General features: G+C 66.7%; 105 protein-coding genes, 3 tRNA genes and 2 pseudogenes (1 of these 110 running past the window's edge). 59 read left to right on the top strand and 51 right to left on the bottom strand.

Translation table 11 applies throughout. The annotated features are described in order from the left end of the window. The 6 genes in view from deoC to AC1DHY_RS12900 are tightly spaced (at most 54 nt apart) and all read right to left on the bottom strand, a layout consistent with a single transcriptional unit that may run on beyond the window. Nucleotides 1-662: the 5' portion of a deoxyribose-phosphate aldolase gene (deoC, locus tag AC1DHY_RS12925; protein ID WP_476878255.1), read on the bottom strand. 22 nt of this gene lie to the left of the window's left edge; the window shows 662 of its 684 coding nt (coding positions 1-662); it begins with the start codon at nt 660-662; its stop codon lies off the left edge, out of view. Nucleotides 663-682: 20 nt separating this feature from the next. Continuing rightward, nucleotides 683-2,674: an ABC transporter permease/substrate-binding protein gene (locus AC1DHY_RS12920; protein WP_476878254.1), complete on the bottom strand. Its 1,992-nt coding sequence runs from the start codon at nt 2,672-2,674 to the stop codon at nt 683-685. Beyond that, nucleotides 2,671-4,161: a sugar ABC transporter ATP-binding protein gene (locus AC1DHY_RS12915; RefSeq protein WP_476903732.1), complete on the bottom strand. Its 1,491-nt coding sequence runs from the start codon at nt 4,159-4,161 to the stop codon at nt 2,671-2,673. The genes AC1DHY_RS12920 and AC1DHY_RS12915 overlap by 4 nt, the downstream gene beginning before the upstream one ends. Nucleotide 4,162: 1 nt before the next feature. Beyond that, on the bottom strand, nt 4,163-4,567 hold the full coding sequence (gene rbsD, locus AC1DHY_RS12910; RefSeq protein WP_476878252.1) for a D-ribose pyranase: 405 nt from the start codon (nt 4,565-4,567) through the stop codon (nt 4,163-4,165). A gap of 54 nt (nt 4,568-4,621) precedes the next feature. Next, a complete protein-coding gene (locus AC1DHY_RS12905; protein ID WP_476878251.1) occupies nt 4,622-5,596 on the bottom strand; it encodes a ribokinase in 975 nt (324 codons plus the stop codon). Nucleotides 5,597-5,627: 31 nt separating this feature from the next. Beyond that, nucleotides 5,628-6,638, bottom strand: a complete 1,011-nt coding sequence (locus AC1DHY_RS12900) for a LacI family DNA-binding transcriptional regulator (RefSeq protein ID WP_476878250.1) — start codon at nt 6,636-6,638, stop codon at nt 5,628-5,630. A gap of 397 nt (nt 6,639-7,035) precedes the next feature. On the opposite strand from AC1DHY_RS12900, the gene AC1DHY_RS12895 reads away from it, so the two are divergent. Beyond that, nucleotides 7,036-7,566, top strand: coding sequence for an SRPBCC family protein (locus AC1DHY_RS12895; protein ID WP_476878249.1), 531 nt, complete (start codon nt 7,036-7,038; stop codon nt 7,564-7,566). Then, nucleotides 7,544-8,143, top strand: a complete 600-nt coding sequence (locus AC1DHY_RS12890) for a DUF6919 domain-containing protein (protein ID WP_476878248.1) — start codon at nt 7,544-7,546, stop codon at nt 8,141-8,143. The genes AC1DHY_RS12895 and AC1DHY_RS12890 overlap by 23 nt, the downstream gene beginning before the upstream one ends. A 2-nt stretch (nt 8,144-8,145) precedes the next feature. Here AC1DHY_RS12890 and AC1DHY_RS12885 read toward each other — a convergent pair whose 3' ends face one another. The 4 genes from AC1DHY_RS12885 to AC1DHY_RS12870 all read right to left on the bottom strand — a co-directional run bounded on the left by AC1DHY_RS12885 (nt 8,146) and on the right by AC1DHY_RS12870 (nt 12,863). Further along, complete coding sequence (locus AC1DHY_RS12885) at nt 8,146-8,442, bottom strand: antibiotic biosynthesis monooxygenase family protein (RefSeq protein ID WP_476878247.1); 297 nt, start codon at nt 8,440-8,442, stop codon at nt 8,146-8,148. Nucleotides 8,443-9,057: 615 nt separating this feature from the next. After that, nucleotides 9,058-10,668: a 5-oxoprolinase subunit B/C family protein gene (locus AC1DHY_RS12880; RefSeq protein ID WP_476903741.1), complete on the bottom strand. Its 1,611-nt coding sequence runs from the start codon at nt 10,666-10,668 to the stop codon at nt 9,058-9,060. Nucleotides 10,669-10,704: 36 nt separating this feature from the next. Beyond that, nucleotides 10,705-12,042, bottom strand: coding sequence for an MFS transporter (locus AC1DHY_RS12875; RefSeq protein ID WP_476878246.1), 1,338 nt, complete (start codon nt 12,040-12,042; stop codon nt 10,705-10,707). A 47-nt stretch (nt 12,043-12,089) separates the two neighbouring features. Beyond that, entirely contained in the window at nt 12,090-12,863 is a 774-nt protein-coding gene (locus AC1DHY_RS12870; protein ID WP_476878245.1) for a LamB/YcsF family protein, read from the bottom strand. A 107-nt stretch (nt 12,864-12,970) separates the two neighbouring features. Between AC1DHY_RS12870 and AC1DHY_RS12865 the strand changes: the two genes are divergently transcribed. Further along, nucleotides 12,971-13,657: a GntR family transcriptional regulator gene (locus AC1DHY_RS12865; protein ID WP_476878244.1), complete on the top strand. Its 687-nt coding sequence runs from the start codon at nt 12,971-12,973 to the stop codon at nt 13,655-13,657. 194 nt (nt 13,658-13,851) lie between these two features. Next, complete coding sequence (locus tag AC1DHY_RS12860; protein WP_476903731.1) at nt 13,852-14,187, top strand: hypothetical protein; 336 nt, start codon at nt 13,852-13,854, stop codon at nt 14,185-14,187. 61 nt (nt 14,188-14,248) lie between these two features. Here AC1DHY_RS12860 and AC1DHY_RS12855 read toward each other — a convergent pair whose 3' ends face one another. Then, nucleotides 14,249-14,986: a LysR substrate-binding domain-containing protein gene (locus AC1DHY_RS12855; RefSeq protein WP_476878242.1), complete on the bottom strand. Its 738-nt coding sequence runs from the start codon at nt 14,984-14,986 to the stop codon at nt 14,249-14,251. A gap of 89 nt (nt 14,987-15,075) precedes the next feature. On the opposite strand from AC1DHY_RS12855, the gene AC1DHY_RS12850 reads away from it, so the two are divergent. Next, nucleotides 15,076-15,471 (top strand): DUF5997 family protein, encoded by a 396-nt coding sequence (locus AC1DHY_RS12850; RefSeq protein WP_476903730.1) that lies wholly within the window; start codon nt 15,076-15,078, stop codon nt 15,469-15,471. 85 nt (nt 15,472-15,556) lie between these two features. Here the strand turns inward: AC1DHY_RS12850 and AC1DHY_RS12845 are convergent, their stop codons facing one another. Then, complete coding sequence (locus tag AC1DHY_RS12845; protein ID WP_476878240.1) at nt 15,557-15,934, bottom strand: VOC family protein; 378 nt, start codon at nt 15,932-15,934, stop codon at nt 15,557-15,559. A gap of 123 nt (nt 15,935-16,057) precedes the next feature. On the opposite strand from AC1DHY_RS12845, the gene AC1DHY_RS12840 reads away from it, so the two are divergent. Together AC1DHY_RS12840 and AC1DHY_RS12835 are read left to right on the top strand one after the other, a co-directional pair. After that, entirely contained in the window at nt 16,058-16,717 is a 660-nt protein-coding gene (locus AC1DHY_RS12840) for a hypothetical protein (RefSeq protein WP_476878239.1), read from the top strand. Continuing rightward, nucleotides 16,717-17,352 (top strand): NADPH-dependent F420 reductase, encoded by a 636-nt coding sequence (locus tag AC1DHY_RS12835; RefSeq protein WP_476878238.1) that lies wholly within the window; start codon nt 16,717-16,719, stop codon nt 17,350-17,352. The genes AC1DHY_RS12840 and AC1DHY_RS12835 overlap by 1 nt, the downstream gene beginning before the upstream one ends. A 54-nt stretch (nt 17,353-17,406) precedes the next feature. Here the strand turns inward: AC1DHY_RS12835 and AC1DHY_RS12830 are convergent, their stop codons facing one another. The 4 genes and pseudogenes from AC1DHY_RS12830 to AC1DHY_RS12815 form a co-directional block, all read right to left on the bottom strand. Next, nucleotides 17,407-17,889 (bottom strand): pyridoxamine 5'-phosphate oxidase family protein, encoded by a 483-nt coding sequence (locus AC1DHY_RS12830; RefSeq protein WP_476903729.1) that lies wholly within the window; start codon nt 17,887-17,889, stop codon nt 17,407-17,409. A 124-nt stretch (nt 17,890-18,013) separates the two neighbouring features. Beyond that, nucleotides 18,014-19,535, bottom strand: a pseudogene (locus tag AC1DHY_RS12825) (APC family permease). After that, nucleotides 19,532-20,473, bottom strand: coding sequence for a universal stress protein (locus AC1DHY_RS12820; RefSeq protein WP_476878236.1), 942 nt, complete (start codon nt 20,471-20,473; stop codon nt 19,532-19,534). The pseudogene AC1DHY_RS12825 and the gene AC1DHY_RS12820 overlap by 4 nt, the downstream one beginning before the upstream one ends. Nucleotides 20,474-20,525: 52 nt before the next feature. After that, nucleotides 20,526-21,923, bottom strand: coding sequence for a flavin monoamine oxidase family protein (locus AC1DHY_RS12815; RefSeq protein ID WP_476878235.1), 1,398 nt, complete (start codon nt 21,921-21,923; stop codon nt 20,526-20,528). A gap of 156 nt (nt 21,924-22,079) precedes the next feature. Between AC1DHY_RS12815 and AC1DHY_RS12810 the strand changes: the two genes are divergently transcribed. Beyond that, the gene (locus AC1DHY_RS12810) at nt 22,080-22,790 is read left to right on the top strand and encodes a TetR/AcrR family transcriptional regulator (protein ID WP_476878234.1); all 711 of its coding nucleotides are present in this window, start codon (nt 22,080-22,082) and stop codon (nt 22,788-22,790) included. Nucleotides 22,791-22,905: 115 nt separating this feature from the next. Here the strand turns inward: AC1DHY_RS12810 and AC1DHY_RS12805 are convergent, their stop codons facing one another. After that, nucleotides 22,906-23,565: a hypothetical protein gene (locus AC1DHY_RS12805; RefSeq protein WP_476878233.1), complete on the bottom strand. Its 660-nt coding sequence runs from the start codon at nt 23,563-23,565 to the stop codon at nt 22,906-22,908. A 241-nt stretch (nt 23,566-23,806) separates the two neighbouring features. On the opposite strand from AC1DHY_RS12805, the gene AC1DHY_RS12800 reads away from it, so the two are divergent. From AC1DHY_RS12800 to AC1DHY_RS12790, 3 genes are read left to right on the top strand one after another with little or no spacing between them, the layout of a single operon-like run. Then, nucleotides 23,807-24,220: a hypothetical protein gene (locus AC1DHY_RS12800; RefSeq protein ID WP_476903728.1), complete on the top strand. Its 414-nt coding sequence runs from the start codon at nt 23,807-23,809 to the stop codon at nt 24,218-24,220. Between the two features lie 40 nt (nt 24,221-24,260). Beyond that, on the top strand, nt 24,261-24,896 hold the full coding sequence (locus AC1DHY_RS12795; RefSeq protein WP_476880571.1) for an N-acetyltransferase family protein: 636 nt from the start codon (nt 24,261-24,263) through the stop codon (nt 24,894-24,896). Next, the gene (locus AC1DHY_RS12790) at nt 24,838-25,860 is read left to right on the top strand and encodes an FUSC family protein (protein ID WP_476903727.1); all 1,023 of its coding nucleotides are present in this window, start codon (nt 24,838-24,840) and stop codon (nt 25,858-25,860) included. Before AC1DHY_RS12795 ends, AC1DHY_RS12790 begins: the two co-directional genes overlap by 59 nt. Nucleotides 25,861-25,963: 103 nt before the next feature. Here AC1DHY_RS12790 and AC1DHY_RS12785 read toward each other — a convergent pair. Next, a tRNA-Leu gene (locus tag AC1DHY_RS12785) sits at nt 25,964-26,046 on the bottom strand. A 386-nt stretch (nt 26,047-26,432) separates the two neighbouring features. Here AC1DHY_RS12785 and AC1DHY_RS12780 point away from each other — a divergent pair. The 7 genes from AC1DHY_RS12780 to pknB are packed head-to-tail and all read left to right on the top strand — an operon-like array spanning nt 26,433 to nt 36,027. Then, a complete protein-coding gene (locus AC1DHY_RS12780; RefSeq protein ID WP_476903726.1) occupies nt 26,433-27,176 on the top strand; it encodes an FhaA domain-containing protein in 744 nt (247 codons plus the stop codon). Beyond that, on the top strand, nt 27,173-27,655 hold the full coding sequence (locus AC1DHY_RS12775; RefSeq protein WP_476903725.1) for an FHA domain-containing protein FhaB/FipA: 483 nt from the start codon (nt 27,173-27,175) through the stop codon (nt 27,653-27,655). The genes AC1DHY_RS12780 and AC1DHY_RS12775 overlap by 4 nt, the downstream gene beginning before the upstream one ends. Nucleotides 27,656-27,657: 2 nt before the next feature. After that, entirely contained in the window at nt 27,658-29,337 is a 1,680-nt protein-coding gene (locus AC1DHY_RS12770; protein ID WP_476903724.1) for a PP2C family protein-serine/threonine phosphatase, read from the top strand. After that, a complete protein-coding gene (locus AC1DHY_RS12765) occupies nt 29,334-30,785 on the top strand; it encodes an FtsW/RodA/SpoVE family cell cycle protein (RefSeq protein ID WP_476879684.1) in 1,452 nt (483 codons plus the stop codon). The genes AC1DHY_RS12770 and AC1DHY_RS12765 overlap by 4 nt, the downstream gene beginning before the upstream one ends. Continuing rightward, complete coding sequence (locus tag AC1DHY_RS12760) at nt 30,782-32,239, top strand: peptidoglycan D,D-transpeptidase FtsI family protein (protein ID WP_476879683.1); 1,458 nt, start codon at nt 30,782-30,784, stop codon at nt 32,237-32,239. The genes AC1DHY_RS12765 and AC1DHY_RS12760 overlap by 4 nt, the downstream gene beginning before the upstream one ends. Further along, nucleotides 32,236-34,041, top strand: coding sequence for a protein kinase domain-containing protein (locus tag AC1DHY_RS12755; RefSeq protein ID WP_476903723.1), 1,806 nt, complete (start codon nt 32,236-32,238; stop codon nt 34,039-34,041). Before AC1DHY_RS12760 ends, AC1DHY_RS12755 begins: the two co-directional genes overlap by 4 nt. A gap of 6 nt (nt 34,042-34,047) precedes the next feature. Further along, nucleotides 34,048-36,027, top strand: a complete 1,980-nt coding sequence (gene pknB / locus AC1DHY_RS12750) for a Stk1 family PASTA domain-containing Ser/Thr kinase (protein ID WP_476879681.1) — start codon at nt 34,048-34,050, stop codon at nt 36,025-36,027. 13 nt (nt 36,028-36,040) lie between these two features. On the opposite strand, the gene AC1DHY_RS12745 is transcribed toward pknB, so the two are convergent. The 3 genes from AC1DHY_RS12745 to AC1DHY_RS12735 are packed head-to-tail and all read right to left on the bottom strand — an operon-like array spanning nt 36,041 to nt 37,650. Continuing rightward, a complete protein-coding gene (locus tag AC1DHY_RS12745; protein WP_476903722.1) occupies nt 36,041-36,682 on the bottom strand; it encodes an anthranilate synthase component II in 642 nt (213 codons plus the stop codon). After that, complete coding sequence (locus AC1DHY_RS12740) at nt 36,679-36,846, bottom strand: hypothetical protein (protein WP_476903721.1); 168 nt, start codon at nt 36,844-36,846, stop codon at nt 36,679-36,681. The genes AC1DHY_RS12745 and AC1DHY_RS12740 overlap by 4 nt, the downstream gene beginning before the upstream one ends. 3 nt (nt 36,847-36,849) lie before the next feature. Further along, the gene (locus AC1DHY_RS12735; protein WP_476880156.1) at nt 36,850-37,650 is read right to left on the bottom strand and encodes a class E sortase; all 801 of its coding nucleotides are present in this window, start codon (nt 37,648-37,650) and stop codon (nt 36,850-36,852) included. A gap of 180 nt (nt 37,651-37,830) precedes the next feature. On the opposite strand from AC1DHY_RS12735, the gene AC1DHY_RS12730 reads away from it, so the two are divergent. Both AC1DHY_RS12730 and AC1DHY_RS12725 read left to right on the top strand, forming a co-directional pair. Next, nucleotides 37,831-38,085, top strand: coding sequence for a cell division protein CrgA (locus tag AC1DHY_RS12730; RefSeq protein WP_476880150.1), 255 nt, complete (start codon nt 37,831-37,833; stop codon nt 38,083-38,085). Nucleotides 38,086-38,209: 124 nt separating this feature from the next. Further along, complete coding sequence (locus AC1DHY_RS12725; RefSeq protein WP_476880151.1) at nt 38,210-38,815, top strand: DNA-3-methyladenine glycosylase I; 606 nt, start codon at nt 38,210-38,212, stop codon at nt 38,813-38,815. Between the two features lie 1,010 nt (nt 38,816-39,825). On the opposite strand, the gene AC1DHY_RS12720 is transcribed toward AC1DHY_RS12725, so the two are convergent. Both AC1DHY_RS12720 and AC1DHY_RS12715 read right to left on the bottom strand, forming a co-directional pair. Next, nucleotides 39,826-40,719: a rhomboid family intramembrane serine protease gene (locus AC1DHY_RS12720; protein ID WP_476880152.1), complete on the bottom strand. Its 894-nt coding sequence runs from the start codon at nt 40,717-40,719 to the stop codon at nt 39,826-39,828. 9 nt (nt 40,720-40,728) lie between these two features. Beyond that, a complete protein-coding gene (locus AC1DHY_RS12715; RefSeq protein ID WP_476903720.1) occupies nt 40,729-41,274 on the bottom strand; it encodes a peptidylprolyl isomerase in 546 nt (181 codons plus the stop codon). A gap of 154 nt (nt 41,275-41,428) precedes the next feature. On the opposite strand from AC1DHY_RS12715, the gene AC1DHY_RS12710 reads away from it, so the two are divergent. Both AC1DHY_RS12710 and AC1DHY_RS12705 read left to right on the top strand, forming a co-directional pair. Further along, entirely contained in the window at nt 41,429-42,367 is a 939-nt protein-coding gene (locus tag AC1DHY_RS12710; RefSeq protein ID WP_476880154.1) for a hypothetical protein, read from the top strand. A gap of 164 nt (nt 42,368-42,531) precedes the next feature. Then, entirely contained in the window at nt 42,532-43,407 is an 876-nt protein-coding gene (locus tag AC1DHY_RS12705) for a glycosyltransferase family 2 protein (RefSeq protein WP_476903719.1), read from the top strand. Nucleotides 43,408-43,434: 27 nt separating this feature from the next. On the opposite strand, the gene AC1DHY_RS12700 is transcribed toward AC1DHY_RS12705, so the two are convergent. The 12 genes from AC1DHY_RS12700 to dnaA all read right to left on the bottom strand — a co-directional run bounded on the left by AC1DHY_RS12700 (nt 43,435) and on the right by dnaA (nt 56,699). After that, nucleotides 43,435-44,349 carry a DMT family transporter gene (locus AC1DHY_RS12700; RefSeq protein ID WP_476879875.1) on the bottom strand — a complete coding sequence of 305 codons (915 nt, stop codon included), beginning with the start codon at nt 44,347-44,349 and terminating at the stop codon, nt 43,435-43,437. Between the two features lie 149 nt (nt 44,350-44,498). Continuing rightward, nucleotides 44,499-44,574 (bottom strand) — tRNA-Ala (locus tag AC1DHY_RS12695). Nucleotides 44,575-44,646: 72 nt separating this feature from the next. Then, nucleotides 44,647-44,763: a DLW-39 family protein gene (locus AC1DHY_RS12690; protein ID WP_476903718.1), complete on the bottom strand. Its 117-nt coding sequence runs from the start codon at nt 44,761-44,763 to the stop codon at nt 44,647-44,649. A 59-nt stretch (nt 44,764-44,822) separates the two neighbouring features. Then, a tRNA-Ile gene (locus tag AC1DHY_RS12685) sits at nt 44,823-44,896 on the bottom strand. 98 nt (nt 44,897-44,994) lie between these two features. Beyond that, nucleotides 44,995-45,609: a DUF3566 domain-containing protein gene (locus AC1DHY_RS12680; protein ID WP_476879877.1), complete on the bottom strand. Its 615-nt coding sequence runs from the start codon at nt 45,607-45,609 to the stop codon at nt 44,995-44,997. Then, a complete protein-coding gene (gyrA, locus tag AC1DHY_RS12675) occupies nt 45,606-48,314 on the bottom strand; it encodes a DNA gyrase subunit A (RefSeq protein WP_476903717.1) in 2,709 nt (902 codons plus the stop codon). The genes AC1DHY_RS12680 and gyrA overlap by 4 nt, the downstream gene beginning before the upstream one ends. A gap of 58 nt (nt 48,315-48,372) precedes the next feature. Next, nucleotides 48,373-50,457 carry a DNA topoisomerase (ATP-hydrolyzing) subunit B gene (gene gyrB / locus AC1DHY_RS12670; protein ID WP_476879879.1) on the bottom strand — a complete coding sequence of 695 codons (2,085 nt, stop codon included), beginning with the start codon at nt 50,455-50,457 and terminating at the stop codon, nt 48,373-48,375. A 395-nt stretch (nt 50,458-50,852) separates the two neighbouring features. Then, complete coding sequence (locus AC1DHY_RS12665; protein ID WP_476880327.1) at nt 50,853-51,407, bottom strand: DciA family protein; 555 nt, start codon at nt 51,405-51,407, stop codon at nt 50,853-50,855. Beyond that, nucleotides 51,404-52,606, bottom strand: a complete 1,203-nt coding sequence (gene recF / locus AC1DHY_RS12660) for a DNA replication/repair protein RecF (RefSeq protein WP_476880326.1) — start codon at nt 52,604-52,606, stop codon at nt 51,404-51,406. Before recF ends, AC1DHY_RS12665 begins: the two co-directional genes overlap by 4 nt. Nucleotides 52,607-52,628: 22 nt before the next feature. Then, on the bottom strand, nt 52,629-53,558 hold the full coding sequence (gnd, locus tag AC1DHY_RS12655; protein ID WP_476880328.1) for a phosphogluconate dehydrogenase (NAD(+)-dependent, decarboxylating): 930 nt from the start codon (nt 53,556-53,558) through the stop codon (nt 52,629-52,631). A gap of 6 nt (nt 53,559-53,564) precedes the next feature. Then, nucleotides 53,565-54,689, bottom strand: a complete 1,125-nt coding sequence (gene dnaN, locus AC1DHY_RS12650; protein ID WP_476880325.1) for a DNA polymerase III subunit beta — start codon at nt 54,687-54,689, stop codon at nt 53,565-53,567. A gap of 588 nt (nt 54,690-55,277) precedes the next feature. Further along, on the bottom strand, nt 55,278-56,699 hold the full coding sequence (gene dnaA, locus AC1DHY_RS12645; RefSeq protein ID WP_476903716.1) for a chromosomal replication initiator protein DnaA: 1,422 nt from the start codon (nt 56,697-56,699) through the stop codon (nt 55,278-55,280). Between the two features lie 467 nt (nt 56,700-57,166). Here dnaA and rpmH point away from each other — a divergent pair, with 467 nt between their 5' ends. The 8 genes from rpmH (at nt 57,167) to AC1DHY_RS12605 (ending at nt 62,909) form a co-directional block, all read left to right on the top strand. After that, nucleotides 57,167-57,304 carry a 50S ribosomal protein L34 gene (gene rpmH / locus AC1DHY_RS12640; RefSeq protein ID WP_003800212.1) on the top strand — a complete coding sequence of 46 codons (138 nt, stop codon included), beginning with the start codon at nt 57,167-57,169 and terminating at the stop codon, nt 57,302-57,304. Between the two features lie 41 nt (nt 57,305-57,345). Beyond that, nucleotides 57,346-57,756 carry a ribonuclease P protein component gene (gene rnpA / locus AC1DHY_RS12635; RefSeq protein WP_476903715.1) on the top strand — a complete coding sequence of 137 codons (411 nt, stop codon included), beginning with the start codon at nt 57,346-57,348 and terminating at the stop codon, nt 57,754-57,756. Then, nucleotides 57,749-58,156, top strand: a complete 408-nt coding sequence (gene yidD / locus AC1DHY_RS12630; RefSeq protein WP_476880262.1) for a membrane protein insertion efficiency factor YidD — start codon at nt 57,749-57,751, stop codon at nt 58,154-58,156. The genes rnpA and yidD overlap by 8 nt, the downstream gene beginning before the upstream one ends. Before the next feature lie 16 nt (nt 58,157-58,172). Continuing rightward, on the top strand, nt 58,173-59,144 hold the full coding sequence (gene yidC, locus AC1DHY_RS12625) for a membrane protein insertase YidC (RefSeq protein WP_476903714.1): 972 nt from the start codon (nt 58,173-58,175) through the stop codon (nt 59,142-59,144). Continuing rightward, nucleotides 59,144-59,737 carry a Jag family protein gene (locus tag AC1DHY_RS12620; protein ID WP_476880264.1) on the top strand — a complete coding sequence of 198 codons (594 nt, stop codon included), beginning with the start codon at nt 59,144-59,146 and terminating at the stop codon, nt 59,735-59,737. Before yidC ends, AC1DHY_RS12620 begins: the two co-directional genes overlap by 1 nt. A gap of 16 nt (nt 59,738-59,753) precedes the next feature. Next, a complete protein-coding gene (gene rsmG, locus AC1DHY_RS12615; protein WP_476880265.1) occupies nt 59,754-60,404 on the top strand; it encodes a 16S rRNA (guanine(527)-N(7))-methyltransferase RsmG in 651 nt (216 codons plus the stop codon). A gap of 85 nt (nt 60,405-60,489) precedes the next feature. Then, nucleotides 60,490-61,557, top strand: a complete 1,068-nt coding sequence (locus AC1DHY_RS12610; RefSeq protein WP_476903713.1) for a ParA family protein — start codon at nt 60,490-60,492, stop codon at nt 61,555-61,557. Between the two features lie 68 nt (nt 61,558-61,625). Further along, the gene (locus tag AC1DHY_RS12605; RefSeq protein ID WP_476880609.1) at nt 61,626-62,909 is read left to right on the top strand and encodes a ParB/RepB/Spo0J family partition protein; all 1,284 of its coding nucleotides are present in this window, start codon (nt 61,626-61,628) and stop codon (nt 62,907-62,909) included. A gap of 5,094 nt (nt 62,910-68,003) precedes the next feature. On the opposite strand, the gene trxA is transcribed toward AC1DHY_RS12605, so the two are convergent. The 5 genes from trxA to AC1DHY_RS12580 all read right to left on the bottom strand — a co-directional run bounded on the left by trxA (nt 68,004) and on the right by AC1DHY_RS12580 (nt 73,957). Continuing rightward, nucleotides 68,004-68,330, bottom strand: a complete 327-nt coding sequence (gene trxA / locus AC1DHY_RS12600) for a thioredoxin (protein ID WP_476879328.1) — start codon at nt 68,328-68,330, stop codon at nt 68,004-68,006. 38 nt (nt 68,331-68,368) lie between these two features. Then, nucleotides 68,369-69,325, bottom strand: a complete 957-nt coding sequence (gene trxB / locus AC1DHY_RS12595; protein ID WP_476879327.1) for a thioredoxin-disulfide reductase — start codon at nt 69,323-69,325, stop codon at nt 68,369-68,371. 191 nt (nt 69,326-69,516) lie between these two features. Next, a complete protein-coding gene (locus tag AC1DHY_RS12590; RefSeq protein WP_476879326.1) occupies nt 69,517-71,064 on the bottom strand; it encodes an ABC transporter substrate-binding protein in 1,548 nt (515 codons plus the stop codon). Nucleotides 71,065-71,233: 169 nt separating this feature from the next. Next, the gene (gene murJ, locus AC1DHY_RS12585) at nt 71,234-73,318 is read right to left on the bottom strand and encodes a murein biosynthesis integral membrane protein MurJ (protein WP_476879325.1); all 2,085 of its coding nucleotides are present in this window, start codon (nt 73,316-73,318) and stop codon (nt 71,234-71,236) included. A 90-nt stretch (nt 73,319-73,408) separates the two neighbouring features. Beyond that, nucleotides 73,409-73,957 (bottom strand): NUDIX hydrolase, encoded by a 549-nt coding sequence (locus AC1DHY_RS12580; protein ID WP_476879324.1) that lies wholly within the window; start codon nt 73,955-73,957, stop codon nt 73,409-73,411. Between the two features lie 170 nt (nt 73,958-74,127). On the opposite strand from AC1DHY_RS12580, the gene AC1DHY_RS12575 reads away from it, so the two are divergent. The 5 genes from AC1DHY_RS12575 (at nt 74,128) to AC1DHY_RS12555 (ending at nt 80,153) form a co-directional block, all read left to right on the top strand. Then, the gene (locus AC1DHY_RS12575) at nt 74,128-75,600 is read left to right on the top strand and encodes a CCA tRNA nucleotidyltransferase (protein ID WP_476879323.1); all 1,473 of its coding nucleotides are present in this window, start codon (nt 74,128-74,130) and stop codon (nt 75,598-75,600) included. Then, nucleotides 75,601-76,185: a histidine phosphatase family protein gene (locus AC1DHY_RS12570; RefSeq protein ID WP_476903712.1), complete on the top strand. Its 585-nt coding sequence runs from the start codon at nt 75,601-75,603 to the stop codon at nt 76,183-76,185. A gap of 671 nt (nt 76,186-76,856) precedes the next feature. After that, the gene (locus AC1DHY_RS12565; RefSeq protein WP_476879481.1) at nt 76,857-76,997 is read left to right on the top strand and encodes a hypothetical protein; all 141 of its coding nucleotides are present in this window, start codon (nt 76,857-76,859) and stop codon (nt 76,995-76,997) included. 241 nt (nt 76,998-77,238) lie between these two features. Further along, on the top strand, nt 77,239-78,708 hold the full coding sequence (locus tag AC1DHY_RS12560) for a glycosyltransferase family 87 protein (protein ID WP_476879480.1): 1,470 nt from the start codon (nt 77,239-77,241) through the stop codon (nt 78,706-78,708). A 5-nt stretch (nt 78,709-78,713) separates the two neighbouring features. After that, on the top strand, nt 78,714-80,153 hold the full coding sequence (locus tag AC1DHY_RS12555) for a phytoene desaturase family protein (RefSeq protein ID WP_476879479.1): 1,440 nt from the start codon (nt 78,714-78,716) through the stop codon (nt 80,151-80,153). A 34-nt stretch (nt 80,154-80,187) separates the two neighbouring features. Here AC1DHY_RS12555 and AC1DHY_RS12550 read toward each other — a convergent pair whose 3' ends face one another. Together AC1DHY_RS12550 and AC1DHY_RS12545 are read right to left on the bottom strand one after the other, a co-directional pair. Beyond that, nucleotides 80,188-80,883, bottom strand: coding sequence for an ABC transporter ATP-binding protein (locus AC1DHY_RS12550; protein ID WP_476879478.1), 696 nt, complete (start codon nt 80,881-80,883; stop codon nt 80,188-80,190). 51 nt (nt 80,884-80,934) lie between these two features. Next, entirely contained in the window at nt 80,935-82,032 is a 1,098-nt protein-coding gene (locus AC1DHY_RS12545) for an ABC transporter permease (RefSeq protein WP_476879477.1), read from the bottom strand. Nucleotides 82,033-82,218: 186 nt separating this feature from the next. Here AC1DHY_RS12545 and AC1DHY_RS12540 point away from each other — a divergent pair, with 186 nt between their 5' ends. The 6 genes from AC1DHY_RS12540 to AC1DHY_RS12515 all read left to right on the top strand — a co-directional run bounded on the left by AC1DHY_RS12540 (nt 82,219) and on the right by AC1DHY_RS12515 (nt 89,930). Continuing rightward, nucleotides 82,219-83,496 carry a sensor histidine kinase gene (locus tag AC1DHY_RS12540; RefSeq protein WP_476879476.1) on the top strand — a complete coding sequence of 426 codons (1,278 nt, stop codon included), beginning with the start codon at nt 82,219-82,221 and terminating at the stop codon, nt 83,494-83,496. Continuing rightward, nucleotides 83,493-84,149: a response regulator gene (locus AC1DHY_RS12535; protein WP_476879475.1), complete on the top strand. Its 657-nt coding sequence runs from the start codon at nt 83,493-83,495 to the stop codon at nt 84,147-84,149. The genes AC1DHY_RS12540 and AC1DHY_RS12535 overlap by 4 nt, the downstream gene beginning before the upstream one ends. A 58-nt stretch (nt 84,150-84,207) precedes the next feature. Further along, a complete protein-coding gene (locus tag AC1DHY_RS12530; RefSeq protein WP_476903711.1) occupies nt 84,208-86,187 on the top strand; it encodes a penicillin-binding transpeptidase domain-containing protein in 1,980 nt (659 codons plus the stop codon). A gap of 45 nt (nt 86,188-86,232) precedes the next feature. Beyond that, nucleotides 86,233-87,915 (top strand): ABC-F family ATP-binding cassette domain-containing protein, encoded by a 1,683-nt coding sequence (locus AC1DHY_RS12525; protein ID WP_476903710.1) that lies wholly within the window; start codon nt 86,233-86,235, stop codon nt 87,913-87,915. A gap of 66 nt (nt 87,916-87,981) precedes the next feature. Beyond that, the gene (locus AC1DHY_RS12520) at nt 87,982-88,749 is read left to right on the top strand and encodes a DeoR/GlpR family DNA-binding transcription regulator (RefSeq protein ID WP_476878948.1); all 768 of its coding nucleotides are present in this window, start codon (nt 87,982-87,984) and stop codon (nt 88,747-88,749) included. Continuing rightward, the gene (locus AC1DHY_RS12515; protein ID WP_476903709.1) at nt 88,746-89,930 is read left to right on the top strand and encodes an MFS transporter; all 1,185 of its coding nucleotides are present in this window, start codon (nt 88,746-88,748) and stop codon (nt 89,928-89,930) included. The genes AC1DHY_RS12520 and AC1DHY_RS12515 overlap by 4 nt, the downstream gene beginning before the upstream one ends. Here the strand turns inward: AC1DHY_RS12515 and AC1DHY_RS12510 are convergent. Continuing rightward, on the bottom strand, nt 89,863-90,579 hold the full coding sequence (locus AC1DHY_RS12510) for a phosphatase PAP2 family protein (protein ID WP_476878946.1): 717 nt from the start codon (nt 90,577-90,579) through the stop codon (nt 89,863-89,865). The genes AC1DHY_RS12515 and AC1DHY_RS12510 overlap by 68 nt on opposite strands. Nucleotides 90,580-90,617: 38 nt before the next feature. Here AC1DHY_RS12510 and AC1DHY_RS12505 point away from each other — a divergent pair, with 38 nt between their 5' ends. The 7 genes and pseudogenes from AC1DHY_RS12505 (at nt 90,618) to AC1DHY_RS12475 (ending at nt 99,238) form a co-directional block, all read left to right on the top strand. Further along, complete coding sequence (locus AC1DHY_RS12505) at nt 90,618-92,117, top strand: bifunctional phosphatase PAP2/diacylglycerol kinase family protein (protein WP_476878945.1); 1,500 nt, start codon at nt 90,618-90,620, stop codon at nt 92,115-92,117. Nucleotides 92,118-92,242: 125 nt separating this feature from the next. Then, on the top strand, nt 92,243-93,187 hold the full coding sequence (locus AC1DHY_RS12500) for an ABC transporter ATP-binding protein (protein ID WP_476878944.1): 945 nt from the start codon (nt 92,243-92,245) through the stop codon (nt 93,185-93,187). Nucleotides 93,188-93,190: 3 nt separating this feature from the next. Beyond that, complete coding sequence (locus AC1DHY_RS12495) at nt 93,191-94,084, top strand: ABC-2 transporter permease (protein ID WP_476878943.1); 894 nt, start codon at nt 93,191-93,193, stop codon at nt 94,082-94,084. A 35-nt stretch (nt 94,085-94,119) separates the two neighbouring features. Continuing rightward, nucleotides 94,120-95,413 (top strand): annotated as a pseudogene (locus AC1DHY_RS12490) (sensor histidine kinase). After that, entirely contained in the window at nt 95,410-96,150 is a 741-nt protein-coding gene (locus AC1DHY_RS12485) for a response regulator (protein ID WP_476878942.1), read from the top strand. The pseudogene AC1DHY_RS12490 and the gene AC1DHY_RS12485 overlap by 4 nt, the downstream one beginning before the upstream one ends. Before the next feature lie 283 nt (nt 96,151-96,433). Next, on the top strand, nt 96,434-97,861 hold the full coding sequence (locus tag AC1DHY_RS12480) for an amino acid permease (RefSeq protein ID WP_476878941.1): 1,428 nt from the start codon (nt 96,434-96,436) through the stop codon (nt 97,859-97,861). Between the two features lie 36 nt (nt 97,862-97,897). Further along, nucleotides 97,898-99,238 carry a M18 family aminopeptidase gene (locus AC1DHY_RS12475; RefSeq protein ID WP_476878940.1) on the top strand — a complete coding sequence of 447 codons (1,341 nt, stop codon included), beginning with the start codon at nt 97,898-97,900 and terminating at the stop codon, nt 99,236-99,238. A gap of 7 nt (nt 99,239-99,245) precedes the next feature. On the opposite strand, the gene AC1DHY_RS12470 is transcribed toward AC1DHY_RS12475, so the two are convergent. Continuing rightward, nucleotides 99,246-99,926, bottom strand: a complete 681-nt coding sequence (locus AC1DHY_RS12470; protein ID WP_476878939.1) for a DUF1345 domain-containing protein — start codon at nt 99,924-99,926, stop codon at nt 99,246-99,248. 249 nt (nt 99,927-100,175) lie between these two features. Between AC1DHY_RS12470 and rpsF the strand changes: the two genes are divergently transcribed. The 4 genes from rpsF to rplI all read left to right on the top strand — a co-directional run bounded on the left by rpsF (nt 100,176) and on the right by rplI (nt 101,944). Then, nucleotides 100,176-100,481 carry a 30S ribosomal protein S6 gene (gene rpsF / locus AC1DHY_RS12465; RefSeq protein ID WP_056736825.1) on the top strand — a complete coding sequence of 102 codons (306 nt, stop codon included), beginning with the start codon at nt 100,176-100,178 and terminating at the stop codon, nt 100,479-100,481. 55 nt (nt 100,482-100,536) lie between these two features. After that, the gene (locus AC1DHY_RS12460; protein ID WP_476861451.1) at nt 100,537-101,109 is read left to right on the top strand and encodes a single-stranded DNA-binding protein; all 573 of its coding nucleotides are present in this window, start codon (nt 100,537-100,539) and stop codon (nt 101,107-101,109) included. A 125-nt stretch (nt 101,110-101,234) separates the two neighbouring features. Then, a complete protein-coding gene (gene rpsR, locus AC1DHY_RS12455) occupies nt 101,235-101,474 on the top strand; it encodes a 30S ribosomal protein S18 (RefSeq protein WP_003800144.1) in 240 nt (79 codons plus the stop codon). 17 nt (nt 101,475-101,491) lie between these two features. Next, nucleotides 101,492-101,944 carry a 50S ribosomal protein L9 gene (gene rplI, locus AC1DHY_RS12450; RefSeq protein ID WP_175323062.1) on the top strand — a complete coding sequence of 151 codons (453 nt, stop codon included), beginning with the start codon at nt 101,492-101,494 and terminating at the stop codon, nt 101,942-101,944. A gap of 107 nt (nt 101,945-102,051) precedes the next feature. Here rplI and AC1DHY_RS12445 read toward each other — a convergent pair whose 3' ends face one another. Beyond that, the gene (locus AC1DHY_RS12445) at nt 102,052-102,474 is read right to left on the bottom strand and encodes a DUF1801 domain-containing protein (RefSeq protein ID WP_476880452.1); all 423 of its coding nucleotides are present in this window, start codon (nt 102,472-102,474) and stop codon (nt 102,052-102,054) included. Between the two features lie 151 nt (nt 102,475-102,625). Here AC1DHY_RS12445 and AC1DHY_RS12440 point away from each other — a divergent pair, with 151 nt between their 5' ends. After that, nucleotides 102,626-103,252 carry an FMN reductase gene (locus AC1DHY_RS12440; RefSeq protein ID WP_476880454.1) on the top strand — a complete coding sequence of 209 codons (627 nt, stop codon included), beginning with the start codon at nt 102,626-102,628 and terminating at the stop codon, nt 103,250-103,252. A 42-nt stretch (nt 103,253-103,294) separates the two neighbouring features. Beyond that, a complete protein-coding gene (locus tag AC1DHY_RS12435) occupies nt 103,295-103,693 on the top strand; it encodes a TFIIB-type zinc ribbon-containing protein (protein ID WP_476880451.1) in 399 nt (132 codons plus the stop codon). Nucleotides 103,694-103,718: 25 nt separating this feature from the next. On the opposite strand, the gene AC1DHY_RS12430 is transcribed toward AC1DHY_RS12435, so the two are convergent. Both AC1DHY_RS12430 and AC1DHY_RS12425 read right to left on the bottom strand, forming a co-directional pair. Beyond that, on the bottom strand, nt 103,719-104,294 hold the full coding sequence (locus AC1DHY_RS12430; RefSeq protein WP_476880450.1) for a hypothetical protein: 576 nt from the start codon (nt 104,292-104,294) through the stop codon (nt 103,719-103,721). Nucleotides 104,295-104,297: 3 nt separating this feature from the next. Further along, nucleotides 104,298-104,756, bottom strand: a complete 459-nt coding sequence (locus AC1DHY_RS12425; protein ID WP_476880449.1) for a hypothetical protein — start codon at nt 104,754-104,756, stop codon at nt 104,298-104,300. Nucleotides 104,757-105,425: 669 nt separating this feature from the next. Here AC1DHY_RS12425 and dnaB point away from each other — a divergent pair. Further along, entirely contained in the window at nt 105,426-106,811 is a 1,386-nt protein-coding gene (dnaB, locus tag AC1DHY_RS12420; RefSeq protein ID WP_476903708.1) for a replicative DNA helicase, read from the top strand. 43 nt (nt 106,812-106,854) lie between these two features. On the opposite strand, the gene AC1DHY_RS12415 is transcribed toward dnaB, so the two are convergent. Beyond that, nucleotides 106,855-107,814 (bottom strand): acyl-CoA thioesterase, encoded by a 960-nt coding sequence (locus AC1DHY_RS12415; RefSeq protein ID WP_476903707.1) that lies wholly within the window; start codon nt 107,812-107,814, stop codon nt 106,855-106,857. A 157-nt stretch (nt 107,815-107,971) separates the two neighbouring features. Then, nucleotides 107,972-108,406, bottom strand: coding sequence for a DoxX family protein (locus AC1DHY_RS12410; RefSeq protein ID WP_476903706.1), 435 nt, complete (start codon nt 108,404-108,406; stop codon nt 107,972-107,974). Nucleotides 108,407-108,548: 142 nt separating this feature from the next. Between AC1DHY_RS12410 and AC1DHY_RS12405 the strand changes: the two genes are divergently transcribed. From AC1DHY_RS12405 to AC1DHY_RS12395, 3 genes are all read left to right on the top strand, one after another. Further along, nucleotides 108,549-109,904: an MATE family efflux transporter gene (locus tag AC1DHY_RS12405; RefSeq protein ID WP_476880345.1), complete on the top strand. Its 1,356-nt coding sequence runs from the start codon at nt 108,549-108,551 to the stop codon at nt 109,902-109,904. Nucleotides 109,905-109,950: 46 nt separating this feature from the next. Continuing rightward, nucleotides 109,951-110,544, top strand: coding sequence for a hypothetical protein (locus AC1DHY_RS12400; protein ID WP_476903705.1), 594 nt, complete (start codon nt 109,951-109,953; stop codon nt 110,542-110,544). A gap of 85 nt (nt 110,545-110,629) precedes the next feature. Beyond that, on the top strand, nt 110,630-110,983 hold the full coding sequence (locus AC1DHY_RS12395; protein WP_476880535.1) for a hypothetical protein: 354 nt from the start codon (nt 110,630-110,632) through the stop codon (nt 110,981-110,983). A gap of 17 nt (nt 110,984-111,000) precedes the next feature. Here AC1DHY_RS12395 and AC1DHY_RS12390 read toward each other — a convergent pair whose 3' ends face one another. Next, a complete protein-coding gene (locus tag AC1DHY_RS12390) occupies nt 111,001-111,543 on the bottom strand; it encodes a CGNR zinc finger domain-containing protein (protein ID WP_476880536.1) in 543 nt (180 codons plus the stop codon). Between the two features lie 183 nt (nt 111,544-111,726). Between AC1DHY_RS12390 and AC1DHY_RS12385 the strand changes: the two genes are divergently transcribed. Next, on the top strand, nt 111,727-112,677 hold the full coding sequence (locus tag AC1DHY_RS12385; RefSeq protein WP_476880538.1) for an EamA family transporter: 951 nt from the start codon (nt 111,727-111,729) through the stop codon (nt 112,675-112,677). 86 nt (nt 112,678-112,763) lie between these two features. Here AC1DHY_RS12385 and AC1DHY_RS12380 read toward each other — a convergent pair whose 3' ends face one another. Further along, nucleotides 112,764-113,030, bottom strand: coding sequence for a hypothetical protein (locus tag AC1DHY_RS12380; protein ID WP_476880537.1), 267 nt, complete (start codon nt 113,028-113,030; stop codon nt 112,764-112,766). Nucleotides 113,031-113,051: the final 21 nt, after the last annotated feature.

Below are 113,051 nucleotides of genomic sequence, written 5' to 3'. Positions count from 1 at the left end.
CCGCCGAGGACCTCGGCGGTTCCGGAGAGCCCCAGCCGGGTGGCGCCGGCCGCGACCATGGCCTGCGCAGCAGCCCAGTCCCGGATGCCGCCGGAGGCTTTTACGCCCAGGCGCGGAGCCACTGTTCGTGCCATCAGCTCGACGGCATGGGTGGTGGCCCCGCCGTCGAGGTGGAAGCCCGTGGAGGTCTTGACGAAGTCCGCCCCGCTGGCTTCGGCGGCCTCGCAGCAGCGGATGATCTGCTCATCGGTCAGTGCGGCTGTTTCCAGGATGACCTTCAGCACCGTTGGCGCAGGCACGGCCTCCCGTACAGCCCGGATATCCTGTGCGACGGCGTCGTAGTCACCGGCCCGGACGGCCCCGACGTCGATGACCATGTCGATCTCGTCCGCGCCGTTGCGCACCGCCTCGCCGGCCTCGGCCGCCTTGACGCTGCTGTGGTGCTTGCCAGACGGGAAGCCGCACACCGCGGTGACGCGGGTGGCGGCGGTGCCGGGCAGCGGGAGCATCGACGGCGAGACGCAGACCGAGTAAGCCCCCAACCGCGCGGCCTCGGCGGCCGCCTCCGCTGCTTCGGCGCGGGTTCCGGTGGATTGCAGGAAGGTGTGGTCCACGATCGCGGCCAGGCCGGACGCATCCAGCGACGCATTCAGGTCAGTCATGATTCTCCTCGGAGGTGGGGCTACTTGCAGGTGGCGGTGTCGCCGATGCCGCGCAGGTACGAGCAGAACCCGTCGACGCCGCTGCGGGTAACGAGCTTGCCCTGCAGGACCCGGGATTCCTCGACCTTCTCGCCGCTGGCCACGGCGTGGCCGATCTTTACGACCTCCTGGCCGAGGGCAAACGGGGACTCGGCGTTCGTGGCGTACATCTCGCCGCTCTTGACGGCGGCGAGGGCGTCGCCGATGCCGTCATTGCCCACGATCTTGATCGAGGACAGCAGGCCGCGCGACTTCACGGCGGCCACCGCCCCGAGTGCCATTTCATCGTTCGCGCCGTAGATGCCGGTGATGCCGGGGTTGGCCTGGAGGATGTTGGTGGTCACATCCAGGGCCTTGCCGCGATCGAAGTCCGCTGACTGCACGGCGACAACCTGCACGCCCGGGCATTCCTTCATGCCGGCTTTGAACCCGGCGGACCGGTCCCGTGCAACGCTCGTGCCAAGGAGGCCCTGCAGCTCGGCGACTTTGCCGGTTCCGCCGACGGCCTCGCAGAGTGCCTTTGCGCCGTTCTTGCCGGCCTGGACTGCGTCGTAGCCGATGAACGCGGCCAGTTTGCCCTGATCGGGTGCCCGGTCAAAGGCGACCACCGGCACATTGGCCTGGTTGGCCTTGACCGTGATCGAGCCGCCGGCTTCGCTGGAGGTCGGGTCGAGGAGCAGGACCCCGGGCTTCTTGACCAGCGCGGTGGTGGCCTGGTTCAGCGATGCGGTGTCGTTGTTGTTGGCGTTCTGCACGTCGAGGTTGACGCCGAGCTTCGCGGCCTGGTCCTTGGCGCCGTCGCCCACGGAGACGAAGAACGGATTGTTCAGCGTCGAGATGACCAGGGTGGCGCTCTTCGCGCGGTTGTCCCCGCCGCCGTTGTCCGCCGAGCGGAAAGCGGTGGTGACCCCGGCTCCGACCACCAGGAGGCCGACGACGGCGAGCATGGCGACCTTCGGGAGGAGCGGCGCGGGCGAGCCGGTGTCCGCAGCGGACGCCGCCGTCGTCGTGCCCGTCTTCGCCGGGCCTGCGCGGAAGATGCGCATCAGCACTCCCGAGTTCCGGTCCACGAAGACGGCCAGCAGGATCACGGCGCCCTTGACGACGCTCTGCAGGAACGGGGAAACGTTGAGCAGGTTCAGCCCATTATCGATCATCGCCAACAGGACCGCGCCGACGAGGGTGCCGAGCAGGGCGCCGCGGCCGCCGGAGAGGCTGGTGCCGCCGATGATCACCGCGGCGATGGCGGCGAGTTCCAGGCCGGTGCCCGCGGTGGGCTGCGCGGTTCCAAGACGGGCGGTAAGGATAAAGCCGGCGGTCGCGGCGAGGACACCGGAGATCATAAAGGCCGTGATCTTGACCCGGTCCGTGCTGATGCCGGCGAGGCGGGCGGCGTCGGCGTTATCGCCGGTGGCGTACAGTTCCCGGCCGTAGCGGGTGCGGGCCAGGATGTAGCCGAACAGCACGCCAAGGACCAGCATGATCCAGATCGGAGTGGGGATTCCCAGGAGGCTGCCTTGGCCGAGGGCCAGGAACGCGTCACTGGTCACCTTGACCGGGTTGCCCTGGGAGAACTGCAAGGTAAGCCCGGCGAAGATGGACATGGTTGCCAGGGTCGCGATGAACGAGGGCATCTTGGCCTTGGTGACCAGCAGGCCGTTGATCAGGCCCGCCAGGGCGCCGACCGCGAGGCCCGCGGCCAGACCGGCCACCACACCGTACTGGCTGATAACGCTGGCGGTGGTGATCGCGGTGAAGCCGAGGACCGCACCGACGGAAAGGTCAATCTCCGCAAGGATGATCACGTATGTCTGGCCGGCGGCGATCAGGGCCACAACGGCTGCGGTGAGGAGGACGTTGAGCATGTTGGACGGCTGCAGGAACAGCGGTGTGGCGAAGACCAGGGCGATCGCTACGAACGCGAGCATCCAGACCGCACGCAGCTGGTCGTTGAAGAGGGATATTTTTTTCATCGGGATACGGTCTCCATTGCGTGTTCCAGGACGGACTGCTGGGTGAGGGCGTCGGAGGCCAGTTCAGCGTTGATGCTGCCTCCGCGCATGACCAGCACCCGGTCCGACATTTCGACTAGTTCGGGAAGGTCTGATGAGACAAGGACGACGGCGACGCCCTGGGCGGCGACGTCATTGATGATGGAGTAGATCTCGGCCTTGGCGCCCACATCAACGCCGCGGGTGGGCTCTTCCATCAGGAGGATGGCAGGGTTGCCCAGCAGGCAGCGGGCGAGCAGCACCTTCTGCTGGTTGCCACCGGACAGGGTTCCGACGGGGTCATCGATGGTGTTGCATTTGACGCTCAGCCGGGTCGAGATCTCCTGGCACCGCTCCCGCTCCCGTTTCAGCGCCACGATCCCGTTCCGGGTGATGGCACCGAGGGTAGCCAGGGATTCGTTGTGCGAAATGGGCTGCGCCAGGGTCAGGCCCTCCGCCTGGCGGTCCGGGGTCAGGTAGGCCACACCGGCGCTGATGGCGTGCCGGGGCGAGGCCAGGCTCAGCGGCTTGCCGTCGATGCTGACGGTGCCCGCCGCGTTGACCAGTCCAAACAGGGCACGCAGGACCTCGCCTTTTCCGCTGCCCATCACGCCGCCGATGCCGAGGACCTCGCCGGCCCGGACCTGGAAGGAGACACCGTTGACGCCGGCGGCTTCGAGGTCCCGGACGTCCAGCCGGACCCGCTCGGTTCCGTGGTGCTCCTTCGGATAGAAGTTCTCCACTTCGCCGCCCACCATGGCTGCCACGACGGCGGCCTCGGTCAGTTCCGCGGCGGTGCCGGTTTTGGACACGCGGCCGTCCCGCATCACAACAATCCGGTCGGACAGCGCGAAGACCTCCGGGAGGCGGTGGCTGATGTAAATCACGGCCACGCCGGCGGCCTGGATCTTGCGCACCTGCGCGAACAAGAGCTCGGATTCGCGGTCATCGAGGGCCGCCGTGGGTTCGTCGAGGATGAGCAGCTTCACTGAGTGGTTGAGGCAGCGGGCCAGCTGCACAAGCTGTTGCTGGCCGAAGCTGAGGCTCCCCACCGGACGCCGGGTGTCGACGTCGATCCCCACCTGGCTGAGCAACTCGGCGGCGCGGGCGTGCATCTTGTCCTTGTTGACGAACAGCTTCCCGAACTCGCCGGTGCCGTCATGGGCGAAGATGTTCGAGGCGACGTCCAGCTGCGGGAACAGGTTGTTCTTAAGTTCCTGGTAGATGACCTGGATACCGGCCGCCATGGCGTCCTGCGGACCGCCGAATTTCCGCGCCTGGCCGTCGATGGTGATTTCGCCGGAATCGGGCTGGTAGGCGCCGGCGATGATCCGGGTCAGGGTGGACTTCCCTGCCCCGTTCTCCCCAACGAGGGAGACAATCTCGCCCGGTTCAATGGTGAGGTCCACACCGCGCAGTACCCGGTTGGGGCCGAAGGATTTGGTGATGCCGCTGAGGGTGAGAGTCATGTCAGTACACCACCCCGGCGATGAGGATGACGTTGGCGTAGGAGGTGAACTCGCCGGAGCGGACGGCGGCCTTGGAGTTCCTGGTCCGCTGCTTGAAGTCCGTGTGCGGGACCAGTTCCAGTGGGATTCCGTGGCTTTCGAGCCGTTCCGTGAGGGCCGCGAGGAGCTCGGGGCTGTGCTCGGCGATTTCCGAGGCCGCAATGGCCCCTTCCGCCTCGACTTCGGCCAGGACGACGTCCAGGCATTCAAGGAACCGCGGGACGTTGGCTGTCAAAGCCAGGTCGATCCGTTCCACTCCGGCCGGGATGGGCAGGCCGGCGTCAGTGACCACCAGTTCGTCGGTATGACCCAGTTCCGAGATGACCCGGGCGAGGGATGCGTTGAGGGTACCGCTGTTTTTGCGCATGGTTGCTCCACTGCGTTGTAGAGGGATGGGACGTTGGTGGGGTGGTCGCGCCGGCTAGCGGGCGGCGGCGGCCTGCCCGGCGAGGAAGGTGTCGATGGCTTCGCGCCGGGGAAGGCTGGGACTGGCTCCGGCCACGGTGACGGCCAGCGCGCCGCCGGCCATGGCGCGCCGGAGGGCGTCGTCCCAGTCCAGACCCTCGGCCAGGGCGCTGCCCAGGACACCGGCGAAGGCGTCGCCGGCCGCCGTCGTGTCCACGGCGGTAACCCGGAAGGGTTCCTGCACGGTGACCGTGGTGCTGACGGCGCCGGTCCGTTCGACGACGACGGCGCCCGCGCCGGCCAGCGTGATGACTGCACGGTGCACGCCGCGGTCCGTGAACCACCGGCCGGCCGCCGTGGCGGATGCGTGGTCCGTGACCTCGATGCCGGTGATCAGCCTGGCTTCGGTCTCATTCGGCGTGACGATGTCAACGTGCTGCCAGAAGTCCGGGTCGAGCCCTGCCGCCGGCGCCGGGGCGGGGTCCAGGATGACGGTGATGCCGCGGGCCTTGCATCCGCGCGCAGCTTCGAGCGCCGATTCGTGCGGGATCTCCAGCTGGATCAGGGCGACTGCGGACTGCTGTCCGGGCTGCTCGAGGGTTTCCCGGATGTGCGCGGGGCTGAGCCGGGAGTTGGCGAGCGGGATCATCACGATGTCGTTTTCGGCCGAGGAGTCCACGCGGATGTGTGCGATGCCGGTGGGGCCTTCGGTGCGGAGGACGTTGGAGGTGTCGATGCGTTCCTCGGCCAGCGTTCCGAGGACCAGCTCGCTGAAGCCGTCGTTTCCGACACTGCCGACCAGCGAGACCTGGCTTCCGGCGCGTGCCGCAGCCAGTGCCTGGTTGGCGCCCTTGCCGCCGAGCACCATTGTGAACGAGTTGCCGAGCACCGTTTCGCCTGGCTGCGGCAGGCGGTCACTGAAGCTGGTCAGGTCGCAGGTGATGCTGCCGATCACCAGTACGTTCCCGTTTCCGGGCGCAGTTGTTGTCATGGGATTCCTTAAGCAGGGGTCAGGTGGGGTGTCAGTGGGAGGGCGGAGCGGCGCAGGACTGCCGGATGGTCAGGCTCACCGGAAGGACCTTGTGCTCCAGCGGGGGCTGGATGGGTCTGCCGAAGTGTTCGATCCGGGCGAGCAGCAGGTCTGCGGCGGCATGGCCCTCGGCGATGGCGGGCCGTGAGATGACGGTGACCGGCGCCGGGAGGAGCTCCGCCAGGTCGAAATCGTCAAAGCAAAGGAAGGACAGCTGCCCGGGAATGGAAACGCCGGCCGCGTGCAGCGAGAGCAGGGCGCCCTGGGCCATGGTGTTGTTTCCCACGAAGAGGGCGGTGATTCCGGTGGGGTCCTCGATCAGTTCCTGGGCGGCGCGGCGGCCGAAGTCGCGGCTGAACTCCCCGATCTTGATGGCCTCCGCGGGCACCTGGATGCCGGCGTCGGCCAGGGTCTGCAGGAAGACTTCGTGCCGGACACGTCCGGGGACGGTGTCCTGGCGGCCGCTGATGATGCCGAACCGGCGGTGCCCCAGGGACAGGAAGTATTCCGCGGCTGCCTTGGCGCCGCTGGCGTTGTCGACGTGGACCAGGTCAAAGCCGGGGTCCTCGCCCACGGTGCGGTCGATGAGGACCACCGGCTTGTTGAGGCCGGAGAGCATACTGCGCGTGTTCTCGCCCTCCTCGGCCGGAACGATCGCAACGGCGTCGACCGCCTCCACGAGGTTTCCCAGCAGTTCCGCTTCGGCGCTGGACTGCTCATCGCTGCTGGCAACGATGATCCGGAACCCCTGTGTCATGGCCCTTTCCTCGATGCCCCGGACCAGGGTAGCGAAGTAGGGGTTGGAGATATCAGGAACAATGACGGCAATGCTGTGGTGCTTGCCCAGGCGCAGGCCGCGGGCGCTGGCGTTCGGCCGGTACCCGAGATCGGCGATGGCCTGCCGGATGGCGTCGGCGCTCCGGACGTTTTCCCCCGCGAGCATGCGGGAGACGCTTGCAATGGAGACGCCGGCGAGCTTTGCCACGTCATGGATGTTCGCCACGGGTGCACTCTCCTTTGAGTCGGCCAGCTGGGCGGGTCCGGCACGTCACGGCCGGGGTGGGACAGCCGGTTGTGAATCCAATCACGCCGGCTTTGCAATACTGTAAACGTTTTCAGTTAGCAGCACAAGAGCCGGTTTTCTGCCGGCTCAGCCCAACACCGCGGGTAACTCCTTGGTAAACGCCAGCGGGCGCGGAGAACGGTCTGACGGCGATGGTCAGCTCGCCGTCCTTCCTGGCGGCCTCCTCAACCGGGGCGGCGGCCATGTTCCGTTGCAAGATCTTCCGGTTCTGTTACCGAAGATTGCCCCGCGTGACGCGAGGGGACGGAATTGTGCGCCGCCGACCCGGCCCTCGCCTAGCCTGCATAGAAGACGGCAGACGATTGGGGGGCGCAAGGTGTCACTGACGACGCGCGGGACAACGCATCAGCTGGCCATTGACGCCCCCGGCGACCTGGTCTTCGGCGTGTTGCGCGACGCCTCGCACTGGCCCTACCTGGATGGTCTCACCATCTATTCCGAGCACGTCAGTGGCGACGAGTGGGAACACGAATTGAGGATCTCCGTCGTGGCGAACGGCGCCCTCAGTTCAAGTCACTGCCGCCGGCTCTTGGATCCGGGCCGGCTGCGGATCCTCTTTGAGCAGGCGCGGCCCGAGGCCCCGCTGGTGCGGCTGGCCGGCGGCTTGGCAGTGACGCGCGGCGCCGACGACGAGGCCGGCCTTGCAGTGGTCACGCTAAGTCACGAGTATGAAGTTGAGGACGGTGCGGCGGATCTCTCCTCCTGGATCCACCGCAGTATTGACGATTACGGCCAGCGGGAACTTGCCGCCCTCAAACTCAGTTGCGAACGGCTCGCGGTTTTGTTGCGGCAGCATTCCGGTGGCCGGGAAGTGGAAGTGGCCCATGGACGACCAGTACACAACTGAACGGGACGGCTTTGGCAGGCTGCTCGCCGACCGGCAGGTCTGGCGGCAGGCCACCACCATCCCTGCGGCCGGGGAACTGACCGCGCGCTGGCTCGAGGGCAGGAGCCAGTACCAGCCGGGGACTTTCACCGCCGGCATCGACGCGGAAACGGAGCCGATCGCCGACCAACTCGCGGTATTGAACCGCAGCGGCCTGTTCACCAAGGAGTCGCAGCCCGGCCTTCGCGAGGGCGGCAACACCCAGCGCGCTTATGTCACCGGCTACTGCGCCCCGGAGTCGGCCGGCCGCCTGCTGGAACTCTCATCCCGGACCGAGCTGGTGACCGTGGGGCACGCCCCGGGCGAGATGAGCCGCGCCTCAATCCCCGTGACGCTGCGGGACACGGAGATCGTCACGGTTTTGGGCACCAGCGAAAGCCCGATCGAGGCAGACCAGCTCCAGGACTGGTCGGCCGAGGCCAACGAATCGCTGGCCCTGGTGCTCGCGGAGTCCTGGTATGTCGAGGTTTTCGACCCGGTCTGGGGGCGCGACGACGTCCTGCTGGACGCGGTGCTCGACGCCCTCACCGCGGGGTAAGCTCAGCCGATTCCGGCAGCCTCGTCCAGGGTGCGGGCCTCGAAGTGTTCGAGCATCTCCCGCATGGCCTCGACGCCCTGCGTAAAGGTGTCCGACGCCCGCCACTGCTCAATCTGTTCCAATGACTCCCAGGGGCCGGTGCTGATGAAACGGTTCCGCACATCCCGGTCATGCATCAGCACAGCCTTGGCGTGGGGGTAGTCCTCCTGGGTCTTCCGTGCCAGATCGCGCCAGGCCTGCACAAAATCGTTCTCGCGTCCCGGGTGGACCAGCCAGATTCCAAGTGTGTAGACAGACATGGCTGCCGCCTCCATTCTCCGTACGGGGTTGATACCGGCGATTATGAACCCGCCGCAAAGGAGCCGGTAGGGCCGGACTGCCCGGCGGGGCGGGGCGGGGGTGGCGGGGCGGTGGGGTGTGCCGTGCGTGCGACGGGGGCGGCGTGGCGACATGCCCATCGGTGGTCGTCAGGAATGGACATGCTCGTCGGTTAACTTCAGCGACGACGGGCATGTGCATCGAACGTCAGCAGGAATGGACATGCTCAATGGTGGTCCGCGAGCGTGGGCATGCTCAACGACGATCTTCCCGAAGGATGGGCATGCTCGTTGTTAGTCGAGGCCGCTGGACATGCCCATCAGTGCCCGTCAGGAGTGGACATGCTCGTCCGGGCGCACCGAGAAAGACGGACATGCCCAGTCTTCGAGCCCAAGGATGGACATAGTTGCGTTATGTCCATTGGTCGGCGCGAACGTTGAGCATGTCCGATGGGTGCTCCCGGGGACGGGCATGTCCCGAGGTGGGGCCGGGACTCCTCCGGCACGCGCGCCAAAGCCTGCCGGGCAACGGCCTCCGCAGTCGCACCAGGTCCAAGACCCACGAGTCGTCACGCCCTCGCCAGCCCCGACCAACCCTCAAAGGACCTCGGTGCGGTCCGCCCACCTGAAGCGAATGGTCCCACCGATCGGCACCTGCGCGGCGAGGTCCAGTTGCGAGTCGACGACGACGGCGATCACCGGGTAGCCGCCCGTGATCGGATGGTCGGCCAGGAACAAAACGGGCAGGCCTTCGGGCGGAACCTGCAGGGCGCCGGAGACGGTCCCCTCGCTGGCCAGTTCCCCGTCGCGGGCGCGCTGAAGCGGAGTCCCGTCCAGGCGCATCCCCACCCGGTTGGACTGCGGCTTGACCTGCCACTCCTGGCCGGTCAGGGAATCCAGCGCCGCCTGATCGAACCAGTCCGCGCGCGGGCCCGGCACGACATCCAGGACTGTCACCCCGGAGCCGGGAAAGTCCGGCTGCAGTTCGGGGTCGCCGACGACGCCGGATTCGGCACCGCTTCCGGCCGCGAGGAAGCCGCCGGCAGCCAGCGGGTCGGGACCGATCCCTGACATGGTGTCGGTGGACCGGCTGCCGAGGACCGGGGCTGCGTCCACCCCGCCCCGCACTGCGAGGTAGCTGCGGAAGCCTGCCTCCGGCACACCCACGGTGAGGGTTTCGCCGTCGAGCAGGACAAACGGGGCGGCCATCGGGACGGTGCGGCGGCCAGGCTCGTCTTCCGAGACGTCCGGTGTGGTGATGACCAGTTCGGAGGGTGCCCCGGCGACGGCCAGGACCTGGTCACCGACAGCTTGCACCCTCAGTCCGCCGGCCACGGTTTCGATCGCCGCGGCCGACGGCGTGTTCCCAACGAGCCTGTTGGCGCGGCGCAGTGACGCCCGGTCGAGGGCGCCCGACGCGGAAACGCCGAGGCCGGAGTGGCCGTGCCGTCCGAGGTCCTGGATCAGGCTCTGCAGGCCGGGTGAGACGATCCGGAGCCCGGCCCCTGCCTCCGACTCGGCGCGCTCGGGCCGCGGAGCCGCCGCCAGCGGGACGGTCTCCCGGACGGGCCGGAACTGGATCCGCGTACCCGGGGCGGCGAGGGCAGGCTGCTCCCGGTCGAGGTCCCACATCCGCGCGGAGGTGTGGCCGATCAGCTGCCAGCCCCCGGGCGAGCGGCGGGGGTAGACCGCCGAATAGGTTCCGGCCAGCGCCACGGAGCCTGCAGGCACTGCGGTTCGGGGCGAACTGCGGCGCGGAACCTCCAGAGTGTTGTCCTCCCCCACGAGGTATCCGAAGCCGGGCGCGAAGCCGGCGAAGGCTACGGTCCACTGCTGGCGTGTGTGTGCGGCGATCACGCCATCGACCCCAAGGCCGGTCAGCTTCCCCACTTCGGTGAGGTCCTCGCCGTCGTACACGGTGTCGATAACAACCAGGCTGCCATCGCGCTGCACCGGATCGGTGAGGTCGAGCTGCAGCAGCTGCGCGCCGATCCGGCGGGCGGCGGAGGGCGAGTCGGCCGTGACCATCACGGTCCGGGCTGCGGCCAGGACGTCCACCTGGCCCGGCAGCGGGTGCTCCAAAAGCAGCGCTTGCAGCGCCAGTACGCCCTCGGTACCGGTCAGCTCGGCCAGCACCGCGCGGGTGCCCACCGCCCGCACCGACTCCACTTTGTGCCCGGATGCCCCCCGCGCCACCCCCGGCTCCATCCCTGCGTCCATGATTACCCCCGCCATTTCCCGCACCTAGGCGCGCGTACCCTGCAGCAGTCGCTCTTCCTCGCTGGACTGCGGGTTCCGGCCAATCGCCAGTCCCACCACCGTCACTACCGCGGACAGCGCGAGGTAGCCGGCGATCAGGAACCAGTTCCCGGTGGCGGCGAAGAGTGCGGTGAAGACCAGCGGGGCAATGGCGCCGCCAATCACTCCGGCGAGGGTGTAGGCCAGCGAGCTGCCGGCGTAGCGCAGCCGGGCGGGGAACTGCTCGGTGATGAAGGCGGCCTGCGGGCCGTACATAAATGCGTGCAGGGCCAGGCCGATCACGACGCCGATGGTCAGGACAGCCACCGATTTGCCCTGGATCATCAGGAAGAAGAGCGGAATGTAGATGGCGGTGGCGACGGCGGCGAGGCCGTAAACGAGGCGCCGGTTGAACCGGTCCGTCAGCGCGCCGGCGGCCGGGATCAGGGCCAGCTGGAATGCCGAGCCGATCAGAATGGCGCCCAGGACGTTGCCGGTGGTCATCCCGAGCTGCTTGGTGGCGTAGAGGGCGACGAAGACGGTGAACAGGGAGTACAGCACGTCCGGGCAGATCCGCGAGAGGGCGGCCGCCACCAGGGCGCGCGGTTCCCTGGTGAAGACTTCCTTCAACGGTGCTTTGGGGGCTTCGCCGTGGGCCTGGATGGCTTTGAAGACCGGGGTTTCTTCGAGCCGGAGCCGGATCAGGAGGCCGAAGACCACCAGCAGTGCGGAGGCAAGGAAGGCCACGCGCCAGCCCCAGGACAGGAAGGCCTCGTTGCTGAGGGTCGCCGCGAGCAGGGCCAGGACGCCGTTGGCCATGAGGTTGCCTGCCGGTGGCCCGATCTGGGCGGCCGAGGACCAGAACCCGCGCTTCCGGGCATCCCCGAATTCGCTGGAGAGCAGGACGGCTCCGCCCCATTCGCCGCCGACGCCGATGCCCTGGGCCAGGCGCAGCAGCACCAGGATGGCCGGGGCGGCGACGCCGATGGCCGAGTAGTCAGGCAGCACGCCGATGAGCACTGTGGCTACGCCGATCAGCATCAGCGTGACAACGAGGACATGCTTGCGGCCGATCCGGTCGCCGAGCCGGCCGAAGATCACGCCGCCGATGGGTCGGGCCAGATAGCCGACGGCGAAGGTCGAGAAGGACAGCAGCAGTCCCACCAACTCGTCGCCTACCGGGAAGAAGATCTTGGGAAAAATCAGGGCCGAGGCGACCGAGTAGATCGCAAAGTCGTAGTACTCCAGCGAGGTGCCGGTGAGGCTCGCGATGTAGGCCTTGAGGGCGCCGGGCGGCAGGTTCCTTTTGGCGGCGGCCGGAGCGGCCTGGTGTGGTGTGGTCATGATGGTCCTCCAAATTTCGGTGCGGCGCCGTTGCCGGACGGGTGAGGTTAGACGAAGGGGGCGGTGCCGATCCCGGCAGCTTCGAGCGCCTCCCGGACGGCGGCCGCCATCGCGACGGCTCCCGGGGAGTCGCCGTGGACACAGATGCTCTCCGCGCGGATCTTCAGGATGGAGCCGTCGACGGTGCGGACCGCCGAATCGGCGGCCATCCGCAGGACGTGTTCGGTGACTTCGGCATGGTTGTGAAGCACGGCGCCGGGCAGCGTGCGGGAAACCAGGGTGCCGTCCGGGTTGTAGGCGCGGTCGGCAAAGGCTTCCGTGACAGCGCGCAGCCCGGCAGCCTCGGCCAGGCGGAGCACTTCGGAGCCCGGCAGGCCCAGGATGGGCAGGCCCGGGTCGACGGACCTGACGGCGTCGACGACGGCCTTCGCCTGCGCGGTGTGCGCCACGATCGCGTTGTACAGGCCGCCGTGCGGCTTCACGTAGGTGACTGTGCCGCCTTCTGCGGCGGCCAGGGCCTGCAGCGCGCCGATCTGGTACACGACGTCGTCCGCCAGTTCTATGGGGTCGATGTCGAGGAAGCGGCGGCCGAACCCGGCTAGGTCGCGGTAGCCGACGTGGGCGCCGATCCGGACTCCGGCGGCTACGGCTTCCCTGCACGTCCGGCGGATGACGCTAGGGTCGCCGGCGTGGAATCCGCAGGCCACGTTGGCGCTCGAAACGGACCGGAACATGGCGGAGTCGTCGCCGATGCTCCAGCGGCCGTAGGACTCGCCGACGTCGCTGTTCAGGTCGATGGTGGTCGTCCCGGTAGTGCCCATTCGTGATCCTCGTCTCAGTGTGGTGCTCCTACTAGGATGCCCCATTGTGTTGGATTGTTCAACAATCCGACGATTCACCTGAAGAACAATCGTGTAGATTCGGCACTATGAGCACACCCGACGCCGCCCCGCAGGCCCTGGCAGCGGCGGCCCGGCTGCGGATCGCCGTCCCGTCCGTGGCGGATCGGGTCGCGGCCGAACTCCGGCAGCAGCTGGCCGACGGCGTACTGCTCCCGGGCGCCCGGCTCACCGAGTCGACCATCGCGGAGGACCTCGGTGTCTCGCGCAACACCGTCCGCGAGGCTTTTGCTGAACTGGCCGCCGAGCGTCTTGTGGTCCGGCAGCCCAACCGCGGCGTCTTCGTGGCCAGCCTTGCCCCCGGCGACATCCACGACGTCTACACGGTGCGGCGCGCCATCGAGGTCGCAGCCCTCCGCGGCGGCGGCAGCCCAGAGCGGGTGGCTGCGGTCCGCGCCGCCGTCGACGAGGGCCGCGCCGCCGCGGCAGCCGACGACGAGGAAGGCCTGGGCACCGCAAACCAGCACTTCCACAAGGCAATCGTCGCCCTGGCCGGCAGCCGGCGCTTGGACACGATCATGTCCCAGGTCCTCGCCGAAATGCGGCTGTTCTTCCACAAGGCCACGGTGGACGCGCACTTCTACCGCAGCTACCTCGACGACAATGAGCTGATCTGCACCGCCCTGGAGGCGGGCGACACGGCCCGGGCCGCGGACCTGCTGCTGGCCTACCTCGACCGCTCGGAGCAAAAGCAGAGCGCGGTCCACGGCGCCTGACTTTCCCGGGCCGCGGGTCTGCCGAAACGGATTTGGCCTCGCGACGCGCAAAATACCTGTCGCACCGGAAATACCCGCGGCGCTGGGCAATATCCGAGTCGGGTGGACCAACCCGCGTCGCCCAGCTACATCCGCGTCGCCCAGCTACATCCGCGTCGCCCAGCGCGCGGGACCCCGCTTGTTAGGCTGACGTCATGAAACGACGCCTCGCCGCCCTGTCCGCCGTTGCCCTGATGCTCCTCATTTCCGGCTGCGGCCAGGTGCAGCAGGCTGCCGAAAAGGCGGTCAATGACGGCGCGTCCCAGGTTGCCAGCGCGGCCGGCAGCGAGATCAAGAAACAGGCCTGCTCACTCGTGGCAGACGGCCTGGTCAGCGTCCAGGACAAAAAGGCCCTGGCCGGCCTGGTGGCCGGCGCGAAGGGCGCAGGAGTGCCGGCGGAGATCACCACCCCGCTGAAGCAGATCGCGGATTCCGGGGACCAGGTGCCGGCCGACGCCGTCAAGAACCTCCAGGCCGCCTGCGCCAAGTAGGCCGGTCCGCCCGCGGGGTCGCCCGGGAAACGGCGACCTCCCCCCAGTCAGTGGGGTCGGCTTAGCGCTTTCCCTTTTTGCGGGATCCCTTGCCGCGGCCCTTGTCCGGGTTCGGCGCATACCGCTGGGCCACTTTCGGCTTCTTCACGGCCGGGCCACGGCGGTCCGGCTTCGGCGCGCGCTTGGGCTTATCCTGCTGGGCCGAGGGCTGCCGGGAACTGGCGGCGGTCCGGCCGCGGACGATCCCGATGAACTCCTCGATGACTTCGTCTGTGGTGTCGCTGGGCCAGGCCAGGGCGATTTCGGTGCCGGGGGCGCCCGTGAGTTTCCGGGCCACCGTGTCCTTAACGTTGAAGTGCCGGGCCACGGACATCGGCAGGATCACCAGGCCCGCGCCACTGGCCACCACCTGCAGGGCCGGTTCGGGTCCGCCAAGGGCGGCGACGTCCAGGAAGGATTCCGCGGCGAGATCATCCAGCGCGACCTCCTCGAAGACCGAGATTTCGTGCCCCTTCGGCGCGACCACCACGGGTTGTTCCTCGTAGAGGGGGATGACGCTGAGGCCCTCGCGCTCCACAGGAAGCCGGACGAAGCTCAGGTCCGCGGAGCCGTCCCGCAGCACCGCGAGCTGCGCGCCGTCGTCGGCCATAAAGGAGCGCAACGGAACGTCCGGCATCCGCTCTTCCCAGCGCCGGATCCACTTGCCGGGGGTCACACCGGCAACATACGCGAATGTCAGCTCCCGGACGGCGGCATCGGGGTGGTCGTGGGGCTGGGCTGTTTCTTCGTCTGCGGGCACACGTTCACAGTACCGCCAGTGCCGCAGGATGGTCCGGCCCCGGCGGCCGGGTGGTGCCCTGCGGCCATCCCGCCGGATACCCTTGAACCATGACCTCTGCAAACTCCCAGTCCATGAAGCCGGCCACCGTTGCCAAGAAGCTTGGCATCTACCTGCCCGCAACACCCCAGGAGTTCCAGGATTCGGTTATCACCCGCGCAGATTTCGCCGAGCTCCAGGCCAACCCGCCGGAGTGGCTTGCCGAACTACGCCGCACCGGCCCGCACCCGCGCCCCGTCGTCGCCCAGAAGCTCAACGTCTCCATCAGCGGCCTGGCCCGCGGCGGCGTCGAGGAGGCGCTGACGACGGCGGAAATCACCGCGCTGCTGCAGGCTCCCCCGGCCTGGCTGGTGGCCGAACGCGCCACCCACGCCGCCGTCCGCGCCGAGGCCCAGCGGGTCAAGGACGACGCCGCGAAGAAGGAAGCGAAGCGCGCACGCCAGTAGCGCCCGCCCGTTTCGACGGTTCCGCGCCGCTTCGACGCCGGTAACCATCCAGCCTGCAGGGAACCGTCGAAACGGCGGCCCGCGCCTAGTCCTGGTGCAGCTGGACGTAGTTCCCGCAGCCGTCGTCCAGGACCACCGTTGTGCCGCCCGGGCCCTCCGACGGCTCGGACTGGAAGACCACACCCTTGGCGGCCAGCCGTTCGTATTCGGCCCGGACATCCGGCACGCCGAAGACGATCGCGGGCATCCCGGCATCGTGCAGGGCGTTCATGTACGTGGCCCCGATCGGATTGTCACTGGGCTCCAGCAGCAGCCCCACACTGCCGCCGTCGCCGGGATCCTTGACGATGTAGAGGTTGTGTTCGGGCAACACCATCAGCGTTTCAAACCCGAGGACTCCGGTGTAGAACTCGTGGGCGGCGGCCGGGTCCTTGACGTGGATACTGCACATTTTCAATCGCATGCGCCCTAGGCTACGCCGCGGTAGCTGCCGCGGGGAGCCGCCCATTGACGGTCCGGCGCGGATGGACTCCAATGGAATCAGCGGAACTGCGCCCGCCCGGTCGCGTCCCGCGGGAGGTGCGCGATGCCGTCACTTGGAGGATCCGGCCCGCTGGGGGCCTGGCAGTTCCTGGCGCTTGCCCTCCTGATTGTCGGCGTTGTGGCCGCCTCGACGTTTATGGTCCGTAGGCACCGGGCGTCCGACGGCGCCCTGCCGGACGCCGTGTTCTGGGACGGTTTCGCGGGGCTCACCGTCGTTCTTCCCGCCGTCGTCCTTCCGGCTTTGGCCTCCCCGCGGGCGGGATCGGTCCTGGCCGGGCTCGCCGTGGCCACGGCCGTGCTCAGTTACCGCTGGGCGCCGGCGCTCTTCCGCTGGCAGGAGAACCGGCAGGCGGTGCGGGACGCCACAGCCGACGACGCCGCGGCGGCGCTCCGGCACCGCGCGGCCCTGGCACGCTGGCAGCGCTACGAGCTGGATCCCGCCCTCGAAATCGAATTCCCGGCCATGACGGACCCGGGGTGCGCAGAGACCGCGGCCATGTACAAGGCGATGCGGGCGGCCGATCGCTTGCGCGGCGGCACCGGTCACAGCCGCACCGGGTACGGCCGCACCGGTCACAACGGCACCGGCGGGGACGGTACGCCGTCCACGGGCTACAGCACCGCCGTCGAACGCTTCGAACAGGCACTGGCAGAGGCTGAGACCGCCGCAGGCGCCCGGGAAATTTCCACAGGAGGGGCATGATGACTGACATCACGATAATCGGCAGCGGCAACATGGCCCGGGCGATCGGACTCCGCGCCGTCGCAGCGGGCCGCTCCGTGCAGGTCCTGGACCGGACGCCGGACAACGCGGCCAAACTCGCGGCCGAGCTGGGTTCCGGCACTACGTCCGGCGGCCTGGGCGACGTGCCCGACGGCGACATCGTGGTGCTGGCCCTCTATTTCGAACCGGCGAAGGAGGTCGCCACGCACTATGGCGACACGCTGAGCGGCAAGACAGTGATCGAGATCAGCAACCCGATGGACCCGGAAACCGGGGACTCGGAGGTGGAACCCGGGAGCTCCGCGGCAGAGGAAATCGCCCGGCTCCTGCCCGGCGCGCGGGTGGTGAAGGCCTTTAATACGACGTTCGCCGGGCCGCTGGCGGAGGGCTCCTCACAGGGCATGGCCCTGGACGTTTTTATTGCCTCCGATTCGGAGGCGGCCCGGAATGACGTGGCGGCCTTCGCGGCCGCGGCCGGACTGCGGCCCCTCCAGGTGGGCGCGCTGCGCCACGCCCGCGACCTGGAGGGGATGCAGATGCTGGTGATGGGCCTGCAGATGAACCCGGCATACGAGTCCTTCGCCTGGAGCACGGCGCTGAAAATCCTCGACTGAGCGGCGAAATCCGGCGCCGACCCCCTGCCCCGGCCCCGGCCGCGGAACCCGCGCCTAGAGTTCGACCGTTCCGCTTTCGCCGACGCTCATCCGGCTGTTCGTGACCTTCGATTTCACCCACTGCAGTACGGTCGCGGCCGTTCCGCCGGGGCTGGTCCAGTACTCGGCCGAATCGGAGTCCACGCGCAGCAGGACCACGCCCGGGGTGTCCGGGCCGTCCGGGAACCAGGCCTCGACCATCTGGTTCCACCGGTCGTGGATGGCCTGCCGGTCGGTAACAACCTCCGCGGTGCCGGCCACGGAGACCCACTCGGTCCGCTTACCGAATGAGACGTTGACTGCGGGATTGGCTTTGATGTGGGCTACCTGGGAGGTTTCTGCCGACGTAAAGAACCACATGTCGCCGTCGTCCTGCACGTCCTGAACGGCCAGCGGCCGGCTGACAAGGGCGCCTTTTTCATTGATGGTGGTGAACATCCCGATCCGCGAATCGTTGATGATGTCCGTCACCTTGCTGATGTCCTGTGCGTCCGACATGCGCTCACCACTTCCATAATCCAACGGAGGAAGGTCCTCCTTCCGCCAGCCTATTGATAAGTGTGCTTAGTTTTCAAGGAGCGCACACGGGGCCGGCGGAGGGAGGACCTCCAACACACGGAGATCAGCCGCGGGTCAGGACCTGCCCCTTGAAGAAACCGGGACGGAGCCTGGCCATCACCAGCATCAGGACCACGCCCAGCAGGATCACGCCCATGCCGAGGATGAACACCAGGCCCAGGCCACCGATGGAGGAACCTGAACCGTAGTCCGGGTCCATGGAGTCGTAGGCGGTCTTGAAGAACATCACCAGCAGGATCACGCCGCCCAGCAGCGGGGCCAGGAACTTGAAGAAGAACGAGTGCGCCCCGCTGAAGGCCTCGGCCCGGAAGAACCAGACGCAGGCCAGGGCCGTGATGCCGTAGTAGAAGCAAATCATCATGCCCAGTGCCGTGATGGTGTCGTACAGGGCGTTCTCGGACAGGGTCCGGGTGATGACGTAAAACGCTGCGGCCGCGGCGGCCGAGGCGATGGTGGCGTAGCTCGGCGATTTGTAGCTGGGGCTGATCCGGCCGAATTTTTGCGGCAGGGCCTGGTAGTGGCCCATGGACAGCAGGGTCCGCGCCGGGGAGACGAACGTGGACTGCAGCGACGCGGCCGAGCTGCTCAGGATGGCCAGGGACATCAGGATGGCGAACGGGCCCATCACGGGTCCGGCGAGGACGGCGAAGATGCTGCCCTGGTTGTCCGGGTTTCCGGTGCCGGCCCTCGGTTCCGACGCCGGCGAAGGCCAGGGTGGCCAAAGCGACGGTCATGTAGATGATCACAATCACCAGGACCGTGACGGTGGCGGCCCGGCCGGGGGTCTTCTCCGGGTTTTTCGTTTCCTCGTTCATGGTCAGCGTGACGTCCCAGCCCCAGTAAATGAAGATGGACAGCGACACGCCTGCTGCAAAGGCGGAGAAGGATTCGACGGCGAACGGATTGAACCAGTCCGGTGCGATGGCTGTGGCATCGAAGGCCGTCCCGTTCGCCACGTGGCTGAACGCGGCGACGGCGAACCAGCCCAGGACCAGCAGCTGGAAGGCCACGAGCACGTACTGCACCGTCTTGGTGGTTTCCATGCCCCGGTAGGAAACCCAGCACGCCAGGGCAATGAACACCAGGGTTGTGGCGATGTTCAGCGGCAGGACCTTGGTGAGGTCCGCCAGCTCCGGATTGCCGAAGAGCTGGGCCAGCATGAGGTAGAAGAAGTCCACGGCGACGGCGGCAAGGTTGGACAGCACGATGATGGTCGCCGCGATCAGCCCCCATCCGCCCATCCAGCCGATCCACGGCCCGAACGCCCGCGAAGCCCACGTGAACGAGGTTCCGGCGTCGGGCATGGCGTTGTTGAGCTCCCGGTAGCCGAACGCCACCAGCAGCATCGGCAGGAAGCCGACCAGGAAGATGGCCGGCAGGTGGACGCCCACCTCGGCGACTGTCGGGCCGAGGGCGGCGGTGAGGGTGTAGGCCGGGGCGATGCAGGATACGCCGATGACGACGGCGCCGATCAGCCCCACCGACCCGGCCTTGAGGCCCTTCTCGCTCAGGCCGTGTTGCCGGTCCGCCGGGCCGGCTGCGGTAGCCACGTGTTTGGTGCTCATGCTGTTGCCTCTCGGGAGGTGTCATTCGACGTTGAATGGGTTCGGGTCTTGAGTTCGTAGTCGCTGGGGACCACGATCATCGGCACCGGCAGCGCGCGCAGTATCCGGTTGGCGGTGCTGCCGAGGAAGATGGAGCGGCTCCGGGCAAGGCGGCTGGATCCGATCAGGAGGACCTCTCCGTCTTCCCAGTCGAGCCGGTCCACAGCCTCTTCGACGTCCCGGCCCTGGGTCACGACGACGTCGGCCCTGCCGTCGGGCGAGGAAGCAGCGGAACCGGCGGCGCCGGCGGCGCCGGCCGGGAGCGCCGCGGCGAGGTGCCGGGTGGCGTACGCGTTGGCGGCAGTCGCGGCGTCCGCGGAGTCCCCGGAGTCCCCCTCGTCCAGGGTCAGCAGGGAGACCACGCGCAGGGGAACTTCGCGGTTGACCGCCATCGAGACGGCGTAGTCCAGCAGTTCCTCCGCGCCCGGGCGGTCCCCGAGTCCGCAGCTGACGCGGGTCAGGGCCTCCCGGCGGTGGTAGCCGTGCGGGGCGAGGGCCACCGGGACAGTGGCTGCGTGCAGCAGTGCACTGGCCACCGAGCCGATGGTGAAGCGCTTGAACAGCCCGCTGCTGGTGGCGCCGATGATGAGCATGTCCGCCTGGAACTCGTCACAGGCCTCGATCAGCGTCTGCGCATCGGATTCACCGCTGCGGACGTGCGCTGCGGCCGGGACATCCGCCGGCACCAGGGCGAGGGCTCCCTCCAGCCATTCCCCCGCCTGCTGGTGCAGATAGCTGTCATATCCCGCGGCGGGGGCGTGCGCGGCGTTGAACGGCCCGGGCTCCGGGATGGCCACCACCAGGTCCAGGCTCGCTCCGCGGCCGCGGGCCAGGGAGACGGCCAGGTTCACGGCGTCGCGGCCCCTGGCATTGGCTGAATACCCCACTACGTAACGCATCTGGCCGACCTCTCTGATCTTCTTTTCGGATTGTTGGATGGACTTTGGGGACTTAGCGTGCGGCCGTGGTCCGGTCCGCGGCCGCGGCGATCCGGGATGCGACCCGGCGCCCCATCCGGACGGCGCCGTCCACGTGCTGGTAGCCCTCAGCAGCAAGGTCCGAGGAGGCCCAGTAGATCGGCCCGACGGGCGCGTGCTGGTCCTTGCCGTAACGGTGCAGCCCGCCGAGGTCGTAACTGGCCGCGTACGCCCCGCGGGTCCACTCTTCGGAACCCCAATCGGATTCGTAGTAGATCTCCGGGGTGAGGGCCTTTTCGCCCAGGAAGGCGGCGATCGATTCGAGGATGGCGCGCTTGCGGTCTGCGGCGCTGAGCTCGAACATGGCGTCTGCTTTTTCGTCGGAGACGAAGCCCACGAGGGTGCCGCGGGGATCCTCGTGGTTGGTGTTGTCGTAGACCTCCTGGACCAGGGCGTCCGCGCCGAAGCAGGTTCCGGACAGGCCCTCTTCGCGCCAGAACTGTGTGCTGTAGACGGCGTGCACCTTGATCACGAGGCCCAGGGACTGGTGCTGGTGCATCTGGTGCTGGCGCCGCGGCAGGGGCGGGTTGTAGGAGACCCGGGAGTAGAGGTTGGGCGGGACGGCCATGATGACGAAGCGGGCCGTCACGGTGGCCCGGTCCGATTCGACGGTCACCCGCTGCCCCGCGCTGCCCTCAGCGGCGGCGCCCTCCCAATGGATGGTGCGCACCGGACTGGAGAGGACGACGTCGTCGCCCAGTTCCGCGGCCTGCAGTAGCGAGACCTGCTGCATGCCGCCGACGACGCGCTTGTCCAGAATGAAATCCTCATCGGTGAGGTTGGTGAAGGAGCCCGCGGAGGCGGCCATCAGCACGGCCTGCAGGGCCGAGAAGGCGTGGGCCGGCTTGGTGAGCATGCCGCCGGCGATGAAGAGTCCGATGTTGTTGCAGGCTTCCTCGTCCGAGGAGTTGGCCCGCAGCCAGTGATGGAAGGAGATGGTGTCCAACTCGCGGGCCTTGGGGTGGGCCCACGGCTCGGAGGCGCCGATCTCCGCGGCGAGCGAGTCCAGGAGGGCCGTCAGCTTGTCCATCTCGGCCGCGGTGGTGGCGCTGACGGGGAAGGTGTCGCCCGTGTAGAGCGTGCGCCGGCCGTCTGCGCCGATGTAAACCGATTCGCCGGCCCGGTAGCGGTCGTAGGTCTCGAGCCCGAGTTCGTCGAGGAGTTCCAGCAGCGCCGTCTGGTCCGGCGAGACCCACTGGCCGCCGATCTCCAGCATGGCCCCGTCGACGGTGTCGGTCCACGTCCGGCCGCCCACGCGGTCGCGGGCTTCCAGCACGGCGACGCTCAATCCGGCCTTCCGCAGCTCCCTGGCTGCGGTGAGGCCGGCGGGCCCGGCTCCGACGATGACGACGTCGCGGTCAAGTTCCAGCATGATGTCCTCTCCGTGGCCGCAAAGTGATGCTAACCACTAAATGAATGCCATTCATTTACGACGACTATAGCGGTACGGTGCAGAAGAGGGAAGACCTCGGGAGAAAGTCGCCTACGGTGGAATAATCCTTGGGACAGCCAAGAAGAAAGGTCGCGAATGCCGGCAGCCAGCAGCGCCACCGCGGATCCGCTCCGCCCCGACGCAACGACGGGCCGCCGGGTGGGGCGGCCGCCCGCTGCCGTCCTCGACCAGGCCGGGATCACGTCCGCCGCACTGCAGTTGGTGCGCAAGAGCGGCTATGACGCCTTCACCATGGCGGCCCTGGCGCGCTCACTGAACGTGGCGCCGTCGGCCCTGTACAACCACGTGGCTTCCAAGCGGGAGGTGCTGGTACTCATCCAGGACCACCTGACGTCTTTCGTCGATGTGTCGGCCTTTGAATCAAAATCCTGGGATCAGGCGGTCCGGGACTGGGCCTGGAGCTACCGCGATGTCTTTTCGCGGCACACTCCCCTCATTCCGGTGATCGCGGTCCTTCCGGTGGCCGACGCGCCCAAGACCCTGGCCATGTATGAGGCCGTCAGCGCCGGGTTCAGCCGGGCCGGCTTCCCGCAGGCCCGGATTGTCTCAGCGATTGTGGCCCTTGAGTCCTTTATCTTCGGCTCCGCCTACGACGTCACGGCGCCTGCGGACATCTTCGACGCCGGCAGCCTGGCCTCGTCTACGCCCCACTTCTCCGCCGCCGTCGCCAGCCTCGGTGACCAGGGCTACGCGAACCAGGCGGATGCGGCCTTCAGCCTGGGACTGGAGGCACTGGTGGCGGGATTCGGGGCGCTCCGGGCGAATGGCGAAACTCCGGCCAAATAGCGGTTGGCCGGAGTTTCACTTCATTATGTGCCGGGGCACCTGACTGTTTGCTTAGAGTACGCAAAAGGGAGGGCCCCAAGACCCTCCCTTTTGTCAGCTGGCCCTCGGCCCGCGCTTAGTCGTTGTTGTCGCTGCCCTCGTGGTGGTCACGGTGGCCGCTGTGGTCTTCGTTGTGGTGGCCCTGGTTGTGGTCGCCCTCGTTGTGGTGGGCCACATTCCAGTGTTCCGGGCGGTGGCGGGAGTCATCCCGACGTTCCGCATCGCGGCCGTGCTGCCGGGCCTCGGGAGCGGGGGTCGCCGCGGCGGGTACAGCGGCGGCCGGCTTGGCGGCTTCAACCTCTGCCGCGTCGTCACCCTTGCGCTCAGTGGCCTTATGCTCGGTGGCCTCGTTTTCAGTGGCCTCCGTTCCGGCCTCGTTGCCCTCGTTGACATCGCCGGCCTCGTTGTCGTCACCGGATTCCGGCTCTGCCGGAGCGGGCGCCGAAGAGGCCGGGGCGGACGGGGCCGGTTCCGGTGCCTGCGGGGCCGTCGGGCTGGGCTTGGGCGTCTCGGTGGGCGCCTCAGTGGGTGTCTCGGTAGGTGTCTCCGACGGGGACGCCGAAGGCGTTTCGAAGGGTGACTCCGAGGCCGCGGATGCAGGGGCCGTCGCTTCACTGCCGGCGTCGGCCGTGGTGATGTTCGCGAACGCGGCCGCGCCCCCGCCCAGGGCGATCGCGCCTGCGGCAACCGAGCTGATGAGGAACTTGCTCGCGGCAAGACTGGTCAAAATAGGCATGGAAACCTCCGGAATTTCTCGTCTTGATTGCTCATTGGATATTTCTCGGATTGGGCTGCGGCTGCCTCACCGCACGTTCGGACTGACCGAACGCCCGCACCACCGTAGGCACATATGCGGTGCGTGTTGGGCGTTCCTGCGGTGATGCTGTGGTTCTGTTCATCTCCCGTTCACTTCCCGCAGGATGCCTGCCCGGTCAGAATGCCGCGGTTTCCCGGGCACGTCCGGCTAGGCTGACGCCATGAAGACCCGGTTATCTGCCGCAATGCTGCCGGCGCTGCTGCCAGCGCTGGTGCTCGCCACCGGCTGCACCCCGGCCCCGACGGCCTGCCCCGCCGTCGGCTTCGTCAACCTCGACGCCGTCGAGTTGGACCTCTCCGGCGTTCCGGGCGCCCTGAGGGCGTCCGCCTGCTTCGTTACCAACGAGCACTGCAACCCCGCACCGGTCCCCCAGGACAGCTCCGGGCGGTGGATGGTCCCGCAGGCGACGCCGTTCCTCCAACCCGCCGACGCCCACACGCCGGCGTCCCGCATCAGGGTCGTCGCCACCAGACCGGACATGTCCGTCTCCGACCACGTCTACGACATTGGCCACACACCGCCGCGCGGAGGGTGCGACAACACCTACGAACTCCTCCCGGTAAAGGTCCACTGATGGGCAGGGAACGCGCCCGCGGCATCGAAAAGGCAGTCGGATGATCGAAGCCCGCGCGGAAGAACCCCTGGGGAACACCGGCGTGAAGATCCGACCCATGACCCGGCAGGACTGGCCGGCAGTGGAAGCCATCTGGGCCGAAGGCATCGCCACCGGGCACGCGACCTTTGAACCTGCGCCTCCCTCATGGGAAGACTTCGACTCCACCCGCCGGCCAGACCTCCGCCTCGTGGCCGAAGACCGCGGCACGGTAATCGGCTGGGCCGCCGGATCGCCCGTCTCATCGCGGCCGGTCTACCACGGCGTCATCGAACACTCCATCTACATCTCCGCCGCGGTCCGGGGACGCGGGCTCGGACAGCGGCTCTTATTGGAGTTCATCCGCCACTGTGAAGCGGCCGGCGTCTGGACCATCCAATCCAACATATTCCCGGAAAACACTGCTTCAATTGCCCTGCATCAGCGGCACGGGTTCACCGCGGTAGGCACCCGCCGCCGCATCGGGCACATGGCCTATGGGCCCCGCTCCGGGCAGTGGCGCGACACCCTGCTGCTGGAATACCGCAGCCCCGGGGATGCAGTTACAGACCCTCCCGGGGCGGCGGTAAAATCGGACAGTGCGCAGGGTCCTGAAACACGCGAGAGACATCGCCCGGATTGGACCCGCGCAGGCTGACCATCTGCCGGCGCTGCGCGTCGGAGTCAGCATCAGCGTCCCGCTTCTGGCGCTCCTCGCCCTCGGCCGCCCTGACTTGAGCATCTACGCGGTGTTCGGCGGATTCACTGCCATGTACGGGCGCAACGACGGCTACCGCTCCCGGCTCGTTCATCAATCACGCGCCGGCCTCCTGCTCACCTCTGGCCTTGCCCTGGGTGTCCTGCTGTCTGTCGCCCGGGCACCGTCCTGGATCCTGGTGGTGGTGGAGTCGCTGTTCGCTGTGGCAGCATCTCTGGCTGCGGACAGGATGCGGCTCAGACCCTCCGGGCCCTTCTATGCGATCTTCGCGCTCGGAGCCTGCGCATCGGTTCCGACCACCATCCCCTTTGGACTGGCGATCGGCATCTGTGCGGCTTCTGCGGCGTTCTCGGTCCTGGTCGGATCTTCCGGGTGGATCCGCAACAGGACGTGGACCGCGACGACGGCGACGACGGCGCCGGGAGGGGCGGCACTGGATCCGCGGGCGGTGCGCGTGCACGCCGCCCGTTACCTTATAGCCGTCGGCACCGCGGGCGCCCTCGGGGTTCTCGGCGGGGCCGGCCACGCGAACTGGACCATGGCCGCGGCGGCAGTGCCCCTGGCCGCCACTGACAGGAAGAGCCGCATCGTCCGCGGCATCCACCGGGTGGTCGGAACCTTTGCCGGCATCCTCCTCACGGCCCTGATCCTGCTGCCCGGGTTCGACCGGACAACCCTGACCGTCCTCCTTATGGTCCTGCTCTTCCCCACCGAACTGTTTATGATGCGCCACTACGGGCTGGCCATGATGTTCTTCACCCCGGCGATCCTGCTCATGAGCCAGCTTGCCAACCCGATCAGCCGGTTTGTCCTCATCACGGACCGGGGCATCGAAACCCTCCTCGGCGCTTCCATCGGCATAGCCGTTGCGGTCTTTGTCCCCGAACCCACCAGAAGTCCGTAGCCGGCGCCCACTAGCGAGTAATACTCGCGCCGCGTTGGCGGGTCTATAGGCGGGCACAAAAAAGGACCCCGGGAAATCAACGATTTCCCGGGGTCCTGATGCGTGCGCGAGGGGGGATTTGAACCCCCACGCCCTTTCGGACACTGGCACCTGAAGCCAGCGCGTCTGCCGTTCCGCCACTCGCGCGCAACTTCTTTCACCCGGCCGGGGCCCGTTCTCCGGACCATCAACCTCGCAAAAGCAGCGAGATCAAGCATAACGGACAACAGCGGGAAAACACCAATCGAGTCCCGGAGGCGCCCGACACGCCACATTTTCGGCGCCCCGGCCGCCCGTTCGGAGCACCCGGCAGCAGCGCCGCCACTGGAGTCGGCGGCCGGACATCCGCGCACGTCAGAGCCGCCCGCCTCTAATTTTCACGACCCCTGCGGGGGCGCGCATTAAGGTCATTCCCAGCCTCGCCCAGTAGTATCTGATGTAGGAGTGCCCGAATACGGCGGACTCCTGCGAATGTTGGAAACCGAGTTCCGGAACAAACGCTGCCCCGCAGCCGTCAGGAAAGGAGAAGGACCATGGGCTTGCTTGACAAGGTCGAGCGCGGCATCGAAAAAGCCGTCCGCGGAGTCTTCTCCACCGGTTCCCGCGCCCAGGTAGAGCCGGTCGAAATCGCCAGCCACCTCCGCCGCGAGGTCGATAACAAGGCCCTCACGATTGCCGCTGGCCGCACCCTGGCCCCCAACGTCTTCGACGTCCTGCTCAGCGAAGACGATTTCCAGCGGGCCCAGGAATGGGGCACGCCGCTTGCGGAAGAACTCTGCGACGTCGTTATCAACCACGTACGCAGCCAGGGCTACACGCTCCAGGGCCCGGTGCGGATCAGTTTCCGTCGCGACGAGGACCGCCGCGCGGGCGATTTTGAAATCAAGTCCCGGACGGAAAAGTCCGGCGGCGCCCCGGCGCAGCCGGGCGGCCACAGCGGGATGCCGGCCGCCCCGACCCGCCAGCCGGGCCGGCTCCAGCCGGTCCTGGACATCGACGGCCAGCGCTACTCGCTGAACGCCCCCTCGGTTGTTCTGGGCCGCTCCTCCGAAGCGGACATCCTGATCGATGACACCGGCGTATCGCGCCGCCATCTGGAAATCCAGACCGGCCAGGGCACGGCGCAGGCAATCGACCTGGGCTCAACGAACGGCAGCTATGTGAACGGCCACAAAGTTGTGGGCAGTTCGGAACTCACCGACGGTGCCACGATCACGATGGGACGGACCAAAATCATCTTCCGCCTTTTGCCCGCCAGCCCGGGTGGCCGCCAGTGAGCGAACTGACCATCACGGCCCTGCGCTTTGGTTTCCTGATTCTGCTCTGGGTGCTTATTTTCAGCATCGTCTCAGCCATGCGCCGCGACCTTATGATCGGCCGCAAGGCCGCCGCCGGGGCACCGACGGCCAGGCAGGTACGGCGGAACCCATCGCTGGCAGAGCCTGCTCCGGCCCCGGTAAAGCAGCAGGCCCGCCAGCTCGTTGTCACCGAAGGCCCGCTGCGGGGCACCACCCTTCCGCTGGCAGCCAGCCCCATCCTGCTCGGCCGTGCTCAGGAGGCCACCCTGGTCCTGGAGGACGACTACGCATCCGGCCGGCACGCCCGCCTGTTCCCGCAGGGCAGCCGTTGGTTCATCGAGGACCTCGGATCCACCAACGGCACCTATTTGGCAGATCAACAGCTCACCCGGGCCCTTCCGGTGGAGCTGGGTGTCCCCGTGAGAATCGGCAAGACGGTCATTGAATTGAGGCCGTAGCCATGGCTGCCTCCGACTCCCCCGCAGACCGGGCATCAACTGCCCCGAAGCGGCCGCTCATCATGCGCTATGCCGCGCGCTCCGACGTCGGCCGCGTTCGCGCGAAAAATGACGACTCCGCCTACGTGGGCCGCCACCTCGCCGTCGTCGCCGACGGTATGGGCGGCCACGCCGGCGGTGACGTCGCGTCCGCAGCCACGGTGCTGGACATGCTGCACCTGGACCGCGATGACTATGACGCCGCCAGCAGCGAAGCGGACACCGTCCTGGCCGACGAAATCCAGACCGCGAATTCACTGCTGTCCGAACTGGTCCACATGAACCCGAAGCTGGCCGGAATGGGCACCACCGTTACGGCACTGCTGCTGGCCAACGGCAAGCTGCACTTCGCCCACATCGGTGATTCCCGGGCCTACCGGCTGCGCAACGGCGTCTTTGAACAGGTCAGCGTCGACCACACCTTCGTCCAGCGGCTTATCGATGAGGGCCGCCTGCGCCCGGAAGAAGCCGAGACGCACCCGCACAAGAACGTCCTGATGCGCGTCCTGGGTGACGTTGACGCCAGCCCCGAACTGGACCTCGACGTCCTGGCCGTCGAACCCGGCGAACGCTGGCTGCTGTGCTCCGACGGTTTGAACTACGTCGCCGGGCACGTTGTGGAGCGCACCGTCCGGGAAACCCAAAACCTGCGTGAATGCGCGGAACTGCTGGTGGACCTGACTCTCGAGGCCGGCTCCCCTGACAACGTCACGGTCGTTGTCCTCGACATCGCGGAACAAACGCCCGACGACGTCAACACGGCCGCCGTCGAGGTGGTCCCGGCGCCGGCCACTGTCACCGCGACGGCGTCAGAGCCGAAGTCCGGAAGCACCCCGCCGGCCGGGAGCACCGGCAGCACCTACGCGGGCAAATCTGCCGGCAGCAGCAAGGACGACGCGTCCGGCAAGGCCCAGGGCGAATCCGCGGACGATGCCAAGGAACCGCAGCCCTCCACCGATCCGCACCTCGGGGAGCACCTCTCCGCCGAGGTCCTGCGCGAGGAACTTTCCACCCGCCCGCACGAACTTGTGGGCGCCGCAGCCGCGGCCGCCGCCTCCGGCTCCATCCCGTCCATTGCGGGGCGCACCGTCGCCCGCCGGGCCGCCACGGTCCTCACGCACAAGGCCGAGCAGGACAAGGAAGAGCCCGACGAGTTCAAGCCGCCGGTCAAGCGCCGGCGCTGGCTGACCATGTCCATTGCGGCCGCGATCATCGCAGTGCTGGGCATCGGACTCTGGCTCGGCTACGCATGGACGCAAACCCGGTACTACATCGGCGAGCAGGACCAGCGGGTCGCCATTTTCAACGGGGTGTCCCAGCGTCTGGGCCCCATTCCGCTTTCCACCCTCGAGACGGTGACCGATATCCGGATGTCTGACCTGCCAGAGTTTTCGCAGCAGCGCGTGCGCCAGACCGTCCCCGCACGGGACCTGTACGACGCCCAGCGAATCGTCAAAAATCTGCAGCGGACCGGCACCACGGCGCCGGCCGATGAGTGCCTGACGCCCTCCCCGTCGCCAAGCGCCAGCGCCTCGGCGACCCCGCGGGCCACCGCGTCGCCGTCGGGGACGGCCCGGCCGAAATCGGCCACCCCCACCCCGACGCCGACTCCGGTCCCGACCAACTGTGAGGGGGGCAAATGACCGCCATCGACGCCACGCCTAAACCGCGCCGCAACGTTGAACTCGTCCTGCTGATCCTCGCCCTGGCAGTCGGCATCGGCGCCAACGCCCTCGTCGGCGTCGACCGGCAGAAGGCCTTCGACACCGACTTCTGGTTCCAATCCGGGCTGCTGACCGCCGCTGCGCTGGCATTCCACCTGGTTCTCCGCGTCCGCGCTAAATATGCCGATCCGGTAATACTTCCTTTGGTGGTCGCTCTGAACGGCCTCGGGCTGGCCATGATCCACAGGCTGGACCGGGTTGGGGAAGACACCGGCAACAACCAGCTCCGGTGGACCCTCGTGGCGATGGCCGTGGCGATTGCCGTGATCTGGTTCCTCAAGGACCACAGGATCCTGCGCCGGTTCACCTACATTTCCCTGGCTGCCAGCGCCGTACTGCTGATCCTGCCCCTGGTTCCCGGAATCTCCGCCGGCGAAGTCCTGGGCGCCAGCGTCTGGATCAAGCTCGGGTCCATGACGTTCCAACCAGGTGAAATCGCCAAGATCACCCTCGCGATTTTCTTTGCCGGCTACCTCTCCTCCAACCGGGACCTGATCCTGCTGGCCGGCCGCAAGATCGGCCCGGTGCAGTTCCCCCGGTTCAAGGACATGGGTCCGATGATTGCGGCCTGGCTTGTCAGCATCGGCGTGCTGATCTTCCAGCGCGACCTCGGCACCTCAATCCTCTTCTTCGGCCTCTTCCTGGTGATGATCTATGTCGCCACCAGCAGGATCAGCTGGGTGATCATTGGTGTGATCCTGATGGCGGCCGGCGGCTTCGTGGCCGCCAAGGTCTTCTCGCACGTGGCGCTCCGGATCGACGGCTGGGTCAACGCCTTCACCCCGGAGGTCTACGACCGCGAGTTCGGCGGCAGCCGGCAGATCGTCGAAGGGCTCTTCGGGATGGCCAACGGCGGCCTGGTCGGCACCGGCCTCGGCCAGGGCCGCCCCAACCTCGTGCCCTTCGCCAACAGCGACATGATCGTCGCGTCCTTCGGCGAGGAACTGGGGCTGATCGGCATCTTCGCGATCGTCCTCATGTACCTGCTGCTGTTCACCCGCGGATTCCGTGCGGCGCTGGGCACCAGGGACGCGTTCGGCAAGCTGCTCGCCACCGGGCTCTCGTTCGCGATCGCGCTGCAGTGCTTCGTGGTGATCGGCGGCGTCACGCGCCTGATCCCGCTCACCGGACTCACGACGCCGTTCCTCGCCGCCGGCGGTTCCTCGCTGCTGGCGAACTGGATCATCGTCGGGCTGCTCCTGATGATCTCGCACGCGGCACGCGGGCCGGTGGACACCACCCCGCTGCCGCCCGGGCAGGATCCCGGGGCGACAAAGGACGCACCGTCCCTGCCGCCCAGGCCCGCCACGGCCCCGGCCACCAGCTCCAGTCAAGACGCTCCCACCGAGGCGGTGAAACACCTGTGAACCAGGCAATTCGTAATTCCTGGATCGCCGCGATCGCGATGTTCGCGCTGATCTTCGGCGCACTGAGCTACGTCCAGGTGGTCGGTGCCGACGAGCTCAAGGCCAATGCCTGGAACAAGCGCACGCTGATCCAGAACTACTGCAACGACCGCGGCGCCATCATCGTCGGGGGCAAGCCGGTTGCACAGTCCGTGCCCGGCAATGAGGCCTGCCAGTTCCAGCGCACCTACACGCAGCCGCAGCTTTACGCGGGCATCACCGGCTATTTCTCGAAGAACTACGGCCTGACCGGGATGGAGCTGGCCATGAACGAGCAGCTCGCCGGCAGCTCCGACCAGCTGTTTTTGGACCGCGTGGGACAGCTGTTCCTGGGAAACCAGCCCAAGGGCGCCTCAGTTGAGCTGACGCTGGATCCGAAGCTGCAGAAACTGGCCTATGACCTGATTCCGGACGGCCAGCGCGGGTCGATCGTGGTGACGAACCCCAAGACCGGCGCGGTCCTGGCCATGGTGTCCAAGCCGTCGTACGATCCCAACCTGGTCGCTACCCAGGACGCCGACGCCGAGGCAGCCAACATCACGGCGCTGAACAAGATCCCCGGGATCAACCTGAACCAGTCAGTGAGCGGACCTACCGGTGCCCTGCTGGCCCCCGGATCGGTCTTCAAGCTCGTTGACACGGCCGCGGCGCTGAACTCCGGAAAGTACAACAAGGACAGCGTGCTGCCCAACCCGGCCGAGATGCCGTTCCCCGGCATCCAGTACAAACTGCCGAACTACGCCGGTGGCAACTGCTACACCCGGAACACGGCCTCGTTCGCGTTCGCCCTGCAGCAGTCCTGCAACACCCCCTTCGCCAGCATCGCCGTCGACCTCGGGCAAAAGGCCATCGAAGAGCAGGCCACCAAGTTCGGTTTCGGGCAGGACTTTGGCGACCAGCTGAAGCTGGAGACCGCCAAGAGCACGTTCCCCAGCGAGCCACTGGACGAGGCCGGGCTGGCGCAGTCCGCCATCGGTCAGCGGGATGTCCGCGCCACGCCGCTGCAAATCAACATGATGACGGCCGCCATCGCCAACGGCGGCGTCCAGATGAAGCCCAACCTGATCAAGGCCCTGCGGTCCCCGGACCTGCGGATCCTCAACGAGCCCAAGCCCGAGCCGCTCCGGACATCCACCAGCCCGGAAATCGCCCGCCAGATCACCGAATGGATGACCAGCGTCGTCAGCGAGGGGATCGCCGGCGGAGCTGCCGTGCCCAACGTGGAGGTGGCCGGCAAGACCGGTACCGCCGAGCTCGGCAACGGCTTGAACAACTCATGGTTTACCGGGTTTGCCCCGGCGAATGACCCGCAAGTGGCCGTCACGATCGTCATGCAAGGCGTGGACATCACCACCGGCGCAAATCTAACCAGTCCGAACGCGAAGAAGATTTTTGAGGCGGTGTTGAATAAGTGAGGCCTACATCGGGAATCACACTCGGCGGCAGGTTCCAGCTGACCACACGCATTGCGATCGGCGGTATGGGCGAGGTCTGGAAGGCCAAGGACCTCATTCTTGGCCGCATCGTCGCCATCAAGGTCCTCAAGGAGGAATACACCGGTGACCCGGGGTTCCTGCAGCGCTTCCGGGCCGAGGCACGCCACACCGCCCTGCTCAACCATGTAGGCATCGCCAACGTCTTTGACTACGGCGAGGAGGAAGGCTCGGCCTACCTGGTTATGGAACTCGTTCCCGGCCAGCCGCTGAGCAGCATCATCGAGCACGAGCAGGTCCTCTCACCGGACCGCACCCTGTCGATGATCTCCCAGACGGCACGGGCGCTCTCGGTAGCCCACGCCCAGGGCCTGGTGCACCGGGACATCAAGCCGGGCAACCTGCTCATCACCCCGGACGGCCGGGTCAAGGTCACCGACTTCGGCATCGCCCGGCTGGCCGACCAGGTTCCGCTGACGCAGACCGGGCAGGTCATGGGCACGGCCCAGTACCTCGCCCCGGAGCAGGCCACCGGCCAGACCGCGACCGGTGCCTCAGATATCTACTCGCTCGGCGTGATCGGTTACGAGTGCCTAACGGGGCACCGGCCGTTCTCCGGCGAGTCCCAGATCGCCATCGCGCTGGCCCAGGTCAACGACGCGCCGCCGCCGCTGCCGGAAACCCTGCCCAGGCCGGTCCGCGCGCTCCTGATGTCGATGCTGGCCAAGGACCCGAAGAACCGTCCGGCGGACGCCATCAAACTGGCCGAAGCCTCGGACGCCATCCGCAACGGTGACATCGCGGCTGCACACGCCGCCGTCCCCGGCATGCTCCTCTACGAGGCGCCCACCGGCCCCATCACCGCCCCGGTGGATGTCCGCACCGCGGCAACCGGTGTCATCGGCACCGAGGACAGGTCGACGTCGGCACTGCCCGTGCTCGGGGCAGCCGGCGCCGGCGCCGCTGCAGGACTCGCAGCGGGAGCCGCGGCGGCCAGCGGCCACGGAGCGCGCAGCGCCCTGTCCCGCGCCGATGCCCTGGCCGCCGAACGGACCTGGACCCCGGAGGAAGAGGACTACGACGACTACGAGCAAGACGAAGAGCTGCGGCGCAAGGGCCGCAGCCCCTGGACGTGGCCGCTGATCGCCCTGATCCTGCTGGTGCTCTTTGCCCTGGTGGGCGTGGTGCTCACGCAGGCCGGGATCCTGTTCCCCTCAACCCCGGCCGCCACCAGCTCAACCACCAAGGCCAGCGTTACCAGCGCCCCGCCCACGTCCCAGAGTCCCAGCCCCACCAGCAGCTCTGCCACACCCACCGTGTCGACCCCGGCGGCCATCAACCTCCTGCCGGACGCGTACAAGGGCCGCCCCTACAACGACGTCCGCGCTGAACTCAACGGCTTGGGTCTGCAGGTCAAGGGCGAGCCGGTCGCGGATCCGTCCGCTCCAGGCACCGTCCTGGACATCAACCCCTCGGGCCCGGTCGAGCCGGGAAGCCTCATCACCGTGAGCTACTCCAAGGGCCCGGAGAAGGCCACCGTTCCCACGCTTCAGCAGGGCGCCAGCGAGGCCTCCGTCCAGCGGGCTATCGAGGGTGCAGGGCTGCGCTGGCAAAAGGGTGATCCGGTTGAGGGCGACGGAACCCAGCAGGAAGGTACTTTTGTGAGCTCCGAACCCGCATCGGGCAAGGAAGTCCCTGCAGGCTCCGTGGTGACCTACCACTTGGCCAAGGCTCCGGCTCCGGCCGACTCTTCCCCCACCCCGAGCGTCAGCCCCAGCAAGTAGGCACCTGTGTCCACGTCGCCCCGCACTCCATCGCACCGTGAGGACAGCAGCCCGGTGTCATCCCGGCGTGTCCTCAGCGGGCGCTATGAGCTGGGTGAGCTGATTGGCCGCGGCGGGATGGCCGACGTCTTCCGCGGGGTCGACACCCGGCTGGGCCGGACGGTGGCGATCAAGCTCCTGCGCCCCGACTTGGCCCGTGACCCCCAGTTCCAGGCCAGGTTCAAGCGTGAAGCCCAGGCCGTCGCCGCGCTGAACCATTCCTCGATCGTCGCCGTCTTCGACACTGGGGACCATGCGGTGCCCGGCGGCCACGACGACAGTGTGCGGGTGCCGTACATCGTGATGGAGTACGTCTCCGGGAAGACCATCCGGGAGCTGATCCGCTCGAAGGATGTCACGATCGACCAGGCCATCGACTTCTCCCTCGGTGTGCTGGCCGCCCTCGATTACAGCCACAAGGCCGGAATTGTGCACCGCGACATCAAGCCGGCCAACGTGATGTTCTGCCCTGGTTCGAACAGCGTGAAGGTGATGGACTTCGGGATTGCCCGGGCCATGGCTGATTCCTCTGCCACGATGACCCAGACGCAGGCCGTGGTGGGCACGGCCCAGTACCTCTCACCGGAACAGGCCCGCGGCGAAACGGTCGACGCACGCAGCGACCTCTATTCGGCCGGCTGCCTGCTGTACGAGATGCTCACGGGCCGGCCGCCGTTCGTCGGCGACAGCCCGGTCTCCGTCGCGTACCAGCACGTGCGGGAGATCCCGGAGCCCGCGAGCAGCCTTAACCCGGACGTGTCCGAGGCCCTGGACAGCGTGCTGGCCAAGGCCCTGCAAAAGAACCGGGCAGACCGGTTCCAGGACGCCGGCGCGTTCCGGCGCGCGCTCCGGGCAGCCCGCAGCGGCGTCGCCGTCGCCCTGGTTCCCGCCAGTGAGGCACCCACCGATCCCAACAACACAGTGGCCCCCGAGCCGGGGCCCCCCACCGCTGCCTTCGCGCTGACCGGTGCGAGGTTCCTCGACGATGCCCCGTCCGGTCGCATCCCGACCCAGCACGCCGCGGCGGCCGAGGATGCACCGGCCGTCGAGTCCGCGTCCGACGTTCACCTGCAGCCGGAAACGGACAGCTTGGAGCTGAGCTTCCCCGCGGAACGTGAACCCACCCGCCGGCAAAAGACCACGCGGCGGATGTGGACGGCAACGCTGGTGATCTTTACGTTGCTGGTGCTGGCCGGCGGCGGGCTGTGGCTGTACAACATGGTCAACCAGCAGCCGCCACCCGTTGCCAAGGTGGCCGTGCCAGCGGTGGCCTCGCTGACCGAGTCCGAGGCGCTGCAAAAGCTTTACAACGCCGGGTTGAAACCGCAGCTGGAACGCATCCAGCACGAGAAGATCCCGAAGGGCTTCGCCGTAGGCACCGTGCCGTCCGCCGGCAGTTCCCTGGAAACTAACTCGGAGATCACGCTCGACATTTCCGAGGGTCCCAGCGTAATCACCATCCCCGCGGATCTGCCGGGCCGGACGGAGGCTGACGCCCGGGACGAACTGCGCCGAACCGGCCTGACCGGCGCCCCGAAGACCACCCTCAACAACAGCCCGAGCGTCCCGGCGGGCATCGTCATCACCACGAATCCTGCGCCGTCCCAGACGGTGGCCGTGGACAGCACGGTGGAGATCATTGTGTCCACCGGCAAGGTCGCGGTGCCGCAGCTCGTCGGCCTGCCGCGCGCCGAGGCGCAGGCGGCGCTGAAGAAGCTCGGCCTGATTCCGATCTTCAAGGAGACCGAGAACTCACAGGTCCAGCCGGGCAAGGTGACCGCCCAAAGCGATGCCGCCAATACCGCCGTCGAGCAGGGTAAAGCCGTCACCGTCACGGTGGCCAAGGCACCAACGCCCACACCCACCCCGACGCCGACCCCCACGCCCACGGACACCCCCACGGATGTCACGGAGGGCGTAGGTAAGCTGCTGGGACCTTCCTCCTAGCAGCGCAGGGACGTCAGTGCTGGATGAGCGGGCTCAAGGCCGCCGCCCGCGCGGCCGCACCGTCCATGCCAAGCGATTCCAGCCAGTTGCCCAGCATTTGGTAGCCGCCCTCGGTCAGGACCGACTCGGGGTGGAACTGGACTCCGCAGAGCGGCGCCGTTCGGTGTTCCAGCCCCATCACCACGCCGTTTCCAGTCTCCGCGGTGATCTCGAGGATCTCGGGGATACTCTCACGGACGGCGGCGAGCGAGTGGTAGCGCGTTGCGGTGAACGGGGAAGGAAGTCCCTTGAAGACGCTGGTGCCGTGATGCTGGACCAGTGAGGTCTTGCCGTGCATCAGTTCCGGCGCGTGCGTGACGCGCCCGCCGTACGCCTCAGCCAGGGCCTGGTGTCCAAGGCAGACGCCCAGCATCGGCTTGTTGTGGCTGCCGCACCATTTGATGAGTTCGATGCAGACCCCCGCCTCGGCCGGTGCCCCGGGGCCGGGAGAAATCAGCACACCGTCGCGGGCCTCGGCCATCTCAACGGCCTCGGCCAGCGTGACGTCGTCGTTGCGGACCACCGTGGTCTCCGCCCCCAGTTCCTGGAGGTAGCCGACCAGGGTGTAGACAAAGCTGTCGTAGTTATCCACGACCAGGATCTTGGTTGTACTCATTGCCGTGCTGTACCAATCGTTGAATCAGTGAACGGGCTGAATTGCGCCATCCACGGGAAGAGGAACTGAACCATCAATACCAGTACGCCCGCCAGCAATACCAGCGAGGTCACCACCCGGACCCAGAGCGGGCCGGGCAGCCGCCGGAAAATCCATCCATACATGGGCTAGCCTCCCGCCAGTGTCCGTGCGACCTGGGCTGCGATGTCCGCGGGCGGTCCGGCCGCTGCGGGCCGCCAACTCTCCAGCAGGGAGTACGCCACAATGCGCTCCTGCGATCCGAAGCGTGGGTTGCAGCTGGTCATGGTCAGGTAGCTGTCCTTGGCTACGGCCCCTGGCTGCGTTGGCACCGGCAGCAGGACGTTGGTAGCCGTCGGAAGGACAATCTCGCTGTTGCGGAAACGGTAGGTGTAATAGCCGTCGCGGGTCTGAACGTAGATCCTGTCTCCCGGAACCAGGGAATCAATGCTGTCCAGCACCGCACCATGCGTTTGGCGGTGCCCGGCCACCGCGAAGTTGCCAGCCGCGCCGGGCATCGCCGTTCCCTGGTAGTGACCGATTCCCAGGGAGTCAAGGACGGCCGGAGTGGTGCCCTGCACGAGCGGGCGCGTGTAGCCGGCTCCGAAGCGGGGCACATAGAGGACACCGATAGTGGCGCCTGGCGCCGGCTCCGCGGCCACCAAGGCGCGGTCCGGTCCGTTGGAACCGGCGGAGCCGGTTGGCTTCCCTTGTTGCCCGGGCTTGGCGGGCGTGCCGATCTCGCGGGCAAAATCCCGGACGACGTCGCGCTGCCGGGCATCGGCGTCGAGGTTGGTCCACCACAGCTGCCACGCCACAAATAGAAGGAGGACGACGCCGGCGGTCAGCATGAGTTCCCCGCCGATCTGCAGTGCCCGCGCCAGCGGACCGCGGCCGGCCTCGGAACCGCCCCGGGCGGGTGCGGCTGCGGGGTCCGCTGTCTCCTGCAACACCGTGGGCTCTCCTTCGGGGCTTTCGCAGCGGGCGCGGGGTATGGCCTGAATTACAGCTAGAATTGGCTGCGATTAGGATTTCCAAGTTGACCAAGAGCGCGTTAACCGCCGGCTGTTCCTCCCAGCAGGATATCAAGCCGTGTCGCCGCTCCTCACCCAGCCCGCCAAGGAGGACCCGTGCCCGAGTCGAAGCCGCGAAAGAGGACTGCCCGCGTAGAGCAGCAGACTTCAGCGACGCAGGCCTACAAGCCCAACCCTGTGTGGTTCAAGCCGGTGATGTTTGGCCTGATGATCATTGGACTGCTGTGGATCATCACGTTCTACATCAGCGAGGGCACCCTCCCGGTCCGGGACTGGGCGTCGTGGAACATCGTTGCCGGGTTCGGCATCGCCATCGTGGGCTTCCTGATGACCACACGCTGGCGTTCCTAATAACTCCATCTATTCGCTTTTCCAGCGGGCCGGCACACCGAGTGTGCCGGCCCGCTGCCGTATCCGGAGCCACTGCGCGGCAGGCGATAATGCTGGAAGGCAACTCTCCAGCGAAGGACGCTTTATGACCCCCGACCTCAGTGGCTGCATCACCGGTGCGGACGGATTGGCCCGCCCCGCCTGGGCGGCGACGGATCCGCTCCTGCGCGACTACTACGACGGCGAATGGGGCCTGCCGGTGCGCGACGAGCAGGGACTCTACGAACGCATCAGCCTCGAGGCTTTTCAGGCCGGCTTGTCCTGGGCAACAATCCTCCGCAAGCGGCCGGCGTTCCGGGCCGCCTTTGCCGACTTCCATCCCGAGACTGTGGCCGCCTTCACCGAGGACGACGTCGAGCGGCTGCTGCAGGACGCCGGCATCGTCCGGAACCGGCTGAAGATCCGGGCGGCGATCACCAACGCCCGCGCCACCATCGATCTAAGGGCCGACGGCGGCCTGGTTGATTTTGTGTGGGGTTTCCAGCCCGACGTGACACCCGAGCCGACAGCCCTGGACCAGATCCCCACCAGTTCGCCCGAATCCGTTGCGCTCTCGAAAGCCCTGCGCGGCCGCGGCTTCGTCTTTGTAGGACCCACCACCATGTATGCCCTGATGGAAGCCATCGGGATGGTGGATACGCATCTGCTCGACAGCCACCGGAGGGGATCCTCCGGCGTCTGGACTGCCTAGAAGTCATCGCTGACTACGGGCTCAGCGCGTCCACAGCTGTGCAGAACGAAGCCTATAGTTATCCACAGTCTGTTGACAGTTGGTGCGGGGTCCAGCTCGGAGTCTGGCATTTGAGGGCCCCCTGCGCCCCGCAGCGAGGAGTTTCGAGCATAACGGCAGGGGAATTACGGCTCTGTAAGTTATTAACAATGTGGATTAACTGTGGATAACCACCGGGCGTGCAGGGATACGATTCAAAAATGGCCGGTAACGGTCTCCTGGGGACGCTGAACCAGGCAGGGACGGGCATTTCCGGCCCCCGCACACTGACGGGTTCCGGTTATCCACTTAATAACAATCCACTACCCACAACTTATCCACAGGTGGGGATAACCGGCAGCTGGTCGCGGCCCGGGTGCCTCCTCCGGGGCCACAACGGCGCTTTCCGGTGCGAAATACTCAGAAGATCAAGTTATTAACACTGTGAACAACGCTGTGAATAACCCGATAGAAATCAGATATATAGACTCCGGGGCCCGATCCGGCGGCCCGGCGCCCGGCAACAGCTCGCAACTCGAGGCGTAAGCCTTGGAAATGCCTTTCCGGGCCATCCTCCGGGTTCATGCCAGTTGTCCACTTAACCACAGGGCCGGGGCGGGAAGTTATCCACAGATGTGGAGAATCTCTCGTGCGGCTGGGGAAATTTGCCCGCTGTGGCTATCAGATCCGGATCGCCCACCTGAACTACAGGGATGTAAGTTACCAACAGTGTGGATAACCCCTGTGGAAAAGACGGCTGCGCCGTCCCGCAGGGACTGGCCGGTGATACCGCACGTGGGGTTGCCGGGCTGGCGTGGGGCGCCGTTTAGCGTACGAAAGGAACCAGAGGGCGCGAGGGCCGAGCGAAAGCGGGAGACGCGGGTCGCCGGCACAGGGATGCAACGCAGGGCGCTACACCGGAGGGAAACACGACGGGGCGCCACAACGCAGGGCGACACAACGGGGCCGTGCCGTGGCTGGGGAAAGCCGGGCTAGGCCGGGACGGCTGTGGCGGTGGCGTGCAGGGCCGAGGCGACGATCAGCAGGCACAGGACGGCCGTAAGTCCGGCGGCCTGGAACAGGCCACGCAGCCGTCCCCTCGGGACATACGCGATGGCCGCAGCGCACAAGGCTCCGGTGACCAGGCCACCCAGGTGCGCTTGCCAGGCGATCTGCGGCACTACGAATCCGATCACACCGTTGATGGCGATCAGGACCCAAAGCTGCCTCGTGTCCCCGCCGCGATGGCGCTGGACCACCAGCATCGCCCCGAAGAGGCCGAAGATGGCGCCCGAGGCACCCACCACGCCGGTCAGGTCCTGGCCTGGAACATATGCCGGTGTCAGCAGGAGGTAGCCGACCGATCCGCCGACTGCGGAGAGAAGATAGACGGCCAGGAAGCGGATGCGCCCGAGAAGGGGTTCCAGCGCCTGTCCGAACATCCACAGCATGTACATGTTGAGCACGATGTGGAGTATGAAGCCTTGCGAGTGCAGGAAAGCGGACGTCAGCATCCGCCAGGGTTCAAAGGCGCCATAGGCCGGGTTGGCGTACGCCGTTGCGAAGGCGAAGTTCTGGTAGATCGCGTCGTTGGGGATGATCCACTGGAGGACGTACACGAGGGCACACGCAGCAATGATCCCGAAGGTGGCCAGGGGCCGGCCGACGGCGGCGGCGCCGCCATAGACGGAGCGCGGCGCCGGCGTCGTACGTTTGGTTTCGTTGACACAGTCAACACACTGGAATCCGACGGCGGCCGCCCGCTGGCAGTCGGGGCACGCAGGGCGCCCGCACCGCTGGCACCGCACGTAAGCGGGCCGGTCCGGGTGCCGGGGGCACACCGGGATCTGCGCGGACGGCTCTGCCGCCGGATATCCGTAGCTCATGGCGTGTGGCTAGAGCTGTTCTACGTCGATGCTGTTGATGACAACGTCCTCGACCGGACGGTCACCCATCCCGGTGCGGACACCCTCGATGGCGTCGACGACCTTCTTGGAGTCCTCGTCCGCGACTTCACCGAAGATGCTGTGCTTGCCCTGCAGCCAGCCGGTGGGGATGGTGGTGATGAAGAACTGGGAGCCGTTGGTGCCGCGGCCCATCTGGATGCCGGCGTTGGCCATGGCGAGCTTGTAGGGCTCGTTGAAGGTCAGTTCGGGGTGGATTTCGTCGTCGAACTTGTAGCCCGGTCCGCCGATGCCACGGCCCAGCGGATCGCCGGCCTGGATCATGAAGTCCTTGATGATGCGGTGGAAGATGGTGCCGTTGTAGAGCGGGGTACCGGTCTTGTCCTCACCGCTCTCCGGGTGCGTCCAGGCCTGCTCGCCCGTGGCCAGTCCGACGAAGTTCTTGACGGTCTTGGGCGCGTGGTTGCCGAAGAGGTTGACGACAATGTCGCCCAGGTTCGTGTGAATGGTTGCTTTTGCAGTTGCGATGGCAGTCATGGCCCTATTCTTCCACGGCGGGGGCAGCCGTACAGGGCCGCGGAGTCAGTTCCGCGCTGGGTGAAATCGGACCAAAATCCGGCCGGAGAATAGCCGGTGGAGTCCGGTACACGTAGGCTAACTGCAGAACCGTCACATTAATCGGGAGGTAGTTGTGAAGAAAACGGATCGTATGGCCCGTGAGCTGGAGCACTCGGTCAGCAGCGCGGTGGAGAACGCCAGGGACTGGGCCGCCCCGCGGGTCGAGGCGGCAGTGGACTGGGCCGTGCCACGCCTGCAACAGGGCATTGACACCGCTTCCCCCAAGATCCAGGAGGGCCTGAAGTCTGCGGCCCACAACCTGGCCGACGGTGTGGCAACTGTGACCCCCCGCCTTCAGGACGGGCTCGCGCAGCTGGCGCCGAAGATCCACGACGCCGTCGAGAGCGCCACTCCACGGCTGCACGAAGCGCTGGACAAGGCCACTCCGGTGATCGCCAACGCCCGCGACCGCGTCGTCGTCGAGTACCTGCCCAAGCTCTCTGACCAGCTCGGTCACGCGTCCGACGCCGTCCACCGCACCCTCGAGGGCGCTCCGGCCCACGTGGACGCCGTGGCACAGCGCCTGGTCGATTCCGGTGTGGTCCACAACATCCAGGAACAGGCGCAGTCCGCCGGCCAGCAGCTCAAAGCCGCAGCCGCCGAAGCGAGCCGCGCCGTCTCCGGCGAGATCGCCAAGCCGCAGAAGCCCAAGCACCGCGGTTTCCTCATCTTCGGCGTCATCGCCGCCGCCGTAGCCGCCGGTGTGGCCGCGTGGAAGGCGTCCAAGCCGATCGAGGATCCGTGGAAGACCCCGGCCCCTGTTGCACCGTCAACCCCGGCCCCGGTCCCGGCCACAACCGTCAGCGACGTCAAGGAAGCCGTGAAGGACACCGCCAGCGACGCGGCCTCCGCCACGGTTGCCGCCGCCGACAAGGCCGCCGAAGCTTCGGCGGACGCCGCCGACGCCGTGGCGGGCAAGTCCGAGGACCCCGCGTCCAAGGTTGCCACCGACGCCAAGACCGCGGTCCGCAACATCGCGGCCAGCCTGAACGGTGACGACAAGGCCAAGTAACCGCCGGTCCGCCCGTCGAGCACACGGGGGCCAAAGGCTGTATTCATGGGAGGGATCCCGCTGCTGGAAGGTTTCAGCGGCGGGGTCCCTCCTTTGCGTTGCCCCGCCGCCCCGCGGCCCGGTCATCGGATCCCCTGAACACTGCAGGTGCTAAATTTGGGGTGATGTCACCCGAACAGCTTCCCGTGGACGCCCTGGACGATGCTGCGCCGCCGCCGGCCGTCTCCATCGTCATCCCGGCGTACAACGAGGAAAGCGTCATACGGCAGTGCCTCATCGCCGCCGTCTACCAGTCCGTGCCGGCCCACGAAATCATCGTTGTGGACAACATGTCCGGGGACCGGACCGCTGAAATCGTCCGGCACATGCAGCTGGAATACCCGGAGAGCCCGATCATCCTGCTCAGCCAGGACAAGGACCAGGGCCTCATTCCCACCCGCAATTTCGGGCTGGACCACGCCACCGGGGAGATCCTGGGCCGGATCGACGCGGATTCGGTGTTGGAGCCGGACTGGGTAGAACAAGTCCAGAAGGCCTTCGCGGACAGCGCCGTCCATGCCGCCACCGGACCCGTCGTGTATTACGACATGCCGATGCGCCGTTTCGGTCTCAAAGCCGACGACAAGATGCGGCAACTGATGCTGAAACTGGCCAAGCACCAGTACCACTTCCTCTTCGGATCCAACATGGCCCTGCGCCGCTCCGCGTGGGAGACCATCCGGCTCGAAACCTGCCGGGACGAAAAGGATGAGATGCATGAGGACATCGACCTCTCACTGCACCTCGCCGACCACGAGCTCCGGATCCAGTACTGGCCCCAGATGGTCTCCGGTATGTCCGCCCGCCGGCTGGAGGATTCCCCGCGGGACTACCGCTATTACGTGACCCGGTTCGACCGCACCTACAAGGCGCACAACGTCAAGAAAATGGCGTTGAAGGCCCCTATGGTCGTCTTCTTCTCCGTCTACTTCCCGGCCAAGCTGCTGCGCGCCATCCACACGGTGAACACTGCCCAGCCCGCCCGCCGCGGCGGCCAGTAGCCCCCGCGGCGCGGACCGGCGTCGTCGTTAGTCCGTTCCCAGCTCCGCAAGCCGTGCTGCGTCACGCCGAACCGCGCGGGAGCGTCGCTGGCCGGCGACGACGACGGCGAGCCCCACAAGGATCATCGCCAGCCCCGCATACGTTCCGCCGGGGAGCTTCTCGCCCAGGAACGCTGCGGCGAGCAGGGCGGCGCCGGGGATCTCCAGCAGGATGATCATGGAGACCAGCAGCGGGCTCATGGTGGCCAGGAGATGGTTGAAGGCGGTGTGTCCCACCAGCTGCGCGCATACGGTGATCGCCAGGATGCCCAGCCACCCCGTCGCGTCAAAGCCAGCAAGGGGCTGGCCGGTGGAAAGGGCCAGCACGGCCACTAAGGCGGCACACATGCCGTAGCAGAGCGTCGTGTAGACGCCGGTTCCCATGCTCTGCCGGGCCTTGCCGCCGGCCAGGGTATAAATGCCGGCCAGGACCCCTCCGGCGACGGCCAGAAGATCCCCAAGCGCGGCCTGCGGCGAGCTGCCCATGTCGAAGCCGGTGATTGCGACGACGCCGCCGAACGCCAGCCCCAGGCCTGCGAGGACCTGCCAGGGGTGCCTGATCCCGCGGAAGAGCTGGAAGACGGCGATCCAGCCCGACTGAAGGCACACCAGGGCCGTTGCGGCTGCCACCGAGGTCAGCTGCAGGGACGTGATGAAGCAGGCAAAGTGCAGTGCGAGGGCCACAGCTGCGGCCAGCGACCAGCGGAATTCGCTGCCGCTGACCCGACCGAACTGGCGGGGCTGCCGGACCAGGACGGGTCCGGCCATGACCACGGCACCGATAGCGTTCCGCCAGAAGGCGATGGCGAGGGCACTGACGGTCGTGGCGCCGAGGGTCGCTGCGATCAACGGGCCGGACGAGGCGACGCCGAGGACGCCGAGCGCGGCGAGGAAGAAGTTCACGTACCCACAATAGAGGCCCCGGCGGGACGTTCCGGCTCCGGACGGGGTGGTTACGGGGATGCCCGGGGCGGGAGCAGGAAGGGGCCCGGCCGCGGTGGTTAAAGCAAAGGGTCCCGGTCAGCGTTTCCGCTGGCCGGGACCCTTTCTTATGGTGGAGGCACGGGGACTCGAACCCCGAACCCCCTGCTTGCAAAGCAGGTGCGCTACCAATTGCGCCATGCCCCCATAAGAAGCAACCCGTCAATCATACCCCGGCGCCGTCACGCTGTTTCCAGCGTTCCTGCCCCGGGTCCCAGGCTAATCAACCGTATCGGTCGATTTGCTCCAGACTGCCTTTCGGGCTTCGGATTCCTGCACTTTCCTGTAGACCAGGACGCCTGCGATCGTGGCTGCAACAACCAGCAACTTCTTCACATGCACCCCGTTCCGGGCCACTTTTACGTGGACCCTTACAGGAACCAGTACAGGTTCCGTGGGCGTACCAGGACTTGAACCTGGGACCTCTTCGTTATCAGCGAAGCGCTCTAACCGCCTGAGCTATACGCCCCGATGCCTCATCGGGCCGAGATATGACTTTACAGCACATCCCGGCCCGATCTCAAATCGAGGCATTTCCCCGGGGTTTGGCCGGGAAAAGTACGGGTTTTAGTCGTCCGTGAGGGTGACGCCGATGCCGCCCACCAGGGTGGCAGCGATGTTGTACAGGACCGCCGAGAGCATCGACAGGGCTGTCAGCAGCACCACGTTGATCACGGCAATAATCACCGCGAAGGAGGCGACCTGGCCCAGCGACGCGACCTTCTTCAGCTCGAAGCCGCCGCTCTCGGTGCCGGCAAGGGTGCCGAGCAGGCCGTCCACCTGGTCGAAGATGCCCGTGAGGTCCAGGACGGTCCACAGCACGATGGCCGCCACCACGGTCACGATACCCAGCGCCACCGAGAGCAGGAAGGCCATCTTCAGGACGGACCAGGGGTCCACCTTGCTGACCAGGAGGCGTGCGCGGCGGACCTTGGCCTTCGGTGCCGGCTTGACCAGGCTCGGGGCGCCGGGGGCGCCCTGCGCTGGACGCTGGCCCTGGGCGGGCGGGCGCTGGCCCGCAGATACCGGACGCTGGCCCGGAGCGGCCGGGCGTGCACCGGAGCCGGCGACGTTCGGCCGCTGCTGCGGACGCGACGGCGCGTTCACCCGCGGGGCGGCAGAGGGCTGCCGTGTTCCGGCGGGGCCACTGCTGGACTTGGGATATGAGTCGGAATTACTCACGCGTTACCTCCGGTGTTGTCTTCGTCCAGTTCGGCATGGCCTGATGACTCATCTGACTCCGGGGCCGGTACTGATTCTGTCGCTACGGACCCCTCGTGTGATCCGTTATCTGCAGCCAACGTTACGTCATCCTGCCCCGCAGCCGGACTTTCGTCCGCGGTTTCGGCATCGGTTTCGTCCGTCTCGAGGCCGCGTTCGCTGTTCCGGGCCACTGCGATGATGCGGTCATTCTTGTCCGGCTTGGCAAAAATCACGCCCATGGTGTCGCGGCCCTTGGCAGGCACCCCGGTCACCGAGGAACGCACCACCTTGCCGCCTTCCATGACCACCAGGACTTCATCTTCTTCCTGGACAATCAGGGCACCAACGAGGTGTCCGCGCTCTTCCTGGTACTTCCCGACCTTGATGCCGAGGCCGCCACGGCCCTGGAGGCGGTATTCCTCCACGGCGGTCCGCTTGGCGAACCCGCCTTCGGTGACGATGAAGACGAAGGAACCGTCCTGCACGACGTCGGCCGCCAGCAGTTCATCGTCCTCGCGGAACTTCATGCCGGTAACACCGGAAGTGGCCCGACCCATCGGGCGCAGCGCATCGTCCGTGGCGGTGAAGCGGATGGACTGTCCCTTGCGGGAAACCAGCATAAGATCGTCGGTTTCGGAGACCAGCTGGGCGGAGACCAGCTCGTCCTCATCGCGCAGGTTGATGGCAATGACGCCGGCGGACCGGTTGGTGTCGTAGTCCTCCAGCCGGGTCTTCTTGACCAGGCCGCGTTTGGTGGCGAGGACCAGGTACGGCGCGTGCTGGTAGTCGCGCAGGTCCAGCACCTGGGCAATGTGCTCGTCGGGCTGGAAGGCGAGCAGGTTTGCCACGTGCTGGCCCTTGGCGTCCCGCGCTGCTTCCACAAGCTCGTACGCCTTGGCGCGGTAGACCCGGCCAAGGTTGGTGAAGAACAGGAGCCAGTGGTGGGTGGTGGTCACAAAGAAGTGCTCCACGACGTCGTCGCCGCGCAACTGCGCACCCTTGATGCCCTTGCCGCCGCGCTGCTGTGAGCGGTAGTTGTCGCTGCGGGTCCGCTTGACGTAGCCGCCGCGGGTGATGGTGACAACCATTTCCTCTTCGGGGATCAGGTCCTCAATGGACATGTCGCCGTCGAAGCCCATCAGCACCTTGGTGCGGCGGTCATCGCCGTGCTTGGCGACGATCTCGCCGAGCTCGGTGCTGATGATCTCGCGCTGGCGTGCCTCGGAGGCCAGGATGGCGTTGTACTCGGTGATCAGGGCTTCGAGCTCGGCATGCTTGTCCTGGATCTTCTGGCGTTCCAGAGCGGCGAGCCGGCGCAGCTGCATGTCCAGGATCGCGATGGCCTGAACCTCGTCGATCTCGAGGAGCTCCATGAGCCCGTCGCGGGCAGCCTGGGTGGTGTTGGAGGCGCGGATCAGGGCGATGACCTCATCGAGCGCGTCCAGCGCCTTGAGGAGTGCCCGCAGGATGTGCGCTTCCTCCTCGGCCTTCCGCAGCCGGTACCGGGTACGGCGGGCAATAACGTCCATCTGGTGCGTGACCCAGTGCCGGATGAACGCGTCGAGGCTCAGCGTGCGTGGCACGCCGTCGACGATCGCCAGCATGTTGGCGGCGAAGTTGTCCTGCAGCTGGGTGTGCTTGTAGAGGTTGTTCAGCACCACCTTGGCCACGGCGTCGCGCTTGAGCACGATCACCAGGCGCTGGCCGGTGCGGCCCGAGGTCTCGTCGCGGAGGTCGGCGATGCCCGAGATCTTGCCGTCCTTGACCAGTTCGGCGATCTTGATGGCCAGGTTGTCCGGGTTGGCCTGGTAGGGCAGCTCGGTGACCACCAGGCACGTGCGGCCCTGGAGTTCCTCAACGTTGACCACAGCGCGCATCGTGATGGAGCCACGGCCGGTCCGGTAGGCATCCTCGATGCCCTTGTGGCCCAGGATGGTGGCGCCGGTCGGGAAGTCGGGTCCCTTGATGCGCTGGATGAGTTCCTCGAGGAGTTCCTCGCGGGTGGCGGTCGGGTTGGCCAGGTACCACTGCACACCGTCCGCAACCTCGCGGAGGTTGTGCGGCGGGATGTTGGTGGCCATGCCGACGGCGATGCCGGAAGAACCATTCACCAGGAGGTTCGGGAACCGCGCCGGCAGGATGGTGGGTTCCTGGTTCTTGCCGTCGTAGTTGTCCTGGAAATCGACGGTTTCCTCGTCGATGTCCCGGACCATTTCCATGGCCAGCGGGGCCATTTTCGTTTCGGTGTACCGCGGGGCGGCGGCGCCGTCGTTGCCGGGCGAGCCGAAGTTGCCCTGGCCGAGCGCCAGCGGGTAGCGCATGGTCCAGTCCTGGATCAGGCGGACCAGGGCGTCGTAGATCGCGGTGTCGCCGTGGGGGTGGTACTGGCCCATGACCTCGCCGACGACGCGTGCGCACTTGTTGAAGGAGCGCTCGGGACGGTAGCCGCCGTCGAACATCGCGTAGAGCACGCGGCGGTGGACGGGCTTGAGTCCGTCGCGGACGTCCGGCAGGGCACGTCCGACGATGACTGCCATGGCGTAGTCCAGGTAGGACCGCTGCATTTCGGTCTGCAGGTCCACCTGCTCGACGCGGTCGGTCAGCACATCGGTGTCAAGAACGTTGCCTTCGAGTACGGGCTCCGCGCCTGATTCGGCGGGGACCTCGGGGGTTTCGTCACTCATAGTCTATATTTTCCGTTTCAGGTATATATCGGTTCTGGAATATGCACGGCCGTAGCCGCTAAATATCGAGGAACCGAACGTCCTTGGCGTTCTGCTGAATGAAGTTTCGGCGGGATTCAACGTCTTCGCCCATCAGGACGGAGAAGGTCTGGTCCGCCGCGAGGGCGTCGTCCATGGTGACCTGCAGGAGGGTCCGGTGGTCCGGGTCCATGGTGGTGTCCCAGAGTTCCGTGTAGTCCATCTCGCCGAGGCCCTTGTAGCGCTGGATGCCGTTGTCCTTGGGGATACGGCGGCCGGCGGCCTGGCCGGAGACGAGTTTCGCGTCGCGTTCCCGGTCGCTGTAGACGTAGTCGTGCGGTGCGTTCGACCACTTGATCCGGTACAGGGGCGGCTGCGCAAGGTACACGTAACCGTTTTCAATCAGCGGGCGCATGTAGCGGAACAGGAGCGTCATAAGCAGGGTGGTGATGTGCTGGCCGTCGACGTCGGCGTCGGCCATCAAGACGATCTTGTGGTAGCGCAGCTTGGCGAGGTCGAAGTCCTCGCCGATGCCGGTGCCGAAGGCCGTGATCATGGACTGGACCTCGGCGTTGCCCAGGGCTTTGTCCAGCCGGGCCCGCTCGACATTCAGGATCTTGCCGCGCAGCGGGAGGATCGCCTGGGTTTCGGGATTGCGGCCGCGCTTCGCGGAACCACCGGCCGAGTCACCCTCCACGAGGTAGACCTCGCACTTCTGCGGGTCCTTGGAGGAGCAGTCGGAAAGCTTTCCGGGCATACCGAACGATTCCAGCGGGCTCTTGCGGCGGGCGTTGTCCCGGGCTTTGCGGGCGGCCATGCGGGCCTGGGCTGCGGAAATGGCCTTCCGGATCACGTCGCGGGCAGGCCCCGGGTTGCGTTCCAGCCAGTCGCCCAGCCCGTCGGTGACTACGCGCTGGACGAAGCCCTTGACCTCGGAGTTACCAAGCTTGGTCTTGGTCTGGCCCTCGAACTGCGGTTCGGACAGCTTGACCGAGATGACGGCCGTCAGGCCCTCGCGGATGTCGTCACCGGTGAGGTTGTCATCCTTTTCCTTGATGATGCTCTTCTCCCGCGCGTAGCGGTTGATGAGCGAGGTCATCGCGGCCCGGAAGCCCTCTTCGTGGGTGCCGCCCTCGTGGGTGTTGATGGTGTTGGCGTAGGTGTGGACGCTTTCGGAGTACGCGTTGGTCCACTGCATCGCCATTTCCAGCGCAATGTGCCGTTCCGTGTCCTCGGTTTCGAAGGCAATGACGTCCTCGTGGACAACGTCCACCTTCTTGCCGGAGTTCAGGTGCTTGACGTAGTCCAGCAGGCCGTCGTCGTACTGGTAGACCACGGTGTGGAATTCAGCGGGGACTTCGCCTTCGGTCTCGACGACGTCGAGATCCAGGTCATCGTCTTCGGCGGGCTCTGAAGCCGCCTGGCGTTCGTCGGTCAGCGTAATGCGCAGGCCCTTGTTCAGGAACGCCATCTGCTGGAAGCGCGCGCGCAGCGTCTCGAAGTCGAAGTCGGTGGTCTCGAAGATGCTGGCGTCCGGGTAGAACGTCTGGGTGGTGCCGGTTTCGGAAGTCTCTTCACCTTGGACCAGGCTGCCCTGGGGCTTGCCGCCGTCGGCGAAGGACATCCGCCAGACGTGGCCTTGCCGGCGGACCTCGGTTTCCACGCGGCTGGAGAGGGCGTTGACAACGGAGATGCCGACGCCGTGCAGGCCGCCGGAGACCGCGTACCCGCCGCCGCCGAACTTTCCACCCGCGTGCAGGATGGTCATGACCACTTCCACCGTCGGTTTGTGCTCGGTGGGGTGCATGTCCACGGGGATGCCGCGGCCGTTGTCCACGACCTTGACGCCGCCGTCGGCCTGCAGAACGATCTCGATGTGCGTGCAGTAGCCGGCCAGCGCCTCATCGACGGAGTTATCCACCACTTCGTAGACCAGGTGGTGCAGGCCGCGGGGACCCGTGGAGCCGATGTACATACCCGGGCGTTTGCGGACGGCTTCGAGGCCCTCGAGCACCGTGATGTCGCTGGCACCATATTCGCGGGGTTTCACTGCCTCCCCGGCTGTTTCCACCGCCGCACCTTCGGCTGGATCCGCTGCCGGGAAATCATTACTGTCGTTAGCCACAGGCGCTTTCGACTCCTCTATGTTCGTTGAAGGCCGGCCGTCCCGTTCCCGAAGGAACGTGGCCGCCAACAGGCACGTCGCTGCACCCCGGCTGCTGTCCCCGGCCGAGTCCGTCCGCACACAGAAAATGCGTCGGAAACGAACTCAGTCGACGTTTCACCGGCGCCCAGTTATCTACCATGATTCTACCGTGTTATAGGACGGAAACCCGCATTCTGGAGGCCCAAACGGCGGTCTAAATGCCGCTGAGAGGCCGCTCGTTCCCCCTGCACGCGCCCAGGGGTACTCCTGCTGGGTGCCTATACGAGTCCGGGGCCTTAAAGCGCCCTACACGGCGTTAGGGCATTTTTCAATAGTTTTGGAAGAAGTGCTTCATACCCGGAGGCCGGACGTGGTTATCCGTAGGTGTCGCGCGGGCCGCGGCCGTTGACGGTGCGGGCACCTTTTCGCCAGCTGGGGGCCGCCGGGCCGAGCACTTGGATGCTGGTCACCACGCCCTCGCCCAGTTCCAGGCGGAACTTTTCCAGCAGGCTCAGGCTCAGGAGCCGAAGCTGCGTGGCCCAGGCCGTGGAATCGCAGCGGACGTGCAGTGTGGTGTCTGTAAAGCTCTCGGGGATGCAGTGGGCTGAAATTTCGGGCCCCACCAGGGCCGGCCACTGGGCCATTACCGATCCCACGGCCACGGGCGATGACCAGCCGCGCTCGGCGACGAGCCGTCCCACGACCTTCCCGAGTCCCAGGGGATCCCGTCCGGTGCCGTGGAACTGGCTGAATCCGCGGGTGCCGCCGCGTGCGGGTTTTTGGGTGGTTCCCGGCCGCGGGGGCGCTTTCCGGCGGATTTCGCCGCGGGCTGCCGCAGCGTCCCGCATGCGGTTCAGAGCCGATTGGGCAGCATCAATCTCGTCAGGATCCCGGCCCGGCTGCAGGCCGCCGTCGGTGCCCTTATTCATTGGTTGTCCGGCTCATCGATTCCTCCGGGAATGACCTTGACCCGCCGCCCGGCCAGTTCCGCCGGGATGTCGTCCTCGACGGCGGCGGTCACCAGGACCTGTTCCGCGCCGGATACTATGGCCGCCAGTTTACGCCGCCGCTGGACATCAAGCTCGGCAAAAACGTCATCGAGGATCAGGATCGGCGCGGACCCTCCGGTGCGGGCGTCGTCCAGCATGACGTAGTAGGAGGCCAGCCGAAGCGACAGACACATGGACCAGGTTTCACCATGGGAGGCATAGCCCTTGGCTGGCGCCTGCCCCAGGATCAGTTCGAGTTCGTCGCGGTGCGGGCCCACCAGGGAAATTCCGCGCTCGAGCTCCCTGCGGCGCGACGCCGCGAACGCCTTGATGTAGCGATCGGTCAACTCCTCCACGCCGAGTGTGCGGAGGTCCTCCGCCACGTCGGGCGGCTCGGTGCCCGACGCCGGACCGACGGATTCGTCGTCGTCGGACATGCCCTGGAGGGTGGAGCGGTACACCGCGCCGGCTGCCTTGGAACCGTCCGTGAGCTGGGCGTAAGCATTTTTCAGGTGTGGCTGGAGCAATTCCACCAGCTCGAGCCTGGCGTGCAGCAGTTCCGCGCCGGCCCGCGCCATGTGCTGGTCCCACACATCCAGTGTTGCTTCATGCCCTGCCGTGAATTTGCCTGCACGGCCGGATTTAAGCAACGCGTTGCGTTGTTTGAGCACCCGGTCGTAATCGCTGCGGGTGGCGGCGTGCCGCGGGACCAGGCTGACCAGCAGTTCGTCGAGGAACCTGCGCCGGTTGGACGGGTCCCCTTTGACCAGGGCCAGATCCTCAGGCGCGAAAAGGACCGTCTGGCAGATTCCCAGAATGTCCCGGGCGCGCACCGGGTTGCTGCGGTTGATCCGGGCCCGGTTGGCGCGTCCGCCGTTGATTTCCAGTTCCAGAACCGTGGGCTGGCCGGCGCGGACCAGCCGGGCCCGGATCATCGCCCGTTCGGTGCCGAACCGCAGCAGCGGAGCGTCGGTACTGACCCGGTGGGAGCTGAGGGTGGCGAGGTAGCCGATCGCTTCCATCAGGTTGGTCTTCCCGATGCCGTTGGAACCCACAAGGACCGTCGCACCCGGGGACAGGCTGAGGTCCACCTGGGCGTAACTGCGGAAATCCGTCAGCGAAAGGTGTTCTAGGTACACGCAGTTTTCAGGATTCCAGGGATTACTTGGCCGGGCGGGTGGCGTGCCCGCCGAATTGGTGGCGCAGGGCCGAGACCATCTTCATGGCCGGTGAGCTGTCCTCGCGGGAAGAGAAGCGCGCAAACAGGGCCGCCGTGATGGCGGGCGCCGGGACGGCGTTGGCGATAGCTTCTTCCACGGTCCAGCGGCCTTCGCCGGAGTCCTCGACATAGTCATCGATGGTTTCCAGGCCCGGATCCTCGTCCAGTGCTTTGACCATCAGGTCCAGCAGCCAGGACCGGACGACCGTGCCCTTCTGCCAGGCGCGGAAAGTGCCGGGCAGGTCGGTGACGATGTCCTTGGCGGCGAGCAGTTCGTAGCCTTCCGCGTACGCCTGCATCAGGCCATACTCGATGCCGTTGTGCACCATCTTCGCGTAGTGCCCGGCGCCGACGCCGCCCACGTGGACAAAGCTGTCAGCGCGGTCGCCCTCGGGGCGGAGCGCATCAAAGACCGGCAGGGCACGTTCGATATCTGCCGGGTCGCCGCCGGCCATCAGGCCGTAGCCGTTTTGCAGGCCCCAGACACCGCCGGAGACGCCACAGTCGGCGAAGCGGATCCCCTTGGCAGCCAGCGCGGCGCCGTGCTTCTGGTCTTCGGTGAACCGGGAGTTACCGCCGTCGATCACGAGGTCACCGGCGTCGAGCTTGTCGCCGAGCTCGGTGATGACGGCGTCGGTGATGTCACCGGAGGGCACCATGACCCAGACCAGCCGGGGCGTCGGCAGGGCGGCAATCAAGTCATCGACGGTGGCTACGTCGGTGACATCAGGATTGCGGTCGAAACCCGTGACCTGGATGCCGCCCTGGCGCAGCCGCTCGCGCATGTTTTTGCCCATTTTTCCAAGGCCGATTAGTCCGATGTGCACGGTGTGAACTCTTTTCTGCGCTGGTGGTGCGGGTAGGCGGAGGATCGCGCCTTAGTTGGGAAGGCGGACCGGCATGACCAGGTAGCGGTAGTCATCCTGGTCCTCGCCGTCGGCGTCCTGCTGGGCGGTGATCATCGCCGGTTTCGGGGCCGTGGTGAAGGAGAAACGCACGAACTTGGTCTCGATGACACTCAGGCCCTCGATCAGGTAGTGCGGATTGAACGCGACCGTGATTTCTTCTCCGGTCAGCTGCGCTTCAAGTTCTTCGGATGCCTGCGCGTCCTCGCCGGTGCCGGCGTCAAGGTGCAGCTGGCCCTCAGTGAAGGCCAGGCGCACCGGGGTGTTACGTTCAGCCACCAGCGAGACACGGCGGACGGCCTCCACCAGCTCCTGGGTCTGGACGGTGGCGTGGATCGGCGTGGAATCCGGGAACAGCGACCGGATTTTCGGGTAGTCCCCGTCCACCAGCAGCGACGTGGTGGTGCGGCCGCCGCTTTCGAAGCCGATCAGCCGGCTGTCATCGTCGGCCAGCGCGAGGTTGATATCCCCGCTGCCGCCCAAGGTCTTGGCGACCTCGTTGAGTGTCTTGGCCTTCACCAGCGCGCTGGTGGAAATCCCCGGCGTCGCCGGCTTCCACGGAACCTCGCGCATGGCGAGGCGGTAGCGGTCGGTGGCCAGCAACGTGATGAGATCGTCCTCGATCTCCATCCGGACACCGGTGAGGATCGGCAGGGTGTCGTCCTTGCTGGCGGCGATGATCACCTGGGACACGGCCTGGGCGAAGGAGTCGCCGGGCACGGTACCGCTGATCGGCGGCAGGGCCGGCAGCGGCGGGTATTCGGTCTCGGGCATGGTTGCCAGGTGGAAGCTGCTTCGCCGGCAGGTGAGGGTGACTTTGTTGCCGTCGGTCTCAATTTCCACCGGGGCGGAGGGCAGGCTGCGGCAAATGTCGGCCAGCAGGCGGCCGGAAACCAGAATGGTGCCCTCGGTGGTGATGTCGGCGGGAATTTCCAGGCGGGCCGAGGTTTCGTAGTCAAAGCTCGAAAGGCTGACAGTGCCGGCCTCGGCTTTGAGGAGCAGCCCGGAAAGCACGGGAACAGGCGGCCGCGGAGACAACGACCGGGCGGTCCAGGTCACGGCTTCGGCCAGGACGTCCCGTTCGACTCTGAACTTCACGGAAGGGTGCCGCCTTTCATTGCTGCTGACATCGCTGATAAATCACTGGGCCATTGCGGCTCCGGGCGTGGTGCCCGATCCGTCAAAAGGCAAGTGCATGCACCCCGGCCGCCCTGCCTCCGCATCCCGCTGCCGGGCTGCGAATGACAAAGAGTGTCCGGGACGGACGCACTGCAGACAGCTTAGCCCCAACATCGGAGTTCTCCCATCCCCGGGTTACACCAGTGTGGTTCCCGGCCAGGCCGGAGTGGGTTGGTTCAGGAGGGTCCGGGGTGGGGCGAGGTTGGGCGGCAAGAAACTGTTGTTTGAGGGAATTTCATTTTCTTGGGATTAGTAGTGTTAATAACTGCTGTGGAAACTGTGGATAACCTGTTCTGAGCGCTGGGATCCGCGGTTAAGCCCTGTTCATGGACTGTGGGCGGAGCAGGTTTTAAACAGGGTGTGGATGGGGACAACATTTTTGGCCGTTTCGCCGATCCACAGACGGCTTAAGGGTTTTAAGCCCATTAAGGCCGGTTGTCCCCTTAACTATCCACAGGGTTGTCCACAGCCCCCTGTTAATAAGGTAAGAGTGCGCGACGCCGAAGCTCAGGAATTGCGCTGCTGCTGCTTGATCCGGTTGGTCAGTTCCGTCACCTGGTTGTAGATCACTCGGCGCTCGGCCATCAGTTCGCGGATCTTCCGGTCTGCGTGGATCACCGTGGTGTGGTCGCGGCCGCCAAGCTCCTGGCCGATCTTCGGCAGCGACATGTCCGTGAGTTCCCGGCAGAGGTACATCGCGATCTGCCGGGCGGTCACCAGGGTCCGGGTGCGGGACTTGCTGCAGAGCTCTTCCATGCTGAGCTTGAAGTAGTCGGCCGTCTGGGTCAGGATCTGGGCCGACGTGATCTCCTGGGCGCCGTCGTCGGTGATGAGGTCCTTGAGCACCATCTCGGCGAGGGCCACGTCCACCGGCTGCCGGTTCAGGCTGGCGAAGGCCGTGACGCGAATGAGGGCTCCTTCGAGTTCGCGGATGTTGCTGGCGATCTTCGACGCGATGTACTCCAGGGCGTCGTCGGGGGCCGAGAGCCCTTCGCTGAGGGCCTTCTTGCGGAGGATCGCGATACGGGTTTCCAGTTCCGGGGGCTGGATGTCGGTCAGCAGGCCCCATTCGAAGCGGGATTTCATGCGGTCCTCGAAGCCTGCGAGCAGCTTGGGGGGCTGATCCGAGGTGATGACAACCTGCTTGTTGTTGTTGTGCAGGGCGTTGAAGGTGTGGAAGAACTCCTCCAGGGTCCGGTCCTTGCCGGCAAGGAACTGGATGTCGTCGATGAGCAGGACATCCACGTTGCGGTAGGTCGTTTTGAAGCTGGTGCCCTCGTCATCACGGATCGAGTTGATGAAGTCGTTGGTGAATTCCTCGGAGTTCACGTAGCGGACGCGGATGCCGCTGTAGAGCCGGCGGGCGTAGTGGCCGATCGCGTGCAGCAGGTGGGTTTTGCCCAGTCCCGAGTCGCCGTAGATGAACAGCGGGTTGTAGGCCTTGGCAGGCGCTTCGGCGACGGCGACGGCGGCCGCGTGTGCGAAACGGTTGGAGGACCCGATCACGAAGGTGTCGAAGACGTACTTCGGGTTTAGCCGGCCGAACTCGTGGGACGTGCTCGGCAGCATCGGCTGCGGCTTCAGTTCCACCAGGGGGTCGGCAGCAAGGGCAAGTTCGGCGGCAGGCTCGGGTTCAACATGCAGAGGCACCAGGTCCGTGTCCACGTCGATGGCGCAGCGGATCTCGTCGGAGAAGACGTCACGCAGGGCGTCGTCGAGGGCTTCCTTGACCTGGGTCTGGAGTACCTCGCGTGTGAGTTCGTTGGGAACGGCCACCAGCAGGGTGGAACCGATGAGGCCCTGGGCCTGGGCCAGGATCACGAAGCCGCGCTGCCGGGGCGAGACGCGGTGGTCGTTCTCCAGGAGGCTGACCACCCTGCGCCAGGAACTTCCGACGGTGTTTGCGTGGTTGGCTTCGTCTACCGTCATCAATCAGTTCCTCAAACCTTGCTTGCCTGCGTTACGTGCACCTACATGCCCCGGGCCAGGCGGCTGGCCCCGGCTTAATCCACAGGGTTGTGCACAGTCCGTGGATAATCGGCTACTCGGACACTCTAGGGGATCAAAAGACTAGAAGATAGCTGGGCTCAGGCCTGTGGATAATTACACGGGTGTGGTTCCAAAACCGGGGGCGTGACGTAGTTCATCCACAGCCCGGCCATGCGGTTAACCACAGCTGGGGACAGGCCTGCCGGTGGCCGCCGGTTTGACTCCGGGGGCGTTTTTCCCCTAACGTTGTGAAGTCCTTTGTGTCCGCTTTTCGCCTCTTAGAAGCGCTCCCCGACGCCTTGCGTCTTGCGAGCCGGGGGTAGCGGCACATACAAAACTTAGCGTCGGCCAGTTCTTCCCCTTTTTTGATCGGGTGGGCGCACCTTTGATCCACTGGAGTAACTAACGTGAGCAAGCGGACTTTTCAGCCGAATAACCGCCGTCGAGCCAAGAAGCACGGCTTCCGCCTTCGTATGCGTACCCGTGCCGGCCGCGCCATCCTGGCAGCCCGCCGTGGCAAGGGCCGCACCGAGCTGTCGGCATAAATACCTGACTCATCGGTCACCATCCCTATGCGAGTTGAACGGTGCTAGCCACCCGGAACCGTCTGAGGACCCCTACCGATTTTTCAACAACTGTACGTTCCGGCGTCCGCAATGGACGCCGGAACTTAGTGTTATATACGGCAGCTCTCGCTGCCAATGAGCCAAGCCGCATCGGTTTCATCGTTTCCAAGAGTGTTGGGAACGCTGTTGTCAGGAACCTCGTTAAGAGGAGACTGAGAGAAGCTGGCGCTTTGTCGCTGCAGAACTATCCCAGCGGGTTCGCTATCGTGGTCCGGGCACTGCCCGCCTCGGCAGCTGCCGGCTGGGACGCTCTGTTGGCTGACTATAACGCCGCTTTGGAAACAACCATGAAACGCTTGGGCAGCCGCTTTTCACCGGCCGCTTCTACAGTTTCTTACGAGAGAACACAGGAAGGGACCCCGCGTGCGTAACTCAACTGCCGCCGTCGTCCCTGTTCCTCGATCCCGCATCCAAACCGCGGCCCTCTGGCTGGTCAGGTCCCTGTGGAATCTACCGCGGAACATCCTGATCCTCCTGCTGATGGCCTACCGCAAGGTGGTCTCTCCGCTGTACGGACAGGTTTGCCGCTTCTTCCCCAGCTGCTCGGCCTATGCGCTTGAAGCAGTCACGGTGCACGGCGCCGTCAAGGGAAGCTGGCTTGCCGCGAAGCGCCTGGCACGATGCCACCCATGGAATTCCGGCGGAGTGGACCATGTCCCCGCCGGGCACCGGGAGTGGCCCGACGGCCACACCCCCAGAATTGTTGTGCTGAACAACCCGGACCAATACTTGGTTGTTCAGTCTGATGGAGAAGGCCGCTCGGCGGCCTGACGAGTAGGGATATCGTATGGACTTCTTTGGCACGATCATGGCCCCGTTCAAGTGGCTTGTTTCAATCATCATGATTGGATTCCACGACGGACTGAGCACCATCGGCATGCCGGCGGCGAACGGCTGGACCTGGACCCTGTCCATCATCGGGCTCGTCCTTGTGATCCGGGCCGCGTTGATCCCCGTCTTCGTCAAGCAGATCAAGGCCCAGCGTGGCATGCAGTTGCTGCAGCCGGACCTGAAGAAGCTGCAGGAGAAGTACAAGGGCAAAACGGACCAGCTGTCCCGCCAGGCCATGGCCCAGGAACAGATGGCCATGTACAAGAAGCATGGCACCAACCCCTTCTCGGCCTGCCTGCCGATGCTCATCCAGATGCCGTTCTTCTTCGCGCTGTTCCAGGTTCTTTCCGGGATTTCGGCGGCCAAGGACCAGGGTGCCGGCATTGGTGCCATGAGCCATGAGCAAGTGGTGGAATTCGATGCTTCCAGCATCTTCGGCGCCCCGTTGTCTGCGGCCCTGCTCCACGGTGGATCCGGCAACGTCGCCGTTGTGGTGCTCTCGGTCGTGATGATCCTGGCCATGACGGCCTCGCAGTTCATCACCCAGAAGCAGATCATGGCCAAGAACATGTCCGAAGAAGCCATGGCCAGCCCCTTTATGCGCCAGCAGAAGATGATGCTCTACATCCTGCCGCTCGTCTTCGGCATCGGCGGCATCAACTTCCCCATCGGTGTCCTGATCTACTGGACCACCACGAACCTGTGGACCATGGGCCAGCAGTTCTTCGTCATTCGCCGGATGCCGACGCCGGGATCCCCTGCCGCTAAGGCCCTGGCCGAACGCCGGGCCGCGAAGGGTCTGCCGTCCCTGCCCCTGATGGGTGCCAAGAAGGCCGACGCCGAAGCCGAGGCGGCTGCTGCCGCTGCCGCCGTCGCCGCCAAGAGCCAGCGCGTACAGCCCCAGCGCAAGAACAGGAAGAGGAAGTAATGTCTGCCGAGAGCACTGAACACGCTATTTCCGCCGAAACCCCTGCGCAGGATGACCTTCACGAGGTCGGTGCCGGGGAGGCCGGAACCTCCGACAACCCTGCCGCGTCAGCGAAGGGAAGCTCGGCCAGCCGCCTCGAGGAAGAGGGCGACGTCGCCGCGGATTACCTCGAAGAGCTGCTGGACATCGCTGATATCGACGGCGACATCGACATCGAGGTACGCAACGGCCGTACCTACATCTCCATCGTGGCGGAAGACGACGCCGCAGGCCTCGAGAACCTGGTTGGCCGCGACGGTGAGGTGCTTGAAGCCCTCCAGGAGCTGACCCGCCTGGCCGTCCTGTCCGCTACGGAAAACCGCTCCCGCCTGGTGCTGGACATCAACGGCTACCGTGCCGATCGTGCCGGTGATCTGCAGAAGATCGCAGAGGATGCCATCGCATCGGTCAAGGAGTCGGGCAAGGCTGTAGCACTGGCACCCATGAGTGCTTACGAGCGCAAGATTGTGCACGATGCTGTCGCCGATCTCGGGTTTGTCAGTGAATCCGAAGGCGAAGGTGCCGGCCGGCACATCGTTGTTTCCGCAGACTGATTCGCGGGACAGGTTAATGGTGGAAATTACCGCAGCCGAACTGAAGGCTGCCGAAGCAATTTTTGGTGACCGGCTGGACCTGGCCAAGCGCTATGTGGAGCATCTGGCGACGTCAGGCACCGAGCGTGGCCTGATCGGGCCCCGCGAGGTACCCCGCCTGTGGAGCCGGCACGTCCTCAACTGCGCCGTCATCGAACGTGAGATCGCGCATGGCAGCCACGTTGCCGACGTCGGCAGCGGCGCCGGGCTTCCCGGACTCTGCCTGGCAATTGCCCGCCCGGACCTGGAGCTGACACTGATCGAACCGCTCGAGCGGCGGGTCATCTGGCTCCAGGAAGTGGTGGATGACCTCGGCCTGGACAACGTCACCGTGATGCGAACCCGGGCTGAACTGGCCGTGGGCCAGGTGAGCGCCGACATCGTGACCGCACGGGCCGTTTCAGCCCTCTCAAACCTCGCCGGATTGACCATTCCCCTGCTTGGCGGGAAGGGTGAGGTAGTGGCCATCAAGGGCCGTAGCGCCGGCGAAGAAATCGAGAAAGCCGCTAAAACCATCCGGAAACTTGGCGGCGTGGAGACCTCCGTGGTGGTTGTCGGCGACGACCTTCTCGAAGAACCCACAACGGTGGTCAGAATCGTTGTAAACAAGCCTCGAAAGATTGCGTAGCACCAGCCCGGTGCCCTCGGACTCGAAGGGGAAGAGGTTAGGCTAGTAACCGGCAGCAACAGCCGAATGAGAGCGAGAGTGTCAAGTGAGCAGTAGCGAAGCCTCCACACAGCGGATTCCCCCGTTTGTGTCACTGGGGTCAGCACGGGTCCTTTCCGCGCCCGCAGTCGCTCACAATATCTCCGCCAAGCAACCCGCATCGGTTGCTGAAGTAGCCACTTCCACCGGAGTTTCACGTGAAACTTCAACGTCCTCCGGCCGCAACGTACTGGACTCCATCGACGATTCCAGCCCCATCGCCCGCGAACTCGCGCACGAAAACAAGCGTCGCGAGCGGCTCCTGGGACGCGAACTGCCCAAGCCCGAGAAGACCCGCATCTTTACCGTCTCCAACCAGAAGGGCGGCGTCGGCAAGACCACCACTACGGTGAACATTGCCGCAGCCCTGGCCGCGGCGGGCCTCAACGTACTGGTCATCGACATCGACCCACAGGGAAACGCCTCCACCGCGCTTGGCATCGAACACCACGCCGACGTTGACAGCATCTACGACGTCCTCATCAACGACGTTCCCCTGCAGGACGTCGTGGCCCCATGCCCGGACATTGCGAAGCTGATCTGCGCTCCGGCGACAATCCACCTGGCCGGGGCCGAAATTGAGCTGGTCAGCCTGGTTGCCCGCGAACAGCGCCTGCGCCGTGCCATTGACGTCTACGCCAAGGAGCGCGCCAAGAACGGCGAGGAGCGGCTGGACTACATCTTTATCGACTGCCCGCCCAGCCTGGGACTGCTAACGGTGAACGCATTCTGTGCAGCCGGCGAGGTACTCATCCCCATCCAGTGCGAGTACTACGCCCTGGAGGGCCTGAGCCAGCTCCTCAAGAACATCGAAATGATCCAGAAGCATCTCAACGCGGATCTGGTGGTATCCACCATCCTGCTGACGATGTACGACGGACGCACCAATCTCGCAGCCCAGGTGGCAGCTGAGGTCCGCGAACACTTCCCTGACCAGGTCCTTGGTGCAGTGGTCCCCCGTTCGGTCCGGATTTCCGAGGCGCCGAGCTACCAGCAGACCGTCATGACCTATGATCCTTCCTCCAGCGGCGCCCTTTCCTACCTGGAAGCCGCAGCGGAAATTGCTGAACGTTAGAATCTTCTCAACAATTGCACTAGCCAGAGCCGGGGGATGCCAGGCTCTTCCAATGGAGGGATTTATCCATGAGCGATAAGCGACGCGGCCTTGGCCGTGGACTTGGCGCACTGATTCCAAGTTCCGCCTCGGCTAACGCCTCCGGGAACGGTTCCGCTCCGTCCCGGCCCGTGGATCTGTTCTTTCCTGAAGCCAGGAAGCGATCACCTGAAGCGGTGCTCACCGAAGAGCCGCCCGCTGCCTTGGACGGGACGACGACGGCGTCTCCCGCCGTCGACGGAGCCTCGGCAGAGTCAGTTCGCGGTGACGAGTCTGCGGCGCGTGATTCCACAGATGCCAAGCCTGCTGCGAAGCAGGCATCGTCACCGGTGAGCGGATCGAAGAATTCGTCCCCGAAGGCCACCGAGACGACTGCGAAGAAAGCGACTGCACGCAAAGCCGCTCCCTCCAAGGGCAGTGCCCCGGTCCAGGACGTTGCTCCCGTGACCGAAGCGACGACGAACCCCCAGGACAACGGCGTCGACCTCGTGGAGGTACCCGGCGTCCGGTTCGCCGAAATCCCGGTCTCGGACATTCACCCGAACAGGAAACAGCCGCGTTCTGTCTTCGATGAGGACGACATGGCGGAGCTCGTTCACTCTGTTCGCGAAATCGGCGTCCTCCAGCCAATTGTGGTGCGAACTTCAACCGAAGAGGATGGCGAAACCTATGAGCTCGTCATGGGTGAGCGTCGCTGGCGGGCAGTACAGGCCGCCGGGCTGGATACCATCCCGGCAATTGTCCGTGACACGACCGATGATGACCTCCTGCGCGACGCGTTGCTGGAGAACCTGCACCGCAGCCAGCTGAATCCCCTCGAAGAAGCAGCCGCGTACCAGCAGTTGCTGGAGGACTTCGGTACGACGCACGAGCAGCTCGCTGACCGCATCGGCCGGTCACGGCCCCAGGTCTCCAACACTCTGCGCCTCCTGAAGCTTCCGCCGTTGGTGCAGCGTCGCGTCGGGGCCGGTGTTATTTCGGCCGGTCACGCCCGCGCTCTGCTGGCCCTGCCGGATGCAGCCGCGATGGAACGCTTGGCGCAGAAGATCGTCGCCGAGGGAATGTCCGTCCGGGCTACGGAAGAGGCAGTGACGCTCTACCAGAGCCCGGCTGCACCGGCTAAGAACAACATTCCGCGTCCGGGTGCGCGCCATGAGCGTCTCGACTACCTCGCTTCGTCGCTTTCTGATCGCCTGGATACGAACGTAAAGATCTCACTGGGTGCCCGAAAGGGACGCGTAAGCATTGAGTTCGCCAGCGTTGAAGACCTGAACCGCATTATGGAAGTTCTGACGCCGGGTAACCCTAACTAGCGCCCTAGCAATCCTAGGCCGCACACCCGAACTAGCCCCCTAGCAATCCGAGACCGCACTTGGTGCGGAAGGCAGGCCCTGTTTCACGTGAAACGGGGCCTGTTTTTTGTCCGCGGGGCGGTCTACTGGTGTATTTGACCAAGCCGGAGTGCGGGGATCTATGAAGTTACAGTGCGGGTGCCTCGTCCAGTGCGCCATGTGGAAGGTCCGGGCTATGGAGGCGAGCGTTCTATGGGCTTTCGCGTCTCTCAGAGCACCACGGCCTCGCTGGGACAGCGTCGTCGGGTGCTCCAGTGGCCAGTACTGAATGCGCCGGCGTTGAGCGGGCGGGTCTACCTATGGCTGGACGGGCCGGCCGCGTGAGGGTGTGTCAGGGGCTGTCGCAGCTACGCCCCGATACAAGGGCGCCTTGGCCTGCGTTGGGGCCTGGAGGCGCTTACAGGCGGGCGATGGTAGCCGTTTGGCTATGGCTGGAGCGCCTCTATTCGCCAATAATACGGCGGCTGCGAGACTCTTCTGATGGTGTTGTTGGCGGAATGGCTGCGCCCCTCGTCGGTGCCGGACGCTTTGTGTTGGCGCCCCGTAACGTGCGCTGAGACGTTTGTCCGGCTCAGCATCCCTAGTTGTCCCGGGCAGGTGGTCGGAACCGCCGTTGTGTAGTTCCGTTTCATTGCCATTGGTGTTTCACGTGAAACCCGTTTATATCCGGGTACCCGATAATCAGATACATGTCACAGCCCATAGGGCTTCGGATGGATCACTGCGGCTGGCTGCGTTGGAGCGTGTCCGCTGCCCCCAGCGAGTTGGTCGCCAGGGGTGTCAGGGAAAGGTTGTCCGAACTACTGCTGCCACACAACTGTTGGCGAAGTTCAGTAGGCCGCCATTGTGGCTACGTCTGGCAAGCACCGCCGTGAAAGTTACAGATGTTCGTGCGGCAGGGCAGCTCGGATGCTTCGGGCAATTCGTATGAGGGATTCGACGGCCCAAATTGATGTCATGTTTCACGTGAAACGGATACGCACCCGCGGTCGCGTATGTAGACTTCCGCCGTGTCGCTTGGCCGGTGAGGGGTATCTGCGGCTGCCGACTACCCCTGTCTCACCTGAGCACTTCTCAGCGCCTCCCCCGCATACGCAGCAACGTGCTCGGCCGGCCTGAAATAGGTGAGCGCAGAGTGACTAGCAGCGGCCCGACCAGTCCTTATCAGGACTCTCGCGGCAGCCCGGAGGCTGGTTGTCACGGGTGGCGGTTCATATCCCGGCAATGCAGACTTGATGGCAGTTGGCCGCAGAAGGCCACGCCCGTGATTCCCACGGCTCAGCTGGAAAGCTGTTGGTCTGCTTCCGTCCGCAAGTGCTGTCCGAACGAGAACGCGCACGTACATTGTCTGGTGGTGCTACAGGAAGTCACCTCATGGGACAGTGGCAGTCCAGATCCCGACAGTTGCGCTGGGACGACGCTGCTCCGCCGTCCCCCAGCTGCAGCGACCGGGCACGCAGTTGGCTCGGGAGCTTATCGTGGCCATTCAGACCCACCCAGGTGGACGGCCGCACCACGCCGTTGCCGCCGCACAGGGTGCTCCTTGGGGTAGCCTTGGGAGCTTCGCTAGCTGGAGTCGCTCCGACGGGGAGGTACCAAAGAATTCGACCTGATCGACGATCGCTCCCCTGGTTTTTCCTCGAGCCGGTCACCCGTCAGAGCCCGAGTTGCTGCCATCTGCATTACGGCCGGCGCGTGGGGCCGATAGGAAGTGGTGTCCGGCTCAGGCCGTTGCCTTGGATACCTCGGGGCACCGCAGTGTGCAGAAGCAAACAGGGAGTTGTGTACGGAAGTCACGGGGCACCTCGCAGCTCAAGAATCGTCCACGCCCGACGACGGCGCACGGTCGAGTGGACAGAGCCCGTGCTCGGTCTCGACCTATCCTCACCCTCTCTGCCTGGACAGGATGGGCTGCCGCCTGAGGCAAGTCGTAGGTCCTCCCCGGCCTGTATAGAGGGCGTGACCGCCGGCGATTATTGCGGGGCGGAACCCTCACATCTTCTCCACCCAATGACCAATATCCACAAGCCCCAGCGACCCCGAGACTGTGAATTGATCGGTGGATATCTCTGTGGATAACTTTGTGGATAGAGTTTGACGAGCCAGCGAGTTAAGCCACCCCGTAGTCACGCTCGAAGTCCACTTGCCAATACGAACTCCACCAGCCTCTTCGCCTCCCGACCTGTTTCACGTGAAACATTGCAGCGACACCTTGGATGTCGGGGAAATAGGCTGGATTTCGCGTGGAATTCGCCTCTACTGGGTTAAGTATCGGGTGCGCTTTGGGTTCGGCTTACTTGCGTCTGAAGTCATGGCAGGGACACTCCACCCCGCGCGAGATTCGAGACCGGCTGGTCGGGATGAAGGATCGACACTGGGACGCCAGTAGGCCTGTGGATACCGCTGTGCGTAAAGTCTCAGAGCCCTGTGGATAAGTTTGTGTATAACCGCCCGGCGGTACGCGTCCAAGATCGAACGTTTGGCAGCCCTTTCGATCCTTCTCGGCCCGCTCGTTGGCCGACCGATGCTTTCGTAGATTGGCGGACAGTGTGGGCGGGAGCGACGTTGCCAATGCCCTATCCAGGTTGGCAGTGGGCCGGCCACCAACGCAGCGCAGGGTGGTGCCTCCCCTGATGCTTCCCCGCTGAGAACTGCGGAGGTGCTCAGCTGAGAAGACATGTCGGTGGCTACGCCGCACGTCGCTATTTGCCCTGTGAGATCCTGCAGGGCAATGCGCGTTGGCATTGAGGAAGTTCCCTCTGCCGAAGATGCACTGTGGACCTCCCCTACGTAGCTCTCGATAGATGCCTAGTAGGTGCGTGGGTCTGTCGGTTTTAGCTAGGCCATAGGACCAGTTTCGCTCGCATGGAAATATGTGAGCAGGAATGGCCGGGACCATTTCTTGACTGCGGCCGGGTGGAGTACGTGAATGACGTCTGAGGCAGTGCCTGAGCCGGTCTATCAATGGTGCAAGTGCCCAGGCGCTCGTGGGACACACAATTGCAGCGCCAGCACGTGAAACTCGAACCCTGCAAACACCCGTGAAGCGAGGCTGACATCCATCCTGGGGCGCCACCTACACCCCCGCCTGTGGGAGCTCTCGCGCTTCCGTGTGAGCGGGCCGGCAACGAATCTCGTGGCCGGCATCGTGCACGGCTGCGACCATCGACGTTGCCGTAGTCTCACGCAGAGACACGGACGGTGCCAGGGAGAGCGAGCGGGCGTAGCCCCTGCGGTGCTTGGCTCCGCCGTCTATCCGACGGCGATTCCCCTAGCTAGCCTTCTGTACTCTCCACTGGGCCGCTAGGGCACGGTTAGGCACATCATGAGGGGGCGGGGCGTCCTGGGAGTCTCAGGCAAGGACTTGGACCGCTCCAGGCCGCTGCGGCCAGGTGGCGGATGGAGGGAGGGACGATGCGCGTAGGGTTTCGATTTGCTGAAGGGTTTTGGGCCTAGCCAGGTCCATGGACCGGTCATTGGAGGCTCAGGACTGGCGAGTCGATGCGAGGAGGCTTGTGCGCGTGGGTCGGACGGTGGGCGGTCAGGACTCCAGGGAGCGGTATCGCGCCGTGCAGGTTGGTCGATGCGGAGAGCAGTCCAAGCGGTGCATGTTCCCCTCTGCCAGCGACCGGAAGCCTCGGGCATCCGCGGTTCGCCAGGGCGGTTCTTCTACCCACGTGCACGGCCTCCCCCGGATAACGCAGGCCCGTAGAAGAGAAGCAAGGTGCACCCGACGAAGTGAGTCTGAGCTAGAAGCGCCTAACGAATAGGAATGTGGTTGCCGTCGTTCGTCAAGGGGCGCGTTGTGACTTCCTCGTGGGCGGCCACGGAGTTTTGTGTAGCCGCGTGCGCTGTCGGCGTCGCTGGTTCCAGATGCGTACAGAGGTCCCATTACCTTGGCCTGCCGGGCTTTGTTTCACGTGAAACAAAGCCCCACTATTTTGCCCGAAATACGCAAAAGTGCGGACATGCACTATGCCGGGGAGTGCTCAGCCCGCCTGGCAGAATAGTCGGTGCGGTCAGATCCACCAATCTGGGCTGTAACGCTGCTCATGGGCGGTTCCGGATGTGCCCTTAGGCTCGACTTGACGATGTTTCACGTGAAACAGCGCTGGGAGCAATCGCTGAGGCCCGAGGTGTGGAGAGCAGGTGGGCTGTCCACCCTAGCGAAAGAAAATGGAATCGATCGTTTCGAATGATCGTCTGGGACGTACCGTGTGTCCGGACACGCGGCGTGCGGAGCTCTATCCAACTCAGGGAAGCCCAAGAGCGCTGATCACGTCCTGGGTCGGGTCGCAAAATGCCAGCTGCTGGGCCATGGTCGCGTAAAGGCGGCAGCCCCGTCCTCGGACTCCCCTGGGGCGATGATCCAGGTTTGGCCGCACCCTGTTTAGGTGTCTACGTAGCCCTGGGCGTTCGCTGTAGATACCAAAAGGCGCGACGCGGAGCCGTCGCGCCGAACGCGGTTTCACGTGAAACATTGACCTTCGAGCTGGAGCATGTAACGCAAGCCCTCGGTCGATCGGGCAAGCTAAAGGGGAAGTTTAGCTCTCGCTTGATGCCGAGATAGGCGTGGACCGTAGAGCGACTTCCGTGTGTGCTCGTGCCTTCTACCTCAAACCGACTGTCGCCGGGCACTCTCACTGGCCTCCCGCTGCCGGCGGAATGTTTCACGTGAAACGAACTTCTAGGGTCTGGGGGCATTTGAGCATCCGATGCGGAAATGACAGTGAGCCGAGCCGTAGGGCACATCTCTTGGAGTCAGTGTCCCCTACCCCACGTCACAGCGATGTTGGAGGTTCAGGGTAGTCAATCCTTAGACAATATGGTGGTAGGCATCAGCTTATATACGTTGCATACGGATCAGCTTTAGGGATAGATGGATAGCGCGCCAAGGCGCTCCTCTCCAAAAAGGCCGGCAACGCGCAACCGGGACCATCCCCCACATCAGCCGACCTTCATCCCTACGAAAAACGGCGGCTCCCCTTCCGAATGGAAAGGGAGCCGCCGTTGTGGCAGTCCGATCAGCGGGCTGACCGGGTACCGCGGTTCAGACTAGGACAGGACGTCCGCGAATTCCTTCTCGAAGAACTGCTTGGGCTTGGCGCCGATGACAGTGCTYTTCACTTCGCCGTTCTGGAACAGGTACACGGCAGGGATGGAAGTGATGCCGAACTCGGCCGCGATGGCCGGGTTGTCATCAACGTTGACCTTGACGACGTTGACCTTCTCCCCGTACTCAACGGAGATCTCGTCCAGGATCGGGCCCAGCTTGCGGCAGGGGCCGCACCATTCGGCCCAGAAGTCGACGATGACGGGCTTGTCCGCTTCCAGCACGTCGGTGCTGAAGCTAGCGTCTGTTACATCTTTAGCGTTGCTCATAACCTTGTCTCTCTCTAGGGATTCTTGCCGCGCGCTGATTAGGCGTGGAGGTCTGCGAGGTAGTGTTCGACGTCGAGGGCGGCGACGCAGCCGGAGCCCGAGGCGGTGATGGCCTGGCGGTACGTGGGGTCGATGACGTCACCGGCAGCAAAAACGCCCTTGACGCTGGTCTTGGAGGTCCTGCCCTGGACGGCAATGGTACCCTCGGGTGCGAGGTCGACCTTGCCCTTGACCAGGTCGGTGCGGGGATCGTTGCCGATGGCGACGAAAACGCCCGTGACAGCCAGTTCGGTTTCGTTACCGTCAACCAGGTTCTTCAGGCGCAGGCCGGTGACCTTGTCTCCGCCGATCACGTCCTCAACACCGGTGTTCCAGACGAAGTTGATCTTCTCGTGGGCCAGGGCGCGGTCGGCCATGATCTTGGAGGCGCGCAGGGTGTCACGGCGGTGGACCACGGTGACCGACTTGGCGAACTTGGTCAGGAACAGGGCTTCCTCCATTGCGGAGTCGCCGCCACCGATGACGGCGATGTCCTGATCCTTGAAGAAGAAACCGTCGCAGGTTGCACACCAGCTCACACCGTGGCCGGACAGACGCTTCTCGTTGGGGAGGCCGAGCTCGCGGTAGGCGGAGCCGGTGGAAAGAATGATGGCGCGTGCCTGGAAGGTCTCCCCCGTGGCAATGGTCACGGTCTTGATGTCGCCGTCGAGGTCCAGCTCGGTGACATCCTCAAACTGGATTTCCGTACCGAAGCGGGCCGCCTGCTTTTCGAGGTTTTCCATCAGGTCCGGGCCCATGATGCCCTCCGGGAAGCCCGGGTAGTTTTCGACGTCGGTAGTGTTCATCAGCTCGCCGCCGGCGGTGACCGAACCTGCCAGGAGCAGCGGCTTGAGGTTGGCACGAGCCGTGTACACCGCGGCGGTGTAACCGGCAGGCCCGGAGCCGACGATGATGACATCACGTACTTCGGACGCGGTGTTTTCTGCGTTGCTCACTGAACGGTGAACCTCTTCCTTTGTCGATGCGCCACCCAGAACGGGCGGCCACATGGCACAACCGTTGCGGGTAACTGAATATTCCGGGCGCACCTAGCAGGGCCCCGGTGTACTTCCCTTAGGTTACCGGCCGCGGACGGCCACTGCCGTCCGCATTCAGCGGATTACGACTCTGCAGGCGGCGGCCAGGGCTACTGGACCTTGATCTCCGCGAGCCGCAAGCCATAGCCGTAGCGGGTCTTCGGGGCAGCCAGCTTGGGCAGGCTCTTGATGGAGATGATGACGTACTGCGCTTTGACGGGTTCCTGCAGCGGCATGGTCAGGTCCGAGGAAGTGAAGCTGTTGCTGCCCACCTGCTTGGCACCGTCCAGCGACGGCCGGTCGTTGGTGTAAACGACGATGTTGCCGCCGGAAGCACCGAGCTGGCTGAGGGTCACAGAGGAAATCTGCGCCGCGCTCTTGAGCTTGACCACCAGCGGTACGCCGTCGGGGGCAAATCCGCCCCAGCCGTCGGTGGCGAATTCCATGTCGGACCAGTAGCTCGCGGCGTTGCCGTCATAGGTCTTGACTAGGTCGCCGTCGTAGGTGGCCGCGAAGTCGAAGTTGCCCTGGCGGGTCACTGACTCGATCGCGGGCGGGACAGCTGCCGGCGGCGCGGAGCTCTGGGTGGCCGAAGGCGCACCGGAGTTCGCGGGCGTGCTCGCCGGCGCGGTCGTCTTGGCTGCCTCAGGCGTTCCACCCTTGAAGAGGCCACCCAGGTTGGTGACCGCGAAGATCAGGCCGATCACCAGGACGGCTGCCAGGAGCGCACCGACCAGCCACCGCAGGGAGCGGCGTTCGCCACGGGGAGCGTCCTCGTCATCGGCGTCGTCGTAGGAATCGTCCGCAGCGTTATTGCGGGCGAAAGCGGGGAAGTTTCCGGCAGCCCGGCCGCCTCCGGCGTCTGTTGCCGCCGGCATCGACGAGGTGCGCTGATCCGGCACCGCGTCATCGTAATCATCGTCCTCCCAGCGGGAGACTTTCGGCGCCGCGCTGCCCTGCGCCGCGGTGGGCGCCGCCTGCATGGGATGGGCCGCTGTGGGCTGCGCCGCCGCTTCCTGCGGAGCCGTCTTGGGAGACTTCGCCGCCTTGGCCGCTGCTGCTCCGGCTGCAACACCTGCTGCTCCGGCAGCTGCCGCTCCGGCCGCACCGGCGCCTACGCCCGGGGAGGCCGCCGGCGGTGCGGGGACCCGCGCCGCGGGGGCGGACGGCGACGGCGGCGTGGCGGGCTTCTGCCCGGCCGGACGCTGCTGTCCCCCATAGTTGATGTAGCCGGCGTCGACTTCCTCGTCGTCATAAAGGCCGTCGTACGTCTCGGGCTCAGTGGAGCGGGCCTGGCCGAAGATTTCGCTGCCCAGGGTGTCCGTGAAGAACGGTTCCACATACGGCGGGTTGGAGCTCACCACAAGGTCCAACAGGTCCGCGGCTGAGGTGTGGTTGGTGATGAGGTAGGTCGCGGCATCACTGACCCCCAGATCCAGGATCTGGACGTGCCCGGGACGTTCGCCCGTGGCAACTTCGCGTGCGCTCTGGGCCACCTGGTCGGCGTTGCCGGGGCCAGCTACGAGGATGCTCACAGGCCGGTTCAGCACCTGGTCCACCCCGTCCAGCACCAGATCCTGGTCATGCGAGGTCAGTACCGTGGCAGTGACCTTGTAGCGGCCGCCAAGTACTGATCCGACATCGATCGGGTGGGACACAGGTTCCTCCTAGACTGTCCGGGAGCTGCCAACCACGGCGACTTCGTCAGTCACCTGGGGCCCCGGTAAGGCTGGTTGACCCCTGGTCTGCAACTCCCCTTCTTAGTCTTCGATCCTAGCCGATGCACTGTCCGCGCCGTGTGATGCGGCGCTCTGGGGCGGAAAGGCGTTATTTTTTCCGACGGCGGTCGAAGGGGAAGTAGGGATTGTGGCCCGGCTCCCCCTGATAGGTGCGCCGGCCCGGCAGGGGAATCTCCGCGCGGCCCTGGCTGCCCTGGGCCGTGCCCGGAAGCTCCTCCTCGGGCAGGTATTCGTTGTCCGTCCGCCATCCGGCGGTCTCCCCGGACCCAAGGTCGGGGCCCGCCCGGAAGGACGCGGCGTCGAACTCGCCGGAGATCCGCGGGATCAGGCCGGTATCCAGCGACGTGGTGGCCCGTTCAGGCGTGGGGTGCAGCGGCGGGGCGTTCTCGGCGGCGACAGGTTCGCCGGCCACAGGGCCGTTTTCCGGCCCAGGCGCGCCGGGAGCCCGACGCAGGCGCCCCAGCAGCGGCTGCAACAGGTCCTGGAGTTCGGTCACCCGCAGGGCCTTGAGGAGGACGAAGTACGCGGCCAGCATGACGGGTCCGACGACGACGACCGTCACCAAGGCGGCGATCCGGCTGCTCCAGGCGAAGCCGTCCGCGTGGTAGCTGCCCATCAGCCACAGGGCGCCGGCACCCGCCACGGCCGACCCCAGTGCCGCGTAGCCCATCCGGATATAGGAGCTGGCAACGCGTGGACCATCCAGGTGGCCGAGGAGGCGGCGGAGGAAGAACGCGCTGACAAAGACCGAGAGGATGTTGCCGGCCGTGTAAAGAATTGCGATGGCGAAGATGATCTGGTCGAACGGCAGGAACTGGATGAAGAACGCGGAAACGACGTTGACGGCGGCGAGGACCAGCTGGATGAAGAACGGGGTCCGCGCGTCCTCGTTGGCATAGAACACCCTGGACATCATGAAGTTCGCGCTCATAAACGGCGTGCTGAGGGCCAGGATGGTGAGGGTCTGGGCCAGCATCACGCCGTCCTGCCGGTGGTCACCGGAGAAGAACATGCCCAGCGGTCCGGCGAGGGCAAACAGGGCCAGAGCGCCAAACACCGTAGCAACGGCCATGGTGCGCAGGCCGTGCGAGAGGGCCCGGCGGAGCTCGGCCCGGTCGCCGTCCTGGGAGGCCCGGGTCATGCGGTTAAACAGCACGGTGGCCAGCGAGAGCGCAATGATGGAGTGGGGCAGCAGGTACAGCTGGCTGGCGACTTCCAGGACTGCGTTGCCGGGCAGCGTTGCTGCGGCAGCGTGGTCGCCGGCCTGTTCGAGCCGGAGGCGTTCGGCGCCGGGGATCGTGGCGATGCGCATGACGTAGAGGAACGCGAGCTGGCCCGCGGCAGCGGTGGCCAGGGTCCACACGCTGAGCTTCGCTGCCTGGCCCAGGCCCACACCGCGCCAACCGAACCGGGGCCGCAACCCCAGGCGCAGCCGGAAGACCGGAACCAGCAGGATGGCTGTCTGCGCGATCACACCGATGGTGGAAAAGCCGGCCACCAGGAACGTCTGGAAGGGACCCCAGTTATCGAGGGTGTGGGGGTTGGCGGCGTTCGCGCCGAGGATGGCAATAAACATGCCCAGTCCGGCGATCGCGACGATGTTGTTCAGGATCGGTGCCCACATGGCCGGGCCGAACGCCCCGTTGGCGTTGAGCACCTGGGTCAGCAGGGCGTAGAGGCCGTAGAAGAAGATCTGCGGAAGGCACCAGAACGCGAAGGTCACGGCCAGCGACTTCTGCTGTGGCGAGTAGCCCTGCGTGGTCAGCTCGATCACCCACGGGGCAAGGAGGGTCACCACCAGCGTCAGGGACAGCAACACCACCACGGCGAGGGTCAGGAGGCGGCTGATGTAGTCCGCGCCGCGGTCCGGGCCCTTGCTTGCCTTGATGATCTGGGGCACCAGGACCGCGTTGAACACGCCGCCGGCCACCAGCAGGAAGATGAGGTTCGGGAGGTTGTTGGCGTTGATGAACGTGTCGGTGACCGTCGACCCAAGGCCGAGGGCGGCCGCCAGCATCCACGTCTTTCCGAAGCCCAGGAAGCGCGACACCAGGGTTCCGGCCGCCATGACGGCACTGGAACGTGCCTCTCCGGCGGGATTGGGCTGGGCGGCGGCGGACCCGGAGGGGACGGGCTTCGCTGATCGGGGCTTGGCGGCAGACATTATCTTCATCGTCTCACCCGGGCCCGGCTTTGTGGGTATTCACAGGGCCCGACGGCGCACCGAACGGCTGTCCCTGCTGCCGGGGCGGCCCGGTCAGCCTCAGCGGTGCTCGGGCAGGACTTCCCGGGCGAGGTCCGCAATACGGCGCTCGTTCGGGAAGGAAAGCTTGCGGGCGAGTTCGTGGATCGGCACCCAGGCGACGTCTACGGCCTCCTGGTCCGGATCATTCTCGATGGTCAGCTCGCCGCCGGTGGAGCGCAGGAGATAGTGGTGCACGGTCTTGTGGACGCGGTGTCCGCTGACCGTGAACCAGTAGTCAATGCTTCCAAGGGGCGCGAGGATGGTGCCTTCGATGCCCGTTTCCTCCGCGATTTCACGGACCGCGGCTTCCTCGTTGCTTTCCTTGCCCTCCGGGTGTCCCTTCGGCAGGCACCATTCGAGGCGTCCGCCGCGGTTGAGGCGGGCAATGATCGCGACCCGCAGTTCGGCGTCGGACGTGTCCACCACCACTCCGCCGGCCGAGATTTCCTCGACGGTGGGCAGCGAGGCCTGGCCCGGATGCTGGGCGGGCGCGACATTGGCGCCGATTGCCGATGGCAACGGCGCGTTTGTCCTCCTGCCGGGAGCGCTCGGTACGGGATGGGCCATGCAGTCCACTCTAACGACTCTTACCCGGACTTGATGACCTAAACATGACAGGAAAGTGGCCCGGCGGAAAACTGGATTGACGGCCGCCGACCTCCCTGCCGCACGCGGCCGCGGATCGAAGGCGACTCCGGTGTGGTGCTGGCCGGGATTTCTGACAAGCTTAAGAGACTATGGCGCACGCACATCACCAGACTGACACCCACACCGTTGATTTCCACGTAGATCCGGTGGTCATTGAGCTCGGGCAGCGCTTCGTCGACGCCGGTCACGAGCTCTCCCTGGTGGGCGGGCCCGTGCGTGACCTCTTCCTGGGCCGCGTCTCACCGGATTTGGATTTCACCACGGATGCCACGCCGGACCAGACCGTGGCACTGATCAAAAAGTGGGCTGATAACTACTGGGAGATCGGCCGCGCCTTCGGCACCATCGGCATGCGCAAGGCCGGCTTCCAGATCGAGATCACCACGTACCGTGCCGAGGCCTACGATCCCGAGTCCCGCAAGCCCGTGGTCGCCTTCGGCTCGTCGCTCACTGACGACCTGCAGCGGCGGGACTTCACCATCAACGCCATGGCCCTCCGGCTGCCCGGATTGGAACTGGTGGACCCCTTCGGCGGCGTCCGAGACCTGCACGCCTCCACCCTGGCCACGCCCGGTTCACCCGAGGACTCCTTCTCGGACGACCCGCTGCGGATGATGCGGGCCGCACGCTTCGCCGCGCAGCTGGGCGTTTCGGTGCACCCGGAAGTGCGCCAGGCCATGACGAAAATGGCGGAGCGCATCACTATCATTTCCGCGGAGCGCGTCCGCGACGAGCTGGTCAAACTCATTTGCGCCCCCCGGCCCCGGACCGGCGTGGACCTGCTGGTCGAGACGGGACTCGCCGAGTTCGTGCTGCCCGAGGTATCGGCCCTGCGGCTCGAATCCGACGAGCACCACCGGCACAAGGACGTCTACCAGCACTCGCTCCAGGTCCTGGAACAGGCGGCCGCGTTGGAATCGGACGCTGACGGCCCGGTGCCCGGGCCGGACTTTGTGCTCCGTTTCGCGGCCCTGATGCACGACGTCGGCAAGCCGGCCACCCGCCGTTTCGAACCGGGCGGCGCGGTGAGCTTCCGCCACCACGACATGGTCGGATCCAAACTGACGTCCAAGCGGATGAAGGCCCTCCGCTTCGACAATGACACCGTGAAGGCTGTGGCACGCCTTGTGGAACTGCACATGCGCTTCTACGGGTACGGCGACGCCGGCTGGAGCGACTCCGCGGTCCGCCGCTACGTCACCGACGCCGGGCCCCTGCTGGAGCGGCTGCACCGGCTCACCCGCTCGGACGTGACCACCCGCAACCAGCGCAAGGCCGAGCGGCTGGCCTTCGCCTACGACGACCTCGAGGCGCGCATCGCTGCCCTGCGCGAGCAGGAATCACTCGACGCCGTCCGCCCGGACCTCGACGGTGGCCGCATCATGGCGCTGCTGGGGCTCAAACCGGGGCCTGTTGTGGGCCGGGCCTACAAGTTCCTGCTCGAGGAACGCATGGAACACGGCCCGCTCGATCCCGCCGAGGCCGAAGCCAGACTGCATGAATGGTGGGCGCAGCAGCCGGAAGCTGCCGCCGTCGACGTTTCCCCAACAGAGGAGTCCTAAGTGATTGCACCTTCCAACGGTCCCCGTCCCCAGCTCTGGATCCTCCGGCACGGCGAGACGGAATGGTCCAAGAGCGGGCAGTACACCGGACTCACCGACCTTCCGCTCACGGTTGAGGGCGAGCAGCAGGCAGTAGAGGCACGAAAGGTGCTCGACGCCGTCGACTTTGACCTGGTCCTTACCTCCCCGTTGCGCCGGGCCCGGCGGACGGCGGAGCTGGCAGGGTTTCCGGACGCGCAGCTCGAACCCCTGGCCGTCGAGTGGGACTACGGCGAGTACGAGGGCATCAGCTCGGATCTGATCCGCAAGGACAACCCCGATTACCTGATCTGGACGGACGGGGTGCCCAACGGGGAATCACTCGACGATGTCGCTGCCCGTGCGGACAAGATCGTGGCCCGGGTACTTGAGTCGGGCCTGGACAACGTTCTGATCGTGGCCCACGGCCATTTCTCCAGGATCCTGACGGCGCGGTGGCTGGGACTGGACGCCCATGAAGGCCGCCATTTTGTGCTCGGCACCGCAAAAGTGTGCACGCTTGGCTGGGATAAGAAGACGCCTGCCGTGGTCCGCTGGGGACTATAAACCCGACGCAAAAAATATTTTGCGGAATATTTCCCATTTAAGTGGTCAAACTCCGCATTTGTAGTGTAATTTTATTTCTGACCCCAGAGCGGCTTGCCAGGGTCACGGCGCGCGTCGCCCGGCCAGTCAGCCGGAGCTACGGCAGATCAGAAAAGGAGGTTGGGAAATGAATATTTTGACTAGCGGATGGATGTACAACGTCACCGCGAACCCGGCCTCTGACGCTGCCGCGCGCCCGAAAACCGGACTGCCCGCCTAAACAATCCTCCCGCCGGCGTAACGCCGGCCCGGAATGGTTGCCAGGTCCATCCCACGGGATGACCCGGCCGGTATGTCTGGCCCAGCGGACCCACGCGGTTGCGCAACACACCCCCATAGCAGTAACCAGTGCAATACCCCATAGTTCGGAACCCAGCTTCCTGTTGGGGTGCGGCACGTAGCGGCAGGGGCCATTCTTCGCATTTGCGAAAACCACCGTATTAGTACCGGGCATTCCTATGCCTAAAACATACTGTTCTTCAACAAATTGAGGGCTTAATTGCTGTGCCCAATTACTTTTATTTCTCCAACCAGAAAGGCCCACTGTGACCATCGCAGCGAAACCACATCCCGGCACCGCCCCACGCCGGAACGCGCAGAACGCCCACGCTCCCCGAAAGGAGGTGACCACCATGATCCGAAAACTGAAAGACGTACTGATCTTCAACCCGCGGCCCGCGATCCGGGACAAATCGGAGTTCAACGCCCGGCTGCTCGAGCAGCGGCGCGAAGACATCTACCTCGCAATGCATCAGATGGGACTGCTCCGTTGATGCCGTGCCGTCCCATTCAGGCCGACGGCCGTCACGGTACCCGGCGAAGGAGGATCCGATGGTGACCATTGCACCTGATCCGCAAGGAGCCCACGCGGCTACGCGTGGGCTCCTCCCTTTTAACCTGCGACTTAACCTGCAACGCTGAGCTTCGCCGGGCGGGCTTAACGGCCACCGGCAGCGCCGGGACGCCGTCCCGGTCCTTCCCCGCACGGCCCGTCGGCCCCGGTAAGCTCGAGGCATGCAGGAGACAATGCCGCCGGAGAACCGCAAGCGGACCCGACTGGTAGTCCCAAGCCGCAGTGATCTGCTGCTGCGGAACTTCACGGAACTCGTCGGCGGACCGCTCGGCCGGCGGACGGCTCCGGGGATTGTCTCCCCCGGACTCTTCACCGTCGAACGGGTCCTGGTGGTCCTCACCGTCCTGGCAGCCCTCGTGGCCCTGCTTATTAAGGGGTACTGCCGCAGCAAGGGCTGGGACTCCCCCGGCCAGTTCTACGCGACCTGTTACTCGGACTTCCCCGAATTGTTCAAGAACCGGGGCCTCGGCGACGGCGCCTTCCCCTTCGTCACGGCCGGAAGCTTCTTCGAATACCCGGTGCTGATGGGCTTTATTGCCGGGGCCACTGCGTTCCTGCTTCCCGGCGACGGCGTCAACCCCACCCGGGTCCTCGCGTACTTCGACCTCAACGCCACCCTGGTGGTTGCCGTCTGGATCGTCACCGTCCTGGCCACGGCCCGTACCGCCCGCCGCCGTTCCTGGGACGGGGCCATGGTGGCACTTGCCCCCGGCATCGTCCTCGCCGGCTTCATCAACTGGGATATGTGGGCCGTGGCGATGCTGGCCCTCGGCATGTACTTCTTCGCCCGGAACAAGCTGCTCCTCGCGGGCCTGTTCATCGGACTCGGCGCCGCGACCAAGCTCTACCCGCTGCTGATCCTCGGGGCCGTGCTGGTCCTCGCCCTGCGCACCGGCAAGGTCCGGGCCCTCCTCGTCACGGCGGGGGCGGCGGCGGCGACGTGGCTGGCCGTGAACATTCCGGCGGCGGCGGGCGACCCGGCCGGCTGGAAGTACTTCTACCAGTTCACCGAGACGAGGCCGGCGGGCTACAGCTCGCCCTGGTTCGCGTACAACCTGGTGGCGGGCCGGCTGGGCTGGAAACCACTGGAGGCCGAGGCCGTCAATGGACTGGCCCTCAATCTCTTCCTGGCCGCGTGCGTGCTGATCGCCGTCCTGGCCCTCGCGGCGCCGCGGCGGCCCCGGCTGGCGCAGCTGGTGTTCCTGATCGTGGCCGCCTTTATCCTCACCAACAAGGTGTACTCGCCGCAGTTCGTGATCTGGCTGATTCCGCTGCTGGCCCTGGCGCGGCCCAGATGGCGGGGCTTCCTGGTCTGGCAGGCCATTGAGGGCCTGCACTGGGCAGCCATCTGGATGTATCTGGGGCAGGTCACCAGCGGCGGCCCCACCCAGCACAACATCGACATGCCGTACTACGTCCTCGCCGTGCTGGCGCACATGCTCGCCACCGGCTACTTGATGGCGCGCATTGTCTGGGAGATCTGGGACCCGGCCTACGACGTCGTGCGCCGCGGCGGCGCCGACGACCCGCACGGCGGCCCGTTCGACGGCGCCCCCGACTGGTTTGCGGTGAATCTCCGGCGGCCGGCCGCGTCGGTGCTGCCCTGGCGGCGTGCCCGCACGGACGCCTGATTCCCGTGCCTGACGTCGCCGTCGTCGGTTCCGGACCCAACGGGCTCGCGGCCGCCGTGACTCTGGCCCGCGCCGGACTGGCGGTGCGCGTCTACGAGGCGGCAGCCAGCCCCGGCGGCGGCCTCCGGACCACGGAACTGATCGAACCCGGCCACCTTCACGACGTGTGCTCGGCTGTGCACCCGATGGCCCTGGCATCGCCGTTCTTCCGGAACTTCGAACTGGCGGACCGGGTCAGGTTCGAAGTGCCGGAACTCTCGCACGCGGCTCCGCTCGACGGCGGCCGGGCGGCCCTCGGCTACCGCTCGCTGGAGCGGACCGTCGCCGGCCTGGGACGCGATGGCGGCGCCTACCGGCGGCTGATGACGCCCCTGCTGGCCAGGCTGGAGGGCGTCCTGGACCTGACCCTGAACCAGCTGCTCCGGCTGCCACGCCACCCGGCCGCGGCCGGGGTCTTCGCGTTGCGGGCCCTGGAGCAGGGTTCGCGCCTGTGGGATGTCAGATTCCGGGACGATCTCGCTCCGGCCCTCCTCACCGGGGTTGCGGCCCACGCCGTGGCGCCGTTGCCTTCACTGTCTGCCGCCGGCGCAGGGCTGATGTTGGGTGCGCTGGGCCACGCCGGCGGCTGGCCCATCCCGGTAGGCGGTTCGGCCGCGATCGCACGCGCGATGGTGGCGGACATCGAGGCGCACGGCGGAGTGGTGGAAACCGGCACCAGCATCGGATCCCTTGCTGAGCTTCCTCCTGTCCGGGCCACCCTGCTGGACGTGGCACCTCCCGGACTCCTGCAGATCGCCGGGGACCGGCTCCCGGGCGCCTACCGCCGGGCGCTCGAAGGGTTCCGCTTCGGCAACGCCGCCTGCAAGGTCGATTTCATCCTGTCCGGCCCCGCCCCGTGGGCCGCCCCGGAACTCGCCGATGCAGGGACGGTCCACGTCGGCGGGACCCGCGCTGAAACCGCCGAGGCCGAACACGCCGTGGCGGCCGGGCGCCACCCTGACCGGCCATATGTCCTGGTCTCCCAGCCGTCCCGCTTCGATGCCGGCCGCGCCCCCGCCGGCCGGCACGTCCTGTGGACCTACTGCCACGTCCCGGCCGGGTCCACGATCGACATGGGCGGCGCCGTCGTGGCCCAGCTTGAGCGCTTCGCGCCCGGCTTCCGCGACCTTATTGTCGGGATGCGGGTGACCACCGCGGCGGAACTCGGCACCTACAACGCGAACTACGTCGGCGGGGATTTCAGCGCCGGCGCCATGAGCCTGCGCGGCCTGCTCCGGCGGCCGGTCCTCAGCCCGGTGCCGTGGCGGACCCCGGTGCCGGGACTGTACCTCTGTTCCTCGTCGACGCCTCCGGGGCCCGGGGTGACCGGAATGCCAGGTTTCCATGCGGCCCGGCACGCGTTGAAGGACGTCTTCGGCCTGGCAGTCCCCGAGCTGGGTCACTAGGCAGGGGCGGCTCCGCCAGGCGGGAGCGGCGCCGCTACGCGGGCACGGGGAGTTCCGCCGCCGAGAGCCGGCCGTCCCGCATCGTGGCCACGGCATCCGTGTAAGCCACCATCCCGGTGTCGTGCGTGACCATCAGGGTCCCCACCGCAAACTCGTCCGTGACCTCGCGCAGCAGCCGGACAATCCCGGCGCTGCGGTTGTGGTCCAGCGCCGCCGTCGGCTCGTCGACCAGCAGCACCGCCGGGCTGGCCATCAGTGCCCGGGCGATGTTGACCCGCTGGCGCTGGCCGCCGGAGAGCTGGTGCGGGCGCTTGTCCAGGGCCCCGCCAAGGCCCACGCGCTCCAGCAGGCCGGCAGCCCTGGTCATTGCCCCGCGGAGAGATTCACTCCGCAGGTGCGCGGTGATGACCAGCTGCTCGACGGCGGTGAGGGACGGCAGGAGATTCGGCTGCTGGAAGATGATGCCGATATGGTCCCGGCGCAGGGCGGTCCGCCCGGCATCGGTGAGGGCTCCGGCGTCGTTCCCTGCCACCATAACTGTTCCGGCAGTCGGGCGGACCAGGGTGGCGGCCACGGCCAGCAGTGACGACTTTCCCGAGCCGGATGGTCCAACGAGGGACCTAAATTCGCCGCGTCCAACGTCAAGACTGACGTTGTCGAGGGCCCGCAGGACGGTGTCCCCGTCGGGGTATTCGAGGGTGACGTTGGTGAGTTGCAGGGCGGATTCCATAGATATGCCTTTCAGGGAATGTTTTACGGGTTTGGTCTGGTAGACGAGGTGTCAGTTGCCGCCGAGCGCCAGCAGGGGGTCAACGCGGGTAACGCCCCGCACCGCCAGCGCCGCGCCGGCCAGCCCCAGGACCACGATCCCGGCGATCGGCAGCAGCGTGGTCTGCACAGTGGTCAGGAACGGGGCGGCCCCGGCGGCAAAAAGGCCCCCCACCACGCCCGCCGCACCACCCGTGGCGGCGCCGGCCACCAGCACCACCGCGGCCTGCACCATGGCGTCTTTGAGCACGTAGCCCGCGGACCCTCCCATGGCCTTGAGGACCGCGATGTCCCGGGTACGCTGCACGGTCCAGACGGTCAGGAATGCTGCGATCACGAGAGCGGAGATGCCATACAGGAACGCCTGCATCAGCATGAGCGAACCGTTCTCGCTGCGGTAGGAGCCAAGGGCCTGGAAGGACCCTTCCCGGCCGGCGCTGACGGTGCCGGCCGCCTGGTTGGCCGCGGCCACGTCAACACTCGCGCCCCGGTCGAAGCTGACCGCGATCACGGTGCCCACTGTGTCCTTTCCGGCAAGATGGGCCACCTTCCGCCAGTCCGTCAACGCGGTCCAGACGACGCCCGTGTGGGAGTACCACTGATCCGGGACAACGGCAGCGACGGCCAGTTCCGTGCCGCCCACGGCGACCCTGCTGCCGGCTGACAGATCCAGGTCCCTGGCCAGCCCGGACCCGATCACCACCGTGCCGTCAGCCACAGGTACCGGGGCGAGGCTGCTTCCGGCTCCGGTGCCAAACACGGCGACGTTGGCCGTTCCTGCCGGCACGCCTCCGGCGCCAAGGGCCTGCAGCCGACCCTGGCTGATGCCCAGGGCTTCCGCGCTGCTGACGCCGTCCCGTCCGGCCCAACCGGCTACCTGCGCCCCGGTGACTTCGGATTCGGTATAGGAGGACTGGGGTGTGCTGCCGGCGGGGGCCCCGAACGCGATCTGGTCCGCCGGCAGGCCGGCAATGGCGGAGGTCGACTGGTTGCCAAGTCCGGCCGTGAGCCCCGAGAGCATCACCAGCAGCAGGGTGATGAGGGCGACCACGCCGCCCATCAGCGCGAAGCGGCCTTTGGCGAAGCGGATGTCGCGGAGAGCGAGAAACATTGGAGTCCTTCTGTGGTGGTGGAGTCTTCCTTTCCACTCTCGCCGCCCGGGCGGACCGTGCCATCGGGCCTCCGGATGGTCCCGCGCGGCGGTTCGGTTGGTCCCAGGATCAACCGATTGGTTGATCCTGCCCCGGCAACGGCCTGCAGCGGCCCGCGGTGGGCAGCCCGGCGCTAGGCTGAACGCATGGACGGCGGACGCAGCACGGTGACGGGGGAACCCGCCGGCGCGGCCGTCATCCTGCGGGTCCTGCGGGTCAGCCTGCACGTGGGATTTGCCGTATTGCTGCTGGTTGCGCTCGGCCGGCTGCTGGCCGCAGGAGTCCGCGGATCCGGCTGGATCAGCCTGGCGCTGGTCCTTGCCCTGGCGGGCGTCTACCTGGCCGGCACCGTGCTGGAGAAGCGCCACTCCGTCCGCCCCGACCGTTTCGATCCGCGGCCGTATTCGGCCTGGTGGCTCGGCGCGGTGTGCCTGCTATGGCTGCTGCTCGTCTGGGGCAGCGCCGATTTCGCCTGGCTGGCCTTTCCGCTGTTCTTCCTGCAGCTCCACGTGCTGCCCCGATGCCCCGCCCTGGCCGCCATTGCGGCCAGCACGGTGCTGGTGGTCGCAGCGCTGTGGTTCCACAACGGCGGCCCGGCCGGCGTCGCCCTGCAACTTCCGATGGTGCTGGGGCCGGCTTTCGGCGCGGCCTTCGCGGTGGTGACCGGCCTGGCCTACCGTGCCCTGTTCGTTGAGGCAGAAAACCAGCGCCGGGCCGCTGCCGAGCTCCGGCGGACCCGTGCCGAGCTCGCCCGCAGCCAGCATGAGGCCGGAACACTGGCGGAGCGGACCCGGCTGGCCCGCGAAATCCACGACACCCTGGCCCAGGGCTTCTCCAGCATCGTGCTGACCGGACGTTCCGCCGAGCAAGCACTGGATGCCGGGGACACCGACGCGATCCGGAGCCGGCTCAGGACCATCCAGGAGACAGCAGCCACCAACCTGGCTGAGGCCCGTAACTTCGTCCGCGGCCTGCAGTCCCCCGAACTCGAGCAAAGCTCACTCGTGAACAGCCTGCACCGGCTCTGCGCCTCGACCGAAACGGAGGCCGCCGCCCGCGGCACGGTGCTGCGCTGCCGGCTCGAAGTGGAGGGGACTCCGGCGGAACTTCCCAACCCGTACCGCACCACCTTGCTGCGTGCCGCGCAGGCCAGCCTCGCCAATGTGGCGGCCCACGCCCGCGCACGCAGCGCCGTTGTGACGCTGTCCTTCCTCGGTTCCGAAGTGGCCATGGACATTTTCGACGACGGCGCCGGATTCGACCCGGCGGCCGCCTGCCAGGACCGGGCCGACGGATCCGGCTACGGGCTCAGGTCCCTGCGGGACCGCGTCGCCGCGCTGCAGGGCACCCTTGACCTTGAATCCGCCCCGGGCGAAGGGACCGTGGTGGCCATCCGGCTGCCCCTGGGAGCGGACGCAGGATGACCGCGATCCGCGTCCTCCTCGTTGACGACCACCCTGTAGTCCGTGCCGGCCTGCGCGCAATGCTGGCCGATTTTGACGGAATCACCGTCGCCGCCGAAGCGGCCGACGGCGCCGCCGCACTGGCCGCGGTGGCGCGGCTGCACGCCCTCGGTGACCCGGTCGACGTCGTCCTGATGGACCTGCAAATGGGCGCCGGTATGGACGGCGTCACCGCCACGGGCCGGATCAAGGCCGGAGAGGCCGGAACACTGGCACCTCCCGTCCTCATCCTCACGACGTTCGACTCGGACGCCGACATCCTCGCCGCGGTGGAGGCGGGGGCGAGCGGGTACATGCTCAAAGACGCGCCCCCGGAGCAAATCAGGCAGGCCGTGATGGCTGCCGCGGCGGGCCAGACGGCGCTGGCTCCGGAAGTGGCAGCGCGGCTGCTCGGCAGGATCCGCAATCCCGAACCGGCGCTGACCTCCCGGGAGATCCAGTTGCTCGAACTGCTCGCCACCGGGCTGGGGAACCGGGCCATCGCCAGGCAGCTGTTCATCTCCGAGGCCACGGTGAAGACCCATCTGGTGCACATTTACGGGAAACTCGGGGTGGATAACCGGACGGCGGCCATCGCCGTGGCGGCGCAGCGGCGCATCATCCGGCGGAGCTAGCCGCCCCCGGTGACCGTGTGACGCGGGAGGTGTCCGCAGCTCGGGGCATAATGTCGCAATGGGGAAAATTCAGAAGCTCTCGCTTGCTCTCGTTGGTCTGGTTCTCGGTAGCACGCTGGTCGCGTGCGACGACGGCCGGTCCGGTGCGCAGGATGCGGCGAAGCAGCTCGCGTCGGCCGTGGCCGCGCTCGACGTCGGCACCGTGTCCTTTGACGGCAAGGACTCCGCCGCCGCGAACGATCGGGTCAAGGCCGTTTTCAAGGCCCTCGACCCGGTGAAACCCGCCGTCGCGGCAGGTGAGCTGAAGCTCGACAAGGACACCGCGACGGTGCCGCTGGACTACAGCTGGAAGCTCGGCGCCGGCGAGTGGAAATACACCGTGACCGCGCAGCTGAAGAAGGCCGACGGCACGTGGAAGACCGTCTGGAGCCCTGAACTGCTGGTGCCCGGCCTCGCCGACACCGAGGTCCTGGGCAGCTCCAGCGAGTCCCCGCAGCGGGCCGACATCCTCGGCGCCGGCGGAACCAAACTGGTCACCTACCGGCCCGTGGTCCACGTCGGAATCGACAAGCAGCAGCTGGACTCCGCGGATCCCGCCGCCGCCGCGGGCAAACTGGCACGGCTGGTGGGCGTTGACCCGGCCGCCTACACCAAGCAGGTCGCGGCCGCCGGACCCCAGGCTTTCGTCGCCGCGATCACCCTGCGGCAGGAGGGCCGGACCGTCACCGACGAGCAGATTGCCGCCATCCCTGGTGCGCGCGCGATCGCGGACTCCCTTCCCCTGGCTCCCAGCCGCACGTTTGCCCGCGCCGTGCTCGGCACCGTTGGTGAAGCCAGCGCCGAACAGATCGAAAAGTCCGGCGGCACACTCCACAGCGGCGACACCACCGGTACCGGCGGGCTCCAGCAGCAGTACGACGCGCAACTGCGTGGAACCAGCGGCACCCAGGTATTCGCCCAGACCGAGGGCCTCACTGCCGAGCAGCGTCAGGGGCTGGCCAACGGCGGCCGTCGCGTCCTGTTCCAGGAACCGATGAAACCCGGAACCGCGCTGAAGACCACCCTGAACACGCGGCTGCAGCAACTGGCCGAGGACACCCTGGCCGACGTCGGTCCGGCGTCCGCCATCGTGGCCATCAAGCCCTCCACCGGCGCGGTCCTGGCCGCAGCTTCCGGCCCCGGCAGCAACGGGTACGACACCGCTCTGCTGGGCCAGTACGCCCCGGGATCCATCTTCAAAATGGTGGACTCGCTGGCCATGTTCCGGAACGGCATGACCCCCGATGACAAGGTGGACTGCCCCCCCACCCTCACGGTGGACGGCCGGACCTTTAAGAATGCCGAGGGCTACCCTGCGACGTCCCTCGGATCAGTGACGTTGCGGGACGCCTTCGCGCATTCCTGCAACACCGCGTTCATCAACGCCCGGGGCAAGGTCAGCCAGGCGCAGCTGGAGTCCGCCGCGACGTCCCTCGGCGTTGCCGTCGAGGCGCCGTCCCTGGGCGCCGCGGCCTTCCTTGGCTCGGTCCCGGGCGAGGCTGAAGGCACCGAGCACGCGGCCTCCATGATCGGCCAGGGCAAGGTGCTGCTCTCACCGCTAGCCGCCGCCGTGATGGCCGGCTCGGTCGCCAAGGGTGCTCCCGTGTCACCGCAGCTGGTCCTGAACCCGAACGCCGCACCCGCAGGCGGCGCCACGCCGTCGGCCGGTCCGACGGCGGCGCCGTCCACGTCCGCCCCCGCGCCCGCGAAGGCGGCCGGGAAACCCATCACGGCCGCGGAAGCCGCGTCCCTCGCTGACATGATGCGCGCCGTGGTGACCTCGGGCCACGCCGGCTTCCTCGCCGACGTTCCGGGGGCCCCGGTGGGCGCCAAGACCGGCACCGCCGAATTCGGCAAGGACAACCCGCCCAAGACCCACGCCTGGATTGTGGCTGTCCATGGGGACCTCGCCGTCGCCGTGTTTGTCGAGGACGGCGGCCTCGGCGCAACCACCTCCGGCCCGCTGCTCAAGGACTTCCTTACTGCGGCCGCCGGCTAGCCGCCCCCGGGCCACCGGAAGACCCAGCCGTGGGAGGATTACTGCGTGGCTCATATTGACGTATCCGGCATCGACTACTTCCTCTCCGACGGCACCCAGCTGCTCAATGGCGTGACGTTCAAGGTCCCGGACGGCAGCAAAACAGCGCTGATCGGACCCAACGGAACCGGCAAGACCACCCTCTTCCGGATCATCTCCGGTGACCTCGTCCCGGACGAAGGCGTGATCGGCCGGTCCGGGAACATGGGGATCATGCGCCAGTTCGTCGGCCAGGTCCGGGACGACTCCACGGTCCGGGACCTGCTGGTGTCCGCCGCGCCGCCCGCCCTGGCTGCCGCCGCGCGCGCCGTCGACGAAGCCGAACTGGCCATGATCGAGCACGACGACGAACCGACCCAGATGAAGTACGCCCAGGCGATCGTCGACTGGGGCGACGCCGGCGGCTACGACGTCGAGACCGTATGGGACGAAGTCTGCATGGCGGCACTTGGCCTGCCGTTTGACCGCGCGCAGCACCGGCCGGCGTCGAGCCTGTCCGGTGGCGAACAGAAACGGCTGGTCCTCGAAGCCCTGTTCGCGGGACCGGACGAGCTGCTGCTGCTCGACGAGCCGGACAACTACCTCGACGTGCCGGGCAAGCGCTGGCTCGAGGCAAAGCTGAACGAGTCCAAGAAGACCGTGTTCTTCATCAGCCACGACCGCGAGCTGCTCAACAACGCCGCGGGCCGCATCGTGACGCTGGAACCCGGCATCAACGGTGCCGGCGCGTGGATCCACGGCGGCGGCTTCGGCTCTTACGTTGAGGCCCGCGCCGACCGCAATGCCCGTTTCGAGGAACTCCGCAAGCGCTGGGACGAGGAGCACGTCAAGCTCAAGGAACTCGTCAACATGTACAAGAACAAGGCGGCGTTCCGCTCCGACATGGCCAACCGGTACCACGCGGCACAGACCCGGCTGGCGAAGTTCCTGGAGGCGGGTCCGCCGGAAGCGCTGCCGATCGAACAAAACGTAAAGATGCGGCTCAAAGGCGGGCGCACGGCCAAGCGCGCCATCGTGGCCGAGAAGCTCGAGCTCACCGGACTGATGAAACCGTTCTCCACCGAAGTCTGGTTCGGCGACCGGGTGGGCGTCCTCGGTTCCAACGGCTCCGGCAAGAGCCACTTCCTTCGGCTGCTGGCCACCGGCGGCACGGATCCGGAACGTGAGCACCTCCCCGTATCCGACGTCGAAATCGCCGAGGTCCCGCACGAGGGAACGGTGAAGCTCGGCGCCCGGATCCGGCCCGGATTCTTTGCCCAGACACACGTCCGTCCCGACCTGCTCGGCAAGACCCTGCTGGAAATCCTGCACCGCGGCGACGAACACCGCTCCGGGATGGCGCGCGAGGCGGCCGCCGGCGCCCTGGACGGCTACGGCCTGGCCTCGCAGTCGGAGCAGAAGTACGAGTCGCTCTCCGGCGGCCAGCAGGCCCGGTTCCAGATCCTGCTGCTGCAGCTCTCCGGCGCCACCCTGCTGCTCCTCGACGAGCCCACGGACAACCTGGACCTGCACTCGGCCGAGGCGCTTGAACGCGCCATCGACCACTTCGAGGGCACGGTCCTGGCCGTCACCCACGACCGCTGGTTCGCCCGGACCTTCGACCGGTTCCTCGTGTTCGGCTCCGACGGCCGGGTCTACGAATCCGGTGAACCCGTCTGGGACGAAAAACGCGTCGAACGCGCCCGCTAATCCGCCCGCACACCCGTAGATGATCAAACTTTTGATTAATTGATCATCCAGACCTATCGTTTAAGCATGAGTACCGAGGAGCGTCACCGCAGGATCGGTGAACTGCTGCGCCAGCGGGAGCACATGAGCGTGGAAGAGCTCACCGCCGAATGCGGCGCCTCGGGTGCCACTATCCGCCGCGACCTTGACGTCCTGGCCCTCCGGGGGGTCCTGCGCCGCGTCCACGGTGGCGCCCGGAGCCTGGTGTCCCGCGGCGAGAACCCCGAGTACGGCCAGCGTGAACTCGAGGACCACGACGCCAAGATGCGCATCGCCGCCGGCGTGGCAGCCCTGCTCAAAGACCGCGGACACGTCTGGCTGGACAGCGGCACCACAGCCACCGAAGTGGCACGCCGGCTGCAGGGCCGGGACATCACAGTCATGCCGATGTCGCTGCAGGCCGTCAACGCCCTGACCGGAACGGCCCCCGGCCCGCGGCCAGAACTGCTGCTGCCCGGCGGAAGCCTCACCCCCGGCGAACTGTCCTTCCGCGGCCCCATGGCCGAATCCAACATCCGCGCCCTCCGGTTCGACACCGCCGTCGTGACACCGTGTGCGCTGAACCTCCGCGACGGCCTCCTGGCCCACGACCTCGAGGACGCAGCCGTTAAACGCGCCGGCCTCGAGTCAGCCGCACGCGTGATTGCCGCGTGCTCGGATGCCAAGTGGAACGCCAGCGCCGTCGCGCTGGTCGCTGCGCTCGACGCCGTCGACATTCTGGTGACAGACAAGAACCTGGGCCCGGCCGAACGTGCTGAGCTCGCCCGACACTCGGTGGAAGCAGTGATCGTATGACAAGCACAACAACCGCCCCGCAGGTCAAAGCCGCGGCCGCGGCGACGTTCCTGATCTTCGGCATCAACGGGCTGGTCTTCGCCAGCTGGGCCGCCCGCATCCCGGCGGTCACCGAAATCCTGCAACTCAGCTCCGGGCAGATGGGCAGCCTGCTGCTGTGCGTTGCCGTAGGCTCGCTGATCGCCCTGCCGACGGCGGGATGGGTGGTGGGCCGGCTGGGAACGGGCAACACCGTCCGCGCGGCCGGTCTGCTGGCGGCCGCCGGCGGCGTCGGCATCGCCCTGTCCCTCAACGCCGGCTCCGTGGCCGGAACGGCTGTTTCCCTGTTCTTCTTCGGCATCGGCATCGGCCTCTGGGACGTCTCCCAGAACATTGAAGGGGCCGACGTCGAACACCGGCTGGGCCGGACGATTATGCCGCAGTTCCACGCGGCCTTCAGCGGCGGCGCCTTCGTGGGCGCGCTGGCCGGGGCCGGCCTGTCCGAACTCGGCGTCGGACTGCCTACCCACCTGCTGGTCATCGCCCTCGTGGTGGCCGTCGCCGCCCAGATGGCTCCCCGCTACTTCCTGCCGCACACGACGCCGGACGCCCCCGCCGCAGGTGAGGCTCCGCAGCCGCGGGCTGCCGCCTGGCGGGACGGCCGGACCCTGCTGATCGGCGTCGTCGTCCTGGGCGCAACCCTGACCGAGGGTGCCGGGAACGACTGGATCGCCAAGGCCTCCGTGGACGGACTCGGCGCCGAACAGTCGAGCGGTGCCCTGCTGTTTGCGGTCTTTGTTCTGGCGATGACGGCCATGCGCTTTTTTGGCGGACGGGCGATCGACGCCTACGGCCGGGTGGCCGTGCTGCGGGCCAGCATGGCGGCCGCTGCGGCCGGGCTGGGACTCTTTGTCCTCGCCGGTAACATCTGGCTGGCGGCAGCCGGTGCAGCGCTTTGGGGAATGGGGGCCGCGCTGGCTTTCCCGATGGGTATGTCCGCGGCGGCCGACGATCCACGCCACGCGGCGGCGCGGGTCTCTGTCGTGTCAACGCTGGGGTACGTGGCGTTCCTGGCCGGGCCACCGCTGCTGGGCTACCTCGGAGACCTGACCGGAATCCGGCTGGCGCTGCTGGTTATCGGTGTGCCGATTCTGGTTGCCCTGCTGCTCGCCGGCGCCGCGCGGCCCGTGCGCGCCAGCTAAGGAGCCGCCGCGCGTCGCCGTTCTCCCGGATACAGGAGCGCTGGAATCCCAGCCAGAGCAGCAGCACCACCGGGGCTGCCAGGCAGACAGCGCCAACGGTGTCCGTCAGCCAGTGGGCCGACAGGTAGGTACGGCTGACCATCATGGCCATGGTGCCGGCAGACGCCAGCAGCCATACCCACGCTTTGGCCATCAGCAGTGCCAGCACCAGGACGAAGGCGGTGGTGGTGGCGACGTGACCGGAGGGGAACGACCCCGTGTCGGTGAGGACCACGGTGTTCTGCGGCCGTTCGCGCAGCACGCCAGCCTTGATGACCTGGGTGAGGATCAGGACCGCCACTCCGGCGGCGGCGCTGAAAACCGCCGTCTGCGGCCGGCGCCGGATCAGGAGAGCCAGCACCAAAAGTCCGTGCACGACCAGGACCCCGCGGTAGCCGGCGACGTTGAGGACGGCGTTGATGGCGTCCCAGAAGGGGCTGCGCAGGCCGGTGATAAACCCCGCCCACCCCCGGTCCAGGCCCTGGAACGGCGGGTTGGCGACGTTGGCCAGCAACAACCCGCCCAGCACCGCGGCGACGGTGAGCATAACGGTACTAACCGCCAGGACGCGGCCTGCAGCCAATGGCCGGGGATCCAGCACTCGGGTCATCGCCTCATCCTAGCTGCGCCCGGCAGTAAGGTGGGGAAATGCGAAGCATGCTGAGAAAAACACCGCGGGGACTGGAGAAGCTGGACCGCAGGCTGGTCCGCTCAGTCTCCCGGCTCCCGGGCGGCGGCCACGATGACTTCTTCCGCCACCTGTCCGCTGCCGCCAATAACGGCAAGCTCTGGATGGGCATTGCGGCCGTGATGGCGCTCTTCCCGGGGAAAACCCGCCGGGCCGCCCTGCACGGACTCCTGGCGCAGGGCGTCGCGTCCGCAGTGACCAACATGGTCTTCAAGACGCTGTTGCCCCGCGCCCGCCCGTTGCCGGAGCACCTGCCCGTCTTCCGCTTCGTCAACCCCCAGCCCACCAGTTCCTCCATGCCCTCGGGCCACTCGGCCTCGGCCGCGGCCTTCGCCCTGGGCGTGGGGCTGGTCCGTCCGGCCCTCGGCGCCGCACTGGCACCGGCCGCGGCCGCGGTGGCCTACTCCCGGGTCCACACCGGTGCGCACTGGCCCTCGGACGTTTTCTTCGGCTCAGCCATCGGCTCGGGCGCCGCCCTTGTGACGCGGAAGTGGTGGCCGGTCCGGCCGCCTTTCCCGGCGGTCCGGCGCAGTCCGGTGGACGCCCCGGCGCTGCCCGACGGCGAGGGGCTCGGCATCGCCGTGAATACCCTGGGCGGCTCCTACGCCGCCGAAACAGCCGGTGCCCTGCAGAAAATATTCCCCAAGGCGTATATAAAGGAAATCGGCCCGGAGGACGACGTCGCAGCGGAAATCACGGCCGTCGCCACCCGCCCGGGCGTCGTTGCCCTCGGCGTGTGGGGCGGAGACGGGACCGTGGGCACGGCCGCCGCGGCCGCCGTCGAACATTCCATCCCGCTGCTGGTGCTGCCCGGCGGCACGCTCAACCACTTTGCCCGGGACGCCGGCATCGGAACCCTCGAGGCGGCCGTCCAGGCTGCCACCCGGGGCGAGGCCGCCTGCGCCGACCTCGGCCATGTGGCTGTGGAGCGGGGCCTGCCGGAGAGCCCCGAGCGGCTGGACCTCACCATGCTGAACACCGCGAGCATCGGGCTCTACCCCAACCTGGTGCGCCGCAGGGAACACCTCCAGCCCGCACTGGGCAAGCCCCTGGCAGGTGTGGTGGCCATGTTCCGTACCTTCGCCGCAGGCACTCCCAGCACCCTGGTGGTCGACGGCCGGCGGCACAAATTGTGGATTCTGTACGTCGGCCGCGGCCGCTATTACCCGCGCGACCACGCCCCGCTGGTCCGTCCGGTGCTGGACGACGGCGTCCTGGACCTGCGCATGATCACCGCGGACGAATCCTTCGCCCGCCTGCGGCTGCTCTGGTCCGTGCTGACCGGCACCGTGGCCACCTCCCGGATCACCCACCTGAGCGAGGCAACCCGCATCCGCGTGGAACCGGGCGACACCACCATGGTGCTGGCCGTGGACGGTGAGGTGATGCCCGGCGTCCGCGCCGTCGAGTTCTCGGTGGAACCCGCAGGCCTGGTCTACTACACCCCGCAAACGGAATAGCCACGGGTCATCCCCGCGGACTACCCTGACCGGGCCCTGAATCATCCCTGAGAGCGGCGAATTCGGCCGCCCGCGTCGGTAGCGTGGTAGGTACACAACCACACGCGACGCAAAGGAACGCTTCCATGATCGAAGCACGAGGCCTGACCAAGGTGTACGGCGAAAAAACCGCCGTCGCCGGAGTCAATTTCACCGTCGAAGCCGGCAGGGTCACCGGATTCCTGGGCCCCAACGGCGCCGGAAAATCCACCACCATGCGCATGATCATGGGACTGGACCGGCCGACGTCGGGCTCCGTCACCGTCAACGGCGTGCCGTTCGACCGCCACCAGGCGCCGCTGCGCGACGTCGGTGCCCTGCTGGACGCCAAAGCCGTCCATACCAGCCGCTCGGCCTACAACCACCTGCTGGCCATGGCCGCCACCCACAGCATCCCCAAGAAGCGTGTGCACGACGTCATCGAGATGACCGGGCTGGCCGAGGTGGCCAAGAAGAAGGTCGGCGGGTTCTCCCTCGGCATGGGCCAGCGGCTGGGCATCGCCGCGGCACTGCTCGGCGACCCGCAGACCGTCATCCTGGACGAACCCGTCAACGGCCTGGACCCGGAAGGAGTGGTCTGGGTGCGGAACCTGGTCAAGTACCTGGCCTCCGAGGGCCGGACCGTGTTCCTCTCCAGCCACCTGATGAGCGAAATGGCCGTCACCGCGGACCACCTGATCGTGATCGGCCGGGGCCGGATCATCGCCGATGCGCCCATCCAGGACATCATCACCGGCAAGGGGCAGGGCCGCACCCTTGTCCGCACCGACCAGCCGGACCAGCTGATGCAGCTTCTGGCCGGCGCGGGCGTCACCGTGGAAGTCCAGGACAACGAGCTCCTGGAGGTCTCAGGTCTCCAGCCGCGCGACATCGCCCGGACCGCGCTTGAGAACCGCGTCATGATCTACGAACTTACCCCGCTCCAGGCCAGTCTTGAGGAGGCCTACATGGAGCTGACCAAGGATGAGGTCGAATACCACTCGCTCGTCACCACGGGTGCCCACGCCCCCGACCAGTCCGGAGGCAACTAAGCCATGAGCTCCACCACCCTCGAACCCACCCCCTCCAGCCGCGGCGCCCACGCCGGCACGGCGGGCACCCCGGCCGGCAACAGCCTCAGCACGGGACCCGGGCCCAGTTTCCTGCGCGTCCTGAACTCCGAAGTCATCAAGTTCCGCACGCTCCTGTCCACGCTTATCCTGCTGGCGGCCACCGTCGCCGTGATCGTCGGTGTCGGCGCCCTCGCCGCGTGGGGAATCGGCCAGGCACTGCAGGCGTCCTCCAGCAATCCCCAGCGGTCCGCCGCGCTGGCGGCCCAGGGCGACATTGCCGCCTCCGCACCCAGCGCCGGAATCTCCTTCGCACAGCTGATCCTCGGCTCCCTGGCCGTGCTGATCATCAGCTCCGAGTTCACCACCGGCATGGCGCGGTCCACCTTCACCGCCGTCCCGAAGCGCATCCCGGCCTTCGTGGCAAAACTGGTTGTGGTGGTGGTGTCCGCCTTCCTGGTCACCGCCGTGTCCCTCTATCTCGCCGGCCTGGTGGCCGCGCCGATCCTGGACCAGTACGGCCACACCCTCGATATCTCCAGCGGGCACTATTACCGGACCCTCCTGATCAACAGCGCCTACGTGGCAGCGGTCGCCGCAATCGGGATGGCGCTCGGGGCGCTGATCCGCAACTCGGCCGGCGGCATTATGAGCCTCGTCGGAATCTTCTTCGTGCTCCCGATTGCGCTGGAAATCATCCAGGGCGACTTCGTCAAGGAACTGCGCAAATTCATGCCGGCCAACACGCTGGCGCCGCTGACCGCGTCCGAGCACGTTCCGGACACCCTGGAAGCCTGGCAGGCCGCCCTGGTCCTGGGTGCCTGGGCGGTCATCCCGCTGGTCCTCGCAGGGTTCCTGCTCAAGAAGCGCGACGTCTAGCAGGGCCCGCGGGTACCAGCGTCTAGGCTCGGAGCATGATCGACGCAGCACCCCCCAAGGACGCACCGGCCGGCCAGGCCGGTGCGTCCTTCGCCGAAATCACGGCCCGGCGGCGCGGCCGGGTCCGGCGCTACCTCCACCTGCACCCGCGGGTGATGGACGTCCTGGTGGTCCTTACCTACCTGCTCCTGGCGACCCCGACGGCGGTGCAGTCCCTGCGCGGCGGCCCGTGGCAGGTGCTGGTCCTGCTGGCCGCCACCGCCGTCGTGCTCCTGTTCCGCCGCGCCCGCCCGGTGCTGGTCCTGGCGGCGGCGGCCGTGCTGGAACTCGCGGTCTCCGCGCTGCACCCGTGGGGCTCCAACGTCTCGGCCGGCCTCTGGTTCGCCCTGTACTCGGTGGCCCTGGTCCGCTCCCGGCGCTTTACCTTTATTGCCCTGGCCCTCTCGACGGCGCCGCTGGCGGCACTCTACGTCTCGCTGGCCGTCGGCCCGCTGGACGGGCGGCTGCCGGACATGGCCGTCAGCACCCCGGCCAACTTCCAGCTGGTCACCAGCATCGCGGCCGGGGTGAGTATCATCCTCTCCAGCGTGATTGCCACCGGAATCGGGATCTCGGTCCGGCAGCGGCGGGAGCATGAGGAGGAGATCACCGCCTGGGCCGCCACCGCCGCGCAGCTTGGATCGGTGAACGAACGGAACCGGATTGCGCGCGAAATGCACGACGTCGTGGCGCACTCCCTCACCGTGATGGTGAGCCTGTCCGACGGCGCCGCCGTCGTCCTGGACAGGGACCCGCAGCGGGCCGGGGAGGTGCTCGGCGAACTCTCCCGGACCGGCCGGACGGCGCTGGCGGATATGCGCAGGGTCCTCGGCGTCCTGCGCGATGATGCCGCCCCGGGCGCGGCCCCCCGGGAGCCGCTGGTGGCCGGCGGGAACCTGGCCAAACTGCTGGCGGGATTCCGCACGGCCGGCCTGCCCGTGCAGTACTCGCACTCCGGCCCGGCGCTGCCGGAAGACGCCGCATTCCAGTTGACGGTGTACCGGATAGTCCAGGAGTCGCTGACGAACGTGCTGCGTTACGGCCGGTCCCTGGGCCGTGTGGATGTCAGGATTTCGCGGAACAATGCCACCGTGGCCATCGAGGTGCTCGACGACGGCAAGGGCGGCCTGGAACAGCCACCCGGACCGCTGGGTTCCGGCCAGGGCCTCGCCGGGATGCGCGAACGCGCCCGGTTCTATGCCGGCACGGTGGAGGCCGGACCGGCCGCGAAGGGGGGGCTGGCGTGTGCGCGCCGTCCTGAACTGCAACCTAGACAAGGGAGCGTCATGACCGACGACGGACCGATCCGCATCCTGCTGGTGGACGACCAGCCCCTGCTCAGGATGGGCTTCCGGCTGATCCTCGAAGGGGAGGAGAATTTGTGCGTCGTGGGCGAAGCCTCCGAGGGAGCCGAGGCCGTGCGCCGCACCGAGGAGCTGCGGCCCGACGTGGTGCTGATGGACGTGCGGATGCCCGTACTAGACGGGATCGAGGCGACCCGGACCATCACCTCCTCCGGCTCGGCGGCGCGGATCATCATCCTGACCACGTTTGACCTCGACGAATACGCCTTCGCGGGACTGCAGGCCGGGGCGTCGGCCTTCCTGCTCAAGGATGTGGCCCCCGCGGAGCTGGTCAGCGCCGTCCGGATTGTGGCCAGCGGCGACGCCGTTGTGGCACCGCGGATTACGCGGCGGCTCCTGGAGACCTACGTCCGCAGCGGGCAGCAGGACGGCGGCCCGGACGGGCAGGCAGGCGGGCCAGCAGGCGGGCAGCCGCGGCCCGCGGCCCGGCCCGCGCGGGATCCCCTGCTGGAGGAACTGACGCCACGGGAGACGGAAATGCTCGAGGCCATCTCCGAGGGTCTATCCAATGCCGAGATCGCGCACCGGTATTTCCTGTCCGAAGCGACCGTCAAAACCCATGTGCGGCGCATCCTCAACAAGCTGCAGCTCCGGGACCGGGTCCAGGCCGTGGTCTACGCCTATGAGACCGGCCTGGTGGTGCCGAGCAACCCGGACTACTAGGCGCACGGACTGCTGGGCGATCGGCGCAACCGTGCCCCCAGGAGCCTGAAACAGTGGTTTCACGCACATTTCGGAATTGCCGCGGAGGCAACACCCATTGCCTCCCGGGCCCCATTGCTGGAGGTCCGTCCGAAAACCGCTGCCGTAATCTGTATATCTGCACAGAACAGCGGTTCGGGCTGGCGGTCTAGTGTGAAACGACACTGTGGTCCGCCGCACATCCTTGCCCGGCATCGCCGGAGCGGAGGCACGGGCCCACACCACCCACGAAGGACGGCGCTTCATGCAGGCTGACCAGCAACTCTCCAAATCCCTGAAACCCCGGCACTTGTCCATGATCGCCATCGCCGGCGTCATCGGCGCGGGCCTCTTTGTCGGCTCGGGCGCCGCCATCCAGCAGGCCGGTCCGGGCATCCTGGTGGCCTATCTGGCGGCGGGGCTTGTGGTCATCCTCGTGATGCGCATGCTCGGTGAAATGGCAGCCGCCAACCCCGAGACCGGATCCTTCTCCACCTACGCGGACAAGGCCCTGGGCCGCTGGGCGGGCTTCAGCATCGGCTGGCTCTACGCATGGTTCTGGATCATTGTGCTCGGCATCGAAGCCACCGCCGGCGCCGCGATCATGCACCGCTGGGTGCCCGGCATCGACCAGTGGGTCTGGGCCCTGGCCCTGATGATCCTCCTGACCCTGACCAACCTTGGCTCGGTGAAGTCGTACGGTGAGTTCGAGTTCTGGTTCGCCTCCATCAAGGTTGCCGCCATCGTGCTGTTCCTGCTCTTCGGCGTCGCGGCCATCCTCGGCCTCATCCCGGGCGTTCCCGCCCCGGGACTGGACAACCTGACCGGTAAGGGCGGGTTTATGCCCAACGGACCCGGCGCCGTTTTGGCCGGCATCCTCGTGGTGGTCTTCTCGTTCTTCGGCGCAGAGATCGCCACCATCGCCGCCGGCGAATCCGAGAACCCGGTCGACGCCGTCAAGAAGGCCGTGAAGTCCACCGTCTGGCGCATCCTGGTCTTCTACATCGGCTCCATCGCCATCGTGGTGACCCTGCTGCCGTGGAACTCCGCCTCCGTCGCCAAGAGCCCGTACGTGGCCGTAATCGAGCTGTTCGGCATCCCCGGCGCCGGCACCATCATGGACGTTGTGGTGCTGACCTCCGTGCTGTCCTGCCTGAACTCGGGTCTCTACACCGCCAGCCGGATGCTCTTCTCACTCTCGCGCCGCGGCGACGCTCCCCGGTCCTGGATGCGGATCTCCAAGCGCGGCGTCCCGGCCGGCTCGGTGCTGGCCTCCACCGTGGTCGGGTTCATCACCGTGGGCCTGAACTACATCGCCCCGGACACCGTGTTCCTGTTCCTGGTCAACACCTCCGGCGCGATCGCCCTGTTCGTCTGGCTAGTCATCTCCATCTCGCAGCTGATCCTGCGCCGCCGGATGGGCACCGCCGCCCGGGACCTCGAGCTGAAGATGTGGCTCTTCCCCTACCTGACCTGGGTGGCGATCATCAGCATCGTGGCCTTGCTGGTAGGCATGGTGGTGCTGGACACGACCCGGGAGTCGCTGCTGCTCTCCCTGGCCCTCGCCGCCTTGGTGGTAGGGCTCGGCGTGTGGCGCTACCGCGGGAACGCTGCCGCGAAAACCGGTGACGACGCCGGGGCCGGCGCCGAGACCGGCGAAGAAGCAACCGCAGGCGTCGGCCCGGCCTCCTAAGGCCGGGGGCATGGCTCCGAGGCTAGACTCGGAGCCATGCCTTCCACCGCCACAGCAGCAGAGCACATCCAGGACCTCGGCGCCTACGTCAGCGCGTCGCCGTCGAGCTTCCACGCCGTCCACGAGGCCGCCCGGCGGCTCAATGAGGCCGGGTTCACCCGCCTCGACGAACTCCAGCCCTGGACAAACGGCAGCAACGGGGACGGCGGCACCGCGGCCGCGGACCGGGCCGGCGCCTGCTATGTAATCCGCGACGGCGCCCTTATCGCCTGGGTGGCGCCCTCCGGTGCGGGACCCACCACGGGCTTCAATATCCTCGGCGCGCACACCGACTCGCCGTCGTTCAAACTCAAGCCCAAGCCCACCACCGGCAAGTTCGGCTGGCTGCAGGCCGGCGTCGAGGTCTATGGCGGACCCCTGCTGAACTCCTGGCTGGACCGCGAACTGCAGCTCGCCGGGCGGCTGGTGATGCTGGACGGCACACAGCACCTCACCGCCACGGGACCCCTGCTGCGCTTCCCGCAACTGGCCATCCATCTGGACCGCGGGGTCAACGACGGGCTGGTCCTGGACAAGCAACAGCACATGAACCCGGTCTTCGGCCTGGGCGACCCGGCCGACGCCGATCTCCTGGGCCTGCTTGCCGGGCGTGTTCACGGAGCGGCGGTGGACCCCGCGCAGATCGGCGGCTACGACATCGTCATCGCGGACACGCAGGCCCCGGCCGTTTTCGGGGCGCGGGACGAATTCTTCGCCTCCGGACGCCTGGACAACCTCTCCGCCACCCACGCCGGACTGACGGCCCTGATCGACCACGCCTCCGGCGCCGTGCCCGCCGACGGCCCGATCGCTGTCCTGGCCGCCTTCGACCACGAGGAAATCGGCTCCGCCTCCCGCTCCGGGGCCTGCGGCCCGGTGCTGGAGGACATCCTGGTCCGGATTTCTGACGGGCTCGGCGCCACCGCGAGCCAGCGGCGGCAGGCATTCGCGGCGTCGTTCTGCGTTTCCGCGGACGCCGGCCACGCGGTGCACCCCAACTACGCCGAACGCCACGACCCGGCCAACCGCCCGGTCCTGAACGGCGGGCCGCTGCTGAAGATCAACGCCAACCAGCGCTACGCCACGGACGCCGCGGGCGCCGCGCTGTGGGCCAGGCTCTGCACCGACGCCGGGATCCCCTACCAGGAGTTCGTCTCCAACAACGTTATGCCGTGCGGCTCCACGATCGGTCCACTCACCGCCACCCGGCTTGGCATCCGCACGGTCGACGTCGGCGTCCCCCTGCTGTCGATGCACTCCGCGCGGGAGTTTTGCGGCGTCGAGGACCCGCACCGGCTCGCGACGGTGGCCGCGCTCTTCTTCCGCACCGCCGCCTAGGAACCGCCTAGGAGCCGGCGAGGCCGATCACGAGGTTGATGGTGGCAGCCAGGATGACGGTGCCAAACAGGTAGGACAGCAGGCTGTGCTTGAGGGCCTCGGCCCGGATCGCGTGGGTCCGCAGGGCAGTGTCCGAGACCTGGTAGGTCATGCCCAGGCTGGTGGCGAGGTAGGCGAAGTCGGTGTACCGGGGAGGTTCGTCCTGGTTGAAGTCGATGCCGCCCTCCTCCGCGCCGGCCCGCGCCGCGGTGCTGTAGTACAGCCCCGCATACCGCACCGTGAAGAGAGTCTGGACAAGCATCCAGGACAGGGCGACCGACGCCAGCGCCAGCAAACCGCCTGCGAGGCGGGATCCGCCGTCGTTGCTGTGCGCATCCAGCACGACGGCGGCCACGGCCGCGAGGCTGGCGACGTTGGCGGCCAGAATCAACAGGTCCGTGGCGCTCCGGGAGGGGTCCTCCGTGATCGCGTGGGCACGGGTTTCGGCGGCATCCAGCCGGCCGATCACGATCCAGACCCACAGCACGTAAATCAGCGCAGCGCTGCTCCAGCCGATGGCGGGGGCCTCCACCCAGTGTCCGCTGATCCCCGTGGCGACAGCGGCGAGCAGCCCGGCCAGGACCATCACGGCAAAGCGCAGCCGGCTGCGGTGGACGGGCGACGCCTTAGGGCGGGGTGCGGAGCTCATGCCCAGATCATGGCATACCAACCCGGGAGCTTATCCACATCCGCGCCGAACGGCTTCCGCCGCCAACGCGGCGGCGCCTAGGGTGGCCGTGGGAGAAATCGCTGAAACCGGCCCGGATGCACTAAGCTATTGAAGTCTGTGCTGCGCCCTGCCTCCGTTCCGGTGGCGGTGCGCCGCGCGGATACCGCAAATGAACCTCCTGTTACGGAAATGCCGTAACCGCTTAGCCCAAAGGAGGTGGGTTCACATATGCGTCCTTACGAATTGATGGTAATCATCGACCCCGAGGTCGAAGAGCGTACCGTTGAGCCGTCGCTTCAGAAGTTCCTGAACGTCATCACCAACGATGGTGGAACCATCGAAAAGGTTGACATCTGGGGCCGTCGTCGACTGGCTTACGAAATCCAGAAGAAGTCCGAAGGTATCTACGCCGTGGTGAACTTCACCGCCGAGCCGGCTACCGCCAAGGAACTTGACCGCCAGCTGAGTCTCAACGAGACCATCATGCGCACCAAGATCACCCGCCCCGAAGAGCAGAAGGTTGTTGCTGAGTAATTCAGCTTCACTCTTTCAATCTTTAACCCCGTAGGAACGAACAAGGAGGACGTAGATGGCAGGCGAAACCACTATTACGGTTATCGGTAATCTCACCAATGACCCCGAGCTGAGGTTCACACCGTCAGGTTCGGCAGTAGCGAACTTCACCATCGCTTCTACGCCCCGCACGTTCGACCGCCAGTCCAATGAGTGGAAGGACGGGGAAACCCTGTTCCTCCGCGCATCGGTGTGGCGCGAAGCCGCCGAGAACGTCGCCGAGTCCCTGACCAAGGGCATGCGCGTGATTGTTTCCGGCCGGCTGAAGAGCCGTTCCTACGAAACCAAGGAAGGCGAGAAGCGCACCGTTATCGAGCTGGAAGTCGACGAGATCGGCCCCAGCCTGCGCTACGCCAACGCCAAGGTCAACCGCACCCAGCGCTCCGGCGGTCAGGGTGGCCAGGGTGGCTTCGGCGGCGGCAACAGCGGCGGTTTCGGTGGCAACTCTGGTGGAAACCAGGGCGGCAACTCCGGCGGAAACTGGGGCGGCAACCAGCCCGCACAGCAGGACGATCCGTGGGCAACGCCCGGGGTCAGCAATGCAGGCGGCGGCTGGGGCAACGGCCCGGATTCCGAACCTCCTTTCTAAAACACATCTAAAGGTCCGACGCCGGAACCCGCGAAGCAGCCCTCGGCTGGCGCGCGGCGACCGTGGCGGATCACCACCATCCCGTGGATCAATATCCACGGGCTCCATCGAATAGGAGCTCCACGATGGCTAAGGCTGAACTCCGTAAGCCCAAACCAAAGTCCAACCCCTTGAAGGCCGCTGACATCACTGTCATCGACTACAAGGACGTAGCATTGCTGCGCAAGTTCATCTCCGACCGCGGAAAGATCCGCGCCCGTCGCGTTACCGGCGTCACGGTGCAGGAACAGCGCAAGATCGCACAGGCAATCAAGAACGCCCGCGAAGTTGCTCTGCTGCCTTACTCCGGCGCTGGCCGCGGCTAAGGAAGGGAACAACTAACATGGCAAAGCTCATTCTGACCCACGAAGTAACCGGTCTCGGTGCTGCTGGCGACGTTGTCGAGGTCAAGGACGGTTACGCACGTAACTACCTGCTCCCCCGCAACTTCGCCCTGACCTGGTCCAAGGGTGGCGAGAAGCAGGTTGAGTCCATCAAGGCTGCCCGCGCTGCCCGCGAGCACGCTTCCCTGGAAGATGCTCAGAAGCAGGCCGCTGCACTGCAGGCCAAGCCGGTCAAGCTGGTCGTCAAGGCTGGCGAGACCGGACGTCTGTTCGGCACCGTCAAGCAGGCCGACGTGGCGGACGCTGTTGAGGCCGCCGGTCTCGGCCGCATCGACAAGCGCAAGGTTGAACTGCCGGCTCACATCAAGTCGACCGGTTCCTACCAGGCCAACGTCCGTCTCCACGACGACGTTTCCGCTGTGATCGAACTCGACGTAGTGGCAGGCAAGTAGTCCCCAGGACTCGCTGAACTGCACGGGAGGCCCCCGCCTCCGGATTCCTCAGGGAACCGGACGCGGGGGCCTCCTGCATGTGGCGGACGTTGTGCGCGGCCGCCGGGTCAGGGCTGGTGCAGCACTGTGGTGACGTGCCGGTAGCCGAGCCTGATCAGGTCTTCGAGGACCGCCACGTCGACGTCGTCGAGTTTGTTGAGGTACAGGCACCCGGCGCCGGTCCGGTGTTTCCCAAGGCGGCCGAGCAGTTCGACGGATTCGGGCCCGTACGTAAGTCCGTAGAGGGAGAGGCTGGACTTCCGGGGCGAGAAGCCGACTGCCGGGGCCTCACCCTCCCGTCCGGTTGCGTAGCGGTAGTGATAACGGCCGAAGCCCACAATGCTGGGCCCCCACATCTGTGCCTCCTGGCCGGTGATGCGGGACATCAGGGACTGCAGTCGCAATCCGTCCGCCCGCCGGACCGGGTGTTCGACGGCGGCCAGGAAACCGGCCACCGACTCCCCTGTTGCCTGGGTCTTGTTTTCCGCCATACAGGCAGTCTCGCAGATGGCGGCGGGACTGTTCGTGGGTCCGGGGCGGCCCCACGGCAGAACGGGAATAAAGCCGGCGGGCCACAGCTTCTACAGGTAGATGCAAATGCATGTAGATAAGTTCCCCAGGAACCAGGCACAGGAGTACACCGTGGAAAGCCGCCGCATAACCGTTCTCTCCGCCGGACTCGGCGTCCCGTCGTCGAGCCGCCTTCTCGCGGACCAGCTGGCCGCCGCCGCGGAACAGCGGCTCGCCGCGGCGGGCTATGCCGTGACGGTCGACGTGGTCGAGCTTCGTGATCTGGCGGTCGAGATCGCCAACAACTTTGTCACCGGTTACGCGGCACCACGCCTCGCCGAGGCCATCGCAGGCGTCGAGGCCTCCGACGGCATCATCGCCGTCAGTCCGGTGTTCAGCGCCTCCTACAGTGGCCTGTTCAAGTCGTTCATTGACGTACTGGATCCCAAGTCCCTCGAGGGCAAGGCCGTCCTGCTGGGCATCACGGGCGGCACGGACCGGCACCAGATGGTGCTTGACTACGCCATGCGGCCGCTCTTTAGCTACCTCCGCACCAGGATTGCGGCCACCGGGGTGTTCGCTGGCCCGCAGGACTGGGGCGCCGCGGGCGACGGCGGGTCCCCGCTCTCTGTCCGGATCGACCGGGCCGCCGGGGAGTTCACCGGTCTCCTCGAAGGCACCCAGCCGCACACCCGGCAGGCGCCGGTCGAATCCCTGCCCTTTGAGCAGCTGCTCGCCGGGATCTCGGGCGGCCGGTAGCCGGCAGCGAACTATTCGGGCCCGGGGTTCGTTGTCCGGGACATGAAATGTCCTGTGGATTCCGTAGACCTGGTGATGAGCGAACGAGGCGGCGTGGAGATTGACTACTGCCCGCAGTGCCGCGGCGTGTGGCTGGACCGGGGGGAGCTAGACAAGATCATCGACCGTTCGGAGTCCTTCGGCGCGCCCGGGGGAGCCGCGGCGGCTTCCGCGCCCGCCCCGGTGCCGCCGCCGGCGGCCCAGGTGCCGCCGCCGCTTTACCACCTTGAGCCGCGGAGCGGGGAGCGCCGGCCGGACGAACGGCGCTACGACGACCGGCACCGGGACGATCGCCGCGATCGCCCGCGATACGACCAGCCCCGGTACGACCAGCCCCGCTATGACGACCGCCGGAGGCCGAAGAAGAAGGAAGGCTGGCTGGGGGAGCTGTTCGACTTCTAGCTGCGCCGCTGCCGGAACGGACTGATCAGTCCTCCAGCAGGGCGATGAACTCCTGGGCCTGCTTCAGCGAGATGTCCGAGTGCCGGGTCAGGGCCGCAGCGGCTGCCTCGGTTTCGCCGCTCCGGGCCAGCGTGCGGATGCGCCCGTAGATTTCGTCGTTGAGCATGTTGCTGCTGACTTCGCGCGTCACGTCGCCTTTGCTGGCAATCGCCCGGTAGCGGTAGGGAAACCGCTGCGGTGAGTCATCATCGTCATCGTGAGCCGGCTGCTCGGGCGCCTCCGGGGGGCGGAACGGCTGCGGGTGCGCGGCCAGGGCACCCACCGCATCCCGTGAGGCGCGGAGACCCTCGCCGGTGGACTCCAGGTAGAGCTTGATGGCGGCCATGGCCTGTCCCTGGGCTATCAGGGCATACACGCGGCGGTGCTGCTCCTGATCCAGCCGGGACGCGGCGGCACGCGCTAGCTCCACCGAGTTGCGCCCGGGCTGCGGTTCCGCGTCCGGGCGGGAGCTCGGCTGGCGACGGGACAGGGCCCGGGCGCCCAGAACGACGGCGACGCCCACAACGGCGAGGATCAGGATGGGGATGAGCAGGGCTTCCATGGACTACAGCCGATCTACGTAATTCTTGGCGGTCAGGAGATCCGCGCGGGTGGCCTGGCGCAGCAGTTTGATGGCCTGGATTTTGTGCCCCGAACGCGCCAGGGCCTGGAGTTGGAGGGTGAACTGGGGACTTAGTTGTCCGCCGGGCAGCACCGCGCCGGGATAGCCGGCGCCCTGACGACCGGCACCCTGATAGCCCGCAGCGGCGCGGGCGTGCTCGGCCTGCTGCGACTGCTGCTGTTCATTCTGGCTGGGCCGGGTCGCCGCGTCCACCCGGGCCCGGGCCGCAGTGGCCGCCTTGACCTGGGCCTCATAGTGGGCCCGGGAGCGCATGGCGAGTTCCAGCTGGTACCGCTCGGCGTCAGAGATGCCGAAATTGCGCGGCTTGAGGGCCGCCGAGACGGCCCAGAGAACGCCCGCCAGGATCAGGGCAGGCAGTATGACAATCAAGACATCGCCCATGGCCACAGCTTATGCCAGTTGCGGGTTATCCACAGCATATTCTCGGCGTCGTATACACGCGGCGGCAGTCATCGCCGCAAAATCTCCTGCGGCGTGACAGCCATCATAAAATTCGCATGTTCGGCCCGGTATATGGTGCGCCGGGGATGCCGCTATCCCCAGTCCGGGCATGCTGGCTGTGGATGAAAATTTCCCATAACTATTTGTCCTCCACAGGGAAAAGGCGGCGTTTTCGCATGTCAGAGCCATATTTGGGGTAAAACAATTTTGCTATCCACAGTTGTACCCACAGGCTGTGCACAAGCACGGGGCGGTAGTCCACAAGTTATCCACAAGTGGGTCTCCGGGCCGGGTTGGTGGGGGTGGCAACGGGCGATACCGTAGCGGGAGACCAGGTTGGCAGCGCGGATTTCGGCCGTGGAAACTGCCGCCCGCACAGGGCCACCACTCCACGCCCAGGTGTCGCAGGTCCGGGCCGCAGGCCGGGTCCGGACGTCAGGGTGCACGGCAAAGAGTCGGTGGCCACTGATAGACAGTAAACGGCGGAGGCCGGGGCGCGGCCGTACCGCGGCCCTCCTCCAGTGGCCGCACTTCGCGCCACAGGCTTCACCACGCAGGGCTTACCCGCCGCGGAACAATTTTCCGCCGGCACAATGAAGGACGGCAGTTTTGTCAGTAACACATCTGGACTCGGTTGAGGGCACTCGGGGAGCCGAGGGAAGCCGCAAGCCCCCGCAGGACATACCGGCGGAGCAGTCTGTGCTCGGCGGCATGATGCTGTCCAAGGATGCCATCGCTGACGTTGTCGAGATTCTCCGCGGCCAGGACTTCTACCGGCCGGCCCATGAAACCATCTACGAGGCCATCATCGACCTCTACGGCCGCGGCGAGCCCGCCGACGCCGTCACCGTCTCGGACGAACTGACCAAACGCGGCGAGGTCAACCGCATCGGCGGTCCGGCCTACCTTCATGAGCTGATCCAGACGGTCCCCACCGCCGCCAACGCCGGCTATTACGCCGAGATCGTGGCCGAGCGCGCCGTCCTGCGCCGGCTGGTCAACGCCGGCACCAAAATCGTCCAGCTCGGCTACGGGCAGGACGGCGAGGTGGAGGACCTGGTCAACCAGGCCCAGGCCGAGGTCTACGCCGTCGCCGAGCGCCGCACGGCCGAGGACTACGTGGTCCTGAAGGACGTGATGGAGTCCACGGTGGATGAGATCGAGGCGTCCGGGCACCGCGGCGAGGGCATGGTGGGCGTTCCCACCGGTTTCTACGAGCTGGATGAGCTGACCCACGGCCTGCACCCGGGCCAGATGATCGTCATTGCCGCCCGTCCGGCCGTCGGTAAGTCCACCTTCGCGCTGGACTTTGCCCGCTCGGCCGCGATCAAGAACAACCTCGCCACCGTGATGTTCTCGCTCGAGATGGGCCGGAACGAGATCGCGATGCGACTGCTGTCCGCCGAGGCCACCATTGGGCTGCAGGATCTGCGCAAGGGCACCATCAAGGACGAGCAGTGGTCCAAGATCGCCACCACCATGGGCCGGATGAACGACGCCCCGCTCTTCATCGATGACAGCCCCAACATGTCGCTGATGGAAATCCGGGCCAAATGCCGCAGGCTCAAGCAGCAGCACGATCTCAAGCTGGTCATCCTCGACTACCTGCAGCTCATGAGCTCGGGCAAGAAGGTGGAGTCCCGCCAGCAGGAAGTCTCGGAATTCTCCCGCGCCCTGAAGCTCCTGGCCAAGGAACTCCAGGTTCCCGTGATCGCTCTTTCACAGCTGAACCGTGGTTCCGAGCAGCGCCAGGACAAGCGCCCCATGGTCTCTGACCTGCGTGAGTCCGGTTCCATCGAGCAGGACGCCGACATGGTCATCCTGCTGCACCGCGAGGACGTGTACGACAAGGAGTCCCCGCGCGCCGGCGAGGCCGACATCCTCATCGCCAAGCACCGTAACGGTCCCACGAAGGACATCGTGGTGGCCTTCCAGGGCCACTACTCGCGCTTCGCCAACATGGCCGGGGACGCCGGCGGCGGCGGAGGCTTCTAACCGGCCCGGCCCTGCCGGACCCCGTCCGGCAGGGCTCCGGGGCCTACAGCAGGTGGTTCGGGAGTCGGTTCCCGGGTGCCCGGCCCCGGATCTCCAGCAGCTCCCGGGCGTGCGCATGGAGCCTCTTGTCCTCATCTGAGACTGGAACCCACTGCGGGATCGGAACGGACGTGCCGCTGTCATCGCGGGCCACCATCACGGTCAGACAATACGTCGTCAGGTTCAGCTCGTGCCCCTTGGGGTCACCTGAGCGGACGTGGACAGCAATGTGCATGCCTTTCGTCCCCGTGTAAACCAGCCGGGCCTCGACTTCCACTAGGTGGCCGATCAGCAGCGGCCGGTAGAACCGCACGCCCCCGGAGAACACCGCCACGGTGTCCTTGCCGGAGTAGCGGGAGGCGCAGACGTAGGCTGCCTCATCGATCCACTTCATGACGATTCCGCCGTGGACCTTGCCGCCCCAGTTCACATCGGTGGGCGCGGCCATAAACCGAAGCGTGACGCGCTCGGCCGTCCCGGCGTCGGTGTATTCCTGCCCGCTCATGGCCTGGACGATGTCGTCCCTGACCTTGATCCGGGCCAGCGCATGATCGCGCTGCTCGACTTCCTCCGGCGTGGTCGGCTCAAACTGCGGTACAGGGATGGGCTTGCCGTCCTCCCCGACGGCCACGAAGATGACCATGCACTGGCTGCGCATGGTGGCCGGGCCGCCTTTCGGGTCGCTCGAGGAGACCACGGCCCGGATATGCATCGAGGAGCGGCCGGTGTACACGATGGTGGCCGTGACCTCGACCATGTCGCCGCTGTTGACCGGATCAGCGAAATGGATGTTGCCCACGTAGGCGGTCACGCAGTAGGTCTTCGCCCACCCGACGGCGGCGGCATAGGCGGCCTTGTCCACCCACTCCAGGACCGTTCCGGCGTCCACGGAGCCGCTGTGACCGACGTCGGTGGGGGCGGCCAGGAACCGCAAGGTAACGGCGTTGGGGGAAGTCTCGCTCATGGAAGCGAGTGTACTGACGCAGGAGCCGGCCGGCGCAGGCCGCCGACACATTCGCGCCGCCGGACGCCATATGGCGGCGGCAGCCCTTGCCCGCGAACGACGGCGGGCGGCCACCCAAGGTGACCGCCCGCCGTCGCGCCCTGCGCAGTGTGCGTGCTTAGGCCAGGACGCTCAGCTTGGAGCCGGGCCGGCCGAAGACGGCCCGGTCCACGGAGACCTTGCCCGCGCCCACGAGCGCCACGGCGAGGGCTGCGGCGGCAAGGAGGAGCACCAGTTCGAATCCGCCCGTGGCGACGAATATGCCAGCCGGGGCATGGACCAGGAACAGGGCGCCGAGCATGTCAACGGCAAGCAGGACGCCAAAAACGCGGGTCAGGACACCCAGGATCAGGGCGATGCCGCCGACGAGTTCCAGGACCGCAATGACCGGGGCGGCGACATCGGCAGCCGGGACTCCCATCTGGGCGAACGCTGCCTGCGTTCCCGGGATGGTGAATTCGTTGAACTTTTGCCAGCCATGGGCTGCAAAGAGGAAGCCGGTGGCAATGCGAAGGACCGTGCGGGCCGTGGTCGTGAGCGAGGACTGGTTCATGGGGATACCGATCTGTCGTTTGGAAACGGCGGGGAATGCCGGGTAATTACTTGAATATTCAACTTCTAGTGTTCCGGCGGATAGTTGAAAAGTCAAGTAAAGTGTCGTCCCGCGACTCCCGGGCTGCGGCTAGGGTGGTTCCGTGCCAGACTCCGCCACGTCGTCCGCGATCGCCCCGTCCAGCTCCCGCCGGCGCCGGGAAATCCTCCGGCTCGCCGTCCCGGCCTTCGGTGCGCTGATCGCCGAGCCGTTGTTCCTGCTGGCGGATTCCGCGATCGTCGGCCATTTGGGGGTGGCGCAGCTCGCCGGCGTCGGCCTGGCGTCGGCCGTGCTGCACACCGCGGTGGGCCTGATGGTGTTCCTCGCGTATTCCACGACCCCCGCCGTGGCGCGGGCGATCGGCAACGGCCAGCTGCCCAAGGCCCTGGCCGCCGGCCGGGATGGTGTTTGGCTGGCGCTGCTGCTGGGCCTGGTCCTGGCGGCCGCCGGCTTCAGCGCCGCCGAGCCGCTTATGGACCTGATGGGTGCCAGCGGGGAGGTCCGCGCGTTTGCCGTGGACTACCTGCGCTGGTCCATGCCCGGGCTGGTCGCCATGCTCCTGATCTTTGCCGGCACCGGGGTGCTCCGCGGGCTGCAGGACACCCGGACGCCGCTGGCCGTCGCCGCCGCCGGATTCACCGTCAATATCCTGTTGAACCTCTTCCTGGTCTATGGATTGCGGCTGTCGGTGGCCGGCTCTGCCCTGGGCACCAGCGTCGCCCAGTGGGCCATGGCCCTGGTGTATGTCGTCATGGTGCAGCGCAATGCCCGCAGCCACGGGGTATCCCTGCGCCCCGCGTGGGCCGGGATCCGGGCCCTGGCCACAGTGGGCTCCTGGCTGATGCTGCGCACGCTGAGCCTGCGGGTGGCGATTCTTGCCACGGTGGTTGTCGCCACGGCGCAGGGGCCGGTGAACCTGGCGGCCCACCAGCTGGCCATGACCGTCTTCACCTTCCTGGCCTTTGCCCTCGACGCGCTGGCCATCGCCGCCCAGGCGCTCATTGGTAAGGAGCTCGGTGCCGGCCGCAGGGAGGCGGTACGCGACCTTACCGGCACCATGACCCGCTGGGGACTGGGCTTTGGAGTGCTTACAGGGATCCTCCTGGCCGTCGGGGCGCCCTGGGCGGGTGCCCTCTTCACCTCCGATCCGGGCGTCCAGGCGGCGTTGACCGTGGCCTTGTGGGTGGTCGCCGCCGGACAGCCGATCGCCGGCTACGTTTTTGTCCTCGACGGGGTGCTGATTGGCGCCGGCGACGCCCGGTACCTGGCCCTTGCCGGCGTCGTGAACCTGGCCGTGTACCTCCCGCTCCTGCTGGCGGTCCGGCTTTCCGGGCTCGACGGCGGGGCCGCGCTGCTATGGCTCTGGGCCGCCTTCTCGCTCGGCTACATGCTGGCGCGTGCCCTCACGCTGGGGCTCCGGGCGCGGACCGACCGGTGGATGCTGCTGGGAGCACGCTGACGCCCGCCCGGCGCGCACCGGATCATGCAGCCACTAAACTGGGCAGGTGACTCTCCCCGCTGACCCCCAGGCCACAATTGCCCTGCCCGCCGCCCCGGATCTGTGGAAGCCCGTTGTGATCCGGGCCGCGATCGCCCTGGCCTTCGGCGCCGTAACAGTGTTCTGGGCGGCACCCCCCGTGGCCGGCATGGGCTGGGCCGGTGGGGTCTACCTGTTGGCTACCGGGCTGGTCCTGATCTGGAGCGTCAAAAAGACCGGCCTGCCGCACGGGCATGGGACGGCCAAGGTCCTCGCGGCCGCCGGCGCGGTACTGACCGGAACCGGCGTCGCCGTCGGACTGCTCTCCAGCAACCTGGTGTTCGGTGTCATAGGAGCCCTCGGCCTGGGTCTTGCCGGCGCCGCAGAACTCTACCTCGGACTGGCCGTGCGACGCCGCTCCGTGCTTGCCCGGGACTGGACAGCCTCCGGCGTGATCGGGCTCGGCACCGCGGTGGCCCTGCCCTTCTTCATCGACCTGGGGCCGCATGCGCTGCTGGGCGTGGCCGGAGGCGGTGCGATCATCAGCGGCGTGCTGTGGACGCTAGCCGGACTGACCCTGCGGCACAATGCGCGGGACGTTTCCGCCGAGGCCGTAAACTAGTAGCGACAGGTTCTACCCTGCGTAGAACAACCGCGGTATCACGACTGCCACGCCTGCCGGGCGCTGGCGGCAGGAGGAAAGCACCTTGGCAGAGCAGAAATCTGGAGAAGGCCGCGGCCTGCGGACCTCGGTCAAGGGACCGCTGATGTTCTCCGCGTTCTGGGCAGTGCTGGCCTTCATTGCCGTCCTGATCTTCGCCTCCGGCGGCAGCGCCAGGGAACCACGCTTCGACCTTGCCTTCACCGGCGCCGGCATCGCCTTCATTGTCACGCTCGTTATCGCGGCCATGCTCTCGATGAGCTACAAGGACAACGCCGAACACCTGGGCAAAGGCTCCGGGGTCAACCTGAGCTCCAGGCGGCCGGCGTCGCACGACGGCTCAGCCCCGCAGGCCCGCCCCGCCGACGACGCCCGCGGCGACGCCGGCCAGGCGGACTAAGCAGCTCAGCAGGGCAGCTAGGACGCCGCCTTCCGCGCCCGATAAGCCGCCACATGCGCCCGGTTCGCGCAATTGCCGGTATCGCAGTAACGCTTCGAGCGGTTCCGGCTCAGGTCCAGCACCACCGCGTCGCAGTCGTCCGCCGCGCAGACCAGCATGCGGTCCATCTCCTTGCTGCGGATCACATCCACCAGGGCCATGGCGGCCTCGGTACTCATCCGATCCGAAAGCGGCGCCTCGGGCGTGGTTGCGTGCAGGTGCCAGTCCCAGCCGTCGTGCTTCATCAGCTGGGGCAGGGCCCGGGCGCCACGCAACAGCCGGTTCACGGTCTCGACGGCGGTGCCCTCGTCCGCCAGCCAGAGTTCGGCAAGCTCGGCGCGCAGCCGGTGCACGCTGGCCAGCTCCGCGCCGTCGTGCGTCCGCGAACCGGTAAAGCCCTCGGCCGCCAGGAAGCGGTCCAGGTCGGCCACCGTAGACAACTGTTCTTCCCCGTTGGCAGCAGTATTGATCAGCCCGACCACCGATCGCAGCGCAACTTCCGTGTCAGGGGCAAAAAGCATCTTGACTCCTTACGTCGTCCGGACGTACTGTCATGACCATAACCCAATTTTACTCCTGACAGGAGGCAGCCCGTGTCTGCCGCACGCCGTCCCGCCCGGCCCCAGGCCGCTCCACGCCCCACACTCCGGGACGCCGCCTCCCCGCACCCCGCGGAATCCGCCGGGCGTGGGGCTCCCGGGTTCCTGGCCTCGGGCCTGGGCGTGGCCCTCTTTTCGTCGGCCGTCTTCGGCATCTCGGGGTCCTTTGCCAAGGCCCTGCTCGAGACCGGCTGGACACCGGGCGCCGCGGTCACGGCGCGGCTCACCGGTGCAGCACTGGTCCTGGCCGTCCCGGCCGCCGTTGCCCTCCGCGGCCGCTGGCACCAGCTCATCGACAACTGGCTGACGGTCCTGCTGTTCGGGCTGATCGGGGTGGCCGCGTGCCAGCTGTTCTACTTCAACGCCGTCGCCCGGCTCTCGGTGGGCGTCGCGCTCCTGCTGGAGTACCTGGCCCCCGTGATCATCGTGCTGTGGCTCTGGGCGGCCAGCCGCCGCAGGCCGCGGCCGCTCACCATCGCCGGAACCCTGCTTTCACTCGGAGGCCTGGTCCTGGTCCTGGACCTCACCGGTGCCGTCAAGATCGATCTGGTCGGGGTGCTCTGGGGAATCGCCGCCGCCGTCTGCCTGGCCATCTATTTCTTCATCACCGCCAAGGAAAACGACACCCTGCCGCCGATTGTGCTGGCCTCGGGAGGGCTGATGGTGGGAGCGCTCGTGATGTGGCTGGCGGCTGCCACCGGACTGCTGCCCATGGCAGCCAGCACGGCCGACACCCGGCTGGGACCTTGGGTAACTCCGTGGTGGGTGGCCTTGGCCGGCCTGGTCATTCTCGCTACCGTGCTCGCCTACGTCTCCGGTGTTGTGGCGGCGCGGGCGCTGGGCTCGAAAGTGGCATCCTTTGTCTCGCTGACCGAGGTCCTGTTCGCCGTGATCTGGGCGTGGCTGCTGCTGGGGGAGCTGCCCGGCCCGGTGCAGCTTCTGGGCGGGGTGCTGATTGTCGGCGGCGTGGTGCTGGTCCGCCTCGATGAGCTGCGCGCCCCGGCCCCGGTGCCCGCCGCACTCGACCACGCCAACGACGTCGAGCCGGTTCCCTAGGGCTGTCCGGCTGCCCGCGCGCCCCGGAGCGCTGGGAAAACGAAAAGCCCGGACGCGGTGCGTCCGGGCCTTTCGTTGAAGCGTGCTTAGCGGAGGGAAGCGCTTTCCTGGTCGCTGGCGTTGCGGGTGGCCATCTGGCTGGCCTGCTGCAGGGCCTGCGACACCCGGTTCAGGTTGGCCGTGTGCTCACCGGACCAGTCGTTACGGAACTTGTCGGCGTCCGGACCCTTCCAGTCGGTGGCCGCCAGGGCCTTGGTCAGCAGCGACCGCTGGTTATCGATCTCCTGCGCGCCGGCCTGCAACTTGGTTCCCAGTGCCTTGAGCTGAGTAACATCTGCGCCCCACATAGCCATGTGACAATCTCCTTAGTTCAC

The organism is Arthrobacter sp. 05L44, assembly GCF_056397605.1.
The sequence above is the reverse complement of the archived record's forward strand: the minus strand, read 5'-3'. Positions and strand labels throughout refer to the sequence as shown.

What these genes read in the sequence shown, in the direction of transcription:
- AC1DHY_RS12920 (WP_476878254.1), bottom strand. Translation starts at nt 2,674, where the DNA reads ATGAAAAAAATATCCCTCTTCAACGACCAGCTGCGTGCGGTCTGGATG.
- AC1DHY_RS12915 (WP_476903732.1), bottom strand. Translation starts at nt 4,161, where the DNA reads ATGACTCTCACCCTCAGCGGCATCACCAAATCCTTCGGCCCCAACCGG.
- rbsD (WP_476878252.1), bottom strand. Translation starts at nt 4,567, where the DNA reads ATGCGCAAAAACAGCGGTACCCTCAACGCATCCCTCGCCCGGGTCATC.
- AC1DHY_RS12905 (WP_476878251.1), bottom strand. Translation starts at nt 5,596, where the DNA reads ATGACAACAACTGCGCCCGGAAACGGGAACGTACTGGTGATCGGCAGC.
- AC1DHY_RS12890 (WP_476878248.1), top strand. Translation starts at nt 7,544, where the DNA reads ATGGACGACCAGTACACAACTGAACGGGACGGCTTTGGCAGGCTGCTC.
- AC1DHY_RS12885 (WP_476878247.1), bottom strand. Translation starts at nt 8,442, where the DNA reads ATGTCTGTCTACACACTTGGAATCTGGCTGGTCCACCCGGGACGCGAG.
- AC1DHY_RS12880 (WP_476903741.1), bottom strand. Translation starts at nt 10,668, where the DNA reads ATGGAGCCGGGGGTGGCGCGGGGGGCATCCGGGCACAAAGTGGAGTCG.
- AC1DHY_RS12875 (WP_476878246.1), bottom strand. Translation starts at nt 12,042, where the DNA reads ATGACCACACCACACCAGGCCGCTCCGGCCGCCGCCAAAAGGAACCTG.
- AC1DHY_RS12870 (WP_476878245.1), bottom strand. Translation starts at nt 12,863, where the DNA reads ATGGGCACTACCGGGACGACCACCATCGACCTGAACAGCGACGTCGGC.
- AC1DHY_RS12865 (WP_476878244.1), top strand. Translation starts at nt 12,971, where the DNA reads ATGAGCACACCCGACGCCGCCCCGCAGGCCCTGGCAGCGGCGGCCCGG.
- AC1DHY_RS12860 (WP_476903731.1), top strand. Translation starts at nt 13,852, where the DNA reads ATGAAACGACGCCTCGCCGCCCTGTCCGCCGTTGCCCTGATGCTCCTC.
- AC1DHY_RS12850 (WP_476903730.1), top strand. Translation starts at nt 15,076, where the DNA reads ATGACCTCTGCAAACTCCCAGTCCATGAAGCCGGCCACCGTTGCCAAG.
- AC1DHY_RS12845 (WP_476878240.1), bottom strand. Translation starts at nt 15,934, where the DNA reads ATGCGATTGAAAATGTGCAGTATCCACGTCAAGGACCCGGCCGCCGCC.
- AC1DHY_RS12840 (WP_476878239.1), top strand. Translation starts at nt 16,058, where the DNA reads ATGCCGTCACTTGGAGGATCCGGCCCGCTGGGGGCCTGGCAGTTCCTG.
- AC1DHY_RS12835 (WP_476878238.1), top strand. Translation starts at nt 16,717, where the DNA reads ATGACTGACATCACGATAATCGGCAGCGGCAACATGGCCCGGGCGATC.
- AC1DHY_RS12830 (WP_476903729.1), bottom strand. Translation starts at nt 17,889, where the DNA reads ATGTCGGACGCACAGGACATCAGCAAGGTGACGGACATCATCAACGAT.
- AC1DHY_RS12820 (WP_476878236.1), bottom strand. Translation starts at nt 20,473, where the DNA reads ATGCGTTACGTAGTGGGGTATTCAGCCAATGCCAGGGGCCGCGACGCC.
- AC1DHY_RS12815 (WP_476878235.1), bottom strand. Translation starts at nt 21,923, where the DNA reads ATGCTGGAACTTGACCGCGACGTCGTCATCGTCGGAGCCGGGCCCGCC.
- AC1DHY_RS12810 (WP_476878234.1), top strand. Translation starts at nt 22,080, where the DNA reads ATGCCGGCAGCCAGCAGCGCCACCGCGGATCCGCTCCGCCCCGACGCA.
- AC1DHY_RS12805 (WP_476878233.1), bottom strand. Translation starts at nt 23,565, where the DNA reads ATGCCTATTTTGACCAGTCTTGCCGCGAGCAAGTTCCTCATCAGCTCG.
- AC1DHY_RS12800 (WP_476903728.1), top strand. Translation starts at nt 23,807, where the DNA reads ATGAAGACCCGGTTATCTGCCGCAATGCTGCCGGCGCTGCTGCCAGCG.
- AC1DHY_RS12795 (WP_476880571.1), top strand. Translation starts at nt 24,261, where the DNA reads ATGATCGAAGCCCGCGCGGAAGAACCCCTGGGGAACACCGGCGTGAAG.
- AC1DHY_RS12780 (WP_476903726.1), top strand. Translation starts at nt 26,433, where the DNA reads ATGGGCTTGCTTGACAAGGTCGAGCGCGGCATCGAAAAAGCCGTCCGC.
- AC1DHY_RS12770 (WP_476903724.1), top strand. Translation starts at nt 27,658, where the DNA reads ATGGCTGCCTCCGACTCCCCCGCAGACCGGGCATCAACTGCCCCGAAG.
- AC1DHY_RS12765 (WP_476879684.1), top strand. Translation starts at nt 29,334, where the DNA reads ATGACCGCCATCGACGCCACGCCTAAACCGCGCCGCAACGTTGAACTC.
- AC1DHY_RS12745 (WP_476903722.1), bottom strand. Translation starts at nt 36,682, where the DNA reads ATGAGTACAACCAAGATCCTGGTCGTGGATAACTACGACAGCTTTGTC.
- AC1DHY_RS12740 (WP_476903721.1), bottom strand. Translation starts at nt 36,846, where the DNA reads ATGTATGGATGGATTTTCCGGCGGCTGCCCGGCCCGCTCTGGGTCCGG.
- AC1DHY_RS12725 (WP_476880151.1), top strand. Translation starts at nt 38,210, where the DNA reads ATGACCCCCGACCTCAGTGGCTGCATCACCGGTGCGGACGGATTGGCC.
- AC1DHY_RS12720 (WP_476880152.1), bottom strand. Translation starts at nt 40,719, where the DNA reads ATGAGCTACGGATATCCGGCGGCAGAGCCGTCCGCGCAGATCCCGGTG.
- AC1DHY_RS12715 (WP_476903720.1), bottom strand. Translation starts at nt 41,274, where the DNA reads ATGACTGCCATCGCAACTGCAAAAGCAACCATTCACACGAACCTGGGC.
- AC1DHY_RS12705 (WP_476903719.1), top strand. Translation starts at nt 42,532, where the DNA reads ATGTCACCCGAACAGCTTCCCGTGGACGCCCTGGACGATGCTGCGCCG.
- gyrA (WP_476903717.1), bottom strand. Translation starts at nt 48,314, where the DNA reads ATGAGTGACGAAACCCCCGAGGTCCCCGCCGAATCAGGCGCGGAGCCC.
- AC1DHY_RS12665 (WP_476880327.1), bottom strand. Translation starts at nt 51,407, where the DNA reads ATGAATAAGGGCACCGACGGCGGCCTGCAGCCGGGCCGGGATCCTGAC.
- dnaA (WP_476903716.1), bottom strand. Translation starts at nt 56,699, where the DNA reads ATGACGGTAGACGAAGCCAACCACGCAAACACCGTCGGAAGTTCCTGG.
- yidC (WP_476903714.1), top strand. Translation starts at nt 58,173, where the DNA reads ATGGACTTCTTTGGCACGATCATGGCCCCGTTCAAGTGGCTTGTTTCA.
- AC1DHY_RS12620 (WP_476880264.1), top strand. Translation starts at nt 59,144, where the DNA reads ATGTCTGCCGAGAGCACTGAACACGCTATTTCCGCCGAAACCCCTGCG.
- rsmG (WP_476880265.1), top strand. Translation starts at nt 59,754, where the DNA reads ATGGTGGAAATTACCGCAGCCGAACTGAAGGCTGCCGAAGCAATTTTT.
- AC1DHY_RS12605 (WP_476880609.1), top strand. Translation starts at nt 61,626, where the DNA reads ATGAGCGATAAGCGACGCGGCCTTGGCCGTGGACTTGGCGCACTGATT.
- murJ (WP_476879325.1), bottom strand. Translation starts at nt 73,318, where the DNA reads ATGAAGATAATGTCTGCCGCCAAGCCCCGATCAGCGAAGCCCGTCCCC.
- AC1DHY_RS12580 (WP_476879324.1), bottom strand. Translation starts at nt 73,957, where the DNA reads ATGGCCCATCCCGTACCGAGCGCTCCCGGCAGGAGGACAAACGCGCCG.
- AC1DHY_RS12575 (WP_476879323.1), top strand. Translation starts at nt 74,128, where the DNA reads ATGGCGCACGCACATCACCAGACTGACACCCACACCGTTGATTTCCAC.
- AC1DHY_RS12565 (WP_476879481.1), top strand. Translation starts at nt 76,857, where the DNA reads ATGATCCGAAAACTGAAAGACGTACTGATCTTCAACCCGCGGCCCGCG.
- AC1DHY_RS12560 (WP_476879480.1), top strand. Translation starts at nt 77,239, where the DNA reads ATGCAGGAGACAATGCCGCCGGAGAACCGCAAGCGGACCCGACTGGTA.
- AC1DHY_RS12550 (WP_476879478.1), bottom strand. Translation starts at nt 80,883, where the DNA reads ATGGAATCCGCCCTGCAACTCACCAACGTCACCCTCGAATACCCCGAC.
- AC1DHY_RS12545 (WP_476879477.1), bottom strand. Translation starts at nt 82,032, where the DNA reads ATGTTTCTCGCTCTCCGCGACATCCGCTTCGCCAAAGGCCGCTTCGCG.
- AC1DHY_RS12540 (WP_476879476.1), top strand. Translation starts at nt 82,219, where the DNA reads ATGGACGGCGGACGCAGCACGGTGACGGGGGAACCCGCCGGCGCGGCC.
- AC1DHY_RS12535 (WP_476879475.1), top strand. Translation starts at nt 83,493, where the DNA reads ATGACCGCGATCCGCGTCCTCCTCGTTGACGACCACCCTGTAGTCCGT.
- AC1DHY_RS12530 (WP_476903711.1), top strand. Translation starts at nt 84,208, where the DNA reads ATGGGGAAAATTCAGAAGCTCTCGCTTGCTCTCGTTGGTCTGGTTCTC.
- AC1DHY_RS12520 (WP_476878948.1), top strand. Translation starts at nt 87,982, where the DNA reads ATGAGTACCGAGGAGCGTCACCGCAGGATCGGTGAACTGCTGCGCCAG.
- AC1DHY_RS12515 (WP_476903709.1), top strand. Translation starts at nt 88,746, where the DNA reads ATGACAAGCACAACAACCGCCCCGCAGGTCAAAGCCGCGGCCGCGGCG.
- AC1DHY_RS12510 (WP_476878946.1), bottom strand. Translation starts at nt 90,579, where the DNA reads ATGACCCGAGTGCTGGATCCCCGGCCATTGGCTGCAGGCCGCGTCCTG.
- AC1DHY_RS12505 (WP_476878945.1), top strand. Translation starts at nt 90,618, where the DNA reads ATGCGAAGCATGCTGAGAAAAACACCGCGGGGACTGGAGAAGCTGGAC.
- AC1DHY_RS12500 (WP_476878944.1), top strand. Translation starts at nt 92,243, where the DNA reads ATGATCGAAGCACGAGGCCTGACCAAGGTGTACGGCGAAAAAACCGCC.
- AC1DHY_RS12495 (WP_476878943.1), top strand. Translation starts at nt 93,191, where the DNA reads ATGAGCTCCACCACCCTCGAACCCACCCCCTCCAGCCGCGGCGCCCAC.
- AC1DHY_RS12485 (WP_476878942.1), top strand. Translation starts at nt 95,410, where the DNA reads ATGACCGACGACGGACCGATCCGCATCCTGCTGGTGGACGACCAGCCC.
- AC1DHY_RS12480 (WP_476878941.1), top strand. Translation starts at nt 96,434, where the DNA reads ATGCAGGCTGACCAGCAACTCTCCAAATCCCTGAAACCCCGGCACTTG.
- AC1DHY_RS12475 (WP_476878940.1), top strand. Translation starts at nt 97,898, where the DNA reads ATGCCTTCCACCGCCACAGCAGCAGAGCACATCCAGGACCTCGGCGCC.
- AC1DHY_RS12470 (WP_476878939.1), bottom strand. Translation starts at nt 99,926, where the DNA reads ATGAGCTCCGCACCCCGCCCTAAGGCGTCGCCCGTCCACCGCAGCCGG.
- rpsF (WP_056736825.1), top strand. Translation starts at nt 100,176, where the DNA reads ATGCGTCCTTACGAATTGATGGTAATCATCGACCCCGAGGTCGAAGAG.
- AC1DHY_RS12460 (WP_476861451.1), top strand. Translation starts at nt 100,537, where the DNA reads ATGGCAGGCGAAACCACTATTACGGTTATCGGTAATCTCACCAATGAC.
- rpsR (WP_003800144.1), top strand. Translation starts at nt 101,235, where the DNA reads ATGGCTAAGGCTGAACTCCGTAAGCCCAAACCAAAGTCCAACCCCTTG.
- rplI (WP_175323062.1), top strand. Translation starts at nt 101,492, where the DNA reads ATGGCAAAGCTCATTCTGACCCACGAAGTAACCGGTCTCGGTGCTGCT.
- AC1DHY_RS12445 (WP_476880452.1), bottom strand. Translation starts at nt 102,474, where the DNA reads ATGGCGGAAAACAAGACCCAGGCAACAGGGGAGTCGGTGGCCGGTTTC.
- AC1DHY_RS12435 (WP_476880451.1), top strand. Translation starts at nt 103,295, where the DNA reads ATGAAATGTCCTGTGGATTCCGTAGACCTGGTGATGAGCGAACGAGGC.
- AC1DHY_RS12430 (WP_476880450.1), bottom strand. Translation starts at nt 104,294, where the DNA reads ATGGAAGCCCTGCTCATCCCCATCCTGATCCTCGCCGTTGTGGGCGTC.
- AC1DHY_RS12425 (WP_476880449.1), bottom strand. Translation starts at nt 104,756, where the DNA reads ATGGGCGATGTCTTGATTGTCATACTGCCTGCCCTGATCCTGGCGGGC.
- AC1DHY_RS12415 (WP_476903707.1), bottom strand. Translation starts at nt 107,814, where the DNA reads ATGAGCGAGACTTCCCCCAACGCCGTTACCTTGCGGTTCCTGGCCGCC.
- AC1DHY_RS12410 (WP_476903706.1), bottom strand. Translation starts at nt 108,406, where the DNA reads ATGAACCAGTCCTCGCTCACGACCACGGCCCGCACGGTCCTTCGCATT.
- AC1DHY_RS12390 (WP_476880536.1), bottom strand. Translation starts at nt 111,543, where the DNA reads ATGCTTTTTGCCCCTGACACGGAAGTTGCGCTGCGATCGGTGGTCGGG.
- AC1DHY_RS12380 (WP_476880537.1), bottom strand. Translation starts at nt 113,030, where the DNA reads ATGGCTATGTGGGGCGCAGATGTTACTCAGCTCAAGGCACTGGGAACC.